Raw genomic sequence first — 109118 nt, 5'->3', positions numbered from 1 at the left:
TGCCATAGGCCTCAAGCTGAACGGACTCGTCAAGTCAAGGGAAGAGCTCGACGAAAGGGTTGAATGGGCCCTGAAGAAGGCTGCCCTATGGGACGAGGTTAAGGACAGGCTGAACGATTATCCTGGGAACCTCTCTGGAGGACAGAGGCAGAGGCTCGTTATAGCGAGGGCTCTCGCAATGAAGCCGGAAGTCCTTCTGATGGACGAGCCCACAGCCAACATAGACCCTGTCGGAACTGCCAAGATAGAGGAGCTCCTCCTGGAGCTTAAGGAGGACTACACGATAGTTCTCGTTACCCATTCTCCAGCCCAGGCGGCGAGAGTTGCTGATTACGTTGCCTTCCTCTACCTCGGTGAGCTGATAGAGGTTGGGCCAGCAAGGAAGGTCTTCGAGAACCCGGAGCATGAATTAACCGAGAAGTACGTTACGGGGGCGCTTGGATGAAAAGGAAAGCCCTAGAGAAGGCCCGAAATCTTTTGAGGGCAGAGGGGGATGGAGTCATAAATGGCATGAGAACCCTGACTACCGAGGTCCAAAGAAACGAGTACGGAAGAATGGAAGACCTCCTCTGGGAAGTTGCCAATATCAGTGAAGAGCTGAACGACGTTCTAATAGAGATACTCCTCCGCTATCAACCAATGGCCAGTGAGCTTCGATTCGTCAGGTCAGCCTTCAATGCAAACTACGACCTGTACAGAATGATGAGACACCTCTCGCGCATTGAGGTTCTGCTTAATCTCCATGGATCAGAGGAGCAGAGGGATCTCGTAATAGAGGCGATGGAGATCTTCCACCCCTGGGTCACCGGAGGAGTCGAGGCCCTGGTTTCAAAAAGGGAAATTCCAGTGGAGGAGCTCCCGTTCATTGAATTCGAGTTTAACGAACTCTGGGACTCTTATGTTAGGACGGAGACCCCCTACGTTATGGGAACCTTAGTACACCTGGAGGGTTTCTTCAACCATACGAAGAACCTGCTTCGCTCGGCGGTTTATTATCTCTTAGGCTCCAAAGGGCTTGAAAAGACGCCCATACTATATATCGTATGAGGTGATACCATGAGAAAGCTCCTTGATATTGGTGAGGAACAGCTCAAAAAGCTGATAAACGAGATGGGAAACGATGCCCTCAACTCCCTGGAGAACGCCAGGAAAAGCCTCAAAGGAGAGTTCAACTCAACAGAGGAGATATCGAGCAAGCTCCACCTTCTCAGGAACGAGGTTCTCGATATAGCGACCGAGCTCCTCGTGAGGTACTCGCCGGTTGCCAGCGACCTGCGCTTCATCCAGAGCTCGATAGATGTCTCCTACGACCTCTACAGGATTTCGCGCTACGCCATGGAGATAGAGAGAACTGCGAAGATAGTAGGGGCAGAGGAGAGCGAACTCATCAGGGAGGGCTTTGAGCTAACTGTTGAGGCCGTTAAAACTGCAATAGAAGCCTTTGAGAACCTCGATGAAGTCTCGGCAGGAAAGCTCCTTGAGATAGATAACAGAATAGACGACCTCTACATCCAGTCGCTGGAGAACCTGAAAAGCTCGGCCTCTTCTCCGGTTGAGGCCCTCATAATGCGCCACCTGGAGAGGATAAGCGACCACGCGAAGGAAATCGGGGCGCGGGTCGTTTACGTGAAGGAAGGGAAGAGGGTGTAAAGCCAGTTTGCAAAGGGAAGATCTTCCACGCAATTTGGTAATTTTCCGTAAACTTTTTTAAGTTGTATTTCACATATTTTCTGGGGAGTGGCTTATGGGGAAGGCCAGCACTGTGATTTTAACCCTGATCCTCATCCTTGCAGTAGGCCTCGGCGTGAACTACGCGGTCAACAACTATGGGAGCTTCAACTACGAGTGGAAGAGGGGCTTCACGAACTACAACACCTACAACCTTGCCGGGAACTCCCTTCTCAACGGCTACATCAGGGCAGACGGAGATGTCAGCGTTTACATTCTCACCAAGGAGAACTTCAAAAAGATGAAGAACGGCGAGCCCTTCAGCTACTACAAGGCCTGGGAGCACGTTCGGAGCGTCGAGTTCGATGGCATTAAGATACCCGACGGAGACTACATCATCGTCGTCAAGAACGAAGGGGAAGGAATGCGGTGGATTTCGGCGAAGATCGTAAACAAAAAGGAATAGTCAGCACAGAATCGAGTCCTCAGCTAAAACGTCGAACTCCACCTTCCCTATCCCTTCTATCCACGCCTCTATGTGGTCGCCGTGCCTCAGCGGGCCTACGCCTGCCGGAGTTCCTGTCGCTATTATGTCCCCCGGTTCGAGCGTCATTATCGAGCTTATGTATTCTATCAGCTCTGGAACTTTAAAGACCATCTGACTCGTCCTTCCAAGCTGTCTGAGCTCGCCGTTCACCTTGAGACCGATTTCGAGGTCTTCAACCTTTAACTCGCGCCTGTCAACGATCCTTGGGCCAACAGGAGCGAAGGTATCGAAGCCTTTGGAGATAGTCCACGGAAGGCCCTTCTTCCTTGCCTCGGCCTGGAGGTCGCGAGCGGTTATGTCGAGCATTATCGTGTAGCCCAGGACGTAGTCCATCGCCTTTTCAGCTGGAACGCGCTTTGCGCGCTTCCCGATTATCACCGCCAGCTCGACCTCATGGTCAACCCTCTTGCTCATTCTGGGAAGGATTATTGGATTTCCAGGCCCTATTAGGGCGCTCGGTGGCTTGAGGAAGAAGACCGGCTTCTCCGGGACGTCGCTCTCCATTTCCTTTGCGTGCTCCGCGTAGTTTTTGGCCAAGGCCACTATCTTGCTCGGCCTGAGTTCGTAGTATGTATCGCGGAAGGGAAGGCGGACCATGGTATCACCCCTTCAGCGGCTCTGGAATGGCCTTATCCCACTGCTCCCGGGCGAGCTCGCCGGTGTACTTGAACTTCTCGACCTTCTTTTCCGCCTCCTTCCTCTTCTTCTGGTGCTCCTTGAGGAACTTCTGGACGCGCTCAATCAGCTCGCGCTTGCACTGACCGCAGGTCAGCTCGCCAGCTTTACAGGCGCGGTAGCGCTCCATGAGCTTCTCGTCGTCGGGTTCAAAGAAGATCTCGAACCACTTGAAGACGACGCACTTCTCCGGGTTCCCTCCCTTCTCGCGCTGCTCCTTGAGAGTCGGCTGGCCGCCGGTGAGGGCGAACTTCCATATCTTCTTTCCGGCCTCCTCGGGGTCGTCCGTGAGGTAAACGGCAGTTTCGGGCTTGCTCGCGCTCATCTTGCCCTCTAAGCTGGTCAAACCTGGCACGAACTTTGAGTGTATTGCAGCAGTCTTGTAGTAGCCAAGGCTTTCGGCGAAGTCTCTCTGGAGCCTCCAGTAGGGATCCTGATCTATTGCCGCCGGAATGAGACAGCGCTTCTTCTCGAAGAAGGTTGGAGCGGCCTGTATTGCTGGATAGAATATCATTCCAATCTTGCTCTGCTCGTTGAAGCCAAAAACAGCCCTCGCCATCGAGAAGTTTATCTTCTTCGCTATCGGGAGGGCCATCTCGTAAATCTTGGTAAACTCACTGTTCTGGAAGATGAATGTCTTGTCCGGGTCAAAGCCTACCGCTATGATATCCAGAATGTTCTCGTAGGCCCATCTCTTGGTGTCCTCAAAGCTCAGCTTCTCCTTGAAGAGGAACTTCTCGTCGTCGGTTATCTGGATGTAGAGGTTGACGTCGAAGTTCTCCTGGAGCCACTTGGTAGCGAAGAACGGGATTATGTGGCCGATGTGCATCGGGCCGCTCGGACCCCTCCCAGTGTAGAGGAAGAAGCCCCTCCCACTCTCATAATCCGCTAAAACCTTGTCGTAGTCCCTGTGGGAGAAGAAGAACCTCCTCCTGAAGAATATCGGAAGTTCGCTCTTCGTGAGCTCTGCCGTCTTCTCTATCAGCTCGTCCGTCAGCGGGCTCGTTCCGAACTGCTCTATCAGCTTGTTGTAGTCCACGACACCCTCAACGTCCCATGGGGTAACCTTAAAGTCGTCCATTCAAACACCTCCGCTTCCAGTGGAAACCAAACTCCAGACTAAGGCGGTGCAGAAGAGGTTGGCTTCACCAGGGCCAAAAACGACCACCGAGCATGGAAGAAAAAAGGGCGGAGAGATTTTAAAGTTTTTGGGTGCGAAAGTGTTTTTAGGAAAAGGGAGCACATCCAATTGGTGGGAGTATGGAGGTAGTTGAGGCTATTTATGAAAACGGCATCCTCAAGCTCAAGAAAAAGCTCAACTTACCCGACGGTACCGAGGTCAGCGTTAAGCTCATTCCCAAGAAAATATCCGAGAAGACCTTTGGAATCGTGAAGCTTGAGAAAGAGGAAGTTGACAAGCTGATCCAGGACTTATGACTTACTGAAAAAGCTTTTTTACCTGTTGCTTCTATCCGTCATCATGAAGGCCGAAACAGAAGGCACACTCCTCGCTTTCCTTGTCCTCCTGGCTCTGGGCCTTGAGCCGGCCGTTATAAAGGCCAATCCTTCCAACCCAATCGGTTTCATAGCCCTGTCCGTCTTCTTCGCGGCCATTATCCTGTGGACGGTTCTTTTGACAACTGGCAGGTTCAAGGAAATCCTGGAAAAACCCGCCGAGCTTAAGAGGACGTTCCTGACTGGCCTCTTCGCCACTGCCATAGCCTACTCCCTCTACTCCCTCGGAACCAGCATGAGCACCGCCGTGAACTCCGCCATAATAACGCGACTTGAGGTGTTCTATTCCCTCGCGATCGGCTGGCTCCTCCTCAGGGAGAGAGTGAGCGGGAAAGCATTAGCCGCTTCCCTCCTTCTCTTTGGCGGGGTCTTTCTCGTCCTCACGCAGGGAAAGGGGATAACACCGAGGAAAGGTGACCTCCTGCTCCTCATAACGCCGCTCTTCTGGCAGCTGGGGCATGCCGTTGCCAAGTTCACAGACTACTCACCGCTGACGATAGCGACACTCAGGAACACCTTCGGCTTCCTGCTCCTGCTTCCGCTTGCCCTCATGAGCGGAATCCAGTTCATGAGCCTTGCTCTCGCTGAAGGCGTCATAATAGCCGCAACCCAGGCCCTCTGGTATGCATCAATCTCGCGGATAAACCTCTCGAAGGCCACCGCGATTCTCACACCGGCTCCAGCCCTCACGATAGCCGTGGCCATAGCCTTCCTTGGAGAGAAGGTTGGGGTTTACCACCTGCTCGGCTTTCTTCTTGTGACAATCGGAACGCTCCTGATAGCCTTTGAGGAAAGCGGGACGAGGTAGTCAGGTTGATGTTTCGAAGTCCCCCAAGTCCCAGACCAGCCAACAATCTTCTCTAAGCCCCTCTTTTCCCTCGGCGCTTTTAGCCACCAGCCCGTAATACTTCTTCCACCCGTCCAGTCCAACGAGCTCCACCTTCCTCTCCAAGTCCTTCAAAATCCCCCTCACTTCCCTCTCGCTCAAATCCTTCCACTTGACCTCAACGAACAGAGCCTTCTTCTCACGCTCGTTCAAGGCCACTAGGTCAATTTCCTCACCCTTACGCCACCACTTTCCAATCTTGGTGAACCTGAAATGGAGCTTTCCTGCCCTGTTCATCTCCCTGAGGAAGTCCGCGCTGACCTTTTCAAAGACGAAGCCGAGATAGCGGTTGTATTCCTCTTCAAAGTTCTCGATGTAGCCAAAGTCGAGGAGCTGTGAGCGGTTGGGGTAGATGAAGCGGAACCAGAAGTTGAAGTAGAGGTCGCTCAGGTAGTAGCGCGCGTTCCTCTTCCGCTCTGGCTCGCCTACAGGATGCCTCTCCTCTACTATGTGGAGAGTCTGCAGGTTGCTGAGGTACTTTGAGACGGTTGAGCCTGGAAGCCCGGTGAAGCTCACTATCTCCCCGAACTTCGTCTTTCCGAAGGCTATGGCCTTGAGTATCGCGAAGTACCTGGCGGGTTCTCTCAGCTCGCTCCTGAGGAGGAACTCCGCCTCGTCGAAGAGCGGCTTGTTGGGCTGGAAGACTTCCTCAAGGCTTTCCCCAGCATTCAGCCGGAACTGGACTTCCCTGAGGTAGGCCGGAATCCCGTCGGTTATCCCGTATATCCTCACGAGCTCCTCCCAGCTTTTCTCTGGGAAGAAATCCCTCAGGTGGAGAAAGCTCAGGGGCTTAAGCATTATGGACAGCGTCCTCCTCCCGTAGAGGGGGCTTTTGTAGCCGAGGACGTGGCTCTCCATCACGCTGATGGCAGAGCCCGTCAGGACGAGCTTGAGCCCCTTGGCCGAGTCCCATATCTTCTGGAACTTTGAAACCAGCCCCCTGTTGGCCTTCAAAAGGTTCGGGAACTCGTCTATTATCACGACAACTCCAGAACCGTCGAGGAGCCCGAAAAGCTCCTCCCACGAGAGCTCGGCCTTCTCAACCAGAGGGTTTCCAAGGGCCTTTGCAACTAAGCTCTTGAAAGTTCTGAGGTTTTCGCTCTCGAGGGTCTCCTCCGCGAAGAAGTAGATGTGGGGAATATCTTCCACCGACTTCTTAACGAGCGCGGTCTTTCCAACCCTTCTCCTCCCGTAAACGATTATCAGCTCTTTCCGGTTACTCTCATAGGCTCCCCTGAGGGCTTTCAGCTCTTCAGCCCTATTAACAAATTGTTCACTCATGATTATCATAATTTAGTGTGAACTATTTAAGCCTTTACATGATTCGAAAAAGACAAGCTAAATGCTCAAGCTTAAATTTCCCCGTTAGAATTGGGGAGAGGTGATGCCATGAAGGTCATCATCCTCGGCTCCGGCTCATACAGTGGAACTCCCAAGCCCCTCTGCACCTGCGAGAACTGTTCAAGGGCGAGGATAAACCCAGCGTTGAGGAGAACGCGCTTTTCACTCTATATTGAGGGTGGAATCCTAGTTGACCCCAGCCCGGATCTGCACTACCACCTTGAGCGGCTGAACAGGAAAGTTGAGAAGGTATTCATAACCCACGCCCACTTCGACCACATAGCGGGCTTTCCGGAGCTTCAGGTCTTCAAGAGGATAGACGTCTACTCCCACAGGCAGGCGATTGATATGGCCAAGCACCTATCGGCCATCTTCCTCGGGGGAGCCGCTCCAGAAAACAGGGACTGGGGCTATCACGAGCTCGAATTCGGGAAATGGTATGAGATTGACGGGATGAAAGTCCATCACTTCAGAACGACCCACCGCTCGATTGAGAACGCCGGCGGCTTCCTCTTTGAAATCAAAGGAAAAAGAATAGCCGTAACCGGGGACACAGGGCCGGAGATACTAAAGGATAAGAAAACGCTTAAGCTCCTAGAAGGCGCTGACCTTCTTATAGCAGAGATGACCCACAGGGAGTCAATCCCCGGAACTCACCTCGGGGTGGAAGATGCCATAAAGCTGGCAGAGATAACGAGCGCTTCCTACGCCGTCTTCGCCCACATAAGCCACAGCAACTATACACACGAGGTTCTTGAGAAGAGAGTGAGGGAGAGCGGAATAAAAGGAGAGGTCGCGAGGGACTTCACATGGATTGAACTATAAACAAGAATTACAAAAACTTTTATATATTCCATGCTTTATACTATTTTTGGTGGTATAGATGTTGGATACTGACATAATGGTTGCAAAAATTGGGTGGTCATTCAACAACTGGAGAGGATTTGACCAGGAGATGTTCAAGAACAGGCTTCTTTACGACTTTGAGTACATTAGGAATACAGGGTTCGGACATGAGCTGTGGAACTTCTACGAGGGATTCAGCAAAAACAACTACTTTGGCCACATTGAGGGTAATCCAGCCAACTTTACTTCGGGTATTGTGCTTTTTGTCTCAAAATTCATTGATCCTCGGGACCCAAGGCCAGGGGGAGTTCATTGTACTTAGTTGGATTGTATGGAAACGCAATATACGAACCCAATGGCTTCAAAACCGGTACGAGAATCGTTGATCTTCTGCCTGACTATGCGGTTGAACATATCGAAAATCTTGTCCAAATGAGATCGTGGAAGGGAAAGGACCCAGACCGCCACTTGGAATACCTTGAAAGGCTATTGGACGGTGAGGAATACACGGCCAGGCTTGTTGCCAGCAAGAAGTACTCCACCGCGTTCATCCCAAGATACAATGGATATGTTGAAATAGACAAAACCGATATAGGAGTTGAAGAGGTTAAACAGTGGAAGTTCACGTACAGGATCCCTCTAGAAAACGCACTCAGGCTACTTGATATAGCAATATTCCGACATGAACGCATAGCAAGAAATGAAGTTGAGGAATCTGTGCCAGGAGAACTCAGAAAACAAGCAATAGAAATAGCCACAAGGATTAAAAGAGTCAAAAAGATTTTAGAGCGCTTGGGCTAAAAGCTCAAAGCCTCCCGTTCTCCCTCAGCCACTCTCCGTATTTTACGAGAGCATAGACGGCGTCAACGCCGTCCTCAACCGTCTCGTAGACTGGAATGCCCTTCAGCTCGATGTTCCTTGCCATCTTGTGCGGGTAGTCTCCACCCGGAGCAACGAAGACTATCGGCTTGCCATAGACCTTCATCCTCTCCATGGCATCAACGATTCCCTCGTCGAGGGCAGGGCTCTGGAAGAGGGCTATGACGACGAGGACGTCAACGTTCGGATCTTCGAGGGCGTAGCGCATGGCGATCTCATAGCGGCTCGATGGAGCATCTCCTATGACGTCTATCGGGTTCTTGTAGCTCATATGCGCCGGAAGCTTTCCTTCCTCGATGTCCTTCTTAAAGCGCTCGTTGGTTTCTTCGCTAAGCTCGGCGAGCTTCATGCCCCTCTCAAGCAGGCCGTCGCTCATCATGACTCCAGCGCCGCCGCCGTTGGTGACGATGGCCACGCGGTCGCCCTTTGCCGGGCTCTGCATTGCCAAGGCCTTGGCGTAGTTGAAGAGCTGTCTCATGCTCTTGGCCTCTAAAACTCCAGTCTGCTCGAAAGCCGCCTGGTATATCTTGTAAGAGCCTGCCAGAGAGCCAGTATGGGAAGCGGCAGCCTTTGCTCCAGCTTCAGTTCTTCCGCTCTTGAGGACAACGACGGGCTTCTTGAGGGTGACCTCTTTGGCGGTGTTGAAGAACTTCCTGCCGTCCTTGACGCCCTCGATGTAGCCGGTTATGACGCCGGTCTTTGGATCGTCGCCGAGGTATGCCATGAAGTCGCTCTCGTCCAGATCTGCCATGTTGCCGAGGCTGATGAACTTGCTCATACCAATCTTGTGGCTCGCGGCCCAGTCGAGGATCGCCGCGCCGAAGGCACCGCTCTGGCTCATGAAGGCGACCTTTCCGAAGGGCGGCCTGGCCTGCCTTTCGGGCGGGTTGAAGTTGCAGTCGAAGCCGTTCTCAAGGTTGGTAACTCCCAGACAGTTCGGGCCGACTACCCTTATACCCCACTTCTTGGCCCTTCTAACGAGCTCCTCCTCAAGATCGGCCCTTCCAGCCTCTTTGAAGCCTGCGGAGATGACAACTGCTGCCTTAACGCCCTTCTCTCCGCACTCGTCAATGACATCGGGCACGAACTTTGCGGGGACTGCTATGACGGCGACATCAACCTCATCGGGAATCTCCTTAACGCTCCTGTAGACCTTAAACTTCTTGCCGTTTACTTCAATCTCCCCGCCCTTAACGTTGACGGGGTAAACCTTTCCATCGAAGCGGAGGGTTATCGAGCGCATTATGGCGTTTCCAACCTTTCCGGGCACGTTTGAGGCACCTATGACTGCGACGCTCTTGGGATAAAACAGGAAGTCCAGGTTCGGGGTCTCCACTGAAATCACCTCCGAAGCTTTTTCGGGCATGAGTTTTTAAGGGTTCCTGGATATGGATTTTATATCCATTGGTGGTCAGGCTTTACATATATAAACCTGACGGTGATGAAGTTTCGGAAGAGAACAAAAGAGTTAAATGCCCGAACGTTAAAAGAGACGTTAGAACGTTTAAATTGGGTGGTCGAAATGGCAAAGGTAAAGGTGATCACTGACCCAGAGGTCATAAAGCTGATGCTCGAAGACACAAGGAGGAAGATACTCCAACTCTTGAGAAACAGGGAGATGACGATCTCTCAGCTGAGCGAAATCCTCGGAAAGACGCCTCAGACAATCTATCACCACATTGAGAAGCTCAAGGAGGCTGGACTGGTAGAGGTCAAGCGGACGGAGATGAAGGGAAACCTCGTGGAGAAGTACTACGGAAGAACAGCTGACGCATTCTATATAAACCTCTACCTCGGCGACGAGGAGCTCCGCTATTTTGCCCGCTCAAGGCTCAAGACGAAGCTCGAGATATTCAAAGCCCTTGGCTACGAGTTCAACGATGAGGAGCTTCTCAACGTCATGGACGAACTCCTCAAGAAGGAGCATGACTACAAGACGGAGATTTCAAAGGAGATTGAAGTAAACGAGGAAAAACTAAAGGACTTCTCAAACGAGGACATAATCCACGCAATAGAGTGGCTTGCCATGGCCAAGATGGGTAGAGACGAAGAGGTTTTGAACCTCCTCAGAAAGCTGGGCGAGATACTCAAAAAGGAGGAATAATGGATGGCGAGGGGGATAAGGCTTCTCGTACTGGACGTGCTCAAGCCGCACCAGCCGATGGTCACTGACCTCGCGCTTGGTCTGAGCGAGCTTGAGGGGGTTGACGGCGTCAACATAACCCTTGTCGAGATCGACAAGGAGACTGAGAACGTAAAGATAACCATAATGGGCGACAACCTTGACTACGAGGAGATCGTCAGAACAATCGAGGAGTTCGGCGGCGTCGTCCACAGCATAGATATGGTGGCAGCCGGAAAGAGGATAATCGAAGAAGAAGAAACCCCGCAGGACAAACTGGAGGAGTACTGAGGGCCTGCTATGAGGGAAGTTTTGATAATCACAAACCCCAAAACCGTAAAGGTGCTCTCCGACCCAACCAGATTCCAGATACTCAAACTGCTCAGAGAGAGGCCAATGAGCGTCAATGAGCTGAGCGACCTCCTGGGAAAGGACAGAACAACTGTTTACAGACACATAAAGGCGCTAGAAGCTGAAGGTCTCGTGGAGGAGATAGACACGGAGGGAAACGAGAAAATATACGCAAGAACGGCCAGGATGTTCCTGATAAAGGCAGAACCCGATGAGAGCATCGAGGAGTTCAGACAGTCCTACCTGCAGGTCGAGGCTGAAAGAATAGTTATGATACTCGAAAAGAGTGGCTTCCAGATAAAGGACAGGGAAGCCCTCAAGGCCCTTATAAAGGAAGTCCTCAATACAATCGAACTCCGCTCTCAGCCAGTCATAAAGAGAATTTCAGATGCCAACATTGAACTGACGGAGATAGAGCTGTTCCACCTCCTCAACATGCTCGTCTTCTTCCAGAGCTGCGAGCTCTGCGATCACGCGAAAAGAGTTAAAGACCTCATCTCGTTCTGATGCGTCCATTCTTGTTAATTTCTATTTTGGACTTTCAAGTTGTTGGCAACTCCAACGTAACATAAAGACACAAAACCAATATTGAGCATTGTGCATAGTAATGTTCTCCAATGTTCTTAAATGGCAAAACTTAAATATTTCACCAGCAGTGATACATAGAGACACCGCTGAACACAGAGGTGGTTCCATGAAGAAGTTTGTCGCCCTGCTCATAACCATGTTTTTCGTAGTGAGCATGGCTGCCGTTGCACAGCCAGCTAGCGCCGCAAAGTATTCCGAACTCGAAGAAGGCGGCGTTATAATGCAGGCCTTCTACTGGGACGTTCCAGCGGGAGGAATCTGGTGGGATACAATCAGAAGCAAGATACCGGAGTGGTACGAGGCTGGAATCTCCGCCATCTGGATTCCGCCAGCCAGCAAGGGCATGGGAGGAGCTTATTCAATGGGCTACGACCCATACGACTTCTTCGACCTCGGCGAGTACAACCAGAAGGGAACAGTTGAAACTCGCTTTGGCTCAAAGCAGGAGCTTATCAACATGATAAACACCGCCCATGCCTACGGCATAAAGGTCATAGCTGATATCGTCATAAACCACCGCGCGGGCGGAGACCTCGAGTGGAACCCGTTCGTTGGGGACTACACCTGGACGGACTTCTCGAAGGTGGCCTCGGGCAAATATACCGCCAACTACCTCGACTTCCACCCCAACGAGGTCAAGTGCTGTGACGAGGGCACATTTGGAGGTTTCCCAGACATAGCCCACGAGAAGGAGTGGGACCAGCACTGGCTCTGGGCGAGCGACGAGAGCTACGCCGCCTACCTAAGGAGCATCGGCGTTGATGCCTGGCGTTTCGACTACGTAAAGGGCTACGGAGCGTGGGTCGTCAAGGACTGGCTCAACTGGTGGGGCGGCTGGGCCGTCGGTGAGTACTGGGACACGAACGTTGATGCACTCCTCAATTGGGCATACTCGAGCGGCGCCAAGGTCTTCGACTTCCCGCTCTACTACAAAATGGACGAGGCCTTTGACAACACCAACATCCCGGCCTTGGTTGATGCCCTCCAGAACGGGGGAACCGTCGTCTCTCGCGACCCGTTCAAGGCCGTAACCTTTGTAGCAAACCACGACACCGATATAATCTGGAACAAGTACCCTGCTTATGCTTTCATCCTCACCTACGAGGGCCAGCCCGTCATATTCTACCGCGACTACGAGGAGTGGCTCAACAAGGACAAGCTTAACAACCTAATCTGGATACACGACCACCTCGCGGGTGGAAGCACGAGCATAGTCTACTACGACAGCGACGAGCTGATCTTCGTGAGGAACGGCGACTCCAAGAGGCCGGGACTGATAACGTACATCAACCTCGGCTCTAGCAAGGTCGGAAGGTGGGTGTACGTGCCGAAGTTCGCGGGCGCGTGCATCCACGAGTACACCGGCAACCTCAGAGGCTGGGTAGACAAGTACGTCGAGTCGAGCGGCTGGGTCTATCTCGAAGCTCCAGCTTACGACCCTGCCAGCGGGCAGTACGGCTACACCGTCTGGAGCTACTGCGGGGTTGGATGATAGCCCCCTTTTTCATTCCTTTTGGATTTCATAGACCTCATCCGTTAGATAACTTCCTGTAACTCTCTCGACCGGAATCTCAACCGTCCCATTTCCCGTTTCAATTCTTACCAGCACATCGTAGAGCCTCCCCCTCACTTCGACGGTCTCGTTCACGCAGGTGGTCTCATTCGCTGTCCTGAACTTGAAGATTAGTATTGCATTCCTCTCTAGGCTGTAACCTATGTAGGTGGCATTGAGACAGCCGGTCAAGGTTATGCGTCTCGTTAAGGCATCATCAAGAGTTTTGTAGCAGTTCTCTCCCCTGAAAACAAAAGTGTCATTCAGGCTCTCCGCCCTGCAGAAGAGCGTTGAGCCGTCCTGTATCTCGACGATGACGTAGTCGGGGGCAACGTCAAAGACTTCTTCAAGTTCCCAAACGTTCTTTCCCGCTGGTGACTCTTTAAAGCGAAAAACGGCAACGTGGGTGACGGCGTTTGGATAGCCCTTGAGCAACTCGGCTCCGTTAAACTCTACCGGTCTTTGAAACTCCGCGTGGAACCTGGCTGGATACTTCTCGGATGAGTCCAGGAGAAATGTAAAAACCACAACCGAGGTGAGAACTAAAAAGAGAAAGAGGCCAACGACTCGCTTCATGAGACCACCTCAAAACTCCAGCACCCACTTTACTGCCTGCGGCACCTTTTCGGCAACGTCCAAAGCCGTGAAGTTCTCTCCCATCTCTTCCTTCACCATATCGCCAGCGAGGCCGTTTAGGAAGGCCCCAGCAGAGGCGGCTCTCAGCGGAGAGTTTCCAAGCGCAAGGAGTGCTCCAACTAAGCCAGCCAAAACGTCTCCAGTCCCGCCGGTCGTCATGCCCCTGTTGCCGGTTTTGTTGTACTTCCAGACCTTCCCGTCGCTTATGATGTCATAGGCTCCCTTGAGCAGGACCGTTCCCCCAACGCCCTTTGCTTTCTCCACCACGAGCTTCGCCTTCTCTTCAAGGCTTCCTTCAGGCTTCTCACCAAACAGTATCCTGAACTCACCGGCGTGGGGTGTCAGAACGAAGTTCTTGCCCTTGAGAACGTCCAAATCCTCGGCGACGGCCTTCAGGGCGTCGGCGTCTATAACTACAGGCTTCTCGCACCAGCGGAGGAACTCAAGGATGAACTCCTTTGTCTCGGCCCTCTGTCCAATTCCCGGCCCGATAACGACTGCATCAACCCCATCAGCTATTGCCAGAACGTCCTCAACGTCTTCCTTCCTGAAGTTTCTCCTCTCAAAGGGACGCAGGATTACGTTGGGGTCGTTTATTCTCCTCGCCGAATACTCGGGCATCGCAAGGTAGACCAGATCAACGAGGTATGAAGCCGCTTTCGCCGCGAGATAAGGCGCTCCGAAGTAGTCCTCACTCCCACCGATCACGAGGAGCTTCCCGTTCTGCCCCTTGTGCTCGCCCTTCTTCCCCAGCGCGAACTTGGCATCGCCCGGGCCCACTATGTGGTAAAGCTCCTTCGGGTAGCCTATTTTCACGATAACGCGCTCGAAACCCCCGTATTCTTCCTTGTCCCACTGGAAAGTGACGGCAAAATCACACTTAACGCGGAGATCGCTCGGATAACCGCTTGGCAGGTCAATGCTGACTATCTTGGCTTTTCCGGAGTACTCGTTTATCTTCTCGATGGCGCTCCGTATCGGCTCCCTCGGCTCCCCTTTAGTGCCCGCTCCAAGGAGCGCATCCACTATAACATCAAAGCCAGAAAGGTCGAGGGACTTGATGTAAGACGAGTCCTTTAGAATTCTGATCTTAACGAAGTCAAGCTTTTTGAGAATCTCCCAGTTGTGCTTTGCCTCATCGCTCCTTATCTTCGCCTCGTCGCCAACGAGGAAGAGGGTAACATCGTTCTCGAAGCTGAGGTGTCTCGTCGCGACGAAGCCGTCGCCCCCGTTGTTTCCAGTTCCAGAAAAGACCGCTACCTTAAGCCCCTTCCCGAGGCGCTCCTCGATAACTCTCGCGACTCCAGCACCTGCGTTCTCCATGAGCTGAACCGGTGAAATCCCAAGCCACTTAGCGTTTATGTCCCAGATATAAACGTCTTCGATTCTCATGCGCACCACCAGTACAATTTCGGAGGGAAATAATAAAAGGGCATCGCAAGAGTTTTATACTCACAGGCGTAATAATCTCGGGGGCACCCATGATCGTTGAGGCCATCTTCGGCTTCCTGTTCATGCTCGGCTGGGCGCTTTCCTATGCCTACGTTGCAAGGATCAAAAGCACGCCCAGGGCCATCCTTGGAGTTTCCCTGCTCTATGGGGTGATGTTGCTCTTCTCCAAGCTCCGCTTTGAGAGCTACAAACACGGAGGCAACCTACTCGGGTGGCTGATGGGAATCGCTTCGGGCTTCTTTGTCGGCCTGTGGCTCGTTCAAAAACACGGGCCAGACAAGATGACAGAGGAGAGTGCGGTGGCGATGCTCCTCGTCGGCCCGGTGATTCTTGTGGGCCTTTTAATCGCCGTGATGTTGCTGTTTTAGCATCGCCGCGCTTTTCTTCCCTGATGCTAAGGGCACGAGCGCCAGGAGAAGCAGGGTGCCAATGCCGCATACCTTTTCTTGATCCGGCTGGCCGAGGGTTTCTCTACACTCCGGAAGTTCTTGAATACCCGTACTCAAATCGAGGCGCCTCAGATTCTTCCCATTGTAAAAGAACACGAGCGGAAGCTCCGAAAGGAAACCGCTTTTCTCAACTCTAATCTCGTCAGGATAATAAATTAGAATCCCTTTATCAAAGGGCAGTGCATATAGAGCAGATAAAGCCCTGGAGAGCTCTTTGCCTTCAAAAAAGTCTGAGAAATACCTTTCAAACTCGGAAACGGGGATTCTGAAGTTCAAGTTCTCAAAAGTTACGAAGCCGTCATTAATTTTTCCCCTGATGCCCTCCAGACTTCCAGTATTCCCAGCGAAGAAGTAGTCCAGTACGGGACTTTCCGTACAGTCCGACTCCACCGTGCCGTTCTGAAGCTCCACTCTCGTGCAGTTCCAGACCATCTCGGCGCATCCATCAAATCGGTAAACCCTCGTCTCAATCCTCCTGGCGGCAATCGTGAAGTTACGGACTTCACCGTTGACGATCAGCGTAACGTTCCCGTGGGGAACAGTTTTCTCCCTTCGCTGCAGGATATAGAAAGTCCCGTTGATTTTCGTCACTATCGATGGCTCACCGAGTAAAGGGTTGCTTTTCCCCAAAAAGAGCAGGTCGCTTCCGTTGAAGAGGTAGTAGAGGTCGTACTCCCCATCGGGCATGTTGCGGCGAAGGGCTTTCTCCCCGGCGATTTCCCCACATATCCACTCGGAATGATGGATAACGATAAACGCATAGCCACCTCCAGGCAGCACGGATGTTATTGAGTAGGCCTCGTAGGGGATGCATCTCCCGCCTGAGACGAAGGGAGAAGAGAACAGCGATAACAGCAAAATCAAAAGCAGGCTCCTTTTAAAAAGGGCGCCCATATTCATCACCAGTATATCATAAAATCTAGACAACTTAAATCTACCTGAACAACCACAGGTTAAAATTCCCCTACCAAAACCAACGTCGGAAGTTAACGGTAAAGTCCTACATTTTTGACGAAATCAAGAGCGAGAATAACAATAGCTACCCCCGCTCCCATCTCCATAAAGAAATCCCCGTCGCTCAAGAACACCATAAAAAGGAAGTAAATGGACAGAGATATGCTCCTGAAAACGGCACTCTTTCCCCGGATAAGAGGGGACACCCCAGCGATTATAGTAAAGAAGTAAGCGAGAAGAGTGCAGAGTGCACTAAATCTAGGGAAATTATCGGAGCAAAGCCATCTGTATCCAAATAAAACGGCGTACGTTAGAGTCCCAAGGACAAACAGCACATACTCCCAAGCGAGTAGTACAATGACCGCAGACTCGACTAAATTCTTTTTGAGAGCAAAGGGGGTAACTTTACTCCACGATAGAACCAATGAAAGAACAAAGCCAGCGAAGGCTAGAACTCTCTCGGAGCTCACCCACTTCCAAGCGGCAAAGAATGTAACAACAAAGTATATCGCAAGAACTCCACCTGAAAGGCAAAAACGACCAGCAAGGAAAAATATTGGGAAGAGCAGACCAAAAAAGAACATTCCCCAAGCAAAGAGCCGACAAAAACTCCCATAAATAACTGTTCCAAAAACTGGGCATTCTAAACCAAGGAAGCCGAAAGAATAGGCTGCTTCAAAATGTATGAACAGTATAAAAAGAGAAACAAAGATCAATATAGAGATAGTTCTGGCCTTCCTCCTCACGTTCATGAGGCATACCTCCTAAGATTCTTAGGACGCCCACACGCTCTTTGAATTTTACAATAAACTAGACTAACCAAAAACACCGGCAAATACCACAGGAGCGCCCATCCAAAAAATGGTGCATACCCATAAGTCCGGCCATTTACCAGGAGCTCCACCACCGCAGATGGGAACTCAAAGACGATCGCAAGCGCCAGGTAAACCTTTGTTAAAGCCCCTATCCATGGCTTCTCAGAGAAAATAAGGACAATAAGCTCAATCACACCCATTAAGGCGATGTAAACCACTAGCGCCCAAGAAGGAATTCTCGTGAAAATCCAGAAGTTGTACATAACCGTGAGAAAAAGAGGATAGCCGAAGGCAAATACCCTCAGGAAGAGCCTGAGAAGGAAGAGAAGCCTGGCGTATTCTTTCACAGCGTTCACCTCAAACACCACAGGACTACCAGAGGCATTTCATCCACGAACTTCCGGACCCGCCCTCAAACAGCTCTCAGAGCCCTCTCGTAATCCTTTTCCGAGTACAGCACAAGATAGACTCTCTCAACACTCCCAGCTTCCTTTCCGAACTCCTCTACGACTTCCTTAAAGGTCTCCACAACCTTCTCAAGCGGACAGCCGTAGATGCCAGCGCTTACCGCCGGGAAGGCTATCGTTTTGACTCCAAGCTCCTCCGCCTTCCTCAGCGCCCCGAGGATGGCCTTCCTCAGCTTCTCCTTCTTGTCCTCGTCCCAGATTCCACCGCAGTAGGGTCCGACCGTGTGGATGACGTAGCGGATGCCGTGTTTCTCCAGCCTCATCGCCGGCGTTACAACAACTTCCCCATGCTCGATGTGGTCCTTTCCAAGCTGCTCGCGCATGGCTTCCTTGCTTATCCTGATGTATTCCCTCGGATCGCCTGCGGCGGCCTTTGCTATGGCATAGGCAACTCCCCCACCGTGCTCAAGGTACTTGTTGGCGGCGTTGACTATCGCCTCGGCCGGAAAGCGGGTTATGTCCCCTTTAACGATCTCAAACTCTACCACGACTACCACCAGAGAAAATAGGAAAGAAGAGGATTTAACGCTAACTCAGGCGAGCTTTTCTGAGACTTTCTCGGCCTCGCTGATAACCTTCTCCTCGTCGAGGGTCAGAACTTCCCCGTCAAGCATCAGGATTTTTCCGTCTACTATCGTCGTCTCAACGTCGTTTCCGTTGGCAGAATAAACGAGATGGCTTATCACGTCGTTGATGGGCCTGAGGTGCGGCCTGTTGAAGTTGATTATGGCGATATCAGCCAGATAGCCCTCTTTGATTATTCCAGCGTTGAGTCTCAGTGCCTTTGCCCCGTTTTGCGTGGCCATCCTGAAGACCGTCCTGGCGTCCGCTATTGTGGGATCGAGGTTGTGAACCTTGTGGAGCAGGGCCGCGAGCTTCATCTCCTCCAGCATGTCGAGGTTATTGTTGCTCGCACTTCCATCTGTGCCAAGGCCGATGTTGACGCCAGCGTTTAGGAGCTTTTCGAGGGGCATGACACCGCTCGCGAGCTTCATGTTGCTTCCGGGGTTGTGGGCAACTGTAACGCCGTGCCTCGCCAATATTTGAATGTCCCTGCTGTCCAGCCAGACGCCGTGGGCTATTATGACGTCGTTTCCAAGGAAGCCGATGTCGTCGAGGAGGACGACGGGGCTTTTTCCGTAGCGCTCGGTTATCTGGCCTATTTCCGCCATCGTCTCGCTCACATGGATGGTTATGAGCTTGTTGTGCTCGCTGGCGAGTTTTCTGACCTCCTTCAGGAGAGCTATCGAACAGGTGTAAGGCGCGTGAGGCCCGAAGACGAAGTGGACTCTCTCGGAGTTTAGTTTCTCTATCGCCTCCATCTCGCGGAGGGCCTCCTTCAGCTCCTTCTCAGTCCTGTCTGGATCGCCGAGGTCTATCATGCCGTAGGAAAGGTATCCCCTTAAGCCAGCATCGAGGACGGCCTCTGCCACCTTGTCCATGTGGAAGTACATGTCCAGGAAGGTCGTAGTTCCGCTCCGGATCATCTCCAGAGCGCCCAGATAGGCACCGACTTTGACGTATTCGGGAGTGAGCTTAGCTTCTCTCGGCCAGATGTGGTTCTGGAGCCACTCCATCAGCGGTAGGTCGTCGGCGAGCCCCCTGAGGAGGCCCATCGGCGAGTGGGTGTGCAGGTTTATGAAGCCAGGAGAAACTACCCTCCCTGTGGCATCTATGACGGTATCTGCGGCCTCGTTTATGTTTCTTTCGACGCTTACAATCCTGTTGCTCTCGATGAGGACGTCCGCCCTCACAACGTCGAGGTTCTCGCCGTATATGACGTGGCCGTTCTTGATGAGAATGCTCATGGGGACCACCTTTTAACCCTTTGAAAAGTTCTGTTTCTGATGGAAGTTAAAAAGATGTTGGATTCAAAGAAACAGGAAAACGAAAACAATGATTTCCTGCATCCATCATAAAGGTCATTCAACCTTCGTTGTACAATACTTTGAACCTCCAAAAGATTTATATGAAACAAACCAAATTCACAATTAACTCCCGGTGAGAGTTATGGTGGACGATCTGCCATCTAAAGATCTACACTACCTTATAACTAGGGTCATAAATCCGATTCTAAACTCAATAATCGCCACATTGCACAGTGGCCCCATTGTACACTACAAGGATGGAACACTAGACGTCACGGAGTACCCAATCCCCAAGTTAATGGCCAAGTTTTTGGCGGACTGGAGAGATGAGCTGTGGTACAGGTACTCTAGAAAAAATCTTGGCGACGTCTCAGAGGACATCCTCCACGAGTACATAGAGACGATAAACTACGTATACCGCCGCCTTCACAGCGCAGATGAGGAAACTGCCAAACAAGTCGGAAGGGATCTGATACTCCTAGGACAGAAGATCGAGGAGTACCTCACCGGAAAAGTTGAGGTGTTCTCAGATTTCGTGTTTGAAGTCGAAAAAATCAGAAAAGGGCAGCCCACAAAAGCCGTGAGAGAACCCGCCGATAGAAATCATCCTGAAGAGACGGAAACAGCGGATGTTAACGAGGATAAGGATGTTAATGGCCCTTCAGGAGAAAAAGCCGGAGATTTCGGCGTCTGCCCAAGATGTGCAGCTTACGACGGCGATAGGAGCGAAAAGAAGCTTTATCAGTGCCCTCACTGTGGCGAGTGGTTCTGTGAAAAGCACGTTAAACCTGCTCTCGTGTTGACGTTCGACAGATATCAAGAACTCTGGAGAAAGCATCCTGAGTTGAGAGTGTTTCTAGAAGAGGAATGGCACCGTGAAGATGGTCACCCGTGCTACCCATACACAAAGAAATTCTGGGAAGGGTACGAGAACAAAAGGGAGAGCCTGTACGGTGCCAGGAGAACGTCTACTAGAACCGAAAAGAGGTTCATTCCCCAGAGGGAGCCTGTTAGAGTTCCATCGAGTTCTGGAACATGGAAACCCAAAGAGCGCACCCGCTACGAGGACGTGATAATAAACGTCAAAAACAGATTTAAAGATTGGGGCAGCATTTATGTAACTCCCAAGGAACTCCACATAGAAACTTCCAGAGTCAAAAAAGTACTTCCCCGTTCACCTTCAATCAGATTTGAAATCAGGGACGGAAAGCGGTGGGTCATCATCCCAGAGAGCGTCTACTCACAGGCATACACGCCGGAGAGGAAACATAGGGGGAGACAACATGGCAAATATGCTCTCATCGGAATCGCTCTCCTGATACTACTCCTGGCCGGCTATCTGTATTCCCGGGGAAGTTTCAATAACCTTGGGATACCCTTCCTCGGGAATTCGAGCGGTTCCTCCCAAGGAGCCAGCACCCACATACCAGAATACTCAGGTACTCAAACAATTGACAAAACCAATACTGCACCGATCTACTCTACGAGCACTCCAACGCATACATCAGAACAAGCACCACTAATAACCCCTGAATCACCTTGTTCGAATAGCTACTGGCGATATATTTTCCAAGACGCCCTTAAATGTGCTCTGACTGAAGAAGAACTCTCAAAAATTTCCAATCTCGCCAGCCAGTTGAAAGGAGAGAGTCTCCAGGAAAGCGCCTGGAATACTCTGGAGTGGCTCCACGAGAACATAGAGTACAACTATTCCAAAACCTCCCTCCCAGCACCGATTATCTGGACTTCCAACGGAAGAATAAGCAGAGTCGATGCAGCGCCGGGTGTTGAAATCCAAACACCCTATGAGACCATCCAGAGAGGAGCGGGCGTCTGCAGGGATTATGCCATCTTAACAGCTGCGCTCCTGTTCGAAATGAACTACTCTCCTGTTTACGTATTCAGCATTGAGTTCGAGAACTCGCCGATAGGACACGCGGCCGTGGCGATAAAGATCAACGGGGAGTACTTTATTCTTGATCAGCATCCACCCGTTATGGATCTGGGGACGTACTACACCGACTTGGCAGTCTACAGGCAAGAAACCCTTGGCGAGAGGCTATTCATTTCAAACGCTACTGTCTATGAGATAAGCAGGGATAAAAACGGCGCGATAGTTAGAGAAATCGGAATCCTATCAGCTGAAGACTTTAAGCAAAAGGATCACGTGTTCAGCCCTACAGACTTGATCAGAATATCCACAGATCTAAGGAAGATCCTTGAGGACAGATATCCCCATTTGATTTCCGACAAAAACATTGCCAACCTCGAAGAAAAAAGTTATTTACCCCCAGGATACTCAGACGGAAGGATTTGGAGATTAAACTTCCCCCACTACGCGGACTACTACAACCCCGTCTTTCATGAGCAATTCGTGGAATACATGCTTATGGCTCTTACGAACGATGAGAACGTCAAGAGCGACTTGAAGAAATTCAACAGGTTTTGGATCAAAGTTGAACAGGAAGCAGACTCGCTAAAAGTAACGCTAAACTTAGCCAAAAAATAATGCAAAATCAGAATGAACAAGCCCCCATCAATTGAGTCAACCAAAAACAAGAAAAACCTGCTAAAGAATCACCCCAATTACTATCGAGTTAACGTTAGTTCTCGTAGGACCAGTCACTACCAGGGCCTTAGCCTTTTTCAAAGCCTCGTAGGCGTTGTGGCTTCTCAGGTACTCCTCAAGGTCTATTCCCTCGTTTCTGAGGACTTCCGCAGTATGGCTGTCCACAAGTCCTCCGGCGGCATCCGTTGGGCCGTCCGTTCCGTCGGTGTCCATCGCCAGAACAGCAACTCCCCTAAGGCCCGAAATCTTTCTCGCTATGCTCAAAGCGAACTCCTGGTTCGGCCCGCCGAGGCCCGCTTTTCCTTCTATAGTCACCGTGGTTTCCCCACCGGCTATCAGAACACAGGGCCTCTCAAAGGGCCTGTTCCTGCGGTAGATTTCCTCAATGACTGAACCAAAAGCCAATGCAACTTCTCTGGCTTCCCCTTCAAGCGTGGTTGTGAGGATGTGGGCTTCGAGACCGAGCTCCTTAGCTTTTCTCTGGGCCGCTTCACAGACCAGGACGTTGCTCGCTATGAGGAAGTTGTGGACGTTTGGGAGGTCTTCCTTTAGAGTCTCCTCCGCTTTTCCCTCCAGGCCGAGCTCTATGTGGCGTTTTGCGCTCTCGGGGAGCTTTTCCCATAGGCCGTAGAGCTTGAGTATCCGGTAAGAGGCTATTTCCTCTACGGAGTGTGCGCTGTTGATGCATCCGGAGAGGACTACTGGGATAACTACCAACGACAAAATTATTGCCCACTTCAACTTCATTACTTCTCACTTCTCAGTTTAACCAACTTTCAAAAGCAGAGAGACCATGTAGAGTGCTCCAACGAACGCTATAAAGTCTAAAACAAAGTCTCTAATTTTGATCTCTCTTTGTTTTAATATAAACACCCTCTCAACTTCAGTAGCGATAGAAGCAAAGAGCGCCGCAAGCACAATTGCTAGCCATCCAAGAGTTTGATAGTATGCGAGAGCAAATGCCCATGGAAGGTTAATCAAAAAGAAAAATATATAACGGAGAGTGCGACTTCCAGTACGAGTGGCCACATCTCTTCACCCCTTGCAAGCTCCAATAGCAGTACATATTGCGGCAGCACCAGCCCCACATGCAACTCGTATATTTGTCAGAGTGTTAAATAATGAAAATTCAAACCATAAAAATCACACAAACATCGTCTTCAGCACATCGGCACAGCCGCAGTGCCTCTCCTCTGGGATCTTCGGGATGCCCTTCTTGAGGAGCTCCTGAACCTTGTAGTTGTTCTCGGCCATGACCTTGAGGACCTCCTGGGCATCTACCGGCTTGTCAGCCCAGACGTCGTAGTCGGTGACGGTCGCTATGTTGACGTAGCACATTCCAAGCTCGCGGGCGAGGTTTACCTCCGGGACAAGGGTCATTCCGATGATGTGGGCAAACTGGCGGAACATGAAGCTCTCGGCCCTTGTGGAGAAGCGTGGGCCCTCAATGCAGACGTAGGTGCCCTTCTCGTGGACAGGGAAGCCAAGCTCCTTAGCGGTCTCGTAGAATATCTTCCTCATCTCGGGGCAGAATGGATCGGCCATGGAGACGTGGGCAACGCGCGGCCCGTTGTAGAAGGTGTAGTCCCTCTTTTTGGTGAAGTCGATGAACTGGTCAGTTATGACGATGTCCCCGGGCTTGTACTCCTCGCGTAGCGAACCAACGGCCGTGATTCCGATAACCCTCTCGACTCCGAGCTCCTTGAGGGCCCAGATGTTGGCCCTGTACGGGACTTCGTGCGGCGGGAACTCGTGGTGCTTGCCGTGGCGCGGAATGAAGGCAACCTCAACGCCCTCGATCTCCCCTATTTCCACTGGAGCTGAAGGTCTTCCATACGGGGTGTGCACCTTAACGGTCTCCTTAGGCTCGAAGACGCCGTAAACTCCAGAACCGCCGATAATACCTATCCTCGGCATGGTCATCACCGTGTTGATTGGGCGCTTGGATAATATAAGGGTTGCCTTTCCAGTGGAAACCAAACTCCGAAAGTTTAATAACCTTTGGAAACTAAAGTTTTCCGGAGGTGAGAGAATGGAGAACGGGAAGCCGGTCAAGCTCGTCCTGCCTGAGGTCAAGAACCCGATTCTCATAGAGGGCTACCCCGGGATAGGCCTCGTGGGTCATATAGCGGCGAACTTTCTGGCGAAGGAGCTGAAGATGGACATGATAGGCTACGTAGAAAGCCCGTTCTTGCCGCCGATGGCCCTGATCCTTGAGGGGAAGCCGAACCCGCCGCTGAGGTTCTACGGAAAGGACAACATCATAGTTGCGGTAGCGGACATCTACGTCCCACCCACGCTCGTCAACGAGATAGCCAAGGAGCTTGTGAACTACCTGAGCGAGATGAAGGCCGAGAAGGTAATTTCGATGGGCGGCATAGGGATAGGCTTCTTCAAGGAGCAGCTTGAGGTCTGGGGCGTCGGTTCCAGAGATGAGCTCAACAAGGAGCTTGAGGAGAAGGGGGTTAAGATACTCCAGTACGGCTCGATAATGGGCATGAGCGGGAAGCTCCTCTGGGAAGCTAGCAGGAAGGGCCTGAACGCCTACGCGCTAATGGGTGAGACCTTCGGCGACAGGCCCGATCCGAGGGCAGCAGCAAACGTCCTGGAAGTAGTCAAGAAGCTCACCAGCCTCGACTTCAGCACTGAGCCTCTCCTCCAGGAGGCCAGGATGATAGAGGAGCAGCTGAGGAAGATGCACGAGCAGATGGAGCAGGCCAGACAGAGGGCCGAGAAGCAGTACGAGAGCCTGTACCTGTGAGGTGATGGCCATGGAGGCAGTGCTGATAGCTGGAATCGCAAGGAGGCTCCTCGACGAGCTTTTGAGGAACCCCTACCGGACAATCGAGCTCAGAAGTGCCAGAAACGTCCTCGCAGTTGAGAGGGCTATGGAAGACTTAAGGAGGCTATTTCTGACGTACGAACCGTTTGAAGACGTTAGAACAGGAACAGAAGGGCTAATAACCGAGTTAATAGAGGCCAGAGAGCTCAACATGAGAGTTCCGTGGGAGGAGAGCGATGAGAGGGAGGTGACCGTCTGCAGGGCGAGGGTGAAGCTCCTCGGCCTCGGGAGGGTCGTGGAGATGGAGAGAAGAGACTCCATAACAGTAGTCAAGGTTAGGGAGATGCTCCCGCAGGAGATGCAGATCGGCTAAAACAGTGTCTTCTGTCTGCCCTTCTTTTTGGAGTCTCTTTTAGGCGGTTCGAGCTTCCTGAACTCGAGGCCCTCCTTTTCCAGGAGTCTTTTTGCCCCAGAAGTGAGCGAGGGAGCAACGAGAATTCCACGGACTTTATCGCCGTACTCCTCTCTCAGAATCTCGACGTAGCTCTTGAGCTGTCTAACGGCATGGAGTTCCGCCCTCCTGCGCTTAAGCTCAAGGACAACTATATTCCCCTCACTGTCCCTTCCAAGGACATCAACGATTCCAGTTCCTATCGCCTTCTCCCTGAACAGCGGCTTGAAGCCGGGTTCTATGACCTCTGGATTTTCAAAGATAAGCTCAGCCATTTCGGCCTCGCTCCCCGTAAGGGCGAGCTCCTCGTAGTCCTCGGCGCGGAAGACTGAGGCCATGTAGACCTCTTCGAGCTCGACCTCAAGGGTCTCCTTAGGCTTTCTCCGTATCGAGACGAGGACCGGGTTCTCCCTCAGCTCCAGCCTCACCCTGCTCCCAGGTGGCTGCCAGTTCACGGGCTCGCGCTTCTTGCTCTGGTGAATGAGAAAAGAACCGTCGGGCTTGACTATGATAACCCTGTCACCGGAACCGAGCTCGCTCTTTGCTCTTCCATCGTAGTGGACCTTACAGCGGGCAAAAATCGTCAGCATGGCCTCTTCTAAGAGAGCTGAATTGACGAGCGAAACGAGTTCTTCGGTTGATGGTGATGTGATGACCGTTACTTTGTCCTTGGACATGGAAATGGGTAAAAGAAGAGGGTATTTAAAGCCTTCAGTCCTCGACACCTTTCTCGGTTATCCTGAAGACCGCCTCCCCCTCGGGAAGGTGCGGGCTGTCTATCAGGCGAGCGACCCTCTTTCCGGCCTTGCCCTTCCTGAGGTAGACCCTGAGAGTGGCGCTGTGGGCTAGGATGTGGCCGCCGACAGGCCTCGTAGGATCACCGAAGAAGGCATCCGGTTTCGCCTGAACCTGGTTGGTTACAAAGACCGCTATGTCATAGAGGTCGGCCAACCTGTGGAGGTCGGCGAGGTGCTTGGCGAGCTTCTGCTGTCTCTCAGCCAGCGTGCCTCTTCCCACGTACTCGGCACGGAAGTGCGCCATGAGTGAATCCACGACGAGAAGTTTTACAGGCCTGTCGCTCTCAGCCTTCTCCTTGATTATCTCCTCGGCCTTCTCGACGAGGAGCATCTGGTGGTTGCTGTTGAACGCCCTCGCAACGTAGATGTTCTTGAGGGTCTCCTCAGGATCGAGGCCGCGGTTTTCGGCGATCTGCTTTATCCTCTCAGGCCTGAAGGTGTTCTCAGTGTCAATCCAGATGACGGAACCGCCGAGACCACCTTCCTCGGGCGGCTTCTGAACCATGACGGCGAGTGTGTGGGCGAGCTGGGTGTTGTGGAGCACGAGACCGTTCGGTGCGATGAAGTTGTGGGTCTCTGGAATGACCAGATCGTAGACCCAGTCGTTGTAGTCAACGACCTCAACGGACGAGACTTCGTGGAACTCCAGCCTTCTCGCGAGCTCTATCGTTTCTAGGGCAAGCTTTGCAGCTCCTTCCAGCCTCTCGATCTCCAGGAGGAGCGCTGAAACAACTTTCTCCCTCAGCTCGGGCCTCTTTGGAAGTCCTCTCGTCCGGTAGTTCGCCACCTGCCTGGCTGTAAAGCCGTACTTCGTGATGGCCGTCCACGGGAACGGGAGCTCGGGTTTATCGCCCATTTCCAGTGCCTTTCTGGCCTCGGAAAGCTTCTCAAGGGCTTCCCTAAAGTATTCTTCTATCCTGGAGAGAGTCTTCTCGGTGAACCACACATTCCTGCTTCTCGTGAGTATGTGGTAAGCCGTCTCATTGTCCCTCTTAGGCAGTCTGAACTCCGAGTAGAGCTTTCCAAGGAACTTGCCCAGGGCGGGTGGATACCTGCCAACGCCGCCCTCGTTCATCTCGCCCGGCTTTATGCGGCTCTTCTCAAGGACTTTCTCGAAGGTCTTCCTGTCTTCACCCGTTATGTAGATGCGGTAGTAAACGCTTCCCTCGATTGTTTTCTGAGAGATCCTCGGAGTTATTCCAAGCCTCTTAAGTAGGAAGACAAGTCCATCGGCGAGCTCACGGCTCTTTGTGACCAGCTCAACTATTGACTCGGTTAAATAGCCATCCCCATCCAAGTATCCAGCCAGAAACGCCGCGATGGCAGATTCTCCAGCGTTCAGCACTCTCTCGGGAACGACTTTCGTTGATGCGTTTGACGTGGCAAGCTCACCGAGCCACTCGGCGGTCTTCTTTCTAAAGAGTATCCTGTAGAGACCGCGTCTTACCTCAACCGTCGGAGTGTAGCCGTCGTGATCTTCGATAAAAGAAACTATGAAGTCCTTAAGCTCCTCGGATCCTGTTGTTATGGAGAGCGGGTTCGAAGTACCCTCGGCAACGAACAGGCCGAGGAAGTAAGCCTCGGACTCCTCAATGGTAGCTGCGTTAGCAGGAACGCTTCTTATGCCAACGATCAGGTCACCCGGCTTGATCATGCCAGCTGGAACCCACTGGAGCCCGTTCCTGAAGACGAGAACCGGATGCAGTAGCGTGATCCTGAGGAGATATCCATTGGAAAGCCTTATCTCGGCAAGCTTCTCGACCTTTTCACGGTAGATGTAGGAGGCCTTCGTCCTCTTTACCTCACCTGTTTTAGGGTCAAATGTGTAAACCGAGACCGTTTCCAGTGGAACCGCGTAGCCGTTGTCGAATGGAACCTCTCTTCCGAGGGATGCGTATTTGTGATACATATCCTCGATGGACTCAAAGTGAACTAGCGTATCGTTCTCGTAGTAGACCTTGGTGTCCTTTGCGAAGCACTTTCCACTGCCGAACTCACCGAATACCTCCGTGATGGCCTGCGTCTCAATGCCGCCGCCCAGGAGCTTGTCGAGGGCTTTGCTTCCAGTGGAAATCTTGCCTATTGTGGTTCTCCTCTTCATGTACTCGTCGGCGCGCATGAAGGTTCCAATGTTAGCTGCCTCTCTTGCGGCCTGGATGATCTTGAGTGCGGCACCTTCGCTTATCCCCGCTATCTCCTTAAGCTCCAGCGGCGAGGCAACCGCTATTGCCTCTATCGTGTCGTAACCAGCCTCGCGAAGCTTTTCAGCGGTGGCAGGACCAACGCCAGGGAGATCCTCAAGAGCGGAGATTTTTTTCTCTGGCTTTGACTGCTTATCCGACGATGAAAGTGACTCTTCAACATCGAGCTCTTCAAACTCCTCAAGCTCTTTGACTTCATCTTCAACCTTCTTTTTGCGGGCCATCATCATCACCCAATACCTTTGATGTGGGTAAAACATGGGGAGGTTATATACTTTATGTCCCTCAGGGACTTGGCAATGAAACTTTTAAGAATTTCGTCCGATTCTAGAATCAAACTGTAAAAGACCCATATTTTACAATAGCAGCCAGGAAAGAATATTAAACAGAAAATAAGGGATTAAATGCCGTTATCCCCAACCTCCCGAAGGACTATGAGCTTTGAACCCTCTGGAACCGGGGAGTCAAGCCTTGGAACGAGCACTGGGCGGTTGGTGTAGTAACCCATCACGTACAAATTATACTTCCTCTGAACCAGCTCAAGCGCTTCCGAGTACTTCACACCCCAGACTTCTGGGAGTTCAACCACGGTGATGTCGTACCCTCCAAGGGAGCTTGTTATGTCGTCAATGACGTCCACAACTTCAGGCTCGATGACGGCGCTGGCGAGCAGCCTACCCGCTAGACCTCTGCTGAGGATAACCCTGTCGGCCCCAGCCTGTTTCAACAGGTCTATGCTGTCCGCGCTCAGGGCTTCCACGAACACCTTTGCACCGGAAATGCTCTTGACACGGAGGGTCACGAAGACCGACTTCGAGTCATCGTCGAGAGCCAGAACAACATGGGAAGCACTCTCGACCCGGGCCCTTTCGAGTGTCTCCTTATTGATGGGGTCACCTATAAGAACCTCGACTTCCTCTGGAAGCTCAACCTTCCTGCGCTCTTCTTCGTTAGGGAATACCACAACAACTGGCCTGTGGGGAACCTCTCCTCGGCCCATCGCAGAGAGTATCTCGTCCACAAAGCTGGCCACGCTACTACCCTGCCCGATTACAACGTAATGTCCCGAGTACCCAACACGGTGCATGCCCATCATCCTCCTAAGTGAGGAAGAAATTAGGAATTCAGCCAGAAGGGAAACGAGGGCCGTAAAAGTAGAGATGCCCGCGACCGCCGCAACCATAGCAACTATTCTTCCCGCCTCCGTCTGAGGGGTTATATCACCGTAACCTATCGTCGCCATGGTTATTACGGCCCAGTAGAAGGCAGTGAAGAAGTCCAGCCCTTCAAAGTACGCAAACAGTCCGGCAAAGACTAAGGAGAGAACTATCACAGCAGCACCTATCTGTAGGAGCTTGCTCCGCCTCACCCGATATCTAATCTTAACAAGCCTGCGGATTACAGTTATCGGTATCATCGTTGTGGTGTGCATGCAAGGGGTTAAAAACGTTGGGACGTGGTTAAGTGAACTTTAATGAACATAAGAATACCACTAGGCACAAGTTTTCCAGTGGAAACGGAACTCTTTTTCGATACTCATCGAAAAGACCCCCCAGAGTTTTATTTCCACTGGAACCAACTTTCGGAGAATGGATGGATTTGATGGCTTTAAACAACAGAAAGGGTATTTTTAAAGCGTCTGTGTCAATGTAAATATGATTTTGTTCATTTAAACTTTGTTCTTTCAGTATTTTTTCAATCTTACATCTTAATACCCGCTAATTATTGAACATTGTTTATGGAAAATTATAAATACATGATGGAAAAGAAAAAGTGGGAGTGTTTGCACCAAAATTCGATATTGAAAATGGGTGTAACAACGAAAGCTGCCTCCACTGGAAACAGAACTCTGGGGGACTACAAAATTGTTTATTTTTTGAGATTGCGAAAACAAAGATGTTTTCTAAAAATGATCCCTTTTGTCCATCATTGTTCGTGTTTTCATGTATATTCCTGTTCATTCCTCTTTCAGTGGAAATAGGTACACCTACCGATGTTTTGTTTGTCTAATGTAAACTTGTATGTGCATCCCTGATCATTGCTTGCTTCGCGTTTCCTCTGGAGAGGTCTTTTTGCACAGGTTAGAACTGGAACTTCGAGTGGAATTCTTTGACAGCTCCATGTTCAACAATCCATATAAACCAGCGGCCTACACATAGGTATGCCTTCCAGTGTATCCGCTGGTTCCTGTGGAGTCCCTCGTGAATGTTCAATATTTCCCCATATTTCCTATCAAAATGTTGAAATAAGGATATGTACTGGTCATTTCGATGGAAAGCGCACTATCATATTGACGGAACGACTTCCATCGAGTATGATTTCAAGTGGAGAGTGGGACGATGGACGATGACTACCTTAGTTCAATATTCGAGAAGTACCTCCATGCCAGGAAGATATTCAAGAACAAAGAAGTGCTTAGGCACAGCTATACTCCAAAGGAGCTTCCACACAGGCACAAGCAGATAGACGACCTTGCCCACATTCTTGTTCCAGTTCTCCGCGGTGAAACTCCGTCTAATGTTTTTGTGTATGGAAAAACTGGAACTGGAAAGACCGTAACCGTCAAGTTCGTTACTGAGGAACTGAAGAAGATCTCCCAGAAGTACAATATTCCTGTTGAGGTTATCTATATCAACTGTGAAATAATTGATACTCACTACCGCGTTCTCGCAAGGATTGTAAACCACTTCAAAGAGGAAAGCGGGATCGAGGTTCCCCTCGTCGGCTGGCCCACCGATGAGGTCTATGCAAAGCTCAAGGAAGTCATTGATGCCAAGGAGCGCTTCGTTATAATAGTCCTCGACGAGATAGACAAGCTCATCAAGAAGAGTGGAGACGACATCCTGTATTCTCTGACGAGGATCAACAGCGAGCTTAGCAAGGCAAAGGTAAGCATCATTGGGATTTCCAACGACCTCAAGTTCAAAGAGTACCTGGATGCGCGCGTTCTCTCCAGCCTGAGCGAAGAGGAGGTCGTTTTCCCGCCATACGACGCGAACCAGCTCAGGGACATCCTCATGCAGCGTGCCAAGGAGGCTTTTTATGAGGGTGTGCTGGACGATGCGGTTGTGCCGCTGTGTGCCGCCCTCGCAGCCAGGGAGCACGGAGACGCGAGGAGAGCCCTCGACCTTCTGAGGGTTGCGGGTGAAATAGCGGAGCGCGAGGGGGCGAGCAAAGTTACAGAGAGGCACGTCTGGAAGGCCCAGGAGAAGATTGAGCAGGACACTATGGAGGAGGTAATAAAAACCCTTCCGCTCCACTCGAAGGTTCTCCTCTACGCGATAGTCATGCTCGATGAAAACGGCGAGCTCCCTGCCAACACCGGTGAGGTTTACTCAATTTACAAGATGCTCTGCGACAGCCTCGACGTTGAGCCCCTCACCCAGAGGCGCGTGAGTGATCTGATCAACGAACTTGACATGCTCGGCATTATCAACGCCAAGGTCGTCAGTAAGGGCCGTTATGGGAGAACAAAGGAGATAAGGCTCAACGTGACTCCGTATATGGTGAAGAACATATACCGCCACGATGAGCAGGTTCGCCCGCTCCTCACCCTGAGCCTCTCCCGCCAGAGGAGGTTGTTCTGATGCTGGTGGAGGACCTCCTTAAGAACAACTACCTTATCACGCCGTCCGCGTATTATCTGCTCGCAGATCACTACAAGAAGACCTTTACCCTGGCCGAGCTGATAAAGTTCGCCAAAAACCGCGGGACGTTCGTTGTAGACTCCAACCTTGCCAGAGAGTTCCTAGCGGAGAAGGGCATTATTTCCAGTGGAAACGCCGTCCTCGAAAGTTCGGTATTCCAAGGGAGGGGTGCTTCTGAACCTCCTGTAGAACTTAACGGGGAGGCAGTTCTGGAATCTGAATCTGATGAATCTGGGGCCATTGAATCTTCTCTCCAGGAAGGAGTTGAGGATGGGGTCGAATCTATAGCTGAGCCAAGTGCGGCGTCTGTTGAAGATGTTGTCGTCGCTGAGGAGAGTTCTCTAGCATCTGAAGGCTCTTCACTGGAGGATGAAATCAACACTGAACCAGAGTTATCATCCTCTATGGATGATGGTGCTGAAGTTGTTCAGTCTTCTGAGGGGGATGAGACCTCTATTTCCACTGGAAATGCCTTTGGATCTGTGGACTATGGTGGCTCTGATTCTGAATCAGAAGCTTTAGAAGAGGCCTCCTCTGGGGGGGAGAGTTTCATTTCCACTGGAACTCCTGAAGATGAGGCCCTCCTAGAAGAGTCCCCTGAAGGAGAATTTCCCGATGAAAACGGCTTCTCTGATGAGTCCCTTCCACTGGAAAACGGGAGTGAGAATGGGTATGGGGACTCTGAAGAGTACTACGAGAACGGCGACAACGGTGTCAAGCCGAAGATAGTCTACGGTGACTACGGTGTCCCAATAGCCTACGTTGCAGATGAAACTCCGGAGGAAGAGAAAGCCTATTCGACGTATTCCGACCTAGTGATAGCCCCAAAGGAGGGCTTCCACTACAGGGCAAAGGAGATTCCCGACGAGTGGGAGCTGGCCTTTGACGTCAAGAACGTGAAGTTCGAGGTTCCCAAGGTCAAGAACGCCCAGAGCAAGGAGGGTGAGGTCATAATCCAGGCATATTCCAGCTACTTCAAGTCCAGGCTTAAGAAGATGCGGAGGATCTTCCGCGAGAACCCTGAAATCGGCACGATAGTGGATATCGCCAAGCTGAGCTACGTCCGCGAAGATGATGTCACGATAATCGGGCTCGTCAATGAAAAGCGCGAGACAAGAAAGGGCTATCTCTTTGAGATCGAGGACGCCACGGGAAGGATCAAGGTCTTCATAGGCTCGGACAAGGAGGGTGCAAAGGAAGCCTACAGCACGATAATGCCCGATTCGGTTGTTGCTTTCAGGGGCACCCCCGGGAAGGGAATATTCTTCGCAAACAGGGTGTTCCTCCCGGACGTTCCGAAGTTCAAGAGGTCAAAACCACCGCTTGAGGAGAAAGTCTACGCCATCCTGCTCAGCGACATCCACGTCGGTAGCAACAAGTTCTGCGAGGAAGCTTTTATCAAGTTCCTCGAGTGGCTCAACGGCGAGGTCAACAGCAGAACCGAGGAAGAGCTGGTGAGCAGAATCAAGTACATCATTATTGGCGGCGACGTCGTTGACGGCGTCGGCATCTATCCAGGCCAGTATAACGAGCTGGCGATTCCAGATATCTTCGACCAGTATGAGGCCCTTGCAAACTTGCTGAAACAGGTTCCGGACCACATAACGATGTTCATCGGGCCTGGAAACCACGACGCGGCCAGAACGGCCCTTCCGCAGCCGGGCTTCTACGAAGAGTATGCAAAGCCGCTCTACAAGCTCAAGAACGCTGTGATAATCAGCAATCCTGCCGTAATACGGCTTCACGGCAGGGACTTCCTCGTAGCCCACGGCAGGGGAATAGAGGACGTCGTTGATTTTGTCCCCAACAGGAGCCACCACAGGCCCGCTGAGGCAATGGTAGAGCTTCTCAAGCTCAGACACATAGCTCCGACCTTCGGGAACAAGGTTCCGATAGCTCCCGACCCCGAGGACACGCTCGTCATCGAGAGCGTTCCAGACCTATTCCAGGCAGGCCACGTCCACGTCATGCAGTACAAGACGTACAACGGCGTCTTCGTCATAAACACCGGTACGTGGCAGGCGCAGACTGAATTCCAGAAGATGGTGAACATAATCCCGACTCCGGCGAGGGTTCCGATAATCGACGTTGAAACCGCCCGGCTGAGGGCTGTGGTTAGGTTTGACCAGTTCTGCGAGGGGGTTTGAATGAGCGAGGAGATTTACTCGCCTGAAATGAAGGCTTACTTCGAGTCACTCCAGCGCGAGATAGACAGGGCATATGAGATAGCGAGGAAGGCCCGCGCACAGGGTAAGGACCCGAGCCTCGACGTTGAGGTTCCACAGGCTACTGATATGGCCGGCCGTGTTGAGAGTCTCGTCGGGCCGCCCGGCGTGGCTGAGAGGATTAGGGAGCTCGTCAAAGAGTACGGCAAGGAGATAGCTGCCCTTAAAGTTGTTGATGAGATAATCGAGGGCAAGTTCGGTGATCTCGGTAGCAAGGAAAAGTACGCTGAGCAGGCGGTGAGGACTGCCCTGGCGATTCTAACGGAAGGTATAGTTTCCGCTCCACTGGAAGGTATCGCTGACGTCAAAATAAAGCGCAACGAGTGGGCCGACGGGAGCGAATATTTGGCCCTCTACTACGCCGGCCCGATCAGGAGTTCTGGTGGAACTGCCCAGGCTTTGAGCGTCCTCGTTGGTGATTACGTGAGGAGGAAGCTCGGTCTCGACCGCTTCAAGCCGAGTGATGAACACATTGAGAGGATGGTCGAGGAAGTTGACCTTTACCACAGGGCCGTTACGAGGTTGCAGTACCATCCGGAGGCAGACGAGGTAAGGCTCGCCATGAGGAACATCCCGATCGAGATAACCGGTGAAGAGACCGATAAAGTTGAAGTCTCTCACAGAAACGTTCCCGGTGTCGAGACGAATCACCTCCGCGGCGGTGCCATTCTCGTTCTCGCTGAGGGTGTCCTTCAAAAGGCAAAGAAGCTCGTGAAGTACATAGACAAGATGGGGATCGAGGGCTGGGACTGGATAAAGGAGTTCGTGGAGGCCAAGGAGAAGGGCAAGAGTAGTGAAGAGAATAAAGACGACTCAAAGGCTGAAGACGCTGGAACTGAGAGCGTCGCTGAAAAGAAGGAAAAGGTCGAGAAGGGTTTCTATTACGAGCTCTACGAGAAGTTCAGGGCCAATATTGCCCCCAACAAGAAGTACACCAAGGAGATAATCGGTGGAAGGCCCCTCTTCGCCGAGCCTTCGACCAACGGCGGCTTCAGACTCAGGTACGGCCGCTCAAGGGTCTCCGGCTTTGCGACCTGGAGCGTCAATCCGGCCACTATGCTCATCCTCGATGAGTTCATAGCGATTGGTACCCAGATGAAGACCGAGAGGCCCGGTAAGGGCTGTATAGTTACGCCAGCGACTACGGTGGAGGGTCCGATTGTCAGGCTCAAGAACGGGAGCGTGGTAAGGGTAGATGACTATGAAACGGCTCTAAAGGTCAGGAACGAGGTTGATGAGATACTCTACGTTGGCGATGCGCTCGTAAACTTCGGCGACTTCGTCGAGAACAACCAGACGCTCCTCCCGGCTAACTACGTAGAGGAGTGGTGGGTTCAGGAGCTAGTCCAGGCCGTCAAAGACCTCTACGAGGTTGAGCTTCAGCCCTTCGCGGAGAACGACAGGGAAGCCGTAGAGGAAGCGGCTGAGTACCTTGAGGTAGACCCCGATTTCCTGTGGAACCTCTTGAGGGACCCGCTCAGGGTTAAACCAGATGTGGAGACTGCCATTCACCTTTCAACTGTTCTCGACATACCGTTCCACCCGTACTACACCCTCTACTGGAACACCCTTCAGCCGGAGGAAGTCGAGGAACTCCAGAAGGCCCTTTTGGGCGCTCAAATAGAGTGGGACGAGTTCAGAAAGAACCGCTTCGCGAAGAAGGTCGTCCTTGAGAACGATAAAAATATCAAACGCTACCTTGAGCTCCTCGGCTTGCCTCACAGGCTTGAGAGGATCGAGAAGAAGAGGAAGGTCATCGTCGTTGAATATCCCTGGAGTGCGGCCCTTCTGACGCCGCTCGGCAACCTCGAGTGGGAGTTCAAGGCGAAGCCGTTCCACACCGTCATAGACATCATCAACGAGAACAACAGGATAAAGCTCCGCGATAGGGGGATAAGCTGGATAGGGGCGAGGATGGGAAGGCCCGAGAAGGCCAAGGAGAGGAAGATGAAGCCGCCGGTCCAGGTTCTCTTCCCGATAGGCCTTGCCGGCGGCCAGAGCAGAGACATCAAGAAAGCCGCCGAGGAAGGAAAAACGGCCAGGGTTGAGATAGCCTTCTTCAAGTGTCCCAACTGTGGTCACGTCGGTCCGGAGCACCTCTGTCCCGTCTGTGGAACCAGGAAGGAGCTCCTCTGGCACTGCCCGAAGTGCGGGGCTGATTATCCTGAGAGCGATGCGAAAGACTTCGGCTACCGCTGTCCGAAGTGCGACGTTGAGCTCAAGCCCTACGCTGAGAGGGAGATAAAGCCGGCCGACCTGTTAAGGCAGGCCATGGACAACGTCAAGGTCTACGGCATAGACAGGCTCAAGGGCGTCAAGGGTATGACCTCCGGCTACAAGATGGCCGAGCCGCTGGAGAAGGGTCTTCTCCGTGTTAAAAACGACGTCTACGTCTTTAAAGATGGTACAATCCGTTTCGACGCAACCGACGCTCCAATAACCCACTTCAAGCCGAAAGAGATAGGAACTAGCGTTGAAAAGCTGAGGGAGCTCGGCTACACCCATGACTTCGAGGGCAAGCCCCTCGAGAGGGACGACCAGATACTCGAGCTGAAGGTCCAGGACGTTATTCTACCCTACGAGGCTGGGAGGTACCTCCTCAAGGTGGCGCGCTTCATAGACGACCTCCTTGAGAAGTTCTACGGATTACCCAGGTTTTACAACGCCGAGAAGATGGAAGACCTTGTGGGTCACCTCGTTATAGGTCTCGCCCCACACACCTCGGCTGGAATCATCGGAAGGATAATCGGCTTTTCAGACGTTCTCGTTGGCTACGCTCATCCGTATTACCATGCGGCGAAGAGGAGGAACTGCTTCCCAGGTGACACGAGGATACTCGTCCAGATCAACGGCCTTCCTCAGAGGATAACCCTCAGGGAACTCTACGACCTCTTTGAAGACGAGCGGTACGAAAACATGGCCTACGTGAGAAAGAAGCCGAAGGCGGACGTCAAAGTTTATTCATTTGACCCAGAGAGCGGAAAGGTCGTCCTTACTGACATAGAGGACGTCATAAAGGCTCCATCGACGGATCATTTGATAAGGTTCGAGCTTGAGCTCGGCAGGAGCTTTGAGACGACTGTTGACCATCCTGTGCTCGTCTACGAAAACGGCAAGTTCGTTGAGAAGAGGGCCTTTGAGGTCAGGGAAGGAGATAGGATCCTCGTGCCTAATTTGAAGTTTCCAGAAAAGAACACAGAGTACATTGATCTGCTGAAGGAGTTCTCCAGAGAGGAGTTTGCTCATCTTCACGATAGGATAATGGTTCGTGGAATAGCAGAGTGGCTCCGCTCAGTTGAGGCTGATGTAAAAGAAGACTACCTGCGCAGAGACTCCATACCTTTGAGCGTCCTTCTAAGGGTTCTCACGGAGAAAGAGATATCCATTGAGGAAGTACCTTCCTGCTGGCTTGGATTTAAGCGCGATAAAGTAAGAATCAAGCGGTTCGTGCCTCTCAAGCCTCTCCTCCGCGTCGTTGGGTACTACCTTGCCGAGGGCTATGCACGGGAGAGTGAAAGCGTCTACCAGCTGAGCTTCTCGATAGCAGATGAAGAGGTTAGGGAAGACCTCAAAAGGGCACTCAGAGAAGCTTTCGGAGACGGTTTTGGTATCTACGAGAGGGGCGAGAAGGTTACAGTTGGCTCACGCATTCTCTACCTGCTGTTTACGGAAGTTCTGAAGACTGGAAAGAACGCATACAGCAAGCGCGTTCCGTCTCTTGTTTTCACACTGCCACGTGAAGCCGTTGCAGAGATGCTTAAGGCATACTTCGAGGGAGATGGAAGTGCCCTTAAGTCCGTGCCTCGTGTGGTAGCGTATAGTGTTAATAAGGCCCTCCTTGAGGACATTGAGACACTGTTGCTTGCCAAGTTCGGCATTCGTGGCTATTACACCTTTGACAATAATGCCAATAGAGGCAACGCTCGCGGGAGACTGTATCACGTTGAACGCGGAACTGAGGCTCCAGTTTCAAAAGTCTACGCCCTTAACATTGCGGGTGAGCACTACCACAGGTTCTTCAAGAGTATTGGCTTTGTGAGTGAACGCAAGAACTCAATCTATGAGCTTCATGCTGAGAAATCTCCAGCTCGGGATAGATATTCCTCACAGAACGGCTGGCTGGTGAAAGTTAGGCGCATTGAATACATCACTTCAAAAGATGCTTTTGTGTTCTCATTGAAAGCTAGAAAGTATCATAATGTACTGATTAACGAAAATATTGTAACACACCAATGCGACGGTGACGAAGACGCTGTAATGCTCCTCCTCGATGCCCTCCTCAACTTCAGCAAGTACTATCTTCCCGAAAAGCGCGGCGGCAAGATGGACGCTCCTCTGGTCGTTACCACCCGTCTTGACCCGAGGGAGGTAGACAGCGAGGTTCACAACATGGATGTGGTCAGGTACTATCCTCTCGAGTTCTACAAGGCCACCTACGAGCTTAAGTCTCCAAAGGAAGTTAAGGTCATCGAGCGCGTCGAGGACCGCCTGGGCAAGCCCGAGATGTACGAGGGGATAAAGTTCACCCACGATACGGACGACATCGGTCTCGGCCCGAAGATGAGCCTGTACAAACAGCTCGGCGACATGGAAGAGAAGGTCGCCAGACAGCTCGCTCTGGCAGAGAGGATAAGGGCCGTGGATGAGCACCACGTGGCCGAGACGATAATTAACTCTCACCTCGTTCCGGACCTTAGAGGCAACCTTAGGAGCTTCACGAGGCAGGAGTTCCGCTGCGTCAAGTGCAACACGAAGTACAGAAGGCCACCTTTGACCGGCAAGTGCCCGAAGTGCGGCGGAAAGATAGTCCTCACCGTCAGCAAGGGTGCAATAGAAAAGTACCTGCCCACGGCCAAGATGCTCGTTACTAAGTACAGAGTAAAGGACTACACGAGGCAGAGGATATGCATAACCGAGAAGGACATAAAGACACTCTTCGAGAATGTCTTTCCTGAGAGGCAGAGGACCCTCATGGGCTTTTCGGCTGATATCTGTGAGAAGATGGTCAAGGAGAGGACTGGTCATTCCAACGGAAAGAACGGCTACCTCGATGAGTTCAATGGAAAGAACGGAAAGGCTGGCAAAAAGTCTGGGAGTTCGGCTTCGAAATCCTCTGGACGGGACAAAGAACCCGCGAAAAAGAAAGAAGAGAAAAAGCCAAAGCATTCGGAGAAGAAAATAAAACCCCTTACCGGCGTCGAAAAGTCTGTCAAAAAAGAGCCGTTGCCGGACAAAACTCTCGGAAAAGCTGATAAAGCCGGCGAGAAAAAGCCCAAAAAGAAGAAAAAGAGGGGCATAAGCCTGGACGAGTTCTTCGGCTCGTAACATTCTCCTCTTGGTTTCCTTTTCGTGGGTTCGATTTCCGTTAAGCATATATACGACAACGCCGTTTATCCATTGATGCTCAATCAGTTCAAGCTCCTTCCCAGCGTCGCCTACCTGCGCGTTCAGAAGCAGGCCTTCATAGGCTATTCCATGCCCCTGGCTGGATGGATAGGGGAGTATCTGATAAACTACCAGAAGCTTCCGAGGCCGAACTTCTTGGGCAGGGCAATGGCCAAGCTGGGCTTTCACCTAGCTGGGGAGGATAGGGACGACCGCTTTATCACCCAGTTCTTCACTAAGGGGAGCGTTTCAATAAGCGCTAGCTGGGACGTCGAGAGGGAGGCTCTTTTCCTCCAGCTCATCCCTCTCCGTTCGAAGCTCTCCAGGGGACTGACCATCAGGACGGAGCACATAGAGTTCTACGACCAGTACGTTGTCTCGATTGAACCGGCCGGAAAGCTCCCACCCGGGGTAAAGGGAATAGGGATAAACGCCCTCATCCTTGAGGACTTCTACCCCGTTGAGACCCCCTACTGGGGCATGCTCCACGAGGACTGGGAGAGCGAGCTCAACCTGGTTGTGATGCGCGATGAGGTCTATGAGAGGCTCCACCGCGAGGAGTACCGCTGTCCCGTCTGCTTCTCGCCGCTCCACGAGGAGAAGGGCATCTTGAAGTGCTCCAAATGCGGCTTTACCTACGCCCCGGAGAACGACTTCGAGAGGGTCATGGAAGAGTTCTCGGTGGAGGAGTTTGCGTTTTAAACTAGAACAAGGTGGGCAGGCTTATGAGAGAGGTTACATTTGAGGAATATCTTAATTTTATTAAATCTCATTCTTACGTCATCATTGAGAATCAAAAGATAGAAATCGGCAGACCTATCCCGATCAAAACATTCCAGCCCCAAAACTTTAAGCTGGAAACTACTACTGTTTGGAGTTTTCCTGAGAGGGGAAGATGGGCCACTCATTATGCGAATGCTAAATATAGGGGTAATTGGGCACCTCAAGTTCCTCGAAACTTGATTCTTCGATACACAAAACCTGGAGATGTGGTTCTTGATGCATTTCTGGGAAGTGGAACAACTTTGATAGAGTGTAAGTTGTTAGGGCGGCATGGAATTGGTGTTGATATAAATTATGATGCACTTATGGTGGCATGGGATCGGTTGAATTTTGAGTATGATCCTATATCTGATAAAACATCCACGTTGGATTCTTATCTAGGATTAAAAGAGGAGATAGAATGGGTCAAACCCGAAATACATCTTTATCATGGGGATGCTAGAAATTTAGACAAGATTGGAGATGATAGCATTGACTTAATAGCGACCCATCCCCCTTATGCAAACATCATTGGGTATACTAAAAGGGCGAGTTCTCAGGTAGAAGGTGATTTATCTAAAGTGAAATCAATTGATGAGTTCATTCAAGAGATGAAAAAAGTTGCTGAGGAGTTCTACCGAGTGCTCAAGCCTGGAAAATATGCAGCAATTTTAATGGGGGACACTAGACGACATAGGCACTACGTTCCAATAGCATTCAGGGTAATGAAGGCATTCTTAGAAGTTGGATTTATACTGAAAGAGGACATTATCAAAATTCAACATAACATGAGGGGAACTGAACCCTGGAAGACCCGGAAAAGGGACTTTTACTTGATAGCACATGAGCACTTGTTTGTATTCCGAAAGCCAAGCAATGGGGAGGACATAAAAAAGTTTAAAGATAGCATAAAGATTTAGTTCTTCCATATCTCGAATAGAGATTTGCCATACTTTGCTGGTGCAGGCCTGTTTCGTACTGCTGTTGTTATTATTCTGTCGATATCTCCGTAATCACATTGGGCGAGCCATCTAATAAACCGCATCAAAAATTCTCTAGGAGGATCGAGTTTGCTTTCTCTACAACCTTGTGTTCCATAGTTCCAGTCCTGTTCTGACATTAACAGAGAGCCATAGAAGACTGTTACATCGGCTGGATCTAGTTCCATGTTGAATTTTAGATTGCTCAATGAGCTAGCAACCTTGTTAATGTCTTCTCCATTGTTTATTCTTTCGAATGCTAGGAATACCTTCCTTGCTAGTTCTTCGTTGCTGATCCGCTTCAAATAAAGGTCAAAGAATAGTCTGACATGAGTTGGAGCGAACTCTTTTTGGTTTTTTGGTTTCAGAACTACCTTAAAGTCTCCTACGCATAATTTGTCTGTTCTAACAATGATAACTTCTGTGCCATTAGAACCTTTGTATAAGACTGTTTTCCCGCCTTCTTTGGTTACTTTCCTTCTTTTTTGAGTTTCTTTAATCTCAGCTGGTTTCAGACCTGCAACTATTGTTGGAATATCATCTAATCTCACATGGGCTCACCAAATAATAAAACGCAAGAGAGTCGTTTTAAATTGATCGTTCTGCAATAGGCACGAAGTTTAATAGAGAAATTCTTTTGGGGGCTCTGGCTTTTTCATTATTTAAAAGCGTTATTGCTTTGTTTTTGCCTATCCTCAGCTCCGTAGGGATGTTTGTGACTAACATCTCTGGAACTGCGCCTCTACGGTCGGCTTTTGAGTTTATGGCTCTCTTTGCGTAGATTTTGAACACTTCAATTCCATCTATCCCGTCGTATAATTCGCGAACTGGTTTTACATATGAGTTGCTCAAAATAAAGTAAACCCCCTTTTCATGAAGTTCAAGGCAGACATCCCTAAGGCGCTCTTGGTCTTCTTTGTTAAAGTCCTCCTTAGAGTAACTGGTAAAACTGGAGGTTTCAGAAACGGGGTGGTAAGGTGGATCGAAATACACTAGATCACCGGGTTTGGCAACTTTCAGTATGTATGTGAAGTCCTCGTTATATATCTCCAGCTTCTTGAGGACTTCGCTGGCTTTTCTAAGGCGTTCCTCATCAACTATTTTTGGATTTTTGTATCTTCCAAAGGGAACGTTAAATTCTCCCTTCTTATTCTCGCGGTACAGTCCATTAAACGCCGTTTTGTTGAGATACAGAAGGAGGCTAGCGAGTCTGACATTCGGTATCTCGAATCCGTTTCTGACAATCTCGTTAAACTCTTTTCGGGCCTTGTAGAAATATTCTTTTTCGTTTTTGTGTGTTTTTGCATCCTCAATGAGCTCATCAACATGATCCCTGACTACTACGTAGAAGTTTATCAGCTTGGGGTTTATGTCATTTACAGTTCCTCTTTCAGGTTCCATCCAGAAAGTTACGGCCCCCCCTCCAAAGAATGGTTCATGGAATGTTCTATCCCTAAAGTCTTTAGGCATTAAAGCGACGATTTCATGTAATATCTGTCGTTTTCCTCCTGCCCATTTTAATACCGGTTCTGCCATAATCACGCCTCCTATGGGTTACTCAAAGAATGTCTTAATAAGACATTCGATAATATTGTGTGCAACATAAATATAAGTTTTTTGGTGCAACACAATATCTACGAATTGTATTTTAACCCTAATTTCTTTCGGATATAGGCAGATAAACTAAGTCCTTCCTTTTGTGCCTGTTTGAGAATGGCTTCGTACTCTGTTTCTGTAACCCTGATTGATAACCATTTATTTCGTATGCTCTGGGCTGTTAAAGTTCTAGCTTCGGTTTCCCATATCTCCTTGAGAGCTCTCGCTTTTTTCTTTAGTAGTTTAGGGTTGTTGAGTTTAGAAAATTCTCTTTTGACAATCTTCTTGAAATTAGTTATCACTTCAGGGTCTCCTGTAGAATATTTAGTGAATTCGGCTACTGCTATTTTGACTGCGATATCAGGATCAATTGATTCCTTTGACTTAATAATTGTTTCAAAAGCTTTAATTCCTGCTAACGGGATTTTGAGTTTAGAAGTGGTAGGAGCGTTAGTTTCGAGAAGCTTTTTTATAATTTCTTCAAACATGAGCGTCACCCATGGTATTTGATGTGGGACAAGTATTTAAGTTGTTTAGGTTTTAACATTTACTCGGTGAACCTCATGACCTACTGGCTCTGCATTACCAACCGTGCAAACTGGAAGGTGATTAAGGAGAAGAACGTCTGGGGAGTTCCAAGAAGGCACCGGAACACAATCGCCAAAGTCAAGCCCGGTGATAAGCTCGTTATCTACCTCAAGCAGGAGCGCGAAAACAAGGAAGTCCTCGAACCGAAGATCGTCGGGATTTTCGAGGTTGTGGGCGAGCCGTACGAGGACTCAAGCAGGATTTTCAAGGCTCACGTGCCGAACGAGACTTACCCGCTGAGGGTGAGGATCAAGCCGGTCAAACTCGGCGAGCTCGATTTCAAGCCGCTCATTCCAAAGCTGAAGTTCATCACGAACAAGAAGAAGTGGAGCGGCCACTTAATGGGCAAGGCAATGAGAGAAATCCCCGAGGAGGATTACAAACTCATTGAAAGCTTGCTTTGATCTTTGTTTTTGATTTTTGTGGTTGTTGTCTTTCGCTTCGGAGTTGATATTATAGGAGCTTTTGTGGTGATTTCACCTGAGAAGCTTTGAACGAACAATTTCAGGGGGTGTGGGGGCGTTAGCCCCCCAGTGGATTAAGAGAAAACGGAGTTTTGAGGTGAGGTAAGGTTCTATCAAAGTTTGTGGTTCTTTTGTTTGTAGGCTGTTTGGAGTGGATTTTTCTGATAAACTAGCATTTTTGTTATGGATTCAAAATCTTATTGCGCTTGTTCTGTGTGAGTTTTCTTTTTAATCGACGCCCGTAGGGCGTCGGGGTGTTAGAAACTCCTTTTAGAAGGGTAAAGTCATGGAATTCACTAACTTGTAGCTCATATATCGTGAAAATCCTTGCAGAAAAGCAATTTTAGAAGGAACCACGAGCCTTGATCAAACTTCGCGCAGGCGAAGTTTGCTGGGGCCGGGGCCGGGATTTGAACCCGGGCTAGGGGATCCACAGTCCCCTGTGCTAACCAGGCTACACCACCCCGGCCATCTCCAGCTTAAGCTTTTGGGTTAGCTTTATAAAGTTTTCGTCAGAATCGGCGGAAGAAGGTATCTGGTGTCCTTTTAGGTGGATAACTCCTGTATGGGCTGATATTATGTGAAATCAAAAGGTCAGAGGTGGATTAAAGATGAAAGCCAAGCGAGAAGCCCTTCAAAGCCTGTTCACGGCCATGAGAGATGGAAAGGTTGACGGGGACATAATAGACCTCCTCCTGCTCATCAACTCCATTAAGGGCATCTACACAACCTCTTCGTGCTCCGGGAGGATCGGCATCATCGAGGAACCAGCTCTGGGTGCAAAGCCCCTCTCCCGCTGGTTGATAAAAGTCCACAGACCGGTTGAGTTCGAAGAGGCTAAGGAGGCCCTGAAGAACGCGAAGGAGGGCGTAATTTTCCTCAAGAGTCAGCCGCCGATATTCCACGTGGTAGCTGAAGACCTTGAGAAGGCCAGGAAGCTCCACGAGCTCGGACTGGCATCGGGCTTCAAGTACACTACCTTCAAGGTTATCTCAAAGCGCTATCTTGTTGAGATAAACGCCACTGAGTACCTGACGGCACCGCTCGGCAGGGACGGCAGAGTTCTCGTCGATGACGGCTACCTCCGCTTTGCGGTTGAGATAGGCAACGAGATGCTGAGGCGCTCAAAGGGCAGGCTTCCCCGCCTTGAAGAGAACTTCAGAAGGCTAAGGGAAGAGCTTGGAACGGACGAGCTTTTCTATGAGCTTGTGGAAGAGTATAAAATCGGAGAAAACTGGGAACTCCCCTAACGCATCTCGTTCCACTTAGGATTTCTATACTTCTCTTCTATCAGCTTTTCCGCTAGCTCAAGCTCGTAGTCTGTCAGCTCGCCCTCCTCAAGCTCAAAGGCGTTGGAGAAGCTCTCCTTCAGCAGTTCGTAGGCTTCCCAGCGGCTCAGCTTTACTCCCTCGCGTTCAAGGGTTGTAACCCGCTCCCAGATGCTCGAAATACCTTTGTCCTTCAGCTTCTCCTTTGAGACGCGGAGAACCCTTCCCAGAATCTCGACCCTCGTTGCATACATAAAGGTGCCGTGCTGGAGGATTACTCCCCGTCTCCTCGTCTGGGCCGAGCCGCTTATCTTCTTCCCGTTGGCAACTATGTCGTTCAGTCCTGAGAAGCCCGCTTTAAGGCCGAGGTCTTTCAGGGCATCCACGAGCGGGCCCGCTAGGTAGCGGTAGCTCTCTTCGACGTTCTTAAGGGCAGGATGGTAGTCTTCCCCGATGACAATTGAATAAGTTATCTCGCCGTACTCGTCGTGGAAGACGCTTCCGCCGCCAGTTATCCTCCTCACGACCGGAATACGGAGCTTTTTTGCCTCATCGAGATTAACATCGTGGACTACGCTCTGGAACCTGCCGATTGTAACTGAGCTGGGGGAGAAGGCGTAGAGCCTCACAGTGTCCGGGACTTTCCCCTCGATTCTCGCTCTCATTATGGCCTCGTCTATGGCCATCTGGACTTCGGGCCTGGCAACTATGAGCGGAATGAAGCGCATCGTCATTTTAACCACCACCGTTAAAAACTCCGGAAGGCTTTTAAGTCCAGCGATGATGACGCCCAAGCCCTCCTGATGGGTGATGAGAGCGGTCACCACTGAGCGGATAGAAACTTTGTCCCTCAAGTTTTTTCAAAAACCCGATCAAGATTTACCCTTCTTTTTGAACTTGCCTGTTAAGAGGTGTATGCCTGCTCAGAAGGCAACTTTGTGCGGATTTGCTCTCAAATCTCTCGTTAATTGTGATTTCACCTTTCTTTTTAGCGCTCGAAGAGCGCTATACTGTGGGGAAATCCCATGCGATTGGCAAATTGATAAGTAAACCTCTCATAAAATTTAGCCTGTTTCAAAAGCATACTATCCTTCCGCCATCCGTTAAGGACGCTTGAACGCTAGTGAAAGCGGCGCTGAAACTTTGCCCAGCAAAGTTTCATCAAAGTTTGTGATTCTTGACTAAAGGGCTGTTTTAATAGGATTTTCCTTTTGAATACTGTCTTGAGTCGTGAATTCTATTTTTAATTCGCTTGTTTTTCTTGAGTTTGCTTTTTAATTGACGCCCGTAGGGCGTCAAGGCGAGAAAACTCCTTTTCATCAGGCTGAAACTTAGGGGAATTCACTGATGTCTGGCTTGTGTATCTTGAAAATCCTCAGTAAACAGCAATTTTAGAAAAGAACCACGAGCCTTGATCAAACTTCGCGGAGGAAGCTTTTGAGAAAAGCTTCACCAAAAGCTCGAATGTCTTCTTGATGTTGGCTTGATGCGATTAGATTCTCTTGGTAGAGGGGCAGAGTAATGCGGGTTTTCTTATTTTTAACGCCTTTCGGGCGTTATACTGTGAGTAAACCCCCTTGAAACCGCTAGTTGAGCATTGAGAATCACTGGAAAACAGGAAGCTCAAAAGGACATTCCATCTTTGATGAAACTTTGCCCTTCAAGCTTTTGGAAAAAGCTTGAGCAAAAGTTGCTCTTCTTCTCGAACTTTGCTTATTGAGGAGTGTATGCTCCACTATAAAGCGAGTTTGAGTGGGTTTAACTCCAAAATCCCCCAGCTGATTGTGATTTTGGCTTTCTTTTTAGTGCCCTTCGGGCACTATACGGTGATAAAATCCTTTTGAATCTAGCAACTCGGTAAGTAAACCCACTCAAAGGCTAGCTCTTTAAAAACGCATACTAACTTTCCGCCAGCGCTTTCGTAAGAAAGGGCTGTTGTGGTGGGGCCGCCGAGATTTGAACTCGGGTCTCCGGCTCCCGAAGCCGGAAGGATAGACCAAGCTACCCCACGGCCCCACTGCCCGATGATAGGGCACCAAAAGGACTTATAAAGTTTACGGACTATCCAGACAAAGCGGGGTGTTAGACGGTGAAAATCAGCGTTGTAATCCCTACGTACAATGAAAGGGAGAATCTGCCAGAACTCGTTGAGAGGCTCTCGCGGGCGCTTCGGGGTTATGAGTACGAGATTGTGGTAGTTGACGATGATTCACCTGATAAGACGTGGGAGCTCGCGGAGGAGCTGGCAAGGAAGTACCCCATTAAGGTCATCAGGAGGACGAAAGAAAAAGGGCTCTCTTCTGCCGTAATTCGCGGGTTTAAGGAGGCCTCTGGTGACGTATTCGTTGTGATGGATGCGGACCTTCAGCATCCACCCGAGAAGGTTCCCGAGCTCATTGAGGCGATAAAACGGGGTGCAGACATCGCGATAGCCAGCAGGTACGTTCCAGGCGGCGCCGTTAAGAACTGGTACTGGTACAGGAAGCTGATATCCAGGGGGGCAATCATGATAGGCCGCGTTGCACTGCCTAAGATTAGGAGCGTAAGGGATCCTGTAAGCGGCTTCTTTGCCCTCAAAAGGGAAGTCGTTGATGGCGTCAAACTTAATCCAGTTGGATTTAAGATTCTCATGGAGATACTGGTTAAGGGACACTACACTAACGTCAAGGAAGTTCCCTTCACATTCGGGCTGAGAAAAGCCGGAGAAAGCAAGCTCGGAAGCAGGACTATTGTAAACTATCTCAGACACATCTACAGGCTTATGAGGTGGGAGGGGGAAATAGACAGGCTAGTGAAGTTCTCCCTGGTTGGTCTCTCTGGTGTCCTCGTAAACGAAGGTTTCCTCTGGGCGTTTGTGGAGTTTTTTGGATGGGACAAGGTGTTCTCCAACATCCTGGCAACTGAGCTCGCCATACTCAACAACTTTACGTGGAACGACCTCTGGACTTTTAGGGATCTGAAGAATAAACCCCTCCTGAAGAGGCTGGCCAGCTTTCACGTTGCGGCTTTGAGCGGCGCCCTTGTCCAGTGGGCGATCTACGTTATCCTTATGGCAGTTGGAGTGCACTACCTTCTCGCGAATCTGATTGGAATAGTTGTGTCTTTCATCGTGCGCTTTGCGGTTAACAGGCACGTAACCTGGGGCTGAGCAACGGTGGGTTTAAATAGAGAACAATGGAAAATATCTAGGGGGGAGCGAATGTACGTTGGAGAACTTTTGAAGAATCTCGACAGGATACCCAGTGGAGTTCCGGGGCTCGATGAGCTGATAGGCGGCGGTTTTCTTCCGGGCAGGGTTTACGTCGTGACAGGGCCGCCTGGAAGCGGAAAGACCACGCTGGGAATGCAGTTTCTTGCGGAGGGCGCCAAGAACGACGAGAAAGGTCTCTTCATAGCACTTTTTGAAACGCCGGATATTATCGTTAGGGATATGCTCAGGTACAACCTTGGAATTCTCGAGTACGTCAACTCAAAGAAGATAGTCTTTTATGACCTCGGTGAAATTCTTCTTAGTGCAAACCGTGAGCTGAGCTGGGACGAGCTCTTCAAGCTCCTCCTGGAAATTATCAAGAGAGAAAACGCCAAAAGGGTTGTCATAGACTCCTTCAGTCTCTTCGAGTCATTCGTCACCAACCCTGAGGGAAAGAAGAAAGAGCTGGGCCGCTTCGTTAGAAAGCTCCGCACCATGGACATAACGACGCTCCTCCTCTCCGAAATGCTGAGCTCCGAAAAGTACACCGACGAGTACTACCTCGCTGACGGCGTCATCGTGCTCCACCACTTCATGCGCAACTACCAGATGGTCAGGGCCATCCAGATACTCAAGATGAGGGGCGTGCCCCACGACAGCAACCTCAAGAGGATGCGCTTCACGAACGAGGGCATATCCGTCTACAAGGAGGCTCCAATATGAGTGACAAGAAGCAGCTCGTTAAGGAAGCTTATAGCTTCGGCTACTTCATTGGCCTGAAAGGGCATAGCGAATGGGTGGAATGGGTGAGAAAAAAGCGCGAGGAGCTCTACAAGCAGGCGGAGGAGCTCGGAATATATGACCTGGTCAAAGAGGCCTATAAAAAGGGCAAGGAGCAGGGCCTTCGTGACAGGTCGGAGATGATAGCGAAGAACCTTATAGTTGCTGGAAAAATTGAGCCTGAGGGGACATCTAAAAAGGTTGAGGTGGCCTTTTCCCCGGAAGAAAGCAGGGAGGAAGTCCTAGAGTCTGGAAAATCCCTGGAGCGGGAGTACTTTGAATTCCTCCAGACTACAAATCTAATGCTCCCGCCGGAGCTCCTTGATTCGGTGAAAGCTCTTGAGCCTCCGAAGATGCTCCGGCTTAGGGGCAGTGAAGAATAACTTTTTTGTGTCCCCTTTCAATTAATCCCCTGGTGAAACCCTATGGAGCGCTTCCTGCGGGATAGTGCCGAATTTAGCTCAGACAACGTTCTGAACTGGATAGCCGGGATTTCGCACTTCCACAGGGTACAGGGGTCAAAAGGCCTTGTCGAGGCCGCCGAATACGTTCTCGAAGAGCTGTCCCGCATGGGTCTTGAGGCAAAGCTTCTCAAGGATAAATACGACGGCAAACGCTGGCATCTAACGCTTCCGTCTCCAATAGCATGGGAAGTTATTGATGGGCGTCTTGAAGTTCCTGGAAGAACACTCACAACAGCGGAAAGTCCGCTCCTCGTGATGGCCCACTCCCCTTCTGGGGAGGTCGATGGGGAGGTACTTCCGATTCTGAGGCAAGAAGACTGGGAAAGGGCAGAGGGGAAGGTTGTCCTCGTCGGGAAAGACTGGAGAGATGCCTATAGGAGGGCTAACGAGGTCGGAGCTTCGGGCTTCATAGCGTACAGGGAGGGAACTGGTGAGTTCTACCCGTACATAGGCCTATTCCTTACTAAAGACGATCTCGAATGGGCGCAAATTCCGGCCTTTGCCGTCCCGGAGGCTGTTGCTAAAGACCTGATTAGGAGGGCGCTTTCGGGAGGCGTTGAAGTTAATGGCACGGCCGAGACGGAGATAAAAAGTTCGGAGACTCTCCCGATGGTCTACGCCGAAGTTGGCGAACCTCCGTATCTGCTCTTCACGGCGCACATATGCCATCCAAAGCCGGGGGCAAACGACAACGCCAGCGGTAGTGCGATGCTCCTTGAGCTGGCTAGGGTTCTATCAAAGAGGAAAAACGGCAGGTTTGGCTACGCCTTCCTCTGGATTCCTGAGTACCACGGGAGCCAGGCGTTCATTGAAAGGGCGGGTGTTGAAGAGTACTACGCAGGCATAAACCTCGACATGGTCGCGGGTAGTCCCGACCGCTCAGAATCAACGCTGATGTTCGTGAGGACACCGTTCTCACGCTTCTCGGTGGTTTCTGGAGCGCTGGAGGTCGCCCTTGAGCTGAGCAACTCGAGAGGCAAGAGCTTCTCGGGAAGCAGACTTCCAGTGATGCCCTTCAGGGCATACCCGTACGAGATGGGGAGCGACCACGACATCTTCAACTTCTTCGGAGTGCCATCGGTTATGCCAATAACGTGGCCGGACAGGTTCTACCACTCAAGCGGCGATACCGTGGACAAGGTGAGCAGGGAAACGGTGAGTATAATCGGGAGGGCCGTTCTTTCGGCGGCTCTTTTCCTTTCAGAGGGGGAAAAGAGCAGGATTGAGCAGTTTACAAGGGGCTACGCTAGAAAAGTTCTTGGGGAAATCGGAATGCGCCTTGAACCTAAGGAGAGCGAGAAGCTCGTAAAGGCCGGCCTCGCTAGAGATGCGGAGTTCCTTGGGCTGGAGCTTAACTTGGACGTAGAGACCAAGGCAAAACCCTGGCTGGAGTGGAAAGAGAGGGGATTGATATCCAAGCGCTTAATCAGGAGCAGAGCACCCGGTCTGGCTGAGGACTTCAAGAAGCTGACCGAGGAAAGGGCAACGGTGACGCACCTCCACGAGCTTATAATGCTCGGTGAACTCCTCTCAGAGGGGAATGCCTATCGGGCTATCGAAGAAGAATATGGAAGCATTGAGAGGGAGAAACTGAAGAGGCTGGTCGAAATACTCGAAGAAATGGGCGTTGTTGCCCTCAGTTCTTAGCCTCCCTAAGCTCCATTTCTATTTCGTTTATTTTTTCGAGGATGTTCCGCTTTATCCTCGCGAGAAGCTCATGGGGGGAGACGGCGGTATAGGTGTACCCGAGCCATCCCTGCTGTATAAGCTCTCTCCGGAGCATCCCCTTCTTGTAAAGACTTAACACGTGCTCCCTAACAGAGCGCTCGCTTATCCCGAGTTCGTTGACTATCTCGGTTACTCTCATCGGGCGCTTTTTCTCCAGGAGGAGCCTGTATATCCTGAGCTCGGTTTTCTTTACTCCCAGCGACTTAAGCAGTGCTTCGAGCCTTTCGTAGACGTCGCCCATCACACTTCACCCAACCTGATCTCTCACACCTATGAAGAGGTATCTTCATACCCCTTAATAAACCTTTACCTTTCCAACGTAAACGCCTTCGGGAAGGAATATCTCGACCTCGGAAACATCTTTGAGGAACGGGACTAACTTCAGGCCTTCCCGTATGTCAAAACCCTCTATGTACGGGTTGATGGTCGGCAGGACGAGGAATTTTCCAGCTCTGACAAAGACTTTGACCTTTTTCGCAACTCCCCCGCTCTTGAAGGTGTATGCGGGATGAGCGTGACCGAGGAAGACCTCCTGGAACTCTCCTTTCGGCAATTTTGTATGGCCGTGGAGGAAGAGTTTTTGGTCGAGAATAAAGTTCTCAACAACGGAAACGTTTTCGAACTTTCTGGCTATCTCCTCGATTCTGCCGTCGTGGTTGCCTTTGGTGATGACGATTTCAATGTCCTTTATTGGGGAGAAAAACCGCAGAAGCATCTCTTTAAGTCTGAAGCTTAGGCCCAGGGGTTCTTTAAGATCTCCCAGGATTATGAGGACGTCAGGGTCACTCTCCAGCACGAACTGGGCCAGAACCTCTTCAAAACCAGTCCTGATGCGGAGTCCCCTCGAAAGCTCGAAGCCGATGTGGGGGTCAGCAAAAACGAGGGCCTTCCCGCGGGAGGCCTCAAGCTCAAGGGAAAGAAGTTGAAGTTCGGAAAAAAGAGACATAGAACCACCGGAGCGTCAGATAAGTCCGCGCTCCTTTCTGCGCTGCCTCTTGAGCCTCCTAATCCTCTTCTTGATCCACTTCCACCTCATCCTTCCCTTCTTCTTCCACTTCCTCGGGCGCCTCTTCATGATCGTCACCTCCTTTTCCTGAGCCGACCTCTGGTGGAGAGTTTTTAAGGTTTTCCTTTTTAGCCTGCGGGAGTTTGCATACCTAGAAGAGCTGTTAGGTGGTCTCTTTTGAGACATAGGTGCGTTTTAGTGGCCGTTTTCGTCGGGTATGCTGACAGCGTTTTTACAAGTATTATTGATGTTTATGGAGTTTAAATTCCCTGAAAAGCTTGATGCGTTGTGAAAACTAACGCATTATCTTTGAAAATACTTAAAGGATGAGAAAGGACGATTTTAATGCCTAAAAAGTCTGTAATATTTTAAAAGCCCGAACCCATCAGGTTTATCAACCTTGGGACGTTATAGTGAGTTAGGTGATACTATGAAGGTCGCCTACGTTCAGATGGAGCCGGTTTTTCTTGATCCCGAGGCCAACTACTCCAAGGCGGAGAAGCTGATACGGGAAGCCGCTGATCAGGGCGCCAAGCTCGTGGTTCTGCCAGAGCTGTTTGACACAGGCTACAACTTCAGGAGCAGGGAAGAAGTCGAAGAGGTAGCGGGCCAGATACCCGACGGCCCGACGACTGAGTTTCTGGTTGAACTCGCGAAAGAGCTTGAGGTCTTCATAGTGGCAGGAACGGCCGAGAAGGACGAGAAGGGCAACCTATACAACTCCGCCGTGCTTGTCGGCCCGGTTGGTTGGGGCTACATAGGGAAGTACCGGAAGATACATCTCTTCAACAGGGAGAAGCTCTTCTTCAGGCCCGGAAACCTCGGCTTCCACGTCTTCAACATCGGAATAGCGAAGGTCGGCGTTATGATATGCTTCGACTGGTTCTTCCCCGAGAGCGCGAGAACGCTCGCCCTCAAAGGTGCTGACGTCATAGCACACCCGAGCAACCTCGTGATGCCCTACGCCCCGAGGGCCATGCCGATAAGGGCCCTTGAGAACAGGGTCTACACGATAACGGCCAACAGGATTGGGGAGGAGTTCGGGCTGAGGTTCATAGGAAAGAGCACAATAGCCTCGCCGAGGGCGGAAGTCCTTGCAATGGGAAGTGAGGATAAAGAGGAAGTCGGGGTGGTCGAGATAGACCTATCGCTGGCGAGGGACAAGAGGATAAACGAAATGAACGACATCTTCAAGGACAGGAGACCGCAGTACTACACATTGTAATCCTCAAGAATTTTCTCCGCTATTTCCTTTCTCGGCTCTCTGAAGAGCAGGATGTCCCCAACTTTTTTCTCGTGTTCCTCCTGAGTGATCAATTCAGCTTTCTTGAAGAAAACACTGCCGATGGCGAGCTGAGTGGCCAAGTCCCAGTAATGGAAGTCAACGTCGCTTATCTTTTTGAATCCAGGAAGGATGTAGTAGCCCCTCTTAAAAGTCCCCCTCACGAAGTCGTAGCCCTCGTGCATCGAGGCTATGGTGTAGTTCTCCCTCCGCCCTTCGATGAGGAACTTCTTGTATCCGGCGCGGTAGAGAATCCAGTAGACTCTGTCCATATCCTCTATGATGAAAACGCCCTCACCACTCAGGATGGATGCAACGTTCGCGAAGAGCCTCACGGCATCAAAGGGATCGAAGTGCGGCATCGTGTAGCCCCAGAGGACTGCAACGTCGTGCTCGCCCACGAGCTTCGCTACCTCTCTCGCATCACCCTGGACGAGATTGAGTTCGGGGTTTATATCAGCGATTTTGAGCCACTCCTTAGCGAGCTCAAGGTCGTCTTTCCTGGCGTCGAGGACCGTTAGGAGCTTTGCACCTGTTGCTTTTGCAAGGGCAACGCCTGCCACTCCAGTTCCAGCGCAGATGTCCAGGACTCTGCCTCCCTTTGGGAGTTTATCAGAGATTGACTCAAAAAACTCCCTTATTCTCTCAAACCTCTCCTGTGCCCTCTCGTCCGCTGGGTTCATCCGCCAGTTTAGGTACCGATAGAGCTCCTCGAGAGACATATTATCACCACATAAGAGAGTGGGTGAAATAATTTAAGCCTGTCGAAAGGTTTAAATATGTTGTCAACTTACTAAGGTTGACAAAACGCACAACGGTGGAGGGATTGGTGTGCCGCTGAGGATTGCCGATCATCCAGCTTTGCTCGTTCCTTTTCTGATTCTCCTCACATCTTTTGTTATCCCGGGAAAGCTGAGTCTGCTTGCGATGGGCATCGCTTTCATGCTTGTCCTTTACATCAGTTTCACGAGTGATGCTAAGGTCGAAAACGGGAGGGTAGTCTTCTACCTTGGAAGACCAGTCCCCCTAGCAGTGAGCGAGGTTTCTCTATCTGAGATTGTCGAGATTATCGATGTCCCCTCCGTGGAGGGGGTTAGGTTGCTCAATTATCTTGAGAGGCCGTGGGTTATCGTAGGTGTAGCACTGGTGGGTTTCTTAATAGGTGGCCTCGTTCTTGTGAAAGGTAATGCCTACGGTCTGCTTTGGGTTTACATAGCCGGGATTTTTCTTCTCGATTATGTGTTTAAGCCCTCGGAGAGTAGAAAGCAGGTGACCTCAGTCCTTGCTCTTAGCACCCTAACTGGAATTGCATTTCTGCTCCTTAGAGAATGGGGGTTTGCCATGTCTGTTTTTCTTTATGGTGTGCTTTTCGCTCTTATGGTGAACGATAACTACACAAAGGAGGCTCTGATAATTAGAACGGAACGCGGGAGGATTGTTCTGCTTGGAAGCCCCGACTCAAAGGGCCGTTTTCTAGAGAGATTAAAAGGGACCAGGGGAGGGAATTAAATGTTCAAGCTCCCTGAGGGAATGGAGAGGGTCTGGCTAATGAGGGCCAGGGGCATGCGTGAGGTGGATATAGCAGAAACTCTAGGAATCTCAAGGCAGGCTGTAAATAAGGCCCTCAAGGATGCCAGGGTGAAGCTCTTCGAGGCATTCTTTTCCATAGCCGAGACGTTCTCGTGGGACGTGGTGAGGGTCAACGCGGAGAAGGGGTTCGCAGTCTTCTCTGGAAAAGTCCTCGGGAAGAGAGTGAGAGTTTACGCCTTCTACCTGCCTGGAAAGGGGATTAAGGCCTTTTTCGGAGAGGACATTCCTGACTACATCCTCCAGCACGCTGTTGAGGTTGGAATAATCGAAAAGCCTGAAAAAGAGGGGCTGATAAAGGCGCTTGAGAGCTAATAATACCCCTCCTCGTAGGCGGAGGTCAGCATGACGTAGGCTATGTAGAAAATAACCAGCAGGAAAATCGGGAATAGCAGTATCCCGAGGAGATCATTCTCAAAGCCTATCCATGCAAGAAAGGCTTCAAACGTCAAGAGCGCGGAGACCAGCGTGATGGCCTTTGCGAAGCCTCGTGCCATTATCCCCGAGAACTTCGGGGCGAGCTGGAAGACGAGCGGCCTGGAGGCGAGGAGCGTTAGAGCTATGAAGAGGGTCATCACTGAGCCGAAGACAATTGCCATGTCCCTCGGGAGCTTTGGAGACATGAGAACGAGAATAAAAGCAAAGACCAGCTGTGCAGCTAAGTACTTTCCGAGCTTGGGCGGCTCTATGCTTTTCGTGGGCTTCTCCGGCGCTTCCCTGGAGATGTCCTCAAGCTCGTACTCGCGCCTGGCCACGACGTAGCCAATGATCAGCAAAACACTGACTCCCCCTATGAGGAGAACGAACATGCCGTATAGCGGCAGGAAGAGGGATGAGAGCATAAATAACAGTCCAAGGGCAATTAGACCGATTCCGGTTATCCTGTTCGCCCTTTCCCTCGCCCGCTCGCTGAGGTAGGTGTAGCCGATTCTGAACCCTATCCCAGGTTCGCCCTTGGAGGTTGCGGTAAGTATGCCGACTATCACGAAGGCCAGTCCGAGGAAAACACCGTAGAGAACTCTAAGGATGAAGTACGGGTTCAAGTTTCCTCACCCCTCGCCCAAAAGAGTCGGAAAATCATGCCGATGGTAACTATCAGAAAAGTCCAGACGGAATAACCTATCCAGCTCGACGGAACTTGGCCGGCGTTGTAGAGGAGCACCAAGCTATCAATAATGACGATTCCAATGGCCATAATGGTCGTAAACTCCGCGAAGGCTTTCCAGCCCCTTCTGCTGAACCTGAGGAGCGGTGCGAAGGCGGGCTCTCTGAGGAAGTAGGTCATGACGAGGAAGAGCGGGTAAACCACAAGCGGGAACAGTAGGGTGCCCAGGGTCTTTGAGGCAAAGTTATCCGGTTCTCCAGAGGCGTTGAAGTGGATAGCGACCCTCTCGGGGAGTTTATCCCAGAGGATAGCCGCGAGGATGATATAAGCAATCAGCCCGAGGAGCTGAATCACCAGATATGGTCTAACGTTGACCTCTATCTTTTCAGACGGCTTTTCTGGGGCTTCTATTGACAGCTCTTCCTCTTCGTAGGCCTTTTTGGCTACTCTGAAACCCGCCACCGTGAGGAAGACGACCCCGGCGAGCATTATGAGTATGAAGGTGAGAATTCCCAGGCCCGCCAGCGCAAGCCCAAGGAGTAGAACTGAGAAGACCATCATGAAGAGCCCCGCAAAGGTGTTGGTTTCCCTCCAGGCCCTATCGGACATGTAGGTGTAGCCGATCCTGAAGCCGATGAAATAGTTCCTCCTGTTCCTGAGGGCGAAGGTCAGCAAGCCAGCGGCCAATAGGGTGAGTGAGATGAAGACTTCGAAGACCAGCTCGCTCATTAGAGACCCTCCAGCTTCTCAAGAACAGATTCGATGACTCTTATCTCCTCACGCAACTGGGCGAGAACACTCCTCCCCATCTCGGTGATTGAGTAGTACTTCCTAGGTCTTCCACCGGCCTCAGCCCAGCTGTCCTGGAGGAGGCCGAGCTTCTTGAGGCTCTTCAGAAGGTCGTATAGGGCCCCCTCGCTGGGGACGAGCTTTCCGCCGCTCAGCTCCTCAAGCCTCTTCCGTATCGCGTAGCCGTGTAGCTCTCCTTCCCTTTCGAGGATAGAGAGGACTAAAAAGGAGTAAAGGCCTGAGCGGAGCTCCTTCCTGAGCTTCCTGAGCGCCTTTTCCTCGCTCTTTCCAAGCAAAGCCTCTCACCAGATTACCTTTTCCTCCTCGGGCTCTTCGATCCTGGCTGGTGGCAGTGTGTAGGCTATTAAAGCTATTGCGATAACGGCGAAGATAACTTCCAGCCCAATCGTGAACTTCATCGCCAGTACTTTGTTCTCTAGGAAAAGGAACTGGGCATAGGCGGCAATCGTATCAACGAAGCCGTGCAGAATTGCCATCATGAGAAAGCCCTTCTTCCCGAAGCCGTTCCTGGCCGCGTAAGCTAGATAAACCGTTGTCCCTACGTGGAAGAGGACTGCGAAGTAGCGCTCCACCATTGAGAGGAGGGCCTGAAGAGCAGGAACGTCGAGCTTTCCTCCGGCAGCCGCTACCGCGATAATTGGTGTAATCACTATGAGGAGGACTTCCATTATGCCAAAGCCGAGGCCGACGAACAGCGCAGTGTTTGGGCTCTTGTCCTTGACGAGGAAGTACTTGACGCCCTCCTGAACGAAACCTGCGACGAGCCCCAGCCAGAGGGCAACTCCGAGTGTAAAGACAGTTCCTCTGGCGATAACGTCGGCGTTGCTCCTTATGCCTATCCCAATGAGAGGGAGCTGCTGAATCGGGTTCTGGACGACCATCGCCAGTATGAAGGCCACCGCACCGAGGATCAGCTCGGCCCACTTCTGCTTCTTGAAGCCGAGGAAGTAAACCGTAGCCCATGCCAGAAGCCCGCCGAGGAGCGGGAACGGCGGGAGGTACATGTTCACTCCTCCTTCTCAACAACTACTGCAGTCCCGTAGGCGTAGACCTCTGCCACGCTCGAACCAACGTTTGATGTTGCGAAGCGGACGTTAACTACGGCGTTGGCGCCGAGCTCCTTGGCGTGGAGCGCCATCCTCCTTAAAGCTTCTTCCCTCGCCTCTGCCATCATCTGGGTGTACTCCTTGACTTCGCCACCCTTGATGTTCCTCAGGACGGCCATTATGTCCCTGCCTATGTGTGTGGCCTTCACTATTCCTCCCCTCGCTATCCCCTTGACTTCGACGATGCGGTAGCCGGGAATCGTTTCGGTCGTTACGACCATAATTCCTTCAACGGTCTCCATACTCATCACCCCGATGCATCGAACTTCGAGGTATTATTGGGTGGAGGAGTATAAAAGCTTTATGCGGGAACGAAGAGGAAAAAGGAAGGAATCAGGCCTCGTCGTAATAGAGGGTGTAAGTCATCGGGTCGTCGTAAACTTCTTGCGGGGCGACCGAGTAGAAGTACTTCCAGCTCCATCCGCCGTCGTTCTCGTCGAGGTTTATCTGGTAGTTGCTGGCGACGAGGTAGGCCGCCCAGACGAGCTGGGAGCAGTAGTACTTGTCGTCGTAGACCTCCGGCTTGCCGATGTAGTTGTAGTTGTAGGGCTTGCCGAGCTGCTGGTAGGCGAACTCAACTGCCTTCTGCCTGACGTCGTCGGTTGTCTTGACGCGCTGGAGGGCGACGATGTCGTACCTGCTGAGGAACTCCCTTAGCGGGCTGATGATGATGCCCTTGCCTATTTTGGCCTCTATAACCATCCAGTCGTCAATGGTGTCGTTGTACCAGGCGACTATCGCAACGTGCACCCAGAAGCCTGGAATTATGGCGTTGAAGAGGTCTGGGCTGTGGCCGTAGACGAGGTCGCCCGGTCTGATGTCGGTCGGGTAGGGGTGCTGGTAGGTTCTGGTGTCCCAGATGTAGTTCAGAAGGTCGCCGGCGCTGGCGCTTGGAAGGGTAGCTCCCAGAAGGAGGAGCACCAGGGCTGCTATTCCAACCTTTCTCATTTTATCACCTCCTTATTGGGTAGAACAATGAGGGCAGGGGGAGTTAATAAGTTTTACTTTATGCTGTTAGTTTCGGGATCGTACCTTGGGTTTTTGTACTGTCCCGTAGCAAATTATGGCACGTAGCTTTTAGTTTTGGAACATTATGGTGCAATAATAGGGAAACTATGAATACCTCATGTCCGGGTACTGTGGAACTGAATAGTGGAGATTTAAAAAAGGCTCTTTCGAAACTCTAACGGGTGAGTTCAATGCATGAGATTCCATTCGGCGAGGTACTCGAAAAGCTCCGCGGGCTTAACGCTCACAGGGTTCTCATCCAGACTCCAGAGGGCCTCAAGAGGGAGGCTCAGGAGTTAGCTGACTTCCTTGAGGAGAACGGAATTGAGGCGATAATAAGCGGAGACATCAACTACGGTGCCTGTGATCCGGCCGACAGTGAGGCAAAGAGGCTCGGGTGCGACGCGCTGATTCATCTCGGACACTCCTATATGCAGCTCCACCTCGAGGTTCCTACTATCTTCGTGCCTGCCTTCGCGAAAGTTGACGTAGTCCCAGCCCTTGAGAAGAACCTCGAAGAAATCAGGAAGCTCGGGAGAAGGATAGCCCTCGTCACGACGGCCCAGCACATCCACGGGCTTGAAAGGGCGAAGGAGTTTCTGGAAAAGAACGGCTTTAAGGTGCTGATCGGAAAGGGCGACTCAAGGGTGAGCTGGCCGGGGCAGGTTTTAGGATGCAACTTCAGCGCTGCCAAGGTTGACGCCGATGGAGTTCTCTTTATAGGCGCGGGCTACTTCCACCCGATTGGCGTTGCGATGGCCGTTAAGAAGCCAACGCTCGCGATCAACCCCTACTCGGGCGATGCCATCTGGATGGACACGGAAGCGGAGAGGCTCGTAAGGAAGCGCTGGGCGCAGATAGCCAAGGCGATGGATGCGCAGAGGTTCGGCGTGATAACGAGCACGAAAAAGGGTCAGCTCCGCCTAGCAGAGGCAAAGAGGGTTGTTAAACTCCTCCGTGAGCACGGAAAGTACGCGAGGCTTTTGACGATGAACCACATAAGCTATCAGGCTTTAGAGGGCTTCGACTTCGATGCCTACGTCGTCGTTGCCTGCCCGAGGGTTCCAATAGACGACTACGAGAACTGGAGGAAGCCCGTGCTTACTCCGAGGGAGGTTGAAATTCTCCTCGGGCTGAGAGAAGACTACGAGTTCGACGAGATTCTCGGGGCGGAGAGAAGGGAAGACGAGCCTATTGGTATAAGCTTGCGCCACTGATTCAACACCCTGCTTGAATTTTTAAAATTTTTCATGTTTTATGTTCGAATGACGAAATCCTAATAAGGTTTGGCGTAGAAAATAATCGGGCGGTGCACGGTGTCTGCTAATTCAAAGCTTCTTGAAGGTTACCTAAAGTCTAGAAAAATCAAAAAAGCTTCGGAGCTTGTTCTCAGCAACGAAGAAGCCCTCACACTGCTTCTGTCTTTTCTTCACAGCAAAGACTCAAAGATGAAGCTGGCGGCGGTTATGACCCTTGAAGAGGCCTTGAAGCGAATGCCCGACATAATGCGCCTCAGAATCCTAAAGAGAACCCTTGACGACTTGATAGCGCTGGCTCTGGAGAACGACGATAGAGTTTCAATCTACGCTTTCAGGGCAATAAAAGCCCTCATTACTGGACTCCCCCTTGACCCTGAGAGCTTTGTGAAGCTCGGTCATGCGATCAAAGACCTCGTAAAGGCGCGCAGGAACGAGGTTGTCCTCCTCGAAATCCCGCCGATCCTGGAGAGTGTCCGGATAACTTCCTCGGACCCGAGGGTTCACGACATCATCTCCCGTCTCCTCCACTCCAAGAACCCCCGTCTCAAGGCCATGGGGCTCAGGCTCCTTTTAAACACGAGCGCTTACACGGGAGACCCTGCCCTTTTAAAGACCGTTTTTTCCGAGGTTCGGGACATGCTTACTGTCGAAGATATCCCCCTGATAGACTTCGCTTTGACCCTGCTTCTTGATGTGGCTCACTATCCCCTGCGTGAGGAGATTATCGATGACGTTGCTGGTGTTCTGACCCTCGTGAAGAACCTTGCACTGAAAGGCAAACCTGGTGTAAGCGACAAGGCGCGGCTCGTGGCGGAGAAGCTTGAGGATGCAATATACAGATACTACAAAAACCGGCCCGAGGAGGCAAAACAGAAAATCCAGGAGCTTCTGATAAACGAACGCTTTTACGAGGCCATTGACCTTGCTCTGGCGGTGGGTGATACTTACGTACTCAACTGGCTGGCGGAGGAGCTTGAAAAGATGGAGAAGGAGCGGTTGAGGATAAACGAGAGAGTATTGCCCGGGCCAAAATACCTTTCTCCGCCACCCGAGGCCAAGGCCCAGAAGTCCCTGAAAGTCCCGCACATATCCCAGTTCGGCAGGAAGAAAACGGGAAGAGAAAAACTGACAAAGCACGTAGAAAAATCGGGACAAACCCCCAAGATGTCAGACGAAGAGACTAAAAAGGAGCTGGAAAAGGCCATAACATCTGGAAAAACTTCCGAACTTATTGAGCTGGCCCTGAAAAAGCCAGAAGTTATCTTTGGGCTGGAGAGAAAGCTTGAGGAAGGCGACAAGTTCGAGAAGATGGACGCCCTATGGGCGCTTTCAAAGCTGGCCGAGAAGCTCGACGAAACGAAGGCCTTCATCCTAAAACCTGCGGTCGAGCCATTGATGAAGGTAGCCTCCTCTAAAAACAGGTGGATGCGCCTCAGGACTGCCAGGACGCTGGCCACAATTGCCCCAAAGGCTCCCTACGGCGACGAAATAGTGGGCCAGTTCCTTGAGTGGTACCTATCGGGGGACGAAGAAAAGGTTGTGCCATCGCTTGAGTTCTTCAGCTACTACTTCTTGAAAACCTGGGACGAGAAGACTGCAAGGGTGGTCTTGGCCCGCCTTTTGGAATACCTTGAAAATGACGGGATGCGCTTCGATGCCCTTCTCACGCTTGACGCGCTGGTTGGGTCCGCACCTGTGGAGAAGGTCTCCCTGTTTGGGCCGTTCGTGGAGAAGCTGAAGGAAATCAAAAAGACCGCCTCGCCCGACGAGCAGAAGCTCGCGATAAGAATTCTGGAGAACATAGCTTCGAAGTCCAAGGCACTGGTTACCCACTGAGCTTCTTTATTACCTCGATAGCGCTCTCCTTGTCTTTGACTTTTATTCCGAGACCCTTCTCGTCGGCCAGCTTCTGGAGCATCGCCTTAGTCGGGAACTCTCCGAGGAAGGTGGTGAGGGCATAATAGACTTCCTCGGGGTTTTTGCCCTCTTTTATGTTCGATATGGCCCTCTCTATGCTCTCAAGCATCACGGAGAGGAAGGAGTGCTTCTCCTTAAGTATGCGGATGAGCTCACTCCCCATCCTCAACACCAGCGAACTTCTTCAGGAGGGCAATCACGGTCTCCTTGTCCCTTTTATCCGGCTTGAGGTGGAGCTCCATCAGCAGGTTGTAGAAGAACATTGACGCTCCGAACTCGCCGAACAGCTCCTCCACGGCTCTGTAGAACTTTGCGGGGTCTTCACCGGCTATCTCAAGGGTTGCGTTGTATTTGGCCCTGAGGTAGGCCTCAAGGGTCGGTAGGAAGTGGGGGCCGAACTGGCTGAGGAGATCCTTGGCAGTCACAACTATTAGGGCGCGGTTGAGCTCGGCCTTCATTTCACTCAATCCTTATCCCCCCCTCGCCGATGGTGAAGTCCTTCAGCGTTGGGTCGTTCCTTGAGCGCCTCGCCTTGAGCACGAGGATGTGCCTCTTTAGGGACTCCCCGACTCTCTCAGGCACGTCGTAGGTCAGGAATATGAGGTTGTCCACGAGGGTGCTGAAGCCCGTGGTTGCGAGCTTGTAGGTACTCCCCGTGATGTATGTCAGTACGAAGGTTACCCCCTTCTCCTTCGTTAGGAGCTGGAGGTAGCGGACGGCCTTTATGAACTCCTTCTCGTCCATGTGGCTCTCCATGGCTGATAGGGAGTCTATCACGAGGACGTCAAAGCCCTCCTTTTCAATGAGGTCCTTTATCAGGGCATAGTACTCGACGGGAGTCCTTCCCTCCGGAACCATCGAGACTATCCTGAAGTTCTCCTCAAGGCCGAGCTTTTCCAGAGTGTCCCTTAGAGCCGCGAGGCTCTCCTCGTAGGCTATGTAAAGAACCTTTTTTCCGGATTTTGATAGGTTAGACGCGAGGTTAAGGGCCAGTATCGTCTTTCCTGACCCCGTTGGGCCAGCTATCAGGGTTATGCTGCCCTCATAAAGGCCACCGCCAAGGAGTTCGTCCAGACCGAGAATTCCGGTCTTGAGCCTGGACTTTGGAGCTTCGCTCTCAGTGAACTCAAGCTCGGGAATGGCGAGGACTTCGAGGCCTCTATCGGTTATCACGTACTCGTAGGCGGCGCGCTTGAGCGGCCTGCCGCGCATCTTGGGTATCGTGAGGTACCTCCTTATCACCTCGCCCATCCTCTCCAGCTCGAGAACGATGACGCCGTCCACGACGAACTCCTCAAGACCAAATCCAACCCTCTTCTCTCCGTAGGGTATTTCGTCTATGAGGATGGCCAGCGCGTCGAAGGCGTTGACCAAGCGCCCTATGATGGAGTGGAGGAAAGAGCGCAGGTACTCTTCACCAAACATCTGGCCAAACACGGTAACGGAGTCAAAAACTATTATATCTGGCTTGAACTCGACGATATCGTCGATGAGGAATGCAATCATACCCTCAAGCTCGTCTTTGGGGACTGTCAGCATGTCGTAGAACCTGAAGAGGTTGACCCCCTCCATCTTCGACAGGTCGATCCCGCTCTGGAGCGCGTTCCTGTAGAACTGCTTCTTAGTCTCCGCAAAGGAGACGTAAACCCCCTTTAACCCCCTCCTCATGTTGTTGTAGAGAACGTGGATTGCGAGATGTGTCTTGCCGCTTCCAGGGTTCCCCGCAAGAAGAATCGTTGAACCCCTCGAGAACCCGCCGTTCAGGGCCTTATCAAGACTGGGTATTCCGGTTGGTATCAGTTCCATTGCTGTCCTCCCCCGTACTATGATGTTGCGCTAAAAATATAAATACCTTTCCTCAAACAATGGCTGGGATGGAAGCGAAAATAAGGAAAAAACATCTTGCAATGCTCCTTTCCAGGCTTAGGGGCTTTGAGAGTCCCAAACCAGAACTGGAGCAGTACAGGACTCCCGGTGATGTGGCCGCGGAGCTTTTGTGGTTAGCCCACTCCCTCGGCGAAGTTGAGGGGAAGGTCATCGCGGATCTGGGTGCTGGTACCGGTGTTTTGGGCATCGGTGCAGTCCTGCTGGGCGCTGAAAATGTCTATGCCGTCGAGAGGGACAAAGAAGCGCTTGAAATCGCCCGTGAGAACGCACGCTCACTCGGCGTCGAAGACAAAATCGAGTTCGTAAACGCGGACGTTTCGGAGTTCTCGGTAAATGTTGATACAGTCATAATGAACCCTCCCTTTGGAAGCCAGGTAAAGCACGCCGACAGGCCTTTCCTCATCAAGGCCTTTGAGGTGAGCGACGTTGTTTACTCGATTCACCTTGCAAAGCCCGAGGTGAGGGCATTTATAGAGGCCTTCGTCAGGGACAACGGGTTCGTCATAACCCACCGATTGACACTGCCCTTCGAAATCCCGGCCCAGTTCCACTTCCACAGGAAGAGGCTTGAGAGGATACTGGTTGATGTTTACAGGTTTGAGCGGAAAATCGAAAAAGCTATATTGTAATCTTCCACAACTTGGTGTAGTGTACAGGGGGAACGTGTATGGTCCACGATGAGATCATCAAGACCCTTGAATCATGGGATGCTAAAAGCCTGATCTCCATGGCTCAGGCGGACGAGGATATACTGACCACTTTAATTCACCTGCTCGATGAGGAGCGCTTCCAGCTCAGAGTTCTGGCTATCTTGGAAGAACTGCTGTCCCTTCGAACGAACAGGGAGATATACAAGGAGCTCTTTCCGCGTCTTCTCATCCTGCTTACGAAAGACAGGAAGACAGCGGTAAAAGCCGCCAGGGTTATGAAGGTGCTCCTCCTCCAAGAGCCCCCCACAAAGGGCGATCTGCGGATCCTTCTGAAGGTCATGCTCGATACTCCCGTTGAACAAAACGACCCCCGCTGGCTGGAGCTTGCTGATGCGGCCGATAAGTTGCCTCCCGCGGATTATCGGGACGTTGAAAACCTTGTGTTAGAGCTTATGAAAAGTGATAACCCCGGCTTGAAGCTCGTTGGGCTTAAATTTGCAAAATCCATACCCGGAATCCGTGCCGAGGATGTCGTAAGAGAGGTATCGTATCTCCTGAATTCTAATAATCCCGTGATATTTGATAAGGCGCTTGACCTGGTGCTCGAAATCCTCACGTCTCCAATACCCCTCCGCATGGAGGATGTGATAAGATACCTGTACTCTCCCCTAAAGGCCCTCACGGAGTCCGCCCCCGACGCCATAATAACGTCAAAGGCCAGGGAGGTTTTCAGCGCGCTCGTAAAAAGCGCCCAGAGGTACTATGCCCTCAGGCCGACCGAGGCCAGGGAGTCAGCAAGGCGGCTGAGAAGGGAAGGCCTTGAGTACGAGGCGGTGTTCATCGAGGAGTTATCTGGACAGCCCCACTCCCCCGTTCCGTATGGAGAGAAGACGCTCAAAATGCTGACAGAAGACCGCTCCGACCTCCCCGACTTCCTGAAGGGTTGAGCTTTTAAACCGAACTCGGAACTTTTTACAGGTGGTTCTGTGCCAAAGCTCAAGCTCAGCGACAGACAGCTCTATGCCCTCATAGAGGCCCTCAAGCTCGGCGAAGAAGTTAAGCCCAGCCAGCAGGCGAAGAGGAGGGCCTTCTCAAAGTACAGAATCGAAGGCTGGGAAAACTCGAAGCTGACTGGAATATTCTACTCAATCCAGAGGCGTCTCGGTTTGATAGACGAGGTTATAGAAGAGCTTGTAGGAGTTTCTCCGCTCATCCTCGACCCCTGGCTGAGGGCCGCTTTAAGGGTGGCCGTTGAAGTGGGGGTCTTCCGCGAGCCGAGCGAGAGGACCCTCCAGCACCTCAAGGGGGTCGCCCAGTTTCTCTCGAAGAGAACGCACCCCTACGTCGGCTATTACTACTACGACCTCCTGCCGAGGGTCGTCAACTACGTGCCAAAGCTCGACACCGAGGAGAAGAGGCTCAAGTGGGAGTACCTCTTCCCGGAGTGGTTCATAGCGAGGATGCGCGCCCTTCTCGGTGAAGAGGCCGAAGAACTTCTCAGGGCACTAAACGAGACCCTTCCGACGAGCATAAGGGTGAATCGTCTCAGGACGAGCGTTGAAGAGGTAGAAAACTACCTAAGAAAGAAGGGCGTCCGCTTCGAGAGAAGTGAGAGGGTGAACACTGTAATCAGGATCCTCGACCCCTTCAACCCTGAGTGGCTCTTTAACAAGGGCTATGCCATAGCACAGGAGGAAGCCTCTGCGGTGGCCTCTCTGGTTCTGGCACCAAAGCCGGGGGAGACCGTTGTTGATTTAGCTGCAGCCCCCGGAGGAAAAACGGCCCACATGGCGGAACTGATGGAAAACAGGGGTAAAATCTATGCCTTCGATGTAGATAGCGCCAGAATAAAGCGCATGAAAGAGGTTCTCAAGAGAACCGGCGTTGAAATAGCAGAGGTCATAAAAGCCGATGGGAGAAACGCCCCAGAGCTGCTCGGCGAAGAAATCGCCGATAGGGTTCTCCTCGATGCCCCGTGCACCAGCGACGGCACTATAGCGAAGAACCCCGAGCTGAGATGGCGCCTCAGGGAGAAGAACATCCCCAAGGTGGTTGCCCTTCAGAAGGAGCTCATGGAGAGCGCTTGGAAGCTATTGAAACCCGGAGGAAGGCTGCTCTATTCAACGTGCTCGATGCTTCCCGAGGAGAACGAGGAAGTTGTAAAGTGGTTCCTTGAGCGGCATCCTGGGGCCGAGCTTGTGCCCTTAAACGGACCATACGACCCGGGATTCCTCAAGGGAACCATGAGGGCCTGGCCCCACAGGCACAAGACTATAGGCTTCTTCTACGCACTGATAGAAAAAAGGAGATCCGAATCTCGTATAGTACGGGCTTGTTAAATACCGAGCCTCTGAAGGAACTCTATCCCTTCATCCCTTTCCCCTGCAAAGGCCACTTCCCCGCCAACGAGCACCACGGTCCTGTCAATGATGTTATAGATCGGCCTCCACAGATGGGAAAGTATTATCATGTTCGTGCCATTCGCGGCTCTCTGTTTGATGATCCTTGCAACCTCGGATATTCCACTAACGTCAAGGCCCGAAAATGGCTCGTCAAGGATTAGAAGCTCGTTCTCCCCCAATAAAGCTAAAAGAATGCTCAGGCGTTTTTTCATTCCGCTGGAGTATTCTGCAACGGGTCTGTTTAGGGCCGCTGTATAGGGGAACAGTCTTTGGATAAGATTTCTGTCTGCTTTAATCTCTTTTAATTCCTCAAGAAACTTGATCAAATCCTTTCCTTTCCGGTATTTTGGAAGAGAGGGAGGGTCTATGCTGATTCCAACTATCCGCTTAATTTCTGGGTTGTTCCAGGGATTCCTTCCAAGCAGGGTCACCCTCCCACTGCTCGGCCTCCAAAAGCCTACCAGCAGTTTTATGAGGCTCGACTTTCCGCTTCCGTTTGGGCCAGCTATGAGGGTTACCCCACTGTCTATCTCCAGATTTATGTTCTTCAGAATTTCGACGTTTCCAATTCTCTTGGAAACATCCTCAAAGCGCCCAATCATCCTTCTCCCTCCAGAAGCCGAGCGACATGAGAAGTACTGCTAGAGAGAGCGTCAGGAAGTGCGCCCGCCAGTTCTGGGTGGGGAAGCCTACGTCGACGGCCCGTATTGTTGCGCTGCCTGAATACGACCCGTTAATGACCACACCATAATAACCTGGGTGAGGCAGGACAACCCTGATAATCTCCCCTGTAATTTTGCCCTCCTTTAGGGTTTTATTCTCATCAAGGTCGATTATTGTGTAGCTCCCATCACCCTGGCCCATAAAGGACATCTCAACTAACGCAGAAGTGGGGGAGTAGAAACATGATACTTCAGTTGCCTCGAGGGGTAGAACAGGGTACCGGACATCATCGGTATCAGTTGTAAGTTGGAACGCTATGGACACTGCGGTGACCAGAAAAATTACCGCTGGGACGAGTTTCCAGGCGTTCATCTCACGTCCCTCCTGGCGGAAATTTCTATTGCTGTAGGGATGAGAGCTGCTGAAACGACTAGGTATGGCAAGAGCGTTTTCAGCTCGTTTTCTATTGCAATATTTTGGAGTGTCAAAACTGGGTTGAAAATTTTCACGTATGTGAGGACAAAGACAGTGAAAAACGATAACATGCTTGCGATTGGGGCATTTGGAACCAGCACCGAGAAGAGTGCGGACAGACTTACTATATAAAAGAGAACCGAAGCGTAAAAGGCGAGTAAAACGTGAAAATGTGCTGCGACAACCTTGAGGCTATTGGTGGAGGAGAAATGGAGTGAAAAGAGCAAGATGTGTGTGATCAGTATGAGTGCGAGGAAATGCACGTAGACACCTACGATTTTGGAGAGGATTATTGTCCGGATTGACACGGGGAGTGAGTACAGAAAGTAGGAACTGCCGTCGTCCCGTTCTCCCCTTATTGTCAGGGCCGTCAAAAGTGAGACACCAAGGCTCACCGGGACGTACGTGCTCACTGAGAACATAATGAAAAGAGAATTATGAAGCCACGACTGTGGAGTGTTTGATAAAATGAGTGGCACGGCTTTTATTAGGTTCATCTTCATGAAAAAGGCCGAGATTCCAGCGAGGATTACGAGAATGTAGCCCTTTATTGGGTCATTGCTTTCCCATACGACGAGTTTTAGCCCTTTCATAACCAATCACCAAGAAAACTGTTATGGCCAGCACAAACACGGCAATGGCATCGAGGGGTATTTGGACGTTTTCAAGCATTCCAGTTTCAGAATAAAAGGCGTTAGTATCTTCGAGAACCATTCCGAACCCGTATATATCCTTGCTTTTGATTATGGGGTCGTCTGTCCTGTTGAAGTGCTCCCTATCCGAGAAAAGGACTCTCTTGAAACCGAACAGTTCCCAGATCGGTGATACCGGGGTGTATCCCTCAATTAAGACTCCCGAGCCAGGATCGTAGAGCGCAAAGTTGGATGAATTCCCGTAAAAGTTCGTAGTTACCAAGACAACCGGGGGTTTGAAGGCTCCAAATCTCGTGTGGACTGTCGCATTCAGTTCCCTGACTTCGTTTATGAACCACCCGTTCATAATGGTTCTTCCTGCTACATCCAAATCTGTCAGAAACAGCGTGTTCATTCCGAGCCTTTTGCCGTTGTGTAAAACAGAATTGTCCGTAAGGGACACGTTGAAAGTTATAGACCTCGACAAATTTGGGATCGTCGCATTTGAGAACAGGCCCTCAGTGGCTCCGTTATCCCCTGCGTATAGCCAGTAAGTTTGGTTTGTCTCTTCAATTGCTATGAGAACACCATCGGCCCTTTCACATACCTTGACTCTCCCAGCCTGAACATCTGCAACTCTGCAGGGACCACTTTGTGTGAAGTTCAGACTCGAGTACATCTCGATTAATTCCCTGGCCTTTTTGAGGCCCTCCTCAGCATTTAGTGCTCTCTGATAATGCATCGTGAGGTTGTAAACCCTGAGCTGGGCCTTTAGCTCGATTTGGTCTCTGGCAACATCCAGTATCTCCCACCTGAGCACACCATAGGTTCCAAAATAGAGGGTTCCGTTGTGACATTCAATAATCACCGCACGATCTCCCCTGGCTGTGTACTCAAAATAAGTCCCCGGAGTCGCCCAGTATGGTCTTGAGGACACCACTATACTCAGAGTTGAGATGGCGACGAAAACCACGAAAAGAGATAAAACCCCTCTCCTGATATGTAATCCTGCGTGTTTTCGCATATTGCCCACCGCATGCTGTTTCTGCATGCTTACACTAAATTTAATTTAGCCCATATAAAATTTTTTGATATTGGTGTTGATACTGCTGGGTTCAAGAATGGTAATAATAAGTTATTCATGTCATCCAACCTGCCCAACGTTTGGCTTTAAAGGGCAAGAGATCTCAGGACTATTGAGTATAGAAAAATGAGGGAGTTGGGTCAGTCCTTCTCCACCTTCACCCTCAGCTCCTCCGCGAACCAGTTGACCCTCTGCGGGAAGGGTATCTCGATGCCTTCTCTATCCAGAGCCTCTTTTATTTTCTGAACTATCTCCCACCTCACGTCGAACCACTTCTCGCTCGGTGCCCATGCCTTTACAGCTATGTTGACGCTGCTGTCCCCGAGGTTATCAACGAAGACCATCGGCTCTGGCTCAGCCAGAACATAGGGCATCTCATCGAGGGTCTTCTTTATCACCTCTATCGCCCTCCCCGCATCTTCCTTGTAAGCTATGCCGACGGTTATGTCCACTCGCCTCGCTGGATATTTCTGGAGGTTCTTTATGTCGCTGTTGAAGAGCTTCTCGTTTGGAATCCTGACGAGGAGACCGTCCCATGTCCTTATCCTCGTTGAGAGAATCCTTATGTCGTGGACAACGCCCGAATAACCGGCCACTTCAACGGGGTCGCCTATCTTAAGCGGCTTGTCGAAGTACATGAATATGCCCGAGATGAAGTTGGCAACTACCGTCTGGGATGCAAAACCGAGGACGATACCCGTTATCCCCGCCGCCGCCACTATCGTCGAGAGCCTCCCGCTCAGCCCGGCTATGTTAAGGGCTATGAAGAACGCCAGCGTGACGAAGGTATAGTAGTAGAGCTTCGCCTTGAGCTGAACTTCCGGAAGTTTCTGCTTTGAAGAACGCATTATGATGTAGTCTTTTGACTTTTTGGCAAGGACGTAGGAGAAGTAGAACACAAGGAAGGCAGCGAGGATATTGCTCAGGCTGGTGCCAGCCACGGTAATTGAGAGGACCCCAAGAGCGTCGAGAGAGTAAACAAGAGCAACGACCACCACCATGTTGTGAAGCGTTGATGCAGTATCCTCGTTGATTATCCAGACGTATTTTGTGGTTCTGGCAAGACTGAGCAAATACTTCCTGAGAACTTTCGCTATTACAAGGCCCACCACGAGGATTAAAACCGCCTTTACAACGGCGCCTGTGGTTAAGGTGAAGAGAAGCTTTTTCCCCAGAACGCCCTGATTCCAGAGGGAGGTAGTGTTCGCAGCCCCCATGCTACCACCTCATCAGGAAGTTAGGTAGCGAAAGGCCTTTTCCAACTGCGTTCAGGCCCTCTTTTGGCGGCCTTCCCGTGTTGTTTACCTCCGGGCTGTGGTTCTTGAGCGTGACAAGAAGTAAGGGATAGTAGGCTTTTGTGTTCTCGTAGTACATTGAAGTCCCCTTTATTGGGACGACAACCCTCTCAAGTGGCTTCCACTCGGAAGAGGGGTTGGAGACTATGAGCTTCGCCACCCCTATGGATTCTGGTTCCTCGGTGTAGAAGGGACTAACCTGATAGCGGCAGATTACACCGGCCTCTATGGCACCGTAGAGGGCGTACTTCTCCTTCCCGAGAATGAAGTGATCGATTGTTAGATCGCCGATTTTAACGTCAACCTCTATGGGAGCCTCAACGAACCCAGCTACAGCGTCTTTTGGGGGTATTACAAGGGGGTCCCTGAACTTTATCATGAGAAGCTTTACCCCGTAGCCCAAGGCCGGGGCAGGGAGAACTTTCAGTTTTTCTCCGTTGTTCTTTATAATGACCTCAAAATCGTCACGCCTATATCTGACTATCCCCCCCTTATCCTCGAGAAGGTGGATTTTTTTATCGGCTATTTTGATGAACTGAGTCCTGAGTTCGTGCTCTCCAAACATGGAAGAAAATGGGAAGGAAAGGATATAAGCTTTAGCTCGCCGGGGCGAGCTCCACATCCTTCACTGTGATGTGGAAGTACATTGCCCCCTCTGGCATCGCCAATGAAGCTTCGATCTCCACAGGAATTGGAAGCTCTGGAACAACCGCGGTCTTTCCGTTGGCGGTTACATAACCCTGCATGAGGCCGCTCCACTGAATTACATACTCGTCGAATGTCATCCCAGCAAAACTCACGCTCCCGTCTTTCTGGACTGTGTAGCCTTCCCCGTTCGAGGAGAGGTCTGCAACGTATACGACATCGCCGTAGATTCCGCCCGCGAAGCCGTTGTAAACGTCCCATATCTGGTCAAAGAGGCTGTTAGTTATCTCCATACCGCAGTTCATGTCCCCTGATATCCCGCTCTCACCGTAGGTGTAGCCGCAGTTTGGCCCCTGTACGGTGTATTTTTCAAAGCTGGATCCACTCTCAATCAGCTCGAAGACGGAGGGAATCCAGAGAACCCAGCCCGTGTACTCATCTATGTTTGAGGTATAGACCTCGAAGCGGTATGTTGAGCCGTCGTCCATATGGACTATAGCGTAGGCAACGTAGCCATCATCGGTCTCGTTGTAGCCGCGCTCCATCGTGTAGTGCACTTCCCAGTTCTGTGTCTTGTAGGTGATGTCGTAGGCCACACTTTTCAGTAGGTACTGGTTGCCATGGATTTCTATTGGTTCCGAGGCGTCCCAGGCTCTCTGCCAGTTTTGAGAACTTTCTGAGGGAGCTGAAGTTTCCGTCTGGGTCTCACTAGCTGTTTCAGTACTCGTGCCTTCCGAGGTGGGCTTCTCGATGCTCACGCTTATTCCACCGAACTCCTTTGAGAGCTTCAGACCTTCAATTTTTATCTTTGAGTATGCCTTTGCCCCCGAGCTCAGGTCAACGAACGTCCCCTCGGTCTCAACGGGGATTGGAAGAGCGGGCGATATCTCTGCCCTTCCTTGGAGAGTAACCCCTCCGAAAGAGTAGCTCCATTCAACGTTGCTGACCCCGAAGTCATTACCATCAAAGGTAACCGTCCCGTCCGGGTCTATCCTGTAATGGTACGCAAAGGGTGGGAAGCTGTAATCGTACTCCTCTGCCTTCATCAGGTCGCGATCCTCCAGACCGCTCCAGACCCCTGAGCTTAACATCGAAAGCCAGAAGGTGTAGAGGTAGCTCCCCATGTCCCCAAGGACTTCGTTCAGGTCACCTTCGGTGTATGGAAGTTCGCTATACTGTCCTATAGCTCCTGGGTTGCTCCAGTAGAAGTAAGAATTTCCGGATTTTGCCTCAGCCACAACGGCGCTTCCCGTTGTGAGGACTCCGAAGTTTGGTACTGGCTCCAAGAAGTATTTGTCGCTGTCCTCGCTTCTCTCCCTGACCATTACTATGTACTCAAAGGGCGTTCCGTTTCCAGTTACGGGGATTATCTTCCCGTAGTAGGCGAACAGGTTAAACTCACCCAGGTCTTTCTTTTCGCCGTTCTCCTCGGCGTAAACGTGGGCCTTCACGTAGCCACGCTTTTTGATAATGTTGAATGTCTTTTCGCCGTCAGAAGTCTTGAGAGTGAAGGTGTACTCAACTTCTGTAATATAGTACGAGCCCCCATTCAGGCTAATGGGGTGGTAGGCGTCCCACGGGGTCTGCCAGGTTGCCGAGTAGGACTCGGAAGTACCCGTAGTTTCTTCCGAGGTTGATCCGGAAGAACCCCCGGAGATTTCTTCGTGCGAGGTGTAGGAAGGGCCTCCCTCATTATTTCCTCCACCAGTGCAGCCGCTCGCCAACACTAAACCAACCAGCAATAAAACAACCAGCGTAGTTGTCAGGGTTTTCATATATTTTCCCTCCAAGACCCGCAGAAAAGGAAAGCGGGCAATACATCATGATGCCTTGAGTTAATTTTGTCCCTCATTCTATTTAAGGGTTTTTCAAAACTCCAAATCTAGTTTGTAGTTATTCCGGGTATACTCCGAGAATATTATTTAATTTAGCGCTTTTCGACTTGAAATATATCAAAAATATTCCTGATCTCTACTCCAAGTCTCCCTGATACGTGGAGGGGGACGTCAAAAACGTGCTCCACCTTTGAGATTATCCCTATGTCCGCCGTTGCGACTGTGCTAAAGGCCTTGAGCTCGAAGTCCGGGCTTTTTACGAGCCTCACTTCCCCACTCAGGCCATATTTCCGCAGAGCTTCTTCGGTAATTTTCCGAACAACCCCGCTCTTTGGGACGTTCTTGCCGTAGAAGAAGATCGCTTTGGAAACTTTCAGCCTGGAAAGTGATTCAACGACAATTTCAACCACTTCTGGTGTCCTTTCGGTGATCTTATACTTCCCCTGGTACTTCAAATCCCTAACCAGACCATCCTCGCAGAGTATCGCCTCGCCATCGAGGACGGATTCAAGGGTTATGAGGACGTTGAAGCCGTCAACGGCTAAAACCTTTCCCTCAAGCTCTCCGGGCTTTAGAAGTTTTCTTCTAACCTCGGCGATCCACGTGTCGGTAAAGACGCACCTCGCCAGAAGGTATCTATCCCTCAGCGGGAGCCTGTAGTGGTCAGCAACAAACTTCAGGGCGCTCTTCTTGGGGTAGCCCCTGTTGAGGAGGTACTTGAGGTCGCGGTAAGCATCGGGGAGAGACATGGGAAAGAATAGGGCGGGGAGATTAAAAGCCTTTAGACGACCTTCTCAAATATCTCCCCGTCTGCCCCCGTGTGTATCCTGAGCCTGACCCTTCCGCTGAGGAGGGAGCTCTTGACTTTTTTGGTCAGTATCTCGTCCACCTGGAAGATTCCCGCAGGGTGCTTCATCCAGATCTCGATTAGTATTGGCTCTTCCTCGTTTCCCTCCTTGATCTCAACCCTCTTGATGGCGAGGGCCGAAACGGCGTGGATGTCCACCTTGTCCTTCTTGTGGACGAGCCTGCTCCTGCCCTCTTCCATATCACAGCCGTCCGCTATCGTTACCAGAGAACCTTCTATAGTGGTGCACGGCACGTGCTCGTCGTGGGTGTAGATTGCGTTCAGCGTGAGCGCCTTGAGAAGGAGCGGGTCTTCTCTCTCGAACTCTCTTACGAGCTTATCTATTATCGGCTCCGCGAGGAAAACGCTGAACTGGTAGTGGGGCGTTCTGTGTATCATGTTGCCGATGTCGTGGAAAAGTGCGCCGAAGGCGACGATGAACTTGCTCCAGCGGAAGGGCTTTCCAAGCTTTTCAGCCGTCGTCTGGATGCCGAACTTCCTGATTATCCTGAGGAGCTCAAGGGCCCTCCTCGTCGTCAGTAGAACGTGAATGGGCCCGTGGTCGTTGAAGTTGTAGACGTTGAGAACGATGTAGTTCGTCGTGTCGAAGTAGTAGTGGTACTCCCTGAAGGCCCTCTCGTACATCTTAAAGAGCTCATCATCGTCCATGAGCTCGCGGATTTCATTCAGAAGTCCCTCTTCCGTGTACATTTTCTCACCTCCCATTCCCGAAACTGGAGAAAGTTTAGTTTTAAGGGTTTTGAACGGTGAAGTGGATAAAACGAGCTGTTAAGTGGGCCAGAATAGGCACTGGAATTCAAAAACTCAGCTCATTCAAGCATCCCCTCAAGCTCCAGAATCTTCTTCGAGCGGAGGTAGACGACTGGAACGCCCTTCTCGCGGAGTCTCTTCTTAAGCCCCTTGTCGTTCGTGCAGACGATAACGCGCTCGTTCCTCACCGCGAAGTCGAATATCTGGTCGTCTATAGGTCTCTCCCCAAAGCGGCCGATCTCAACAGTTTCAAACCTCTCCGCCAGCTTCTTCGCCATCCTGACGGCCATTAAGTCTCTCCCACGAGACTTCCTTTCTATGACGCTCAGCTCATCCAAGACGACGTTTGGAACCACTACCCTGAACTTAACATCGAGAATCCTGTGGAGCTCGCTGATTATGTCCACACCAAACTGGCCGGGAACGAGGAGAAAGTTCGTGTCCGGGACGACCAGCCACTCGCGCCTTCGGCTTTCGCTCATAAGAACCACCAGGACTTCAAAATTGAAATTGGGAAAGAAAAGTCACTCCCTTATGAAGCCGTAGCCGATGAGCCTCCACCTGCTCCCAACCTGCCTGCTGATGGCAACCCTGTCGCCGACCTCAGCGCAGACAGGTATCTGGAGCTTGAGCTCGACGGTGTCCTTTCCGAGGCCCGTTACCAGCCCCATCGTCCTTGCTGTGCCGACGTTGAGCAGGAGGACTTCCCTCCTCTTTATCGGCTCGACCCTGAGTTCCTCCTCGGTTCCGACGACGCGCTCAAGCAGGTGGACTTCGAGTGTAAGCTCGTCCCAGACGGGCGGTAGCTGACCTGGCTTTCCGACGACGTTTCCGGCCATCAGGTCGCCCTTGGTGAGGAACGGGTCGAGCTTGGTTCCAACGCCAACGAGACCGCCAGGATAGGCCTCTTCCACGAACCTACCGCCGGCCTGGAGCGATGTAATCTCCGTCGTTATCGGCTCGTACTTTATCCTTCCGTGCTCCTCGTAGGGGACGCCGGGCCTTATCTCTATCTCGTCGCCGACCCTCAGCTTGCCCTGGACTATCGAACCGCCTATGACGCCGCCAACGAGCTTCTCCGGCGGTGTTCCTGGCTTGTTCACGTCGAAGCTCCTAAGAACGAGCATCTTGGGCGGCTTGTTCGGGTCGCGCTTTGGAGTCAGTATGAACTCCTCTATCGCCGCGAGAAGCACATCAACGTTAGCACCGTGTAGAGCTGAAATCGGGATTATCGGGGCGTTTTCCGCAACTGTGCCCTTGACGAACTCCTTGATCTCCTGGTAGCGTTCCATGACCTTCTCCCTGTCAACCAGTTCAATCTTGTTGAGGGCTATGACTATGTTCCTGTTGCCGACTATCTGAAGGGCCATCAGGTGCTCCCTCGTCTGGGGCATCACTCCTTCGTTGGCCGCTATGACGAGAACCGCGCCGTCCATGAGGGACGCTCCTGCTAACATGGTCGTCATCAGCGCCTCGTGGCCTGGAGCGTCGATGAACGAGACTCTCCTCTCGAACTCAGTCTCGTGGCCGCAGTAGGGACAGACCGGGGAGGTTGAGTACTTGCCGCAGTGCGGGCACTTCCTTATCTCTGCATCGGCAAAGCCTATCTTGATTGTAATACCCCTTCTCAGCTCCTCGCTGTGTGTATCTGTCCAGATTCCAGTTAGGGCCTTTGTGAGTGTCGTCTTACCGTGATCAACGTGACCGACCATACCGATGTTAACCTCGGCCTGCCTAAACTCCTTCTTCTTCGCCATCTCTCTCACCTCTAATGAGTAGAAAAGGCGGGCGCTTATTAAGGTTTCTTCATGGACATTCCTCGTGATTTTGGCAGATGGCTTGGATTTTATTTTCGGCTATGTTCTGGAGGCATCCTTATTTCTTGCAGGGTCGTGAATGTTCACTCTTCCTCTTGGACAATTCGCAGGAATTCCCTGGCGCCGAGTTTTATCCCCACTTTGAACACTAGGAGCGTCCAGAGCAGTGAGATTATCAGGGTTGAATACGGGTAAAACCCGAAAATCCACGCGAGGACGTTGGATGCAGGGATGATTGCGAAGAATATAGCTCCCATTTTGGCTTCTAATGAGCAGTTTTTGGATCTTTTGTACTCCATACACGCCAGCCAAGTAATGGCGGAAAAGCTGAGCCAGAATACCCCTCCCGTCATCAGGAGTGCCTCCGGATAAAAACCATTACTTCCAAAGTATCCGCCAAGGAGTGCTAAAACCAGCTCACTAACCCAAAAGCGTAAAAAGGTGATAAAGGAAACCTCAGTCCCGTAGAGCTTCATTTTCGATACCTCCAGAAGTCGGACAGCCTGAAGAGGGCCTTCACTCTGTAAAATTCTCCTGGATCTATGTTATTCTCATTGAGATTGCTTGCATTGTATTCACGTTTTTTCAAGAGTAACGGCAAAAGATTAAAGGTCAGCTGGGAGAGTTCCCGTCCCTCTTCCAGAGGGAGAGCTCAAAGAGACTCCCCAGAAGGCCCAGCAGAATGGCCGGGAGTAGGAGGAATAGCAGCACTATCATAGACCCCTCGCCCTCTGTTGGACCTGACGCAGGTGCCTCGAGGAAAGAGGCCACAATCCTTATCAGTCCTAGAACGGCCGCAAGAACGACGGGGACGATGATTAAGGCGGTCCTTGCTAGGTCCCCTGGTCCAACTTCAAGCCTGGAGGCAACGAACGCCACCGCAATGGAACCCAATAGCAGACCCACGAGATAGAGTGCAAGCGGGAGTATCCCCCCTAAGTTGACCCCGAGGAGAAATCCCGTCAAGAAAGAAAGAACGACTATAAGGGCAGAGACCCCCACTTTTCTTGTTATCGTTCTCATGATGACCACCAGTTGAAATTAAGTTTACAAAATATGCTTATAAATCTTTCCTTTTAATCGATATAAAAACTCCTTCTTTTTCTAAGCATGACTTTATTTAGAGTAGCGTTTTTCCGCGTAGAATCGACCGAAAGAAGCCCAATAGGGGGATGCAGATCTAATACAAAGAATTGAAAACATTGGAACTAACTTGAGCAAAATTAGAGAGAAGGATCAGAACACTATCTTCATGTTCACCTGAACGATGTTCGGGCTGATGGTGTTGCCGTGGACGGTCTTCTTTCTCCTCTCGCCCCTCTCCCTGGGCCTGAAGCCGGGGCCGCGTGAGAGGAGAATCTTAACCCTCCTCGGGCCGTGGACGTCGGGCCTCATGGGGAAGCCGTCCTTGTCGGTTCCTCCGGTGATCTTGAGCTTGGCGTCGGCCGGAATCTCCTCACCGAATATCTCGGAGAGGTTGAGGCCGAGCTCGCTCGCCGGAATTTCCTCGCCTATTCTCCTTCCAATAAGCTTGTCAGCCTCTGGGCCGCTTATCTCAACCTGCTTCGCAACTCCGTTCTTTGGGTTCGATATAACCAGCTTGAAGGTCGCCATTCCTCCCACCTCCATTCATCAGCGGGATTCATTGGGGTAGCCCCTTTCCCGACCGCTCTTAAGCGGTGCATTTAAAAACCTTATCGTGAAATTTAAATAAACCAACTGAAGAACTGGAGAAGGTGAGAAAATATGGCAAAGGAAAAGGCGACGCTCCCCCCAACTGGTGCGGGTCTGATGAGGTTCTTTGACGAGGACACCAGGGCAGTCAAGGTCAGCCCGAAGGGCGTTATAGCCCTGACGCTCCTGCTGATCGCCTTTGAGTTCATACTCCACATGTTCGGCTCAAGCATATTCGGCTAAAGGAAGCTCGTTTTCTTTAATCCCCTCGCGTTGAGCTCCTCGTCTATTATTCCCCTAACTACTTCTTCAAGCTGTTTCTCGATGAGTGCCTCCACGGTGCTCTTTATCTTGTCGATGTCTCCCCTCATGCCCTCTAGGAGCCTTATGTAGTCCCTCGCCATCTCAAGCTGGCCCTCCTGTCTTATCAGTTGCTCCTTGAGGTTCTCGAAGTCCTCCTTCATGACTTGATACTTTCTGAGCTCGCGCTGGAGCTCCTCAAGCTCCCTCTTGAGGCGGTAGTTCTCCTCCTTAAGTTCCTCAATCAGCTTTTCTTTGGCCTCAAGCTCTGAAACGAGGTTGTTATACTCCTCCGCTATCTGGTGAAGCCTCTCTATCTCGCGGAGCGGCGGAACTTTGCCGTTTCCGAGTATTATGACGTGGGGGCCGACGTTTACTATATCATCGGGGCTTATCTTAAGCTTCCTCTCGCTGGTAAAAACGCTCTGCCCGCTTCCGAGGTTTTCAACTTCTTTCATCTTCAGGATGAAGTAGAACTTGTTTCCTTCAACTTCAACGTTGATGTCGGTAACGTAACCGAGTATCTTTCCTTCGGTAAGGGAGATTACAAACTTGTTGATGAGCTGGTTTGCCTTGGCATCCCCTTCCACCGTAACACCACCGCAGTTTTTACGTCCAACTTCTACTTAACCTTTCCGCCAAGGTTTATAAACGACCCTGAGTTGAAGAACGCGGGTGGTGGAACGATGATAATATTCGCGGGGCGCTCAAACGTCGGAAAGAGCACCCTGATATTTCAGCTCACTGGAAAAAAGGTTAAGAGAGGAAAGCGCCCCGGCGTTACCCGAAGACCGATTGAGATTGAGTGGCGCGGGAAAAAGGTGGTTGACCTTCCAGGCTTCGGCTTTATGAGCGGCCTGCCGAAGGAAGTCCAGGAGAGGATAAAGGACGAGATAGTGCACTTCATCGAGGACAACGCAGATAGAATAGAACTGGCCGTTCTTGTCGTTGACGGAAAGGCCGCTCCAGAAATCATCGAACGCTGGGAGAAGCGCGGTGAGATACCTATTGATGTGGAGTTCTACCAGTTCCTCCGTGAGCTTGAGATACCGACGATCGTTGCTGTGAACAAGATAGACAAGGTAAAGAACGTTGGAGCGGTCATAAACTTCCTGGCCGAAAAGTTTGGCGTTCCCTACGGCGAGGTCAATGAGACTTTCGTCCCGATATCCGCAAAATTTGGAAAGAACCTTGACGCCCTCAAGACCCTGATGGAAAAGAAAAGGAGAAAGTCATAGCGTCTCGAGGACGAGATGCGTGTTCGTCTCTTTTACGCCGTCCAGCGACGCTATCTCCTCCAAAATTTCGTCCAGCCTGCCCTTATCTGCTTCAATGATCAGGTCTATGTCCCCTGTAACGCGGTATATCTTCTTCAGGTTCAGCTTCCTTATGGCATCGTAGACCTGCTTTCTCTTTGTCGGTTCGATTTTAACGAAGACAAAAACGTCCCCTTTCTTCTCTCCAAGGAGTTCAAGGGCCTTGTCAGTTAGATCTATGAAGCCCCTGCCCGTCCTGATGTATCCAAGCTCCTTAAGCACCTTGAGGTGGTTGCTAAGGGCCTGCCTCGTTATTCCAAGCTCCTTTGACAGCTCGTCCTGTGTCTTTTCAACGGTGTGAACCTCTATTGTTCTCCCGTCCTGGTAGAGCTTTTTCAAAAGCTTCAGCTGGCGTGGTGTCAGTGTGCCGCCTTCGTTCATTAGTTTCACCTCCAAATTTTCCAAATTTGATCTCGATAAATGTAAAACTCAACCTTTCGGTAATCACTGGAACAGAAGTCAAACTTATAAGTTTTCCTGTTTTATGCCGATGGCCAACATTTTTAACCTGCAGGGGGAATTCGAAACCATGAACAAGGCTAGGTACACGCAGGACGTCCCTGAGGATAGGATTAAACTCCTGGAGAGTATAGCGAGCTACAACAAGCCGTTTACGCTCATGGTGGTTGGGGGTGTGGACAGCGGGAAGAGCACGCTAATAACGTTTCTTGGAAACGAACTCCTGTCTCTGGGTTTTAAGGTTGCCGTGGTGGACTCTGACGTCGGCCAAAAGGGTGTTCTTCCTCCCGGGACGATAAGCCTCGCCATTCCCGAGGGGCCTTTTGAGAGCATGAGTGAGCTTGAGGGAGTGGCACACTACTTCGTTGGAACGACTGCTCCCTCACAGTTTATAGGTGAAATGGCAGTTGGAGTAAAACGCATGGTGGACATCGCTAGAAACGTTGCTGACGTAGTTTTGATAGACACGACTGGCTTTGTTACGGGTGTTGGGGCGGAGATGAAGCGTCTTAAGGCAGAACTGGTAAAACCTGACATTATTGCGGTTATTCACTCGGGAGAACTCTCAGGCCTGGTTAAGGCTCTGGAACCGTATGGGGAGGTAATCGAACTGGCTGTCAGTGAAACCGTGAAGAGATATCCTCTTGAAGAGAGGAGAAACCTGCGTGCCGAGAAATGGCGGAACTATTTCAGAGATTCCCAGCTTGCCGAGTTCAGCGCATCTGAGGTCGCCATAACTGGCACTTCCCTCTTCCACGGGATACCCCTGAACGCTGACGAAAAGGAGCTCCTTGAGAAGGCCTTTGGGTGGCTGGTAGTGGCTGGCTGGAAGAACAAGGGCTATACCGTCGTTAAGGCGGACGTTGAGAAGTTCCCGCGTGCTCACTCACGGGAGCTGAAGGCTATCGATTTTGAAAAGCTGAGCAACCTGCTCGTGGGCCTCATAGACGGCGAGGGTCTGTGTATGGGAGTTGGAGTCCTCAAGTGGATCAACTTCAGTGAGGGAAGACTTCAGATTCTAACTCCCGTTAGAGACCTCTCGGGAGTCAGAGAAATCCGCTTTGGACGTATACGGGTCACGGAAGAGGGGGAGGAGCTGGGCCTGTTGCGGCGCGATGAGCTTTAGCAAACCTTTAAAAACTTCCGACAGAATTTAGTTAGGTGCCCCTAATGGAACTCAAGGCATTCATCGAGATCACAAGATCCCACAACTGTTTGCTTGCTGGGATAGTGGGTGTCTTAGGCTCGATAGTGGCCGCTGGGGGTCTTCCAGAGCTAAAAACCGCCATCCTCGTGTTCTTAGTTGTTCTCTTTGGATGCGCCGGCGGGAACACAATAAACGACTACTTTGACTACGAGATAGATAAGATAAACAGGCCTGAGAGACCGCTTCCGAGGGGGGCCATGAGTAGAAAAGCGGCTCTTTGGTACTCAGTGGCTCTCTTTGCAACTGGTATTGTCCTCGCTTGGTTCATAAACATCTGGGACTTCCTGCTGGCTGTCGTTGCGTATGCTCTCATGTTCATCTACGCATGGAAGCTGAAACCGATGCCTTTTATCGGAAACGTCGTTGTGGCCTCCCTAACTGGCGCTACTCCCCTCTACGGTGCAATAGCCGTTGGTGAGATTGGCCTTGCTGGGACGCTCGCCCTGTGTGCCTTCCTCGTTAACGTCGCGAGGGAGGTCATAAAGGACATAGAGGACATCGAGGGTGACATGGCAAAAGGCGCTAAAACCCTCCCTATACTGATCGGTAAGAAGAAGGCCGCCTACGTCGGCGCTCTGTTCGCGATTCTGACTGTCATAGCGTCTTTCCTGCCCGTTAAGGCTGGCATAGGCCTTGGCTATCTCGCCATGCTCCCCGTGGATGCGGTAATACTGTACTCTGCGTTCCTCATACTGAGGTCTCAGGACAGGGAGACCGCTCACCGCGCCCAGATACTCCTCAAGGTGAGCGTGTTCCTGGCTGTGGTCGCTTTCCTGATAGCTTCGCTCGTGAGGTGATGGATATGGATTTTGAGAAAGAACTGATTAGAGAGCTTGAGAAGGACGAACTCTGGACTGTCATAACGTTCAAGACGCCGCACGGCCCTGGAACGACGATGGAAAAGCTGGCCCAAGTCGTTGAAAAGGCCGGATGGAGAATAACCTTCAAGGCCAACTGGTGGACGGCCGACATACCCTACGGTCTCGTCAGGATAGACATGAGAAAGGGAGACAGGGAGAAGATTCTCCTCGGAAAGTGGATACTCGGAGACGAGTGCAGGCTGATAAAGCTTGAGAGCCTCGACCTTGAAAGAGGAAAGGACGAGTTTTTCAGGATGGTGGACAGCATCACTTCGACGCTCATACACGACCCGGTCATCAGGACAATGAGAGAACAGTATTAAAAGAAAAAGATCAGAGCGGCTCGTAGAAGCCTATCTCCGGCTCGTAGATCTCGCCGTCGGCGAGGAGCTGAGTTATTGCCTCTTCTATTATTTCTTCATCAAACTCTGAGGACAGCTTCTTCACGATGAACTTGTGGGACAGGGCCTTGCCCTTCTCCCTCAGGAGGTTCATGATGGCCTCTTTGGCCTTTTCAACCTCGGGGTTCTCCTCAGTTTTCTCCTCCTCTTCTTCGGTCTCCTCCTCGAACAGCTCTTCCTCAAGGGTCCTCTGCTCAAGCACCAGGGTGTACAGCTCGTCTATCGTCTGGAGGAGCTCCTCGTCAACACCCTTGTTCTTGGCTATGACTTTAGCCTTGGCAGTTATACCATACCTGTCGTATATCTCGAAGGCTATCTTGGCCTTCTCGGCGTGCTCGACCTTCTCCTTGAGGGTCTCAAAGCGGTGGAGTATCCAGAAGTTGGGGCTGACCCTGGCGACTCCTTCAACTAGTATCTGCTTGTCGTCGCGCCATTCTGCAACCTTTCCTATGATCTGAACCAAATCACCCTTCTTCACGAGCCTTATGAAGCGGGTGTCGTCGCGGAAGCCGAGAACCCATATCGTTCCCGTCCCGTCGTCTATCTGGAACTTTCCGTAGGTCTCGTCGTCGCTTATGACGGGTTCCCTTACGACGGTGGCGACAACCTTGACACGGTAGACCTTTCTCGCGTCCTTGGTTATGAGGTAGTTCGGCTCAAAGTCGCCGTCGCTCCTGACGTAGTAGCCCTCGAGGATGTCCCTGATGTAGACCCTGCTCGCTGGTAGGCGCTTCTTCATTCCTCACCACCTCCGAAGAACTCGATTATCCCCTCAACCTTTGGAAGGATCTTCTTCTCAAGCTCTCTCACTTCCTCAAGGGCCTCGAGGTCTGCATCGCTGAAGTCCTGAACGACCTCGCCGAAGATGTGGATACCTTCCTCCTCCCTGATGACCCTTCCGATTACCCTGACTATCTGGCCGTTCTCCGGGAGGACGTTCTCCTCGCTCTCGACGAGGATCACACCCGTGCCGTCGTCGAGCCAGAAGGTGTAGTCCATCTTGTCGACCTTGAAGGCCTTCCCGATGAGCGAGACGCGGGTGTCGTCTTCTTTTATCTCAGCTATCTTCCTCTCAACTGCGGGCTTTCTCCTTCTAAACCTCGTTTCCTCCATTCCAACCACCTCACTCAAGGCCGTACTCCTTCAGCTCGCGGTAGAGCTCCCTCCTCACGCGCTCTATCTCGGCCTTTTCGTTAACCTCGTCCCAGCTCCTTGCCTTGAAGAGAGTTCCAAGGAACTTGTCCTCCACGACGCTCCCCCTAACCACGATTTCCTTTCCAATGAGCGGGTAGTACTCGTCTTCGGCAAGCCTCTTCCCCGCTTCCTTTGGGGTCAGTCCCTCATCTATGAGCTTCTTGAGCTTCTCGTCAATGACTTCTGGCTCTTCTCCGATCAGCTCCGCCGCGGAGTCGCCGAAGAGAGTTGTCCTGATGTAGCCCGTTGAATCGTCCAGGCCGAAGTCGAGGACGGTTATCTTCACGGGGTTCACCGGCCCGTGCTCGGGGCATATCCAAGTGTCCGTTGACGGGTCGTAGTCCACCCTCCTCCTGCACTCGGGGCAGGCGTCGTAAACTAACACCCTGTAGAGCTTGGCTATCGTTCCGCGGACTTCTACGAAGCGCTCACCGCCCTGAAGCTCCTTTATCTGAACCCTGCGATAGTTGTAGCTCCTGACCTCTTCAAGCGGAGGAATCTCCTCGACGCGCGGGTCCTCCGGGTTCTTGATTATCCTCGTTCTGAAGTTTGCGTGGAGTTCCACGCCCCTCATTCCTTCCTTGACAGTGGGGTCTATGACCTTGATTACATCGCCAACGTTCAGGTCGTCGTAGTACTTTGCCACCATTGCATCCCAGAGAACGAGCCTCGCCTGGCCCGTGCTGTCGTAAATGATAAGGTCGGCCACTCTGCCCGTTGAACCGTCCCTTCTTGTGTATTCCCTCGGCGGAAACTTTCTCTTGATCCTCGCGACTATGTTCACTCCCGTCATCCCTGGAACGAGGTCTTTGATGTACAGCATCTCCTCTTCCTTTCCAAGGCTTACCCCAAGCTCCTCTGCGAGCATTACGGCGGCAGCGTTTTCCGAAACACCGTGCATCTTGGCCAGTTCACGTATTTTCTCCTCGATTTCAGACCTCGAAAGTCCTCTCTCCCGGATAATCCGGTTGATTATCTCGTCCTTTGTCAGAACTTCCATAGCACTCACCCTGATAGTAATTGGCAATATGAGTATTTAAAGCTTTCTCCAAGGACTTCGTTGAGGCTAAAGGAGAAAAACTTTGCCCAAAAGCAGAAATGGGAAAACTATAGGGCCTAGAAAAACTTCAATCGGACGGAGCTTCCTCTTCTTTTTCTTCACCTTTGCCCTCAAGTTTGGCCATCAGGTCGCTGTATTCGGCATTGACGACCTTTTTGAAGGCCTCCTTTATTAGAACCGGATCGTTCTCAGGGAATCCGTAGAGTTCGGCGAACTTCTTCGTCGTTCCAAGGAGCTTTGTCCTCTCGTATGGTTCGGCGTAAACCAGGCCCATTTCAACGAGCCGTTTTATGTGTTCGTAGGCCTGACTGCCGCGGAGCTTGATTATCTTGCTCTGCTCGACCGGCTGGAGGTATGCAATCAGCGCCAGGGTCTTCAGCTCTCCAGTTCTCAGGTCTGGCTTCGGCATGAGGTGGATGACCCTCTGGCTGTACTCCTGCTTGACCTGCATCACGTACTTGTCCTCGAGCACTCTAACGACCTCTATCGCGCTCTTCCTCTCGGCATACTCAGCCGCTATAAGCTCTATCAGCTTTTCCAGGTACTCCAGTGATTTTATCCCCAGTGCCTTTGAGAGTTCCTTCAGGCTCAGCGGTCTTCCGGCCACAAAAAGTGCCGCCTCCACGAGGGCCTTGTCCTCAAGCAGTCCCATGCTACCACCTGAGGAGAACTTCACCGTAAGATTTATAAACCCATCCTTGGAGTGGTTATCGGCACGGCGGCCATAGCGGCGGGGCCACACCCGGTCTCGTTTCGACCCCGGAAGTTAAGCCCGCCAGCGTTCCCGGGTGTACTGCCCTCCGAGAGGGGGCGGGAAACCGGGAACGCCGCCGGCCACTATCATGCGCCCGGGTGGTGTAGCCCGGCCCATCATACGGGACTGTCACTCCCGTGACCCGGGTTCAAATCCCGGCCCGGGCGCCATACAGCCCTTTGCTTTGCAAAGCGCTGGCGGAATGTTTCTAACTGCTTCTTAAAGACTGTGTTTGAGTTTGAAATTTCTCCGGGAAGATCTCACTAGAAGGTATGGCAACTTTAGAAGGAACCACGAGCCTTGATGAAACTTCTCCAGCAAGCTTTTGGAAAAAGCTTGACCAAAGAAACTTTGCAAGGCAAAGTTTCATCAAAGTTTGTGGTTCTTGTTTGTAAACGGTTTTGAAATGGATTTTTCATTAAGGGCTCTTGTTTAAGTGTGAATTCAATTTTAGTGAGAGCTTTCGGAGTGAGTTTACTTTTAATCGACGCCCGTAGGGCGTCAAGGTGAGAAAAACTCCTTCTCGATAGTCGAAATTTAGTGAATTCCATGAGGCTAGTTTATGTGCTGTGAAAATCCTCGCAGAATGGCAATTCTAAACGGAACCACCAACCTTGATCAAACTTCGCGAGGAAGCTTTTAGAAAAAGCTTCACCAAAAGCTTGAATGTCCTCGCGAATTTGCTCAGAATAAGGATTCTCACGACAAATTTGCAGAAAAATCCGGGTTTTCTCTTTTTTTAACGCCCTTCGGGCGTTATACTACGAGCAAACCCATTAAAAACCGCTGATTGAGCAGTGAGAATCACTGAAACCCAGCAGTTTAAAAAGGACATTCGCTCTTTGATGAAACTTTTCGCCAGAAAAGTTTCTATGGTGGACCGGGCGGGATTTGAACCCGCGGCCTCCGCCTTGCGAGGGCGGCGCTCATACCAGGCTGAGCTACCGGCCCACACCCGGTATTAGTGAACACTCCCCTGCTTTAAAAAGTTTTGGTCATGAAATCTATGGCGTCCAGTGAGCACGGGGAGGTACGTTGTTACACAAAAATGAGTTTATTTTCCAGTGGAAGGGGTGAGTTTTTAACATCTGGGGGGTCACTACCTCAGGTGGTGGCATGAATCCCCTCGAATTCCATAGGGACAACTTTCCTGGAAATGGGAAGATAGAGGTCATACCGAAGGTACCAGTTAACAGGGAGACCCTGAGCCTCGCCTACACTCCCGGCGTTGCCGAGCCCTCGAAGGCGATAGCCAACGGAGCCGATCCAGACGAGTACACCGTCATACCGAACACCGTGGCGGTTGTTACCGATGGTTCAGCAATTCTGGGCCTCGGGGACATAGGGCCGGTCGCCGGAATGCCCGTCATGGAGGGAAAAGCTGTTCTCTTCAAGGCGCTCGCGGGCGTGGACGCTTTCCCCATCCTCATCAACACGAAGGACGTTGACGAAATCGTCAGAACCGTCGAGCTGATAAGCCCCGGCTTCGGCGGGATAAACCTGGAAGACATCTCAGCACCCAGATGCTTTGAGATAGAGGAAAGGCTGAGGGAGAGGCTCGACATACCAGTTTTTCACGACGACCAGCACGGGACGGCCGTTGTAACCCTCGCCGGGCTGATAAACGCCCTTAAGCTCGTTGGCAAAAAGTTCAGCGAGATAAAGGTCGCGATCAGCGGCGCGGGGGCGGCTGGGATAGCTATAGCGAAGATCCTCCACAGCGTTGGTGTCAAGGAGATAGTCACCGTTGACAGAAGGGGCATAATACACGAGGGCAGGGAGGACCTCAACCCGTACAAGCGCGAGATCGCGAAATACAACATCCACGGGATAGAAGGCGGCCTGAAGGAGGCAATGGAAGGGGCCGACGTTTTTATCGGAGTCAGTGCTGGCGGGATAGTAACCCCGGATATGGTTAGGGCTATGGCCGACGATGCAATAGTCTTCGCGATGGCCAATCCAATCCCCGAGATAATGCCGGAAGAAGCGAAGAGGGCGGGGGCAAGGATCGTTGCCACGGGAAGGAGCGACTTCCCGAACCAGATAAACAACGTGCTCGGCTTTCCCGGAATCTTCAGGGGCGCCCTCGACGTTAAAGCAGAAGACATAACGCCAGGCATGAAGCTGGCGGCCGCTGAGGCTATAGCCTCGGTCGTGAGCGATGACGAGCTGGGCGAAGATTACATAATCCCCTCTCCGCTCCATCCTGACGTTTTCCCGAAGGAGGCGAGGGCAGTCGCTGAGGCGGCCATGAAAGAGGGCGTTGCGGGGAGAAAGGTAAGCGGTGAGTGGGTCGAGGAGCACACGAGGAGGCTCAGGGAGTTCTACTCGACCTTCATCGAACCATTGAACGAGAAAAGAAAGGCCTTTAGCGGTAGAGGGAGTTCCCCCTAGAGTCTATCGCGACGAGAAGAGGGAAGTCCTCCACCTCAAGCACCCACACGGCCTCAGGGATCCCCAGTTCATCAAGCCAGTAAACGTCAACTACCCTCTTCACACTCTCAGCTGCCAGAGAGCCAGCCCCTCCGGTGAAGGCAAAGTAAACGGCCCTCCCAACGAAAGGCCCGACCTCCATGCCGCCCTTTCCTATTATCCCCCTGACGCCGAGGGACAGGACTTCATCGAGGTATCGGTTCATCCTCGCGCTCGTCGTTGGGCCCGCCGAGACGACTTCCCATCCGTCCTCCTTTCTTCTGATCACGGGGCCGCAGTGGTAGATTACTGCGCCTTCAAGCTCGAAGGGAAGTTCACCTCTCTTCGAGAGCTCGATAATCTTCCTGTGGGCCGCGTCTCGTGCAGTATAAATCCTTCCCGAAAGGTAAACGACGTCGCCCGCTCTAAGCTCCAGGACTTCCTCGCCCAGGGGCGTCTTCATCCTCACTGCCAAACCTCGACCCTCCCGTTGGGCTTTATCCTGAGGATGGCCCTCCTGTTCGCCCAGCACTGGACAACCAAACCAACTGGAAAGCTCGCAGGGTGCCTGTGCGCAACCTCAATCTTAACATCGAGGGTTGTGGTCTTCCCTCCCATGCCCATAGGGCCAACCCCGAGGGAGTTAACCTCGGTGAGCAGCTCTTCTTCAAGCTCCGCTATCCTCTCGTCCGGGTTTCTCTCGCCGACCTTTCTCAGAAGGGCCTTCTTGGCTAGGGTTAGGGAGTAGTCGGCCCCACCACCGACGCCGATCCCGAGAATTATGGGCGGACAGGGCTTTCCGCCGCACTCCGTTACCCGCTCAAGGACGAAGCGCTTAACGCCCTCCCAGCCTTGAGCTGGAGTCAGCATCGCCAGGGCGGAGCAGTTCTCGCTCCCGCCGCCCTTGGGGAGAACGGCTATCTCAACGTCGCTTCCCTCAACCAGCTCCCAGCGGATCACCGGTACGCCCTTCCCCGTGTTGTCGCCCGAGTTTCTGCCAGTGAGCACGTCAACGGCGTTGGGCCTCAGCGGAATCTCAAGGGTCGCCCTCCTCGTTGCCTCTATGATCGCCCTCTCAATCTCGCCCAGGTAAGGACTTCCAATGCCAGCCTTCACGAAGAATGTCAGTGTCCCCGTGTCCTGGCAGACAGGAACTATCCTGGATTTTCCAATCTCAATCGCCCTCAGAATGTTGCCGAGGTTGAATCTCGCTATTTCACTCTCCTCGCTCTCGTAGGCCTGCTTGAGTGCTTTAACAGTGTCCCCTGGAATTGTCGTGACCGCGAGTTTGATGGCATCAACAATAGGGTCAACGAGGTCTTTCAATAGACACCCACCGATCAAAAATGAGAAAGGATACTTAAAAAGTTTGACAAAATAGAGTCAGCCCTTGAGGGCTTCCACTATCTTCTCGGCGACCTCGACGCCTGCCCTCATCTGGGCCTCAACAGTCGAGGCGCCGATGTGCGGCGTTAGAACAACGTTGTCAAGCTTTGTGAGCGGGTGGTCTGCTGGAAGGGGCTCCTCCTCGAAGACATCAAGGCCTGCTCCCGCGATCCAGCCCTCCTGTAGGGCCTTGACGAGAGCCTCGGTGTCAACTACGGCTCCCCTTGCGGCGTTGATGAGTATCGCGGTCGGCTTCATTAGCTTGAGCCTCTCCTCGTTTATGAGGTGGTAGGTTGCATCAACCAGCGGGACGTGGAGGGTAACGACGTCGCTCTCCTTCAGGAGCGTCTCAAGGTCAGCGAACTTTCCTCCGACCTCCTTTGCCCTTTCCTCGTTTGGATACGGGTCGTAGAGGAGAACCTTCATGCCGAGGGCGTTCGCTATCTTTGCAACCTGGTAGCCTATTCTTCCGAAGCCGACGACTCCAATGGTCTTGCCCTCAAGCTCTATTCCCATGCACTGCTTCTTGGCCCAGACGCCTTCCCTCATCTTCCTGTCGGCGAAGGCTATCTTCCTCGCGACGGCGAAGATAAGGCCGATGGCCAGTTCGGCAACGCTCCTGGAGCTAGCCCCAGGACTGTTTACGACCTTAATTCCCCTCTCCTCGGCGGCCTTGAGGTCAATGTTGTCCAATCCGACGCCCGCCCTTCCTATGACCTTGAGCTTTGGAGCGGCCTCGATGACCTTCCTGGTTACCTTCGGCTTGCTCCTCACGATTATCGCATCGACGTCTTTAACGAGCTCCACCAGCCTGTCCTCGTCTGGATACTCCTCGTAAACTACCTCAAAGCCGGCGTTCTTCAGAACCTCTATCGCCTTCTCGTGAAGCGGAGCGGCAACGAGAACCTTCATCCTTCATCCCCTCCTCTTTATTGCCATCAGCATGACCTGGTCCGAGGCATCCTCGGCGCGGTCGGCTATGTCGCCGATTTTCGTCAGAACTTGATTCCATATTAACTTTGCGTAGGTAGTTATGGTCTCGCTCTCAAAGACCTTTTCTTTCACGTCGTACTCTATTTTATCGGCGCTTTCCTCGGCGTCCTCTGTCTTTTTAGCCAGCTCAAGGGCTTTGTCCACGTCCTCGTTGAGGGCTTTGACGGCCTCCTTTAGGATTTTAAACGTCTCTATGGCGGAATCTACGAGGCCGAGTATGTCCCCTTTAACTTCCGTCGGGACTTTGGGCTTGGCCAGGATGAGGGTGTGTGACGCGCTCTCGGCGGCATCGGCCACCTGATCTATCAGCTCGCTGAGCCTCACGTAGTCCCCCCTGCTGACCGGGAGAAAGGCCCCCTCGTAGAGCATCAGCTCGATGCTCCTTCTCAGCCCGTCCGCTTCGGTCTCAAATCTTGAGACCTCTTCCTCCAGCTCCTTCGCCCGGTTAAAGTCCCCATCAAGGTAAGCCCCAACCAGCTCCCTGAACGCCCTTAGAGCGTTCTCCACGACATCAAGGTGCTTGTCAATTGCCTCAAAGACGTCAGTCTCTTTTCCACCGAACAGTGACATTCTCAACACCCCTCGCTAATATTTCTGGTCTTACCCCTATTTATCCTTTCCTTTGCCTTGACGAGCACCCAGAGAAGTTCGTTCCTCGGCGCCTCCATACCCACGGAGCGGGCGTACTCGACTATTTTGCCGTGTATGTAGTCAACCTCGGTCTCCCGTCCCCGCCAGATGTCCTGGAGCGTCGAGTTGTAGTTTTCCCGGGTTCTCTCTATGGTGTCCCAGAGGAGTTCAAGCGGATGAATCTCGAACTCAATCCCCAACTGCTGGGCGACCATACAGCCCTCCCTGGCTATGTCAACGGAAATCCCCTCGAGGTGCGGATCGTCCTTAAGGTGGCCGTTCTTGACCTCAAGAACTGTGCCAAGACCGTTTACCACGGAGTTTACTATCGCCTTCGCCCATTTCCACCCGATCGCGTTTTCCGTTACGCTCGTATCTATTCCAGCCTCGTTGAAGACTGAAGCAACTTCATCAACAAAGTCATCTCTTCCGGTGGGATACCTTCCGATCACAGTTATTCCTTTCCCTGCCCAGAGGACTTTTCCCCACTCAACCAGCATCGCCCCGTTGGTAGTCACTCCCCCCATCACGTTAGGAGTGTACTTAAGCGCCAGCTCTTCGTTCCCGAGGCCGTTCTGTATGCTCAGAATCCACGTGTTCTCCCCTATGCACTGCCTTGCACATTCAAGGGCAGTCTTCGTGGAGTACGACTTGACGGCCAGGATGAGCAGGTCGGGCGGCTCCTCTGGAGCGTAAACAGTGGCCTTTGGCTTCACGGTGAACTCCTCGGCACCAAAAACGTGAAGCCCATCCTTGTTGATGGCATCAACCTGCTCCCTCCGTCCGATTAGTGTAACATCGTTCCCGGCCCTCGCCAGAAGAGCGCCGAAGAGGGACCCGATACTGCCCGCACCGAGAACGTATATCCTCATTCTATCACCTCACGAGCTTCCTAAGGTGGTGGAGTGAATAGAGCAGCGTAATCACCCAGAGTGCCAGCTTTAGGTTCTCAGGAACGGCGTAGCTTCCTATGAGGTAGAGGGCTGACGCTGGTAAAAGCCCCGCAGAGGCGAGAACCCTGTTTTTCAGTATGAGCAGCAAAACGGGTATTCCAAGCAGTGCAAAGTCCTCGCCCGTCTGGTAAGCACCCACCGCTATTGCCAGAGCGGTGCCGCCGATGACCGCGTTCACGAACCTCTCCCAGAACCTCACGGGTTGCTTCTCGAAAGGCCAGCCGAGGAGGAACAGAACTAACCCGAGCAGTGAGAGGATATACCTCAGGTCGTCCTGGAGCGGATAAGTCCACGCAAAGGCAACTACGCTTCCTCCAGCGAAGGGACGGGCCCGCTTTTTCACGACCGCGAGCGAGAGCGGGAGGTAAACAAGCCCAAATTCAGGCCTCATCCAACCACCACAACCGTTTAAAGCATCGCCCTTAAAGACCTACCGATGATATCGGTCGTTCTGGTCGAGCCCGAGGGGCCGGCGAACATCGGCATGATAGCGAGGACAATGAAGAACTTCGGCTTCTCAAGGTTAGTGCTCATCAACCCTAACCTGACCGAAGAGAGCTACGCCTACGCCGTCCACGCGAGGGATGTCCTTGAAAACGCCCTGATTCTGGACTCATTTGAGGAGGCCCTTGAGCTGTTCAACTTCACAGTTGGGACGACTGGAAAGCCCGGAAAACGCTTTATCCCGCATAGAGCCCCGCTGATGCCCTGGGAGCTGGTTGGGCTTATCAAGGACTACCCCGGAGAGGTAGGAATATTCTTTGGGCGTGAGAGCATCGGCCTGAAGAACGAGGAGCTTGATGCAATGGACGTTACCCTCACGATACCCACGAGCGAGGAGTACCCCGTTATGAACCTCGCGCAGGCCGCAGCGGTAGTCCTGTACGAGCTGTCGAAAAAGAGGCCAGAGCCATACGTTGAGGCATTAAAGCCAGCTACCAGGGAGGAGAAGGAAGCGCTTGTAAGAACCTGGGAAAAACTTCTCAATACTCTCGACTATCCAAAAGATACCGAGAGAAGGGACGTCTTTGTTAAGGTCTTTCAGAGGGCCGTTGGCAGGGCGTTCCTCTACGGGAGGGAAGTCCACACACTCATCGGGCCTCTAAGAAAGGCTCTTAAAAGGCTGGAGGAATGCCGATGCTGAGCGTGGAGAAGTTTAGGGTCGGAGAGAGAGTGGTTTGGATCGGTGTAATCTTCTCTGGGAGGGTGCAGGGGATAGCCTTCGCCTTCGACAGGGGCACGCTGATGAAGAGAATACGCGCCCTTGCAGAGCACCTGGAGAAGAGAGGCGTCAGCATATCTCTTGACGTCCAGCCGAGCGATTACCCTGAGAAGGTCTTCAAAGTTCTGATTGGGGAGCTCGACAATGCCAGCTTTCTCCGGGAACTTTCCTTTGAGGGCGTTACACCCTTTGAGAAGAAGGTTTACGAGTGGCTCACAAAAAACGTTAAAAGAGGGAGCGTTATAACCTACGGTGACCTTGCAAAGGCGCTCAACACGTCCCCGCGGGCAGTTGGTGGGGCAATGAAGAGAAACCCGTATCCAATCGTTGTTCCCTGTCACCGGGTCGTCGCCAGCGACGGCATTGGTTACTACAGCTCCGGGATTGAGGAAAAGAAGTTCCTGCTGGAAATTGAGGGGGTGAAAGAATGGACAAGCTGAAAGCTTACCTGATAGGGTTTCTTATTGCAGTCATAGTTATAGCGGCCGGGATAGTCTGGTACGGCGGCTGGAAGCTTCTGCTCCAGGTGATACTCGTTCTTGGTTTCCTCGGCCTCACGCTCGGCCTCGGCTTCTTCACTGCGCTGACCCTCTACGCCGAGAGCTGGAAGTATGGAACCATACTGGCTGTTTTCACGGCCATCAGCGCCTACGGCCTCTACCTCAGCTGGACTTGGAAGAACCTCGAAGTGGTCGCAGGTATAATAGTCTTCTTCATAGCGGTGGTTGCCTTCGGAATCTGGTACATCAGCGAGCCCGACCTTGGACTTGTTGACCGCTTTAAGAGCGCGGAAAGCCTTGAAAGAGCTGGAAAGTACAAGCAGGCAGCCAGAAAGTACGAAAAGGCTGGCAACTACATGAAGGCAGCGGAGATGTACATAAAGCTCGGCTGGCTTGAGAGCGCGGCCTGGGCCTACGAGAAGGCGGGAGAGTACGCTAAGGCGGCCGAGATATACGAGCAGCTCTATGAGAAGGAGAAGGACACCTACTACCTCAAGGAGGCCCACGAGTACTGGAAGAAGGCCGGAGACATGGAAAGGGCAGCAAAAGCCCTGGAGCGTTACGCACAGGAGGAGCCCTGGTTCTGGGAGGACGTGGCGAAACTCTACGAGGAGCTTGGAAACGAGGAGAAGGCCAGGGACGCCTGGGAGAAAGCCCTTGAGTACTACAAGGGAGAGGCCCAAGAGGAAGGAGTATTCTGGGAGGACGTCGGGAACATCGCAAGGAAGCTCGGCATGGAAGACCTCGCCAGGGAAGCCTACGGGAAGTTCCTCGAGTACTGCCTGAAGGAAGCTGAGGAGGACCCGATGTGGTGGAAGCATGTTGCTGAGGCCTACGAGTACCTCGGCGAGAAGGAGAAGGCGGAAGAGGCCAGGAAGAAGTACGAGGAGTACAGGCAGAAGATCATGAAGGCGAACGAAGAAACTTCAAAGTTCCCCGACGAGAAGAGGGAGTGAATTTTCTCTTGTTTCTACCTTTACAATCCTTCAATTATTCTGTCAATTTCTTCAGCGTTTAGCTTCTCCCCCTTCACGATGCCCCAGTACTTCTCGATCTTTTTCCTGACGGGAATGAGGATTATCTCTCCGTCCCTTTCTTCAACGTAGAACTCTTTCGCTTTCAGCCTCTTTCGAAGGGATGCGGGGAGGTACAGCCTGCCGTTTTCATCAAGTCTAACAACTTCGATGCTCATGGTAGAAACTAAGACTTTATCCATTTAAGTACTTTTTGGAAAACTGGAGCAATATGGAAATTAGTAAACTCTTCCAGTTTCTTCGGTCTTTTTGGCTTCTTCTTCCTCAAGCTCTCTCCTTCCTTTCCACGTATCCCTTCATCCACCGTGAGAGCACCCAGTAGAGAATGCCATCGCTAGCAGTCCTAGAGTGGCCAAGACAATCCCTCTCTCAGTGGGCACGGATTGTGGAACGGCGGGCATCGTCTCACTGAGCTTGTTTATTCCAGAAAGATGCTTTAAGGGTTCTCATTTTCTCAACCTTTTTAAAATCCCCCGACAACTCTACCCGGTGGAAGCCATGATGGGAATGAACCCGAGGCAGATGAAGAAGCTCATGAAGCAGCTGGGCATTAAGATGGAGGAGCTTGAGGGCGTGGAAGAAGTAGTTCTGAGGATGAAGGGCAAGGAGATAATCTTAAAGGAGCCGGCCGTTACCGTGATGGTCGTCCAGGGAGAGAAGACCTACCAGATAATCCCCGGAAGCGAGGAAGTGAGGGAAGTCATTGAAATTTCAGAGGAGGACATAAAGCTCGTCATGGAGCAGGCGGGAGTTGACTACGAGACAGCAAAAAAGGCGCTGGAAGAAGCGAAAGGAGACCTCGCGGAGGCTATCTTGAAACTCACCGAGGAGTGACCCTCACTCCCCATGCTCTTTTTGGAAGCTCTCTATGGCCTTAACGAGCGGAATGAGGTGCATCAACGCCGGGCCGCCGGCCATCAGAACCGCCACGAGGCCAGCTTCAATAAGCTCCTCCGGCTTTGCACCGGCTTCGAGGGCCTTCTGGGTGTGGAGGTAGATGCACCACTCGCAGCCTGCAGCTATTCCAAGGGCGAGGGCTATTAGCTCCTTCTCCCTCGTTGTAAGGGCTTTGTTGTCAAGGGTCTCGCGGAGGAACCTTGAGAACGCCGCTATCTCTTTAGGGTGCTCCTTACCGAGCTTTTCGAGGAGTTCCTCAATCTCTTTCAACTTAACCATAACGTCGCCGTTCTCCATAAATATCACCGGTATAAGTTAGAACGGCAGATTTAAAGGAATTTCCAGAACAAAAGGTTTAAAACTAAACGTTCGCCACGATTCCCTGCCTTCTCATCTTGAGTATGTCGTCGATAACGTCTATCAGGCCCGCTATTATCTCGTCGTATTTACCTCCCTCAGAGCCGTACAATTCCTTGAGCTTGTCTTTGAGGGTAAAGAGTGCTTCCGTTTCAAGCTCAAGGAGTTTTTGAGCTTCTTTCGCAAGAAACCTGAGCGTGACTCCCCTCGCTTTCTCGTCGTCCAGAAGGCGGAGTATCAGCTTTGTTATTTTTTCGCGCATGTCTTCGCTAGGAATCTTCTCTGACAGCCTGGCCATGAACTCAAGTGCCCCCTCAATGTCCCTTGGATTTCCCGATTTCAGGAGAGCGTCCAGGAGGGAGGCGAAGAATTTGGAAGTTCCCGGGTACAGGGCGTGGATATCCGCCAGGGTTTTTGCGGCGGTTTCCCTCGCCCAGGCGTTCTTTGACTTGAGGAACTCTCCGAGAATCGGCAGGATCCTGTAGGCGTCCGTGGGGGTAAGATGGGATGTTAACTTTGAGACGATCCAGAGGGCGTCCATCCTTCTCGTGTAGTCCTCACTCTCCAGCATTGAGAGGACTTTTTCCATAACTGCCGGATCCAGCTTGGCCATCTCTGCCACTATATCTGCTTTTCCAGCGTCGAGTAGCTTTTCAACGTCGTCAATCGAGTACTGGGAAACCTCAAGGGCCTTGGTAACGCCCTCGCTCTCGATGGTTTCTTCGGCAATGTTGGTGGCCTTTTCAAGCTTCTCCATGACCTGGGATGCAAGAAGGCCGAGCTTAACGTCGCCGCGAAGCTCTTTGATCTTGCTGACTGCCTTCAGCTTGTTTCTCGTGGAAAGCTCCTTCTCCCTTGTTAGGAGTCTGTCGATTGAGTAGAGCGCCCTCTCCACAACGTACGGGTCGGGGTGGGAGAGAAGATCAGTGATTCCGTCGAACACTCTGTTCAATATGTTCGAGTCTGTTGTCTTGCTTGCTATCTCTGTTAGGGCCGTGATTGCCGCACTCTGTACGTCGCGTTTTTTGCTCGAGCCAATGAGAGAGAACAGCCAGTTTATCAGCTTGTACGCTATGGCAACAACGTTTGCTCCAAGTTTCCCAAGCCCCTCCGCGGCGTATTCTCCAAGTATCGGCACTCCCGACTTGAGGACATCCTGAAGGGTCTCCATGATTCTCTCGTAGTCTTCGTCGCTTAGGTCTCCCGACTCGAGAAGGGTGTTTATTACCTCAATGGCTTTCAGTGCGACCCGCTCATCCTTGTCCCTGGCCAGCTCAAGGATTCTCGGGAGAACCCTCTGGAGGCGCGGCCTTGATATTTTGCCTTCGGATATCATATCTTTTATTATCTGGAGCACGTTTGCCCTTACGTGAGGGTTGTCGTCGTATAAGAACTCGACGAGAACAGCGAACACTTTGTCATATTTTTCTGCCAGAGCTTTAACGTCCTTTAGCCTCCAGGCGAGAATATCTTCCTTTAGGCCCTCTTTATCGACTATGAGGTCACTACCTTTTATAACAGCCAAAAGCGCGAGGCTCAGCATAGTCTCCCCCTTTATTATTACGTTCTGAACTATTTTAAGGTTAGCCCAAAGGTTATTAACCTGGTCCGGCAACTTCCGTGTGATGAGGGCAATAGGTGTCATCAGAAACTCCAGAAGGGAGCGCCTGAGCAGGGCGGAGTTCGAAGAACTGCTGAGGAGCGCTGGCTACGAGGTTCTGGCCATAGTCGAGCAGAACAGGGAGGAGCACCCACGCTACAACATAGGGCCTGGCAAGCTCGAGGAGCTCAAGGAGCTTGTTAAAGAGCTCAAGCCCGACAAGGTCATCTTTGCGAACAGACTGACTCCGAGTCAGGCCTACAATCTCTGGAAGGAGCTCAGGATTGAGATAATGGACCGCTGGCAGCTCGTCCTTGAGATATTCGAGAAGAGGGCACACTCAAAGGAGGCGAAGCTTCAGGTAGAACTCGCCTCGCTCCAGTACGAAATTCCCCTGGTCAAGGAGGCCATCAGGAGGATAAGGCTCGGCGACAGGGCCGGTTTTAAGGGCATGGGTGAGTACCAGACCCAGCAGTACCTCAAGCACATCCGCTATAGGATGGGCAAAATACGGGACGAGCTTGAGAGGGTCAAGGCAGACAGAGAGGTTAAGCGAAAGAAGAGGGAGAACGCCGGCTTCGTCCTCGTTGCCCTCGCTGGATATACCAACGCGGGAAAATCAACCCTTCTCAACGCTTTAGCAAATGAGAACGTTGAAGCGAAGAACCAGATGTTCACGACGCTCGATACGACCACGAGGCGCTTCAGACTCGGCACGAAGAGGATTCTCGCAACCGACACTGTTGGGTTCATCGACGGTCTGCCCCCCTTCATAGTTGAGGCCTTCCACTCCACGCTTGAAGAGATAGTGAAGGCCGACATAGTTCTCCTCGTTCTGGACTCAAGTGAGCCTTGGGGGGAGATACGGAGGAAGTTCCTGGCCTCTCTCCAGGTGCTCAGGGAACTGAAGGCCCTTGAAAAGCCGATTATAGTTGCCCTTAACAAGATAGACCTGATAGAGGAAGCTGACGCCGAGGAGAAAGTCAGGCTGATATGGGAGCTCTCCCGCGAAAGGGGAATAAGCCTTGAGGACGTGGTGAAAATCTCGGCGAGGGAGGGCCGCCTTGAGGAACTCATGGATGCATTAAACAGGGTCGTCCTTAAACTCCCCAAGTACGGTGCTTTCAGGATAATCGTGAAAGAGCCTGAGAAAGTCCCTGCAGTGATGGCACTCATAAACTCCGTTGGAGAAGTTCTGTCAGTCGAGTACGGTGAAAAGACGATGATAAACGCTTACGTCCAGACTGGAATGGTCGGCGAGATCAAGAAAATGGGGGCCGAGATAGAGAGGTTAAACCATTCCGGCGAGGGCGAAGAGCTTGAGCAGGACGAAGGATATCCCGATGGCGGTTAGCGGCGTCGCCACCCATCCGAAGACTATATCGACGATTACCTTTCTGTCCACTCCCCTACCGGCTAAGAGGCCGACGCCGACAACGCCGCCGACTATCGACTGACTGGAGCTGACTGGAAGACCGAAAACGTTTGCTATGCTGACCGCCATTGCGGAGCCGAACTGGGCAGCGAAGGCCGAAACAGGGCCGAGGGCCGTTATCTTCTTCCCAACCGTGTGCATAACTGCGTAGCTGAACGTCAGTGCCCCAACGGCCAGGCTTAACGCCACGAGGACTCCGGCAGTTTTTGGCGCCATGAAGCCAGCACCCACAATCGGCCCGGAGGCGTTGGCCACTTCGTTCGTTCCAAAGTTAAAGGCCATATAAGAACCGCCGAGAATGGCAAGCGCCTTGTATAGGGCCTCAATTGTCGAGACGCTCTTAATCTTTGAGATCACGTAGGAGTAGAACTTGTAGAGGATTATCGCAAGGATTCCCGAGAGGACGGGAGAGGCAATCCACGCGGCGGCTATCTTCGTAAGCGTCCACCAGTTTACGGGCGCGCTCGTAGCCAGACCGACACCAATGACACCGCCCACTATTGCCTGAGTAGTTGATACTGGGAGTCCTTTGATTGTCGCTATCGTCACCCACACTCCAGCGGAAAGAAGTGCTATGAGGGCCATTTCCATTGTGAGGTATCCCTCGGGCACTATCCCCTTACCGACCGTCTTCATGACCTTGTAGCCTTTGAGGTAGGCACCGAGAAGGGTGAATATCGCTATTGTCAGTGTTGCCTGCCTGAAGCTTAGTATTCCCGCACCAACGGCCGTTCCCATTGCGTTGGCCGAGTCGTTCGAGCCTATGTTCCAGGCGATGTAGAACGCAACTGCCACGATGGCTATAGCCAGTGCGTCCATGTTCCCTCCCCCGATTTGAGTTGATATATAGACTATATAGTTTCCGTTAAAAAGTTTTCGAGAAACAATGACCGTAAAACACCATCGGCGAGCTTAAGGGTTCACACTTACCCAAAGACGCCTGTCGAGAAGGTCTTAGGGAGATACCGAAACCTAAATAAATGTTTCGGACTAACCCAAAGTGAAAACCTTTAAGGAGGCAGGAAGGATGATCGAGATTCGTTTTCACGGTAGAGGTGGACAGGGTGCAGTTACGGCAGCCAACATTCTAGCTTCAGCGGCCTTTAAGGAGGGCAAGTACGTCCAGGCCTTCCCGTTCTTCGGCGTTGAAAGGCGTGGAGCGCCTGTTACGGCCTTCACCAGGATCGACGACAAGCCGATCAGGATAAAGACCCAGATCTACGAGCCTGACGTTGTTGTCGTCCTTGACCCGAGCCTTCTCGACACCGTTGACGTCACCGCTGGCCTCAAGGACGGCGGAATAGTCATCGTCAACACCGAGAAGAGCAAGGAGGAAGTCCTTGAGAAGCTCAAGAAGAAGCCGGGCAAGCTTGCCCTCGTTGACGCTACCGGTATAGCCCTTGAAATACTCGGACTCCCGATTACTAACACGGCCATCCTCGGTGCAGTTGCAAAGGCCACAGGCCTCGTCAAGCTTGAGAGCGTCCAGGAGGCCATCAAGGAGACCTTCTCTGGGGCCCTCGGCGAGAAGAACGCCAAGGCCGCCGAAGAGGCCTTCAACAAGACCGTTGTCTACGAGCTCTGATTTTCCTTTGCTTTCCTTAACCTTAGGAGGAGGGGAGGAGTTTGAACACGCTGTTTGGGGAGAAAAAGGCGGAGGCAAAGAAGATAGTCCTTACCTCCGTCGACCAGTACCCCGAGGCGCCAATAAGCCTTGGGACCACCCTTAGCAATTTCACAGGTGACTGGAGGACTTTCATCCCTGTGGTCAATGAGGACAAGTGCGTCAAGTGCTATATCTGCTGGAAGTTCTGCCCGGAGCCGGCAATATACATCAAGCCCGATGGCTACGTGGCAATCGACTACGACTACTGCAAGGGCTGTGGAATCTGTGCCAACGAGTGCCCGACCAAGGCCATAACGATGGAGAAGGAGGAGAAGTGAGGTGGTGGAGATGGAGTACAAGCCGATCAGAAAGGTCGTGAGCGGAAACTACGCGGCTGCCTATGCCGCTTTACACGCGAGAGTCCAGGTCGTTGCCGCTTACCCGATCACCCCGCAGACGAGCATCATCGAGAAGATAGCCGAGTTCATAGCCAACGGAGAGGCAGACATCCAGTACGTTCCCGTTGAGAGCGAGCACTCCGCTATGGCCGCATGTATCGGCGCCTCGGCTGCTGGAGCAAGGGCCTTCACCGCTACCTCTGCCCAGGGTCTAGCTTTAATGCACGAGATGCTCCACTGGGCGAGCGGTGCAAGGCTGCCGATAGTTATGGTGGACGTTAACAGGGCTATGGCTCCGCCGTGGAGCGTTTGGGACGATCAGACCGATTCACTCGCGCAGAGAGATACCGGCTGGATGCAGTTCTACGCCGAGAACAACCAGGAGGTTTACGATGGCGTCCTTATGGCCTTCAAGGTGGCCGAGACGGTAAACCTCCCCGCTATGGTCGTCGAGAGCGCCTTCATCCTGAGCCACACCTACGACGTCGTTGAGATGATTCCGCAGGAGCTCGTTGACGAGTTCCTTCCACCGAGGAAGCCACTCTACGACCTGGCCGACTTCGAGAGGGAGCCGTTCTCGGTAGGTTCTCTCGCGACTCCAGCAGATTACTACGAGTTCCGCTACAAGATACAGAAGGCCATGGAGGAGGCCAAGAAGGTCATCAAGGAAGTGGGTAGGGAGTTCGGCGAGCGCTTTGGAAGGGACTACAGCCAGATGATAGAGACCTACAGGACTGACGATGCCGACTTCGTCTTCATGGGTATGGGTTCGCTCATGGGCACCGTCAAGGAGGCAGTTGACATCCTCAGGCAGGAGGGCTACAAGGTCGGAGCGGCAAAGGTGCGCTGGTTCAGGCCGTTCCCGAAGGAGGAGCTCTACGAGCTTGCAAAGAACGTTGACGGCATAGCAGTCCTCGACAGGAACTACTCCTTCGGCATGGAGGGCATACTCTTCACGGAGGCAAAGGGTGCGCTCTACAACACCGACGCGAAGCCGCTCATGAAGAACTACATCGTCGGCCTCGGCGGCAGGGACTTCACGGTGAACGACGTCAGGAAGATAGCCGAGAACATGAAGGCGGTCATAGAGAAGGGCGAGCTTGACGTAGAGGTGGACTGGTACCACCTTAAGAGGTGAGAAAGATGGAGATTCCCGAGCAGATTAAGAAAAAGCTCACGCTCCCGGCGGAGGAGCACTTCTATGCCGGTCACACGGCCTGCCAGGGCTGTGGGGCTGCACTCGGGCTGAGGTACGTCCTCAAGGCCTACGGCAGGAAGACGATATTCGCAATCCCAGCCTGCTGTTCGACGATTATAGCCGGTGCTTGGCCCTACAACACTCTGGGTGCCAACCTGTTCCAGACGGCCTTTGAGACGACCGGTGCCGTCCTTGGCGGCATCGAGGCCGCTTTGAAGGCCAGGGGCATAAAGGTCAAGGGCGAAGACGGCGTCATGATCGTCGGCTGGGCTGGCGACGGTGGAACCGCTGACATTGGCCTTCAGGCACTCTCGGGCTTCCTTGAGAGGGGCCACGATGCTCTCTACATCATGTACGACAACGAGGCCTACATGAACACTGGAATCCAGAGGTCAAGTTCAACCCCCTACGGAGCATGGACGACCAACACCCCCGGAGGAAAGAGGCACTTCCTCGAGAAGAGGCACAAGAAGAAGGTCATAGACATCGTCATAGCCCACGAGATTCCCTACGCGGCAACTGCAAGCGTTGCCTACCCTGAGGACTTCATAAGGAAGCTCAAAACAGCTCAGAAGACTCCAGGCCCGAGCTTCATCCAGCTCTTCGCCCCGTGCCCGACCGGCTGGCGCTCACCCACCGACAAGAGCATTGAGATAGCCAGACTTGCCGTTCAGACTGCCTACTTCCCGCTCTTCGAGTACAAGGAGGGCAAGTACAGGATTAACATGCCAAACCCGAAGAAGGAGCCAAAGCCGATCGAGGAGTTCCTCAAGCTCCAGGGCAGGTTCAAGTACATGACCAAGGAGGACATCCAAGTTCTCCAGGAGTGGGTGCTCCGCGAGTGGGAGAAGCTCAAGAAGCTCGCCGAGGTCTTCGGCTGAGCTTTCGTTTTCCCTTTGGAAAAAGTTTAAAGTCCACATGATAACTCACTCGAGGTGATACATATGGCTGAGAGTCCGTTTAAGGCCGATATTGAGAGGGTTCAGAAGGAGTACAGCGAAAAGATGACGCCCGGAGCGATAGCTTACATCCCGGGAAGCAGCGTTATCAACAAGACAGGTTCCTGGAGAGTTTTTATGCCTGAATTCAACCGCGACAAGTGCACTCGCTGCTACCTCTGCTATATCTACTGCCCGGAGCCGGCTATCTACCTCGATGAGGAAGGCTACCCGGTCTTTGACTACGACTACTGTAAGGGCTGTGGCATCTGCGCCAACGAATGCCCTGTTGATGCCATAGTTATGGTTAGGGAGACCAAGTGAGGTGGTGAAAGATGCCGATAAGAACCGTTATGAAGGCAAACGAGGCTGCCGCCTGGGCGGCCAAGCTGGCCAAGCCCAAGGTTATCGCGGCCTTCCCCATTACCCCGTCAACGCTCGTTCCAGAGAAGATTAGTGAATTCGTCGCCAACGGGGAGCTCGACGCCGAGTTCATCAAGGTCGAGAGCGAGCATTCAGCTATCTCCGCCTGTGTTGGTGCCAGCGCCGCTGGAGTTAGAACATTCACAGCAACCGCTTCCCAGGGTCTCGCCCTGATGCACGAAATACTCTTCATCGCCGCTGGAATGCGCCTTCCGATAGTCATCGCCGTTGGAAACCGTGCCCTTTCAGCCCCGATCAACATCTGGAACGACTGGCAGGACACGATAAGCGAGCGCGATACTGGATGGCTCCAGTTCTACGCCGAGAACAACCAGGAAGCTCTGGACCTCATACTCATAGCCTTCAAGGTCGCCGAGGACGAGAGGGTTCTCCTTCCGGCAATGGTTGGCTTCGACGCGTTCATCCTGACCCACACAGTTGAGCCAGTTGAGATTCCCGACCAGGAGGTCGTCGACGAGTTCCTCGGTGAGTACGAGCCGAAGCACGCCTACCTCGATCCGGAGAGACCGATAACCCAGGGTACCCTCGCCTTCCCGGCCCACTACATGGAGGCCAGATACACCGTCTGGGAGGCCAACGAGAATGCAAAGAAGGTCATCGACGAGGTCTTCGCCGAGTTCGAGAAGAAGTTCGGTAGAAAATACCAGAAGGTCGAGGAGTACAGGACTGAGGACGCAGAGATAATCTTCGTCACCATGGGTTCACTCGCCGGAACCCTCAAGGAGTACGTTGACCACCTCAGGGAGAAGGGCCTCAAGGTCGGCGCTGCGAAGCTCACCGTTTACAGGCCGTTCCCGACCGAAGAAGTCAGGGAGCTCGCCAAGAAGGCCAAGGTTCTCGCGCTCCTTGAGAAGAACGTCACCTTCAGCGTTGGTGGAGCACTCTTCCAGGACTTCAGCAGGGCCCTCGTCAACCTTGACGAGAGGCCGAAGATCGTCGACTTCATCCTCGGCCTCGGTGGCAGGGACGTCACATTCAAGGACCTCGACGAGGCACTGGCCATAGCCCAGAAGGCCCTCAACGGTGAGGAGTTTGATGAGGTCAACTGGATCGGCCTGAGGAAGGAGATACTGTGAGGTGAGGAAAATGGCCGTTAGGAAACCCCCGATTACCACTCGCGAGTACTGGGCGCCTGGTCACGCCGCCTGTGCCGGCTGTGGCTGTGCCACCGCTCTCAAGCTCGCCACCAAGGCCTTCAGCGAGGCCATGGAGGAGAAATACGGTGATCCCAATGCATTCGCCATAGCCCAGGCCACAGGCTGTATGGAGGTCGTTTCGGCAGTCTTCCCGTACACCGCTTGGAAGGTCCCCTGGGTGCACGTCGCTTTCGAGAACGCCGCGGCCGCTGCCAGCGGTGTTGAAGCGGCCTGGAAGAAGATCGGCAGAAAGGGTAAGATACTTGCCATCGGTGGAGACGGTGGAACAGCCGACATCGGTCTCCAGGCCCTCTCGGGAATGCTCGAGAGGAGGCACAACGTCGTCTACCTCATGTACGACAACGAGGCCTACATGAACACTGGAATCCAGAGGTCAAGTTCAACCCCCTACGGTGCTTGGACCACCACCTCACCGCCCGGAAAGTACTCAATCGGTGAGGACAAGCCCAAGAAGTGGGTCGCCCTCATCGCTGCTGCCCACCAGGTTCCGTACGTTGCCACCGCGAGCATCGGCAACCCCTTCGACTTCGTCAGGAAGATGAAGAAGGCCGCTAAGGTCGATGGTCCGGCTTTCGTCCAGGTTCACTGCACCTGCCCGACCGGATGGAAGAGCCCGCTCGAGAAGGGTGTTGAGATAGCTCGCCTTGCCATCGAGACCGGCGTCTGGCCGCTCTTCGAGATCGAGAACGGCGACTTCTTCAACATCAAGATCCAGCCGCCCGGAGGAGGCGCCAAGGTCACCCGCGAGGGCGGCAGGATAGTCGCCATAGAGTTCAAGAAGCCCATCGAGGAGTACCTCAAGCTCCAGGGCAGGTTCAAGCACCTCTTCAGGAAGCCAGAGGCTATTGACGAGATGCGCGAGCAGATCAAGGCCATGTGGAAGACCCTCGGCGTTGACGTCACCCTCCCGAAGCCGGAGGAGTGATTTTCAGTTTCTTTTTCTTTTAAAAATCCTTGATACCGTGGGGCTTCTTGGGTTTCGTGGAAGAAAATTCTTTCCATGCTCTTCGGGTTTTTGATAGTTAGCGGTGCGAGTGCAACGGCGAGCCTCGTTAATGGAACGGTGAACGGCAGCATTGAAATACCACCGGATACGTATTCCTTAAAGAGGCCAGGAGATAGAGTCAAACCAAAATTTTTTCAGGCAATTGAAGTCGGCATAGAGATAATCGTAGGAGGTACAGAACTACTCGTGTTAACAGTCAGTCTGGCAACGCTAGCTGTAAAGGGACTCTATGAAGTGATCAAGAAGTACGGTGGAAAGGTTGCCGAGTTCATTCTGAAAGCCACGGGTTTCAAGCAGCTGGCAGAGTTTGGGGATGGTTTTATAGGCACCGCGGGTTATTCGATGGAGCATCCTCGCGTCCAAGTTTATCTGAAGAAAATCTGGATATTCCCAACTCCCCTCGCTGATAAATTGGTCATCAAAGACGGCTCCAGGACTGTGGTGGAGGTCAAAAAGAGCGAACTCGATCAAGTGGACGACCTTTTCAGCCCGAAGGAGTACGGCAAACTCTTGGCACAAGCGTACTTAAACGGCTGGGATGCCAACGATGCTAAAAAGCTTGCAGAGGATTTTGACAGGGAGTACAGGGGTTTCAGGGCACACTTCAATGGGGCAAACCTCGATTGTGGAGTATTCGAAGGAGGAGATGTTATCATTGATGCAAAAGGGGCAAAACATATTATTTTCAACCACATCATGAAAAAGCCTGGAAAGGATCAGTTCACTCACATTTCCGCCGTGGATCTTTTAAACGAAATGGGCAAGGTTATAGAAAACCCAGACAAAATTAAATGCGGAGACATTATCAGTGGAAAACAGAGAATAGTACTTGTTAAATATTCCCCAAAGCTGGGAAAGAAAGTGGTGGTAGTGATTGAGAGAATCAAGTGGGGGATGTACCGGATAGTTACGGCATTCCCACCATCTTCAAGGAGATATTGACAGGGAGGTGATTTCAATCTTTGCTTTTTCATTCTTCCTACAGGAGGGAGATAGGGGATTTCCAGTGCTGGTGCTCGAAGAGGGGCCAGTTTTCATCAGTGAAGACCCAGTGACGCTGGATGAATTCATAAGCTCCCTAAAGGCACTCCACTCGATGGATGCTCTCCCGAAAAAGCTCTGGGACCTCAAGATAATGGCTGAGGGTGGATGGGTTCACCTGACCCTTCGGGATGGTGGGGAAGTACAGCTCACCCGTGACAACTTCATCGAGGCAATCCGAACTTCCATCCAGAACCTGAAAGCGGTTCTCAATAATAAACCCGTGAGGATGGGGTGGCTCAGGTTCAAACTAAAGCCGCCTTCGCATGAAGTTCTTGAGATGTTCGGTGAACCTGAGGATATCATGGACGAGTACGAAGTTCAAGTTTACGGGAGCACGTACGTACTGGAGGCGTTTGTTAATCTCGAAGGGTACGTTGAGGAGCTTAAACTTCTCAAGGCGTTTGTGGCGGATGGCAAACTGCCTGCGGAGGAGTGGCGGGTAAAGTGGAACGTTGATGGTGAAATCAAGAGGCTGTCTTCCAAAGGGGCAAAAAAGCCGGAGGATAGGGGCCTTCTCCGCGAACTGGCGGGCCTTAAAAAGCTCTCAGCAGGAGCAGCTCCTCCTTTCGTTCGCTTTACCCTTTCAACCTATGACCCCTTTGAAGTTCTCTACGCGGCAGACTCTGGAAAGGGAGAATTTTTGCTGGCATTCGTCCTGTATTCTGGCATGGCCGTCAAAGTCCCAAAGAACGTCTTCCTGAGGGCCATCGATGAGGCCATCAAAGATGCAGAAAAGGAACTTAAAAGGGTAAAGCTATCTGGGAGGTGAGCTCATGTCTTTCCCCTTTATCTTCTTTGGCTTCGAGGAGGCTCTCAGGGGCGAGGTGCCTGCGGATGCTCTAACCATTGCCATCAAACACGGGATGAAAACAGAAATTGGCATAATTGCCAGGAAGGGTTCTGAGAGAGTGGTGATAGGGTGCAAGAGAAACGCACATAAAATAAGCGAGGAACAGCTTGCAAAGTACGCTGAGTACGCCATCAATAAGGGAATCAGAAAGATTGAGGTGTACTATGCTGGAGGCATTGAGAACATAAGGGGCTACTATTACTACACCCAGTACCTGCCAAAGGAGATAAAGTCCAGGTTTGGTGTGGACGTTGAAGTGCGTT

General features: G+C 51.9%; 120 protein-coding genes, 4 tRNA genes, 1 rRNA gene and 1 pseudogene (2 of these 126 only partly in view). 59 read left to right on the top strand and 67 right to left on the bottom strand.

Annotation, left to right across the window (positions count from 1 at the left end; genetic code table 11):
• The 4 genes from ACZ5TN_RS08330 to ACZ5TN_RS08315 form a co-directional block, all read left to right on the top strand.
• A protein-coding gene (locus tag ACZ5TN_RS08330) for a phosphate ABC transporter ATP-binding protein (RefSeq protein ID WP_011250819.1) crosses the window boundary here: on the top strand, positions 1-445 show its 3' portion. Its footprint begins 317 nt before the window's first position; the window shows 445 of its 762 coding nt (coding positions 318-762); its start codon lies off the left edge, out of view; the stop codon is at positions 443-445.
• A complete protein-coding gene (locus tag ACZ5TN_RS08325; RefSeq protein WP_464916470.1) occupies positions 442-1047 on the top strand; it encodes a phosphate transporter PhoU in 606 nt (201 codons plus the stop codon). Before ACZ5TN_RS08330 ends, ACZ5TN_RS08325 begins: the two co-directional genes overlap by 4 nt.
• Positions 1048-1056: 9 nt before the next feature.
• Entirely contained in the window at positions 1057-1650 is a 594-nt protein-coding gene (locus tag ACZ5TN_RS08320; RefSeq protein WP_011250821.1) for a phosphate signaling complex PhoU family protein, read from the top strand.
• Positions 1651-1744: 94 nt separating this feature from the next.
• Entirely contained in the window at positions 1745-2134 is a 390-nt protein-coding gene (locus ACZ5TN_RS08315; RefSeq protein ID WP_464916469.1) for a hypothetical protein, read from the top strand.
• On the opposite strand, the gene ACZ5TN_RS08310 is transcribed toward ACZ5TN_RS08315, so the two are convergent.
• Both ACZ5TN_RS08310 and ACZ5TN_RS08305 read right to left on the bottom strand, forming a co-directional pair.
• Positions 2135-2812: a fumarylacetoacetate hydrolase family protein gene (locus tag ACZ5TN_RS08310; RefSeq protein ID WP_054839444.1), complete on the bottom strand. Its 678-nt coding sequence runs from the start codon at positions 2810-2812 to the stop codon at positions 2135-2137.
• Positions 2813-2816: 4 nt separating this feature from the next.
• Complete coding sequence (locus ACZ5TN_RS08305; protein ID WP_464916468.1) at positions 2817-3971, bottom strand: tryptophan--tRNA ligase; 1155 nt, start codon at positions 3969-3971, stop codon at positions 2817-2819.
• Between the two features lie 179 nt (positions 3972-4150).
• Here ACZ5TN_RS08305 and ACZ5TN_RS08300 point away from each other — a divergent pair, with 179 nt between their 5' ends.
• Together ACZ5TN_RS08300 and ACZ5TN_RS08295 are read left to right on the top strand one after the other, a co-directional pair.
• A complete protein-coding gene (locus ACZ5TN_RS08300; protein ID WP_054839446.1) occupies positions 4151-4327 on the top strand; it encodes an antitoxin AF2212-like protein in 177 nt (58 codons plus the stop codon).
• Between the two features lie 43 nt (positions 4328-4370).
• Complete coding sequence (locus ACZ5TN_RS08295) at positions 4371-5213, top strand: DMT family transporter (protein ID WP_464916467.1); 843 nt, start codon at positions 4371-4373, stop codon at positions 5211-5213.
• Here ACZ5TN_RS08295 and ACZ5TN_RS08290 read toward each other — a convergent pair whose 3' ends face one another.
• Positions 5214-6581 carry an ATP-binding protein gene (locus tag ACZ5TN_RS08290; protein WP_464916466.1) on the bottom strand — a complete coding sequence of 456 codons (1368 nt, stop codon included), beginning with the start codon at positions 6579-6581 and terminating at the stop codon, positions 5214-5216. It abuts the gene before it with no gap.
• Positions 6582-6680: 99 nt separating this feature from the next.
• On the opposite strand from ACZ5TN_RS08290, the gene ACZ5TN_RS08285 reads away from it, so the two are divergent.
• Genes ACZ5TN_RS08285 through ACZ5TN_RS08275 form a run of 3 tightly spaced genes read left to right on the top strand, consistent with a single transcriptional unit; the run spans position 6681 to position 8279 of the window.
• Positions 6681-7457: an MBL fold metallo-hydrolase gene (locus tag ACZ5TN_RS08285; RefSeq protein WP_464916465.1), complete on the top strand. Its 777-nt coding sequence runs from the start codon at positions 6681-6683 to the stop codon at positions 7455-7457.
• Between the two features lie 58 nt (positions 7458-7515).
• Positions 7516-7800: a hypothetical protein gene (locus ACZ5TN_RS08280; protein WP_464916464.1), complete on the top strand. Its 285-nt coding sequence runs from the start codon at positions 7516-7518 to the stop codon at positions 7798-7800.
• The gene (locus tag ACZ5TN_RS08275; RefSeq protein ID WP_054839449.1) at positions 7791-8279 is read left to right on the top strand and encodes a hypothetical protein; all 489 of its coding nucleotides are present in this window, start codon (positions 7791-7793) and stop codon (positions 8277-8279) included. Before ACZ5TN_RS08280 ends, ACZ5TN_RS08275 begins: the two co-directional genes overlap by 10 nt.
• Before the next feature lie 4 nt (positions 8280-8283).
• Here the strand turns inward: ACZ5TN_RS08275 and ACZ5TN_RS08270 are convergent, their stop codons facing one another.
• Positions 8284-9693 carry an acetate--CoA ligase family protein gene (locus ACZ5TN_RS08270; protein WP_464917590.1) on the bottom strand — a complete coding sequence of 470 codons (1410 nt, stop codon included), beginning with the start codon at positions 9691-9693 and terminating at the stop codon, positions 8284-8286.
• A 186-nt stretch (positions 9694-9879) separates the two neighbouring features.
• On the opposite strand from ACZ5TN_RS08270, the gene ACZ5TN_RS08265 reads away from it, so the two are divergent.
• From ACZ5TN_RS08265 to ACZ5TN_RS08250, 4 genes are all read left to right on the top strand, one after another.
• Entirely contained in the window at positions 9880-10461 is a 582-nt protein-coding gene (locus tag ACZ5TN_RS08265; RefSeq protein WP_011250832.1) for a winged helix-turn-helix domain-containing protein, read from the top strand.
• A gap of 3 nt (positions 10462-10464) precedes the next feature.
• Complete coding sequence (locus ACZ5TN_RS08260; protein ID WP_011250833.1) at positions 10465-10770, top strand: DUF211 domain-containing protein; 306 nt, start codon at positions 10465-10467, stop codon at positions 10768-10770.
• A gap of 9 nt (positions 10771-10779) precedes the next feature.
• Positions 10780-11337 carry an ArsR/SmtB family transcription factor gene (locus tag ACZ5TN_RS08255; RefSeq protein WP_054839451.1) on the top strand — a complete coding sequence of 186 codons (558 nt, stop codon included), beginning with the start codon at positions 10780-10782 and terminating at the stop codon, positions 11335-11337.
• A gap of 187 nt (positions 11338-11524) precedes the next feature.
• Complete coding sequence (locus ACZ5TN_RS08250) at positions 11525-12910, top strand: alpha-amylase (protein ID WP_464916463.1); 1386 nt, start codon at positions 11525-11527, stop codon at positions 12908-12910.
• Between the two features lie 12 nt (positions 12911-12922).
• Here ACZ5TN_RS08250 and ACZ5TN_RS08245 read toward each other — a convergent pair whose 3' ends face one another.
• Both ACZ5TN_RS08245 and ACZ5TN_RS08240 read right to left on the bottom strand, forming a co-directional pair.
• A complete protein-coding gene (locus ACZ5TN_RS08245) occupies positions 12923-13546 on the bottom strand; it encodes a hypothetical protein (RefSeq protein WP_464916462.1) in 624 nt (207 codons plus the stop codon).
• 9 nt (positions 13547-13555) lie between these two features.
• The gene (locus ACZ5TN_RS08240) at positions 13556-14998 is read right to left on the bottom strand and encodes an NAD(P)H-hydrate dehydratase (protein ID WP_464917589.1); all 1443 of its coding nucleotides are present in this window, start codon (positions 14996-14998) and stop codon (positions 13556-13558) included.
• A gap of 89 nt (positions 14999-15087) precedes the next feature.
• On the opposite strand from ACZ5TN_RS08240, the gene ACZ5TN_RS08235 reads away from it, so the two are divergent.
• Complete coding sequence (locus ACZ5TN_RS08235) at positions 15088-15426, top strand: hypothetical protein (protein ID WP_464916461.1); 339 nt, start codon at positions 15088-15090, stop codon at positions 15424-15426.
• Here the strand turns inward: ACZ5TN_RS08235 and ACZ5TN_RS08230 are convergent.
• From ACZ5TN_RS08230 to ACZ5TN_RS08210, 5 genes are all read right to left on the bottom strand, one after another.
• Entirely contained in the window at positions 15400-16407 is a 1008-nt protein-coding gene (locus ACZ5TN_RS08230; RefSeq protein ID WP_464917588.1) for a hypothetical protein, read from the bottom strand. The two genes, ACZ5TN_RS08235 and ACZ5TN_RS08230, sit on opposite strands and share 27 nt — an antisense overlap.
• Positions 16408-16493: 86 nt before the next feature.
• The gene (locus ACZ5TN_RS08225; protein WP_464916460.1) at positions 16494-17213 is read right to left on the bottom strand and encodes a hypothetical protein; all 720 of its coding nucleotides are present in this window, start codon (positions 17211-17213) and stop codon (positions 16494-16496) included.
• Positions 17210-17632 carry a hypothetical protein gene (locus ACZ5TN_RS08220; protein ID WP_464916459.1) on the bottom strand — a complete coding sequence of 141 codons (423 nt, stop codon included), beginning with the start codon at positions 17630-17632 and terminating at the stop codon, positions 17210-17212. The genes ACZ5TN_RS08225 and ACZ5TN_RS08220 overlap by 4 nt, the downstream gene beginning before the upstream one ends.
• 56 nt (positions 17633-17688) lie before the next feature.
• Positions 17689-18231: a [protein ADP-ribosylglutamate] hydrolase gene (locus tag ACZ5TN_RS08215; protein ID WP_464917587.1), complete on the bottom strand. Its 543-nt coding sequence runs from the start codon at positions 18229-18231 to the stop codon at positions 17689-17691.
• Positions 18232-18276: 45 nt separating this feature from the next.
• Positions 18277-19551, bottom strand: a complete 1275-nt coding sequence (locus tag ACZ5TN_RS08210) for an amidohydrolase family protein (RefSeq protein ID WP_011250842.1) — start codon at positions 19549-19551, stop codon at positions 18277-18279.
• A 202-nt stretch (positions 19552-19753) separates the two neighbouring features.
• Between ACZ5TN_RS08210 and ACZ5TN_RS08205 the strand changes: the two genes are divergently transcribed.
• Positions 19754-22120: a transglutaminase-like domain-containing protein gene (locus ACZ5TN_RS08205; protein WP_464916458.1), complete on the top strand. Its 2367-nt coding sequence runs from the start codon at positions 19754-19756 to the stop codon at positions 22118-22120.
• 60 nt (positions 22121-22180) lie between these two features.
• On the opposite strand, the pseudogene ACZ5TN_RS08200 reads toward ACZ5TN_RS08205, so the two are convergent.
• From ACZ5TN_RS08200 to ACZ5TN_RS08190, 3 genes and pseudogenes are all read right to left on the bottom strand, one after another.
• A pseudogene (locus ACZ5TN_RS08200) lies at positions 22181-22831 on the bottom strand (glycerate kinase type-2 family protein); the annotation flags it as partial.
• Between the two features lie 114 nt (positions 22832-22945).
• The gene (locus ACZ5TN_RS08195) at positions 22946-23209 is read right to left on the bottom strand and encodes a hypothetical protein (protein WP_011250845.1); all 264 of its coding nucleotides are present in this window, start codon (positions 23207-23209) and stop codon (positions 22946-22948) included.
• A 114-nt stretch (positions 23210-23323) separates the two neighbouring features.
• Positions 23324-24097 (bottom strand): S-methyl-5'-thioadenosine phosphorylase, encoded by a 774-nt coding sequence (locus ACZ5TN_RS08190; protein ID WP_011250846.1) that lies wholly within the window; start codon positions 24095-24097, stop codon positions 23324-23326.
• A gap of 115 nt (positions 24098-24212) precedes the next feature.
• On the opposite strand from ACZ5TN_RS08190, the gene ACZ5TN_RS08185 reads away from it, so the two are divergent.
• Both ACZ5TN_RS08185 and ACZ5TN_RS08180 read left to right on the top strand, forming a co-directional pair.
• Positions 24213-24941 (top strand): proteasome assembly chaperone family protein, encoded by a 729-nt coding sequence (locus ACZ5TN_RS08185; RefSeq protein WP_011250847.1) that lies wholly within the window; start codon positions 24213-24215, stop codon positions 24939-24941.
• A 10-nt stretch (positions 24942-24951) separates the two neighbouring features.
• Positions 24952-25335 (top strand): DUF473 domain-containing protein, encoded by a 384-nt coding sequence (locus ACZ5TN_RS08180; protein ID WP_011250848.1) that lies wholly within the window; start codon positions 24952-24954, stop codon positions 25333-25335.
• On the opposite strand, the gene nucS is transcribed toward ACZ5TN_RS08180, so the two are convergent.
• The 3 genes from nucS to ACZ5TN_RS08165 form a co-directional block, all read right to left on the bottom strand.
• Positions 25332-26090 (bottom strand): endonuclease NucS, encoded by a 759-nt coding sequence (gene nucS, locus ACZ5TN_RS08175; protein WP_464916457.1) that lies wholly within the window; start codon positions 26088-26090, stop codon positions 25332-25334. The genes ACZ5TN_RS08180 and nucS overlap by 4 nt on opposite strands.
• Positions 26091-26124: 34 nt before the next feature.
• Entirely contained in the window at positions 26125-28635 is a 2511-nt protein-coding gene (gene radA / locus ACZ5TN_RS08170) for a DNA repair and recombination protein RadA (protein WP_464917586.1), read from the bottom strand.
• Positions 28636-28811: 176 nt separating this feature from the next.
• Positions 28812-29828, bottom strand: a complete 1017-nt coding sequence (locus ACZ5TN_RS08165; RefSeq protein ID WP_048053875.1) for a potassium channel family protein — start codon at positions 29826-29828, stop codon at positions 28812-28814.
• A 922-nt stretch (positions 29829-30750) separates the two neighbouring features.
• Here ACZ5TN_RS08165 and ACZ5TN_RS08160 point away from each other — a divergent pair.
• The 5 genes from ACZ5TN_RS08160 to ACZ5TN_RS08140 all read left to right on the top strand — a co-directional run bounded on the left by ACZ5TN_RS08160 (position 30751) and on the right by ACZ5TN_RS08140 (position 41350).
• A complete protein-coding gene (locus ACZ5TN_RS08160; RefSeq protein WP_011250852.1) occupies positions 30751-31998 on the top strand; it encodes an ORC1-type DNA replication protein in 1248 nt (415 codons plus the stop codon).
• Positions 31998-34205: a DNA-directed DNA polymerase II small subunit gene (locus tag ACZ5TN_RS08155; protein WP_464916456.1), complete on the top strand. Its 2208-nt coding sequence runs from the start codon at positions 31998-32000 to the stop codon at positions 34203-34205. Before ACZ5TN_RS08160 ends, ACZ5TN_RS08155 begins: the two co-directional genes overlap by 1 nt.
• On the top strand, positions 34206-39608 hold the full coding sequence (locus tag ACZ5TN_RS08150) for a DNA-directed DNA polymerase II large subunit (RefSeq protein ID WP_464916455.1): 5403 nt from the start codon (positions 34206-34208) through the stop codon (positions 39606-39608).
• 75 nt (positions 39609-39683) lie between these two features.
• Entirely contained in the window at positions 39684-40370 is a 687-nt protein-coding gene (locus ACZ5TN_RS08145; protein WP_011250855.1) for a hypothetical protein, read from the top strand.
• 23 nt (positions 40371-40393) lie between these two features.
• Complete coding sequence (locus tag ACZ5TN_RS08140; RefSeq protein ID WP_464916454.1) at positions 40394-41350, top strand: TRM11 family SAM-dependent methyltransferase; 957 nt, start codon at positions 40394-40396, stop codon at positions 41348-41350.
• On the opposite strand, the gene ACZ5TN_RS08135 is transcribed toward ACZ5TN_RS08140, so the two are convergent.
• The 3 genes from ACZ5TN_RS08135 to ACZ5TN_RS08125 form a co-directional block, all read right to left on the bottom strand.
• Positions 41347-41961, bottom strand: a complete 615-nt coding sequence (locus ACZ5TN_RS08135) for a hypothetical protein (protein WP_054839463.1) — start codon at positions 41959-41961, stop codon at positions 41347-41349. The genes ACZ5TN_RS08140 and ACZ5TN_RS08135 overlap by 4 nt on opposite strands.
• Positions 41962-41998: 37 nt before the next feature.
• Positions 41999-42946 (bottom strand): DNA adenine methylase, encoded by a 948-nt coding sequence (locus ACZ5TN_RS08130; protein ID WP_464916453.1) that lies wholly within the window; start codon positions 42944-42946, stop codon positions 41999-42001.
• A gap of 98 nt (positions 42947-43044) precedes the next feature.
• On the bottom strand, positions 43045-43494 hold the full coding sequence (locus ACZ5TN_RS08125; protein ID WP_464916452.1) for a plasmid mobilization protein: 450 nt from the start codon (positions 43492-43494) through the stop codon (positions 43045-43047).
• A 75-nt stretch (positions 43495-43569) separates the two neighbouring features.
• Here ACZ5TN_RS08125 and ACZ5TN_RS08120 point away from each other — a divergent pair, with 75 nt between their 5' ends.
• Positions 43570-43998, top strand: a complete 429-nt coding sequence (locus tag ACZ5TN_RS08120) for an EVE domain-containing protein (protein ID WP_464917585.1) — start codon at positions 43570-43572, stop codon at positions 43996-43998.
• Between the two features lie 452 nt (positions 43999-44450).
• Here ACZ5TN_RS08120 and ACZ5TN_RS08115 read toward each other — a convergent pair.
• A tRNA-His gene (locus ACZ5TN_RS08115) sits at positions 44451-44527 on the bottom strand.
• 142 nt (positions 44528-44669) lie between these two features.
• On the opposite strand from ACZ5TN_RS08115, the gene taw3 reads away from it, so the two are divergent.
• Positions 44670-45308, top strand: a complete 639-nt coding sequence (gene taw3, locus ACZ5TN_RS08110; protein WP_464916451.1) for a tRNA(Phe) 7-((3-amino-3-carboxypropyl)-4-demethylwyosine(37)-N(4))-methyltransferase Taw3 — start codon at positions 44670-44672, stop codon at positions 45306-45308.
• Here taw3 and ACZ5TN_RS08105 read toward each other — a convergent pair.
• Both ACZ5TN_RS08105 and ACZ5TN_RS08100 read right to left on the bottom strand, forming a co-directional pair.
• On the bottom strand, positions 45305-46054 hold the full coding sequence (locus tag ACZ5TN_RS08105; protein ID WP_011250859.1) for a lipoate--protein ligase family protein: 750 nt from the start codon (positions 46052-46054) through the stop codon (positions 45305-45307). The genes taw3 and ACZ5TN_RS08105 overlap by 4 nt on opposite strands.
• Before the next feature lie 1210 nt (positions 46055-47264).
• A tRNA-Pro gene (locus ACZ5TN_RS08100) sits at positions 47265-47342 on the bottom strand.
• A 73-nt stretch (positions 47343-47415) separates the two neighbouring features.
• On the opposite strand from ACZ5TN_RS08100, the gene ACZ5TN_RS08095 reads away from it, so the two are divergent.
• The 4 genes from ACZ5TN_RS08095 to ACZ5TN_RS08080 are packed head-to-tail and all read left to right on the top strand — an operon-like array spanning position 47416 to position 51407.
• A complete protein-coding gene (locus tag ACZ5TN_RS08095) occupies positions 47416-48474 on the top strand; it encodes a glycosyltransferase (protein ID WP_464916450.1) in 1059 nt (352 codons plus the stop codon).
• Between the two features lie 51 nt (positions 48475-48525).
• The gene (locus ACZ5TN_RS08090) at positions 48526-49239 is read left to right on the top strand and encodes an RAD55 family ATPase (RefSeq protein ID WP_464916449.1); all 714 of its coding nucleotides are present in this window, start codon (positions 48526-48528) and stop codon (positions 49237-49239) included.
• Positions 49236-49679, top strand: coding sequence for a hypothetical protein (locus ACZ5TN_RS08085; RefSeq protein ID WP_464916448.1), 444 nt, complete (start codon positions 49236-49238; stop codon positions 49677-49679). Before ACZ5TN_RS08090 ends, ACZ5TN_RS08085 begins: the two co-directional genes overlap by 4 nt.
• Before the next feature lie 42 nt (positions 49680-49721).
• Positions 49722-51407: a DUF4910 domain-containing protein gene (locus tag ACZ5TN_RS08080; protein ID WP_464916447.1), complete on the top strand. Its 1686-nt coding sequence runs from the start codon at positions 49722-49724 to the stop codon at positions 51405-51407.
• Here the strand turns inward: ACZ5TN_RS08080 and ACZ5TN_RS08075 are convergent.
• Both ACZ5TN_RS08075 and ACZ5TN_RS08070 read right to left on the bottom strand, forming a co-directional pair.
• Entirely contained in the window at positions 51397-51729 is a 333-nt protein-coding gene (locus ACZ5TN_RS08075; RefSeq protein ID WP_464916446.1) for a transcriptional regulator, read from the bottom strand. The two genes, ACZ5TN_RS08080 and ACZ5TN_RS08075, sit on opposite strands and share 11 nt — an antisense overlap.
• 54 nt (positions 51730-51783) lie before the next feature.
• Positions 51784-52434: a metallophosphoesterase gene (locus ACZ5TN_RS08070; RefSeq protein ID WP_464916445.1), complete on the bottom strand. Its 651-nt coding sequence runs from the start codon at positions 52432-52434 to the stop codon at positions 51784-51786.
• A gap of 490 nt (positions 52435-52924) precedes the next feature.
• Here ACZ5TN_RS08070 and ACZ5TN_RS08065 point away from each other — a divergent pair, with 490 nt between their 5' ends.
• Positions 52925-53719: a nitrilase gene (locus ACZ5TN_RS08065; RefSeq protein WP_464916444.1), complete on the top strand. Its 795-nt coding sequence runs from the start codon at positions 52925-52927 to the stop codon at positions 53717-53719.
• Here ACZ5TN_RS08065 and ACZ5TN_RS08060 read toward each other — a convergent pair.
• On the bottom strand, positions 53707-54498 hold the full coding sequence (locus ACZ5TN_RS08060; protein ID WP_464916443.1) for a class I SAM-dependent methyltransferase: 792 nt from the start codon (positions 54496-54498) through the stop codon (positions 53707-53709). The genes ACZ5TN_RS08065 and ACZ5TN_RS08060 overlap by 13 nt on opposite strands.
• 109 nt (positions 54499-54607) lie before the next feature.
• Here ACZ5TN_RS08060 and ACZ5TN_RS08055 point away from each other — a divergent pair, with 109 nt between their 5' ends.
• Together ACZ5TN_RS08055 and ACZ5TN_RS08050 are read left to right on the top strand one after the other, a co-directional pair.
• Entirely contained in the window at positions 54608-55285 is a 678-nt protein-coding gene (locus tag ACZ5TN_RS08055) for a hypothetical protein (protein WP_464916442.1), read from the top strand.
• On the top strand, positions 55286-55678 hold the full coding sequence (locus ACZ5TN_RS08050) for an RNA polymerase sigma factor sigma-70 region 4 domain-containing protein (protein WP_464916441.1): 393 nt from the start codon (positions 55286-55288) through the stop codon (positions 55676-55678).
• On the opposite strand, the gene ACZ5TN_RS08045 is transcribed toward ACZ5TN_RS08050, so the two are convergent.
• The 6 genes from ACZ5TN_RS08045 to ACZ5TN_RS08020 all read right to left on the bottom strand — a co-directional run bounded on the left by ACZ5TN_RS08045 (position 55675) and on the right by ACZ5TN_RS08020 (position 59332).
• A complete protein-coding gene (locus tag ACZ5TN_RS08045) occupies positions 55675-56406 on the bottom strand; it encodes a hypothetical protein (RefSeq protein WP_464916440.1) in 732 nt (243 codons plus the stop codon). The two genes, ACZ5TN_RS08050 and ACZ5TN_RS08045, sit on opposite strands and share 4 nt — an antisense overlap.
• Positions 56403-57197 (bottom strand): DUF1648 domain-containing protein, encoded by a 795-nt coding sequence (locus tag ACZ5TN_RS08040; protein ID WP_464916439.1) that lies wholly within the window; start codon positions 57195-57197, stop codon positions 56403-56405. The genes ACZ5TN_RS08045 and ACZ5TN_RS08040 overlap by 4 nt, the downstream gene beginning before the upstream one ends.
• The gene (locus ACZ5TN_RS08035) at positions 57197-57553 is read right to left on the bottom strand and encodes a PadR family transcriptional regulator (RefSeq protein WP_464916438.1); all 357 of its coding nucleotides are present in this window, start codon (positions 57551-57553) and stop codon (positions 57197-57199) included. The genes ACZ5TN_RS08040 and ACZ5TN_RS08035 overlap by 1 nt, the downstream gene beginning before the upstream one ends.
• A 6-nt stretch (positions 57554-57559) precedes the next feature.
• Entirely contained in the window at positions 57560-58282 is a 723-nt protein-coding gene (locus ACZ5TN_RS08030) for a YhfC family glutamic-type intramembrane protease (RefSeq protein WP_464917584.1), read from the bottom strand.
• A 2-nt stretch (positions 58283-58284) separates the two neighbouring features.
• Positions 58285-58626 (bottom strand): YbjQ family protein, encoded by a 342-nt coding sequence (locus ACZ5TN_RS08025; RefSeq protein WP_464917583.1) that lies wholly within the window; start codon positions 58624-58626, stop codon positions 58285-58287.
• A gap of 91 nt (positions 58627-58717) precedes the next feature.
• On the bottom strand, positions 58718-59332 hold the full coding sequence (locus ACZ5TN_RS08020) for a YiiX/YebB-like N1pC/P60 family cysteine hydrolase (protein WP_464916437.1): 615 nt from the start codon (positions 59330-59332) through the stop codon (positions 58718-58720).
• A gap of 251 nt (positions 59333-59583) precedes the next feature.
• Between ACZ5TN_RS08020 and dph2 the strand changes: the two genes are divergently transcribed.
• Positions 59584-60609 carry a diphthamide biosynthesis enzyme Dph2 gene (gene dph2, locus ACZ5TN_RS08015; protein ID WP_464916436.1) on the top strand — a complete coding sequence of 342 codons (1026 nt, stop codon included), beginning with the start codon at positions 59584-59586 and terminating at the stop codon, positions 60607-60609.
• 99 nt (positions 60610-60708) lie between these two features.
• Positions 60709-62487: a hypothetical protein gene (locus tag ACZ5TN_RS08010; RefSeq protein ID WP_464916435.1), complete on the top strand. Its 1779-nt coding sequence runs from the start codon at positions 60709-60711 to the stop codon at positions 62485-62487.
• Here ACZ5TN_RS08010 and ACZ5TN_RS08005 read toward each other — a convergent pair.
• Genes ACZ5TN_RS08005 through ACZ5TN_RS07995 form a run of 3 tightly spaced genes read right to left on the bottom strand, consistent with a single transcriptional unit; the run spans position 62477 to position 64374 of the window.
• Entirely contained in the window at positions 62477-62731 is a 255-nt protein-coding gene (locus tag ACZ5TN_RS08005) for a hypothetical protein (RefSeq protein ID WP_464917582.1), read from the bottom strand. The genes ACZ5TN_RS08010 and ACZ5TN_RS08005 overlap by 11 nt on opposite strands.
• Complete coding sequence (locus ACZ5TN_RS08000) at positions 62721-63026, bottom strand: NitrOD5 domain-containing protein (RefSeq protein ID WP_464917581.1); 306 nt, start codon at positions 63024-63026, stop codon at positions 62721-62723. Before ACZ5TN_RS08000 ends, ACZ5TN_RS08005 begins: the two co-directional genes overlap by 11 nt.
• Position 63027: 1 nt before the next feature.
• On the bottom strand, positions 63028-64374 hold the full coding sequence (locus ACZ5TN_RS07995; protein WP_011250882.1) for a DUF7125 family protein: 1347 nt from the start codon (positions 64372-64374) through the stop codon (positions 63028-63030).
• Between the two features lie 80 nt (positions 64375-64454).
• Here ACZ5TN_RS07995 and ACZ5TN_RS07990 point away from each other — a divergent pair, with 80 nt between their 5' ends.
• From ACZ5TN_RS07990 to ACZ5TN_RS07980, 3 genes are read left to right on the top strand one after another with little or no spacing between them, the layout of a single operon-like run.
• On the top strand, positions 64455-65084 hold the full coding sequence (locus ACZ5TN_RS07990; protein WP_464917580.1) for an METTL5 family protein: 630 nt from the start codon (positions 64455-64457) through the stop codon (positions 65082-65084).
• 38 nt (positions 65085-65122) lie between these two features.
• Positions 65123-66052 carry a hypothetical protein gene (locus ACZ5TN_RS07985; protein WP_464916434.1) on the top strand — a complete coding sequence of 310 codons (930 nt, stop codon included), beginning with the start codon at positions 65123-65125 and terminating at the stop codon, positions 66050-66052.
• A gap of 39 nt (positions 66053-66091) precedes the next feature.
• Entirely contained in the window at positions 66092-67444 is a 1353-nt protein-coding gene (locus tag ACZ5TN_RS07980) for an RsmB/NOP family class I SAM-dependent RNA methyltransferase (protein ID WP_464916433.1), read from the top strand.
• Here ACZ5TN_RS07980 and ACZ5TN_RS07975 read toward each other — a convergent pair.
• The 14 genes from ACZ5TN_RS07975 to ACZ5TN_RS07910 all read right to left on the bottom strand — a co-directional run bounded on the left by ACZ5TN_RS07975 (position 67441) and on the right by ACZ5TN_RS07910 (position 79184).
• Positions 67441-68109 (bottom strand): ATP-binding cassette domain-containing protein, encoded by a 669-nt coding sequence (locus ACZ5TN_RS07975; RefSeq protein WP_464916432.1) that lies wholly within the window; start codon positions 68107-68109, stop codon positions 67441-67443. The two genes, ACZ5TN_RS07980 and ACZ5TN_RS07975, sit on opposite strands and share 4 nt — an antisense overlap.
• Positions 68093-68542, bottom strand: a complete 450-nt coding sequence (locus ACZ5TN_RS07970; protein WP_464916431.1) for a hypothetical protein — start codon at positions 68540-68542, stop codon at positions 68093-68095. Before ACZ5TN_RS07970 ends, ACZ5TN_RS07975 begins: the two co-directional genes overlap by 17 nt.
• A complete protein-coding gene (locus tag ACZ5TN_RS07965) occupies positions 68539-69237 on the bottom strand; it encodes an ABC transporter permease subunit (RefSeq protein WP_464916430.1) in 699 nt (232 codons plus the stop codon). The genes ACZ5TN_RS07970 and ACZ5TN_RS07965 overlap by 4 nt, the downstream gene beginning before the upstream one ends.
• On the bottom strand, positions 69200-70327 hold the full coding sequence (locus tag ACZ5TN_RS07960; RefSeq protein ID WP_464916429.1) for a hypothetical protein: 1128 nt from the start codon (positions 70325-70327) through the stop codon (positions 69200-69202). The genes ACZ5TN_RS07965 and ACZ5TN_RS07960 overlap by 38 nt, the downstream gene beginning before the upstream one ends.
• A 173-nt stretch (positions 70328-70500) precedes the next feature.
• A complete protein-coding gene (locus tag ACZ5TN_RS07955) occupies positions 70501-71577 on the bottom strand; it encodes a mechanosensitive ion channel family protein (protein WP_464916428.1) in 1077 nt (358 codons plus the stop codon).
• Position 71578: 1 nt separating this feature from the next.
• Positions 71579-72220: a DUF432 domain-containing protein gene (locus ACZ5TN_RS07950; protein WP_011250891.1), complete on the bottom strand. Its 642-nt coding sequence runs from the start codon at positions 72218-72220 to the stop codon at positions 71579-71581.
• Between the two features lie 31 nt (positions 72221-72251).
• Positions 72252-74075: a hypothetical protein gene (locus ACZ5TN_RS07945; protein ID WP_011250892.1), complete on the bottom strand. Its 1824-nt coding sequence runs from the start codon at positions 74073-74075 to the stop codon at positions 72252-72254.
• Between the two features lie 152 nt (positions 74076-74227).
• Complete coding sequence (locus ACZ5TN_RS07940; RefSeq protein WP_464916427.1) at positions 74228-74884, bottom strand: DUF434 domain-containing protein; 657 nt, start codon at positions 74882-74884, stop codon at positions 74228-74230.
• Positions 74885-74916: 32 nt separating this feature from the next.
• Positions 74917-75693: an HD domain-containing protein gene (locus ACZ5TN_RS07935; protein WP_464917579.1), complete on the bottom strand. Its 777-nt coding sequence runs from the start codon at positions 75691-75693 to the stop codon at positions 74917-74919.
• Between the two features lie 119 nt (positions 75694-75812).
• Positions 75813-76235 carry a PIN domain-containing protein gene (locus ACZ5TN_RS07930; protein ID WP_464916426.1) on the bottom strand — a complete coding sequence of 141 codons (423 nt, stop codon included), beginning with the start codon at positions 76233-76235 and terminating at the stop codon, positions 75813-75815.
• Positions 76236-76277: 42 nt separating this feature from the next.
• A complete protein-coding gene (gene eif2g / locus ACZ5TN_RS07925; RefSeq protein ID WP_464916425.1) occupies positions 76278-77510 on the bottom strand; it encodes a translation initiation factor IF-2 subunit gamma in 1233 nt (410 codons plus the stop codon).
• A 143-nt stretch (positions 77511-77653) separates the two neighbouring features.
• Positions 77654-78046, bottom strand: coding sequence for a hypothetical protein (locus tag ACZ5TN_RS07920; protein ID WP_054839483.1), 393 nt, complete (start codon positions 78044-78046; stop codon positions 77654-77656).
• A 136-nt stretch (positions 78047-78182) separates the two neighbouring features.
• Positions 78183-78602, bottom strand: a complete 420-nt coding sequence (locus ACZ5TN_RS07915; RefSeq protein ID WP_464916424.1) for a hypothetical protein — start codon at positions 78600-78602, stop codon at positions 78183-78185.
• Between the two features lie 204 nt (positions 78603-78806).
• Positions 78807-79184, bottom strand: coding sequence for a 30S ribosomal protein S6e (locus ACZ5TN_RS07910; RefSeq protein ID WP_011250901.1), 378 nt, complete (start codon positions 79182-79184; stop codon positions 78807-78809).
• 132 nt (positions 79185-79316) lie between these two features.
• Here ACZ5TN_RS07910 and ACZ5TN_RS07905 point away from each other — a divergent pair, with 132 nt between their 5' ends.
• Positions 79317-79487 (top strand): preprotein translocase subunit Sec61beta, encoded by a 171-nt coding sequence (locus ACZ5TN_RS07905; protein ID WP_011250902.1) that lies wholly within the window; start codon positions 79317-79319, stop codon positions 79485-79487.
• Here ACZ5TN_RS07905 and ACZ5TN_RS07900 read toward each other — a convergent pair.
• Entirely contained in the window at positions 79484-80134 is a 651-nt protein-coding gene (locus ACZ5TN_RS07900; protein WP_011250903.1) for a hypothetical protein, read from the bottom strand. The genes ACZ5TN_RS07905 and ACZ5TN_RS07900 overlap by 4 nt on opposite strands.
• Positions 80135-80230: 96 nt before the next feature.
• On the opposite strand from ACZ5TN_RS07900, the gene engB reads away from it, so the two are divergent.
• The gene (engB, locus tag ACZ5TN_RS07895) at positions 80231-80782 is read left to right on the top strand and encodes a GTP-binding protein EngB (RefSeq protein WP_464917578.1); all 552 of its coding nucleotides are present in this window, start codon (positions 80231-80233) and stop codon (positions 80780-80782) included.
• Here the strand turns inward: engB and ACZ5TN_RS07890 are convergent.
• The gene (locus ACZ5TN_RS07890; RefSeq protein WP_464916423.1) at positions 80777-81241 is read right to left on the bottom strand and encodes an Lrp/AsnC family transcriptional regulator; all 465 of its coding nucleotides are present in this window, start codon (positions 81239-81241) and stop codon (positions 80777-80779) included. The genes engB and ACZ5TN_RS07890 overlap by 6 nt on opposite strands.
• 148 nt (positions 81242-81389) lie before the next feature.
• On the opposite strand from ACZ5TN_RS07890, the gene ACZ5TN_RS07885 reads away from it, so the two are divergent.
• Genes ACZ5TN_RS07885 through ACZ5TN_RS07875 form a run of 3 tightly spaced genes read left to right on the top strand, consistent with a single transcriptional unit; the run spans position 81390 to position 83709 of the window.
• On the top strand, positions 81390-82445 hold the full coding sequence (locus ACZ5TN_RS07885) for a Clp1/GlmU family protein (protein WP_464916422.1): 1056 nt from the start codon (positions 81390-81392) through the stop codon (positions 82443-82445).
• Positions 82446-82489: 44 nt separating this feature from the next.
• On the top strand, positions 82490-83323 hold the full coding sequence (locus ACZ5TN_RS07880; RefSeq protein ID WP_464917577.1) for a geranylgeranylglycerol-phosphate geranylgeranyltransferase: 834 nt from the start codon (positions 82490-82492) through the stop codon (positions 83321-83323).
• Between the two features lie 5 nt (positions 83324-83328).
• Positions 83329-83709, top strand: coding sequence for a hypothetical protein (locus ACZ5TN_RS07875; protein WP_054839490.1), 381 nt, complete (start codon positions 83329-83331; stop codon positions 83707-83709).
• 10 nt (positions 83710-83719) lie between these two features.
• Here ACZ5TN_RS07875 and ACZ5TN_RS07870 read toward each other — a convergent pair whose 3' ends face one another.
• The 4 genes from ACZ5TN_RS07870 to scpB all read right to left on the bottom strand — a co-directional run bounded on the left by ACZ5TN_RS07870 (position 83720) and on the right by scpB (position 86693).
• On the bottom strand, positions 83720-84526 hold the full coding sequence (locus ACZ5TN_RS07870) for an OB-fold nucleic acid binding domain-containing protein (protein ID WP_464916421.1): 807 nt from the start codon (positions 84524-84526) through the stop codon (positions 83720-83722).
• Positions 84523-84900, bottom strand: a complete 378-nt coding sequence (locus tag ACZ5TN_RS07865; RefSeq protein WP_011250910.1) for a replication factor A complex, RPA14 subunit — start codon at positions 84898-84900, stop codon at positions 84523-84525. The genes ACZ5TN_RS07870 and ACZ5TN_RS07865 overlap by 4 nt, the downstream gene beginning before the upstream one ends.
• Before the next feature lie 10 nt (positions 84901-84910).
• Positions 84911-85981 (bottom strand): OB-fold nucleic acid binding domain-containing protein, encoded by a 1071-nt coding sequence (locus tag ACZ5TN_RS07860; RefSeq protein WP_011250911.1) that lies wholly within the window; start codon positions 85979-85981, stop codon positions 84911-84913.
• Positions 85982-86108: 127 nt separating this feature from the next.
• Positions 86109-86693, bottom strand: a complete 585-nt coding sequence (gene scpB / locus ACZ5TN_RS07855; RefSeq protein ID WP_011250912.1) for an SMC-Scp complex subunit ScpB — start codon at positions 86691-86693, stop codon at positions 86109-86111.
• A 62-nt stretch (positions 86694-86755) separates the two neighbouring features.
• Here scpB and rrf point away from each other — a divergent pair.
• Together rrf and ACZ5TN_RS07845 are read left to right on the top strand one after the other, a co-directional pair.
• Positions 86756-86877: ribosomal RNA gene (gene rrf / locus ACZ5TN_RS07850) — 5S ribosomal RNA — on the top strand.
• Between the two features lie 10 nt (positions 86878-86887).
• Positions 86888-86965 (top strand) — tRNA-Asp (locus ACZ5TN_RS07845).
• A gap of 703 nt (positions 86966-87668) precedes the next feature.
• On the opposite strand, the gene ACZ5TN_RS07840 is transcribed toward ACZ5TN_RS07845, so the two are convergent.
• Positions 87669-87746: transfer RNA gene (locus ACZ5TN_RS07840), tRNA-Ala, on the bottom strand.
• Positions 87747-87911: 165 nt separating this feature from the next.
• Between ACZ5TN_RS07840 and ACZ5TN_RS07835 the strand changes: the two genes are divergently transcribed.
• Positions 87912-89189, top strand: a complete 1278-nt coding sequence (locus tag ACZ5TN_RS07835) for an NAD(P)-dependent malic enzyme (protein ID WP_464916420.1) — start codon at positions 87912-87914, stop codon at positions 89187-89189.
• On the opposite strand, the gene ACZ5TN_RS07830 is transcribed toward ACZ5TN_RS07835, so the two are convergent.
• The 6 genes from ACZ5TN_RS07830 to ACZ5TN_RS07805 are packed head-to-tail and all read right to left on the bottom strand — an operon-like array spanning position 89164 to position 93560.
• Positions 89164-89682, bottom strand: a complete 519-nt coding sequence (locus ACZ5TN_RS07830; protein ID WP_464916419.1) for a FumA C-terminus/TtdB family hydratase beta subunit — start codon at positions 89680-89682, stop codon at positions 89164-89166. The two genes, ACZ5TN_RS07835 and ACZ5TN_RS07830, sit on opposite strands and share 26 nt — an antisense overlap.
• Positions 89673-90533, bottom strand: a complete 861-nt coding sequence (locus tag ACZ5TN_RS07825) for a fumarate hydratase (RefSeq protein ID WP_464916418.1) — start codon at positions 90531-90533, stop codon at positions 89673-89675. Before ACZ5TN_RS07825 ends, ACZ5TN_RS07830 begins: the two co-directional genes overlap by 10 nt.
• A 57-nt stretch (positions 90534-90590) precedes the next feature.
• Positions 90591-91505, bottom strand: a complete 915-nt coding sequence (locus tag ACZ5TN_RS07820; RefSeq protein ID WP_464916417.1) for a hydroxyacid dehydrogenase — start codon at positions 91503-91505, stop codon at positions 90591-90593.
• 3 nt (positions 91506-91508) lie between these two features.
• Positions 91509-92156 carry a TIGR00153 family protein gene (locus ACZ5TN_RS07815; RefSeq protein WP_011250917.1) on the bottom strand — a complete coding sequence of 216 codons (648 nt, stop codon included), beginning with the start codon at positions 92154-92156 and terminating at the stop codon, positions 91509-91511.
• 2 nt (positions 92157-92158) lie between these two features.
• Positions 92159-93088, bottom strand: coding sequence for a 2-dehydropantoate 2-reductase (locus tag ACZ5TN_RS07810; RefSeq protein WP_464916416.1), 930 nt, complete (start codon positions 93086-93088; stop codon positions 92159-92161).
• 4 nt (positions 93089-93092) lie between these two features.
• Positions 93093-93560, bottom strand: coding sequence for a hypothetical protein (locus ACZ5TN_RS07805; protein ID WP_464916415.1), 468 nt, complete (start codon positions 93558-93560; stop codon positions 93093-93095).
• 45 nt (positions 93561-93605) lie between these two features.
• Between ACZ5TN_RS07805 and ACZ5TN_RS07800 the strand changes: the two genes are divergently transcribed.
• From ACZ5TN_RS07800 to ACZ5TN_RS07790, 3 genes are read left to right on the top strand one after another with little or no spacing between them, the layout of a single operon-like run.
• Positions 93606-94313 (top strand): RNA methyltransferase, encoded by a 708-nt coding sequence (locus ACZ5TN_RS07800; protein ID WP_464916414.1) that lies wholly within the window; start codon positions 93606-93608, stop codon positions 94311-94313.
• Positions 94307-94831 (top strand): methylated-DNA--protein-cysteine methyltransferase, encoded by a 525-nt coding sequence (otg, locus tag ACZ5TN_RS07795; protein ID WP_464917576.1) that lies wholly within the window; start codon positions 94307-94309, stop codon positions 94829-94831. The genes ACZ5TN_RS07800 and otg overlap by 7 nt, the downstream gene beginning before the upstream one ends.
• The gene (locus ACZ5TN_RS07790; RefSeq protein ID WP_464916413.1) at positions 94819-95847 is read left to right on the top strand and encodes a tetratricopeptide repeat protein; all 1029 of its coding nucleotides are present in this window, start codon (positions 94819-94821) and stop codon (positions 95845-95847) included. The genes otg and ACZ5TN_RS07790 overlap by 13 nt, the downstream gene beginning before the upstream one ends.
• A 20-nt stretch (positions 95848-95867) precedes the next feature.
• Here ACZ5TN_RS07790 and ACZ5TN_RS07785 read toward each other — a convergent pair whose 3' ends face one another.
• Both ACZ5TN_RS07785 and ACZ5TN_RS07780 read right to left on the bottom strand, forming a co-directional pair.
• Complete coding sequence (locus ACZ5TN_RS07785) at positions 95868-96083, bottom strand: AbrB/MazE/SpoVT family DNA-binding domain-containing protein (RefSeq protein ID WP_464916412.1); 216 nt, start codon at positions 96081-96083, stop codon at positions 95868-95870.
• Positions 96084-96091: 8 nt separating this feature from the next.
• Positions 96092-96229, bottom strand: coding sequence for a hypothetical protein (locus tag ACZ5TN_RS07780; protein WP_367884030.1), 138 nt, complete (start codon positions 96227-96229; stop codon positions 96092-96094).
• Positions 96230-96423: 194 nt separating this feature from the next.
• Between ACZ5TN_RS07780 and ACZ5TN_RS07775 the strand changes: the two genes are divergently transcribed.
• Positions 96424-96759: a nascent polypeptide-associated complex protein gene (locus ACZ5TN_RS07775; protein WP_054839499.1), complete on the top strand. Its 336-nt coding sequence runs from the start codon at positions 96424-96426 to the stop codon at positions 96757-96759.
• Positions 96760-96762: 3 nt separating this feature from the next.
• Here the strand turns inward: ACZ5TN_RS07775 and ACZ5TN_RS07770 are convergent, their stop codons facing one another.
• Positions 96763-97119 carry a carboxymuconolactone decarboxylase family protein gene (locus ACZ5TN_RS07770; RefSeq protein ID WP_011250924.1) on the bottom strand — a complete coding sequence of 119 codons (357 nt, stop codon included), beginning with the start codon at positions 97117-97119 and terminating at the stop codon, positions 96763-96765.
• A 64-nt stretch (positions 97120-97183) separates the two neighbouring features.
• Positions 97184-98722: a hypothetical protein gene (locus tag ACZ5TN_RS07765; protein WP_464916411.1), complete on the bottom strand. Its 1539-nt coding sequence runs from the start codon at positions 98720-98722 to the stop codon at positions 97184-97186.
• A gap of 82 nt (positions 98723-98804) precedes the next feature.
• Between ACZ5TN_RS07765 and hflX the strand changes: the two genes are divergently transcribed.
• Positions 98805-100133, top strand: a complete 1329-nt coding sequence (gene hflX / locus ACZ5TN_RS07760) for a GTPase HflX (protein ID WP_464916410.1) — start codon at positions 98805-98807, stop codon at positions 100131-100133.
• Here hflX and ACZ5TN_RS07755 read toward each other — a convergent pair.
• On the bottom strand, positions 100071-101033 hold the full coding sequence (locus ACZ5TN_RS07755; RefSeq protein WP_464916409.1) for an anion permease: 963 nt from the start codon (positions 101031-101033) through the stop codon (positions 100071-100073). The genes hflX and ACZ5TN_RS07755 overlap by 63 nt on opposite strands.
• Positions 101034-101241: 208 nt before the next feature.
• On the opposite strand from ACZ5TN_RS07755, the gene ACZ5TN_RS07750 reads away from it, so the two are divergent.
• The 10 genes from ACZ5TN_RS07750 to ACZ5TN_RS07705 all read left to right on the top strand — a co-directional run.
• The gene (locus ACZ5TN_RS07750) at positions 101242-101799 is read left to right on the top strand and encodes a pyruvate/ketoisovalerate ferredoxin oxidoreductase subunit gamma (protein WP_011250928.1); all 558 of its coding nucleotides are present in this window, start codon (positions 101242-101244) and stop codon (positions 101797-101799) included.
• A 41-nt stretch (positions 101800-101840) separates the two neighbouring features.
• On the top strand, positions 101841-102158 hold the full coding sequence (locus ACZ5TN_RS07745) for a 3-methyl-2-oxobutanoate dehydrogenase subunit delta (protein WP_011250929.1): 318 nt from the start codon (positions 101841-101843) through the stop codon (positions 102156-102158).
• Positions 102159-102168: 10 nt separating this feature from the next.
• A complete protein-coding gene (gene porA, locus ACZ5TN_RS07740) occupies positions 102169-103356 on the top strand; it encodes a 2-ketoisovalerate ferredoxin oxidoreductase subunit alpha (protein WP_011250930.1) in 1188 nt (395 codons plus the stop codon).
• 5 nt (positions 103357-103361) lie between these two features.
• Entirely contained in the window at positions 103362-104297 is a 936-nt protein-coding gene (locus ACZ5TN_RS07735; protein WP_011250931.1) for a 3-methyl-2-oxobutanoate dehydrogenase subunit beta, read from the top strand.
• A 63-nt stretch (positions 104298-104360) separates the two neighbouring features.
• Entirely contained in the window at positions 104361-104678 is a 318-nt protein-coding gene (gene porD, locus ACZ5TN_RS07730; protein WP_011250932.1) for a pyruvate synthase subunit PorD, read from the top strand.
• Between the two features lie 11 nt (positions 104679-104689).
• Positions 104690-105874, top strand: a complete 1185-nt coding sequence (porA, locus tag ACZ5TN_RS07725; protein ID WP_011250933.1) for a pyruvate synthase subunit PorA — start codon at positions 104690-104692, stop codon at positions 105872-105874.
• Between the two features lie 10 nt (positions 105875-105884).
• On the top strand, positions 105885-106880 hold the full coding sequence (gene porB, locus ACZ5TN_RS07720) for a pyruvate synthase subunit PorB (RefSeq protein ID WP_464916408.1): 996 nt from the start codon (positions 105885-105887) through the stop codon (positions 106878-106880).
• Between the two features lie 75 nt (positions 106881-106955).
• Complete coding sequence (locus ACZ5TN_RS07715; RefSeq protein ID WP_464916407.1) at positions 106956-107903, top strand: hypothetical protein; 948 nt, start codon at positions 106956-106958, stop codon at positions 107901-107903.
• Positions 107904-107967: 64 nt separating this feature from the next.
• Positions 107968-108774 carry a hypothetical protein gene (locus ACZ5TN_RS07710; protein ID WP_232500577.1) on the top strand — a complete coding sequence of 269 codons (807 nt, stop codon included), beginning with the start codon at positions 107968-107970 and terminating at the stop codon, positions 108772-108774.
• Positions 108775-108778: 4 nt separating this feature from the next.
• On the top strand, positions 108779-109118 hold the 5' portion of the coding sequence (locus ACZ5TN_RS07705) for a hypothetical protein (protein WP_464916406.1). Its footprint extends 47 nt past the window's final position; only the first 340 of its 387 coding nucleotides appear in the window; the start codon lies at positions 108779-108781; its stop codon lies off the right edge, out of view.

Source organism: Thermococcus sp. JCM 11816, assembly GCF_055396515.1.
Note: the sequence above shows the minus strand (reverse complement) of the source record. Positions and strands in the feature narration are given on the sequence as shown.

Coding starts and splice junctions, on each gene's coding strand:
- ACZ5TN_RS08085 (WP_464916448.1), top strand. CDS start 49,236: ATGAGTGACAAGAAGCAGCTCGTTAAGGAAGCTTATAGCTTCGGCTAC.
- porA (WP_011250933.1), top strand. CDS start 104,690: ATGCCGATAAGAACCGTTATGAAGGCAAACGAGGCTGCCGCCTGGGCG.
- eif2g (WP_464916425.1), bottom strand. CDS start 77,510: ATGGCGAAGAAGAAGGAGTTTAGGCAGGCCGAGGTTAACATCGGTATG.
- ACZ5TN_RS07985 (WP_464916434.1), top strand. CDS start 65,123: ATGGTCCACGATGAGATCATCAAGACCCTTGAATCATGGGATGCTAAA.
- ACZ5TN_RS08130 (WP_464916453.1), bottom strand. CDS start 42,946: ATGGCAGAACCGGTATTAAAATGGGCAGGAGGAAAACGACAGATATTA.
- ACZ5TN_RS07885 (WP_464916422.1), top strand. CDS start 81,390: ATGAACAAGGCTAGGTACACGCAGGACGTCCCTGAGGATAGGATTAAA.
- ACZ5TN_RS07940 (WP_464916427.1), bottom strand. CDS start 74,884: ATGTCTCTCCCCGATGCTTACCGCGACCTCAAGTACCTCCTCAACAGG.
- ACZ5TN_RS08140 (WP_464916454.1), top strand. CDS start 40,394: ATGAGAGAGGTTACATTTGAGGAATATCTTAATTTTATTAAATCTCAT.
- ACZ5TN_RS08125 (WP_464916452.1), bottom strand. CDS start 43,494: ATGTTTGAAGAAATTATAAAAAAGCTTCTCGAAACTAACGCTCCTACC.
- ACZ5TN_RS08185 (WP_011250847.1), top strand. CDS start 24,213: ATGGAGAACGGGAAGCCGGTCAAGCTCGTCCTGCCTGAGGTCAAGAAC.
- ACZ5TN_RS07715 (WP_464916407.1), top strand. CDS start 106,956: ATGCTCTTCGGGTTTTTGATAGTTAGCGGTGCGAGTGCAACGGCGAGC.
- ACZ5TN_RS08025 (WP_464917583.1), bottom strand. CDS start 58,626: ATGGAGACCGTTGAAGGAATTATGGTCGTAACGACCGAAACGATTCCC.
- ACZ5TN_RS08205 (WP_464916458.1), top strand. CDS start 19,754: ATGGTGGACGATCTGCCATCTAAAGATCTACACTACCTTATAACTAGG.
- ACZ5TN_RS07955 (WP_464916428.1), bottom strand. CDS start 71,577: ATGGGGGCTGCGAACACTACCTCCCTCTGGAATCAGGGCGTTCTGGGG.
- ACZ5TN_RS08065 (WP_464916444.1), top strand. CDS start 52,925: ATGAAGGTCGCCTACGTTCAGATGGAGCCGGTTTTTCTTGATCCCGAG.
- ACZ5TN_RS08210 (WP_011250842.1), bottom strand. CDS start 19,551: ATGAGCATTCTCATCAAGAACGGCCACGTCATATACGGCGAGAACCTC.
- ACZ5TN_RS08050 (WP_464916441.1), top strand. CDS start 55,286: ATGTTCAAGCTCCCTGAGGGAATGGAGAGGGTCTGGCTAATGAGGGCC.
- ACZ5TN_RS07960 (WP_464916429.1), bottom strand. CDS start 70,327: ATGCAGAAACAGCATGCGGTGGGCAATATGCGAAAACACGCAGGATTA.
- ACZ5TN_RS08030 (WP_464917584.1), bottom strand. CDS start 58,282: ATGTACCTCCCGCCGTTCCCGCTCCTCGGCGGGCTTCTGGCATGGGCT.
- nucS (WP_464916457.1), bottom strand. CDS start 26,090: ATGTCCAAGGACAAAGTAACGGTCATCACATCACCATCAACCGAAGAA.
- porA (WP_011250930.1), top strand. CDS start 102,169: ATGGAGTACAAGCCGATCAGAAAGGTCGTGAGCGGAAACTACGCGGCT.
- ACZ5TN_RS07880 (WP_464917577.1), top strand. CDS start 82,490: ATGGAACTCAAGGCATTCATCGAGATCACAAGATCCCACAACTGTTTG.
- taw3 (WP_464916451.1), top strand. CDS start 44,670: ATGAAAGCCAAGCGAGAAGCCCTTCAAAGCCTGTTCACGGCCATGAGA.
- ACZ5TN_RS08105 (WP_011250859.1), bottom strand. CDS start 46,054: ATGCGCTTCATTCCGCTCATAGTTGCCAGGCCCGAAGTCCAGATGGCC.
- porD (WP_011250932.1), top strand. CDS start 104,361: ATGGCTGAGAGTCCGTTTAAGGCCGATATTGAGAGGGTTCAGAAGGAG.
- ACZ5TN_RS07735 (WP_011250931.1), top strand. CDS start 103,362: ATGGAGATTCCCGAGCAGATTAAGAAAAAGCTCACGCTCCCGGCGGAG.
- ACZ5TN_RS08310 (WP_054839444.1), bottom strand. CDS start 2,812: ATGGTCCGCCTTCCCTTCCGCGATACATACTACGAACTCAGGCCGAGC.
- ACZ5TN_RS07995 (WP_011250882.1), bottom strand. CDS start 64,374: ATGGAACTGATACCAACCGGAATACCCAGTCTTGATAAGGCCCTGAAC.
- ACZ5TN_RS08265 (WP_011250832.1), top strand. CDS start 9,880: ATGGCAAAGGTAAAGGTGATCACTGACCCAGAGGTCATAAAGCTGATG.
- ACZ5TN_RS07875 (WP_054839490.1), top strand. CDS start 83,329: ATGGATTTTGAGAAAGAACTGATTAGAGAGCTTGAGAAGGACGAACTC.
- ACZ5TN_RS08245 (WP_464916462.1), bottom strand. CDS start 13,546: ATGAAGCGAGTCGTTGGCCTCTTTCTCTTTTTAGTTCTCACCTCGGTT.
- ACZ5TN_RS08325 (WP_464916470.1), top strand. CDS start 442: ATGAAAAGGAAAGCCCTAGAGAAGGCCCGAAATCTTTTGAGGGCAGAG.
- ACZ5TN_RS07765 (WP_464916411.1), bottom strand. CDS start 98,722: ATGCTGAGCCTCGCGCTTTTGGCTGTTATAAAAGGTAGTGACCTCATA.
- ACZ5TN_RS08295 (WP_464916467.1), top strand. CDS start 4,371: ATGAAGGCCGAAACAGAAGGCACACTCCTCGCTTTCCTTGTCCTCCTG.
- ACZ5TN_RS08305 (WP_464916468.1), bottom strand. CDS start 3,971: ATGGACGACTTTAAGGTTACCCCATGGGACGTTGAGGGTGTCGTGGAC.
- ACZ5TN_RS08145 (WP_011250855.1), top strand. CDS start 39,684: ATGCTCAATCAGTTCAAGCTCCTTCCCAGCGTCGCCTACCTGCGCGTT.
- ACZ5TN_RS08005 (WP_464917582.1), bottom strand. CDS start 62,731: ATGGGGAGTGAGCTCATCCGCATACTTAAGGAGAAGCACTCCTTCCTC.
- ACZ5TN_RS08300 (WP_054839446.1), top strand. CDS start 4,151: ATGGAGGTAGTTGAGGCTATTTATGAAAACGGCATCCTCAAGCTCAAG.
- ACZ5TN_RS07790 (WP_464916413.1), top strand. CDS start 94,819: ATGGACAAGCTGAAAGCTTACCTGATAGGGTTTCTTATTGCAGTCATA.
- ACZ5TN_RS07930 (WP_464916426.1), bottom strand. CDS start 76,235: ATGAGCGAAAGCCGAAGGCGCGAGTGGCTGGTCGTCCCGGACACGAAC.
- ACZ5TN_RS07770 (WP_011250924.1), bottom strand. CDS start 97,119: ATGGAGAACGGCGACGTTATGGTTAAGTTGAAAGAGATTGAGGAACTC.
- ACZ5TN_RS08075 (WP_464916446.1), bottom strand. CDS start 51,729: ATGGGCGACGTCTACGAAAGGCTCGAAGCACTGCTTAAGTCGCTGGGA.
- ACZ5TN_RS08090 (WP_464916449.1), top strand. CDS start 48,526: ATGTACGTTGGAGAACTTTTGAAGAATCTCGACAGGATACCCAGTGGA.
- ACZ5TN_RS07975 (WP_464916432.1), bottom strand. CDS start 68,109: ATGATTGGGCGCTTTGAGGATGTTTCCAAGAGAATTGGAAACGTCGAA.
- ACZ5TN_RS07755 (WP_464916409.1), bottom strand. CDS start 101,033: ATGGACGCACTGGCTATAGCCATCGTGGCAGTTGCGTTCTACATCGCC.
- ACZ5TN_RS07785 (WP_464916412.1), bottom strand. CDS start 96,083: ATGAGCATCGAAGTTGTTAGACTTGATGAAAACGGCAGGCTGTACCTC.
- ACZ5TN_RS08155 (WP_464916456.1), top strand. CDS start 31,998: ATGCTGGTGGAGGACCTCCTTAAGAACAACTACCTTATCACGCCGTCC.
- ACZ5TN_RS07890 (WP_464916423.1), bottom strand. CDS start 81,241: ATGAACGAAGGCGGCACACTGACACCACGCCAGCTGAAGCTTTTGAAA.
- ACZ5TN_RS07835 (WP_464916420.1), top strand. CDS start 87,912: ATGAATCCCCTCGAATTCCATAGGGACAACTTTCCTGGAAATGGGAAG.
- ACZ5TN_RS08255 (WP_054839451.1), top strand. CDS start 10,780: ATGAGGGAAGTTTTGATAATCACAAACCCCAAAACCGTAAAGGTGCTC.
- ACZ5TN_RS08250 (WP_464916463.1), top strand. CDS start 11,525: ATGAAGAAGTTTGTCGCCCTGCTCATAACCATGTTTTTCGTAGTGAGC.
- ACZ5TN_RS08285 (WP_464916465.1), top strand. CDS start 6,681: ATGAAGGTCATCATCCTCGGCTCCGGCTCATACAGTGGAACTCCCAAG.
- ACZ5TN_RS08060 (WP_464916443.1), bottom strand. CDS start 54,498: ATGTCTCTCGAGGAGCTCTATCGGTACCTAAACTGGCGGATGAACCCA.
- engB (WP_464917578.1), top strand. CDS start 80,231: ATGATAATATTCGCGGGGCGCTCAAACGTCGGAAAGAGCACCCTGATA.
- ACZ5TN_RS08260 (WP_011250833.1), top strand. CDS start 10,465: ATGGCGAGGGGGATAAGGCTTCTCGTACTGGACGTGCTCAAGCCGCAC.
- ACZ5TN_RS08080 (WP_464916447.1), top strand. CDS start 49,722: ATGGAGCGCTTCCTGCGGGATAGTGCCGAATTTAGCTCAGACAACGTT.
- dph2 (WP_464916436.1), top strand. CDS start 59,584: ATGCATGAGATTCCATTCGGCGAGGTACTCGAAAAGCTCCGCGGGCTT.
- ACZ5TN_RS07950 (WP_011250891.1), bottom strand. CDS start 72,220: ATGTTTGGAGAGCACGAACTCAGGACTCAGTTCATCAAAATAGCCGAT.
- ACZ5TN_RS08240 (WP_464917589.1), bottom strand. CDS start 14,998: ATGAGAATCGAAGACGTTTATATCTGGGACATAAACGCTAAGTGGCTT.
- ACZ5TN_RS08180 (WP_011250848.1), top strand. CDS start 24,952: ATGGAGGCAGTGCTGATAGCTGGAATCGCAAGGAGGCTCCTCGACGAG.
- ACZ5TN_RS07965 (WP_464916430.1), bottom strand. CDS start 69,237: ATGAAAGGGCTAAAACTCGTCGTATGGGAAAGCAATGACCCAATAAAG.
- ACZ5TN_RS08225 (WP_464916460.1), bottom strand. CDS start 17,213: ATGAACGTGAGGAGGAAGGCCAGAACTATCTCTATATTGATCTTTGTT.
- ACZ5TN_RS08190 (WP_011250846.1), bottom strand. CDS start 24,097: ATGCCGAGGATAGGTATTATCGGCGGTTCTGGAGTTTACGGCGTCTTC.
- ACZ5TN_RS07910 (WP_011250901.1), bottom strand. CDS start 79,184: ATGGCGACCTTCAAGCTGGTTATATCGAACCCAAAGAACGGAGTTGCG.
- ACZ5TN_RS08320 (WP_011250821.1), top strand. CDS start 1,057: ATGAGAAAGCTCCTTGATATTGGTGAGGAACAGCTCAAAAAGCTGATA.
- ACZ5TN_RS08120 (WP_464917585.1), top strand. CDS start 43,570: ATGACCTACTGGCTCTGCATTACCAACCGTGCAAACTGGAAGGTGATT.
- ACZ5TN_RS08020 (WP_464916437.1), bottom strand. CDS start 59,332: ATGAGAAAGGTTGGAATAGCAGCCCTGGTGCTCCTCCTTCTGGGAGCT.
- ACZ5TN_RS08315 (WP_464916469.1), top strand. CDS start 1,745: ATGGGGAAGGCCAGCACTGTGATTTTAACCCTGATCCTCATCCTTGCA.
- ACZ5TN_RS08230 (WP_464917588.1), bottom strand. CDS start 16,407: ATGAATATGGGCGCCCTTTTTAAAAGGAGCCTGCTTTTGATTTTGCTG.
- ACZ5TN_RS08290 (WP_464916466.1), bottom strand. CDS start 6,581: ATGATAATCATGAGTGAACAATTTGTTAATAGGGCTGAAGAGCTGAAA.
- ACZ5TN_RS08280 (WP_464916464.1), top strand. CDS start 7,516: ATGTTGGATACTGACATAATGGTTGCAAAAATTGGGTGGTCATTCAAC.
- ACZ5TN_RS07805 (WP_464916415.1), bottom strand. CDS start 93,560: ATGAGGCCTGAATTTGGGCTTGTTTACCTCCCGCTCTCGCTCGCGGTC.
- scpB (WP_011250912.1), bottom strand. CDS start 86,693: ATGGGACTGCTTGAGGACAAGGCCCTCGTGGAGGCGGCACTTTTTGTG.
- ACZ5TN_RS08165 (WP_048053875.1), bottom strand. CDS start 29,828: ATGATACCGATAACTGTAATCCGCAGGCTTGTTAAGATTAGATATCGG.
- ACZ5TN_RS07945 (WP_011250892.1), bottom strand. CDS start 74,075: ATGAAAACCCTGACAACTACGCTGGTTGTTTTATTGCTGGTTGGTTTA.
- ACZ5TN_RS07775 (WP_054839499.1), top strand. CDS start 96,424: ATGATGGGAATGAACCCGAGGCAGATGAAGAAGCTCATGAAGCAGCTG.
- radA (WP_464917586.1), bottom strand. CDS start 28,635: ATGGCCCGCAAAAAGAAGGTTGAAGATGAAGTCAAAGAGCTTGAGGAG.
- ACZ5TN_RS08235 (WP_464916461.1), top strand. CDS start 15,088: ATGATCGTTGAGGCCATCTTCGGCTTCCTGTTCATGCTCGGCTGGGCG.
- ACZ5TN_RS07935 (WP_464917579.1), bottom strand. CDS start 75,693: ATGTACACGGAAGAGGGACTTCTGAATGAAATCCGCGAGCTCATGGAC.
- ACZ5TN_RS07820 (WP_464916417.1), bottom strand. CDS start 91,505: ATGAAGGTTCTCGTTGCCGCTCCGCTTCACGAGAAGGCGATAGAGGTT.
- otg (WP_464917576.1), top strand. CDS start 94,307: ATGCTGAGCGTGGAGAAGTTTAGGGTCGGAGAGAGAGTGGTTTGGATC.
- ACZ5TN_RS07860 (WP_011250911.1), bottom strand. CDS start 85,981: ATGGAAGTTCTGACAAAGGACGAGATAATCAACCGGATTATCCGGGAG.
- ACZ5TN_RS07810 (WP_464916416.1), bottom strand. CDS start 93,088: ATGAGGATATACGTTCTCGGTGCGGGCAGTATCGGGTCCCTCTTCGGC.
- ACZ5TN_RS07920 (WP_054839483.1), bottom strand. CDS start 78,046: ATGAAGCTCTACGGGACTGAGGTTTCCTTTATCACCTTTTTACGCTTT.
- porB (WP_464916408.1), top strand. CDS start 105,885: ATGGCCGTTAGGAAACCCCCGATTACCACTCGCGAGTACTGGGCGCCT.
- ACZ5TN_RS07865 (WP_011250910.1), bottom strand. CDS start 84,900: ATGGAGGAAACGAGGTTTAGAAGGAGAAAGCCCGCAGTTGAGAGGAAG.
- ACZ5TN_RS08000 (WP_464917581.1), bottom strand. CDS start 63,026: ATGAAGGCCGAGCTCAACCGCGCCCTAATAGTTGTGACTGCCAAGGAT.
- ACZ5TN_RS08070 (WP_464916445.1), bottom strand. CDS start 52,434: ATGTCTCTTTTTTCCGAACTTCAACTTCTTTCCCTTGAGCTTGAGGCC.
- ACZ5TN_RS08150 (WP_464916455.1), top strand. CDS start 34,206: ATGAGCGAGGAGATTTACTCGCCTGAAATGAAGGCTTACTTCGAGTCA.
- hflX (WP_464916410.1), top strand. CDS start 98,805: ATGAGGGCAATAGGTGTCATCAGAAACTCCAGAAGGGAGCGCCTGAGC.
- ACZ5TN_RS07750 (WP_011250928.1), top strand. CDS start 101,242: ATGATCGAGATTCGTTTTCACGGTAGAGGTGGACAGGGTGCAGTTACG.
- ACZ5TN_RS07815 (WP_011250917.1), bottom strand. CDS start 92,156: ATGTCACTGTTCGGTGGAAAAGAGACTGACGTCTTTGAGGCAATTGAC.
- ACZ5TN_RS08040 (WP_464916439.1), bottom strand. CDS start 57,197: ATGAGCGAGCTGGTCTTCGAAGTCTTCATCTCACTCACCCTATTGGCC.
- ACZ5TN_RS07905 (WP_011250902.1), top strand. CDS start 79,317: ATGGCAAAGGAAAAGGCGACGCTCCCCCCAACTGGTGCGGGTCTGATG.
- ACZ5TN_RS08160 (WP_011250852.1), top strand. CDS start 30,751: ATGGACGATGACTACCTTAGTTCAATATTCGAGAAGTACCTCCATGCC.
- ACZ5TN_RS07970 (WP_464916431.1), bottom strand. CDS start 68,542: ATGAACGCCTGGAAACTCGTCCCAGCGGTAATTTTTCTGGTCACCGCA.
- ACZ5TN_RS07870 (WP_464916421.1), bottom strand. CDS start 84,526: ATGAAGAAGCGCCTACCAGCGAGCAGGGTCTACATCAGGGACATCCTC.
- ACZ5TN_RS07800 (WP_464916414.1), top strand. CDS start 93,606: ATGATATCGGTCGTTCTGGTCGAGCCCGAGGGGCCGGCGAACATCGGC.